The organism is Vibrio sp. nBUS_14 (genome assembly GCF_051201655.1).
Taxonomy (GTDB): Bacteria; Pseudomonadota; Gammaproteobacteria; order Enterobacterales; family Vibrionaceae; genus Vibrio.
Window position 1 is genome coordinate 1,787,077 of the sequence record NZ_CP179206.1, and the last position, 115,343, is coordinate 1,902,419.

The 115,343-nt window shown below is 42.8% G+C and carries 100 protein-coding genes, 1 tRNA gene and 10 pseudogenes (2 of these 111 only partly in view); 75 read left to right on the forward strand and 36 right to left on the reverse strand.

The features are described 5' to 3' along the window. Positions 1 to 48, reverse strand: the beginning of a protein-coding gene (gene metA, locus ACMAZD_RS08360) for a homoserine O-succinyltransferase MetA (protein ID WP_435249259.1). 894 nt of this gene lie to the left of the window's left edge; only the first 48 of its 942 coding nucleotides appear in the window; its start codon is at positions 46 to 48; its stop codon lies off the left edge, out of view. Between the two features lie 271 nt (positions 49 to 319). Here metA and ACMAZD_RS08365 point away from each other — a divergent pair, with 271 nt between their 5' ends. Further along, a complete protein-coding gene (locus ACMAZD_RS08365) occupies positions 320 to 688 on the forward strand; it encodes an AAA family ATPase (protein ID WP_435249260.1) in 369 nt (122 codons plus the stop codon). Positions 689 to 781: 93 nt separating this feature from the next. After that, on the forward strand, positions 782 to 1,204 hold the full coding sequence (locus tag ACMAZD_RS08370) for a DUF3859 domain-containing protein (RefSeq protein WP_435249261.1): 423 nt from the start codon (positions 782 to 784) through the stop codon (positions 1,202 to 1,204). Between the two features lie 138 nt (positions 1,205 to 1,342). On the opposite strand, the gene ACMAZD_RS08375 is transcribed toward ACMAZD_RS08370, so the two are convergent. After that, on the reverse strand, positions 1,343 to 2,449 hold the full coding sequence (locus ACMAZD_RS08375; RefSeq protein WP_435249262.1) for a M20/M25/M40 family metallo-hydrolase: 1,107 nt from the start codon (positions 2,447 to 2,449) through the stop codon (positions 1,343 to 1,345). Positions 2,450 to 2,904: 455 nt separating this feature from the next. On the opposite strand from ACMAZD_RS08375, the gene ACMAZD_RS08380 reads away from it, so the two are divergent. The 9 genes from ACMAZD_RS08380 to ACMAZD_RS08420 all read left to right on the forward strand — a co-directional run bounded on the left by ACMAZD_RS08380 (position 2,905) and on the right by ACMAZD_RS08420 (position 9,355). Further along, positions 2,905 to 3,573, forward strand: a complete 669-nt coding sequence (locus tag ACMAZD_RS08380; RefSeq protein WP_435249263.1) for a DUF2726 domain-containing protein — start codon at positions 2,905 to 2,907, stop codon at positions 3,571 to 3,573. A 264-nt stretch (positions 3,574 to 3,837) separates the two neighbouring features. Continuing rightward, positions 3,838 to 3,914, forward strand: a tRNA-Val gene (locus tag ACMAZD_RS08385). Positions 3,915 to 4,099: 185 nt separating this feature from the next. Further along, positions 4,100 to 5,341, forward strand: a complete 1,242-nt coding sequence (locus tag ACMAZD_RS08390; protein ID WP_435249264.1) for an integrase domain-containing protein — start codon at positions 4,100 to 4,102, stop codon at positions 5,339 to 5,341. 175 nt (positions 5,342 to 5,516) lie between these two features. Next, a complete protein-coding gene (locus ACMAZD_RS08395) occupies positions 5,517 to 5,708 on the forward strand; it encodes a helix-turn-helix transcriptional regulator (RefSeq protein WP_017095369.1) in 192 nt (63 codons plus the stop codon). Between the two features lie 332 nt (positions 5,709 to 6,040). Further along, a complete protein-coding gene (locus tag ACMAZD_RS08400; protein ID WP_017095370.1) occupies positions 6,041 to 6,331 on the forward strand; it encodes a helix-turn-helix domain-containing protein in 291 nt (96 codons plus the stop codon). Further along, complete coding sequence (locus ACMAZD_RS08405) at positions 6,321 to 7,631, forward strand: type II toxin-antitoxin system HipA family toxin (protein ID WP_435249265.1); 1,311 nt, start codon at positions 6,321 to 6,323, stop codon at positions 7,629 to 7,631. Before ACMAZD_RS08400 ends, ACMAZD_RS08405 begins: the two co-directional genes overlap by 11 nt. 57 nt (positions 7,632 to 7,688) lie before the next feature. Continuing rightward, complete coding sequence (locus ACMAZD_RS08410; protein ID WP_017095372.1) at positions 7,689 to 8,693, forward strand: SEC-C metal-binding domain-containing protein; 1,005 nt, start codon at positions 7,689 to 7,691, stop codon at positions 8,691 to 8,693. A gap of 20 nt (positions 8,694 to 8,713) precedes the next feature. Continuing rightward, positions 8,714 to 9,133, forward strand: coding sequence for a helix-turn-helix domain-containing protein (locus ACMAZD_RS08415; protein ID WP_017095373.1), 420 nt, complete (start codon positions 8,714 to 8,716; stop codon positions 9,131 to 9,133). Positions 9,134 to 9,214: 81 nt separating this feature from the next. Further along, positions 9,215 to 9,355, forward strand: a complete 141-nt coding sequence (locus tag ACMAZD_RS08420; RefSeq protein ID WP_017095374.1) for an AlpA family phage regulatory protein — start codon at positions 9,215 to 9,217, stop codon at positions 9,353 to 9,355. 112 nt (positions 9,356 to 9,467) lie between these two features. On the opposite strand, the gene ACMAZD_RS08425 is transcribed toward ACMAZD_RS08420, so the two are convergent. Further along, entirely contained in the window at positions 9,468 to 10,619 is a 1,152-nt protein-coding gene (locus tag ACMAZD_RS08425) for a hypothetical protein (RefSeq protein ID WP_435249266.1), read from the reverse strand. A 482-nt stretch (positions 10,620 to 11,101) separates the two neighbouring features. On the opposite strand from ACMAZD_RS08425, the gene ACMAZD_RS08430 reads away from it, so the two are divergent. After that, positions 11,102 to 11,758: an inovirus Gp2 family protein gene (locus ACMAZD_RS08430; RefSeq protein ID WP_017095376.1), complete on the forward strand. Its 657-nt coding sequence runs from the start codon at positions 11,102 to 11,104 to the stop codon at positions 11,756 to 11,758. 33 nt (positions 11,759 to 11,791) lie between these two features. Here the strand turns inward: ACMAZD_RS08430 and ACMAZD_RS08435 are convergent, their stop codons facing one another. From ACMAZD_RS08435 to radC, 5 genes are all read right to left on the reverse strand, one after another. After that, a complete protein-coding gene (locus tag ACMAZD_RS08435) occupies positions 11,792 to 12,493 on the reverse strand; it encodes a lecithin retinol acyltransferase family protein (RefSeq protein WP_017095377.1) in 702 nt (233 codons plus the stop codon). A gap of 18 nt (positions 12,494 to 12,511) precedes the next feature. Further along, the gene (locus ACMAZD_RS08440) at positions 12,512 to 13,072 is read right to left on the reverse strand and encodes a tyrosine-type recombinase/integrase (protein ID WP_435249267.1); all 561 of its coding nucleotides are present in this window, start codon (positions 13,070 to 13,072) and stop codon (positions 12,512 to 12,514) included. Positions 13,073 to 13,289: 217 nt separating this feature from the next. Beyond that, entirely contained in the window at positions 13,290 to 13,730 is a 441-nt protein-coding gene (locus ACMAZD_RS08445) for a DUF2787 domain-containing protein (protein ID WP_435249268.1), read from the reverse strand. 79 nt (positions 13,731 to 13,809) lie between these two features. Continuing rightward, a complete protein-coding gene (locus tag ACMAZD_RS08450) occupies positions 13,810 to 14,241 on the reverse strand; it encodes a DUF2787 family protein (RefSeq protein WP_435249269.1) in 432 nt (143 codons plus the stop codon). Then, positions 14,238 to 14,705, reverse strand: coding sequence for a RadC family protein (gene radC / locus ACMAZD_RS08455; protein WP_372099878.1), 468 nt, complete (start codon positions 14,703 to 14,705; stop codon positions 14,238 to 14,240). Before radC ends, ACMAZD_RS08450 begins: the two co-directional genes overlap by 4 nt. 185 nt (positions 14,706 to 14,890) lie before the next feature. On the opposite strand from radC, the gene ACMAZD_RS08460 reads away from it, so the two are divergent. Continuing rightward, complete coding sequence (locus ACMAZD_RS08460; protein WP_435249270.1) at positions 14,891 to 15,076, forward strand: AlpA family transcriptional regulator; 186 nt, start codon at positions 14,891 to 14,893, stop codon at positions 15,074 to 15,076. 424 nt (positions 15,077 to 15,500) lie between these two features. Next, on the forward strand, positions 15,501 to 17,276 hold the full coding sequence (locus ACMAZD_RS08465) for a hypothetical protein (RefSeq protein ID WP_435249271.1): 1,776 nt from the start codon (positions 15,501 to 15,503) through the stop codon (positions 17,274 to 17,276). A 254-nt stretch (positions 17,277 to 17,530) separates the two neighbouring features. Here the strand turns inward: ACMAZD_RS08465 and ACMAZD_RS08470 are convergent, their stop codons facing one another. Further along, entirely contained in the window at positions 17,531 to 18,292 is a 762-nt protein-coding gene (locus ACMAZD_RS08470) for an LPD25 domain-containing protein (RefSeq protein ID WP_435249272.1), read from the reverse strand. A 594-nt stretch (positions 18,293 to 18,886) separates the two neighbouring features. On the opposite strand from ACMAZD_RS08470, the gene ACMAZD_RS08475 reads away from it, so the two are divergent. The 6 genes and pseudogenes from ACMAZD_RS08475 to ACMAZD_RS08500 all read left to right on the forward strand — a co-directional run bounded on the left by ACMAZD_RS08475 (position 18,887) and on the right by ACMAZD_RS08500 (position 24,957). Next, positions 18,887 to 21,073: a hypothetical protein gene (locus tag ACMAZD_RS08475; RefSeq protein ID WP_435249273.1), complete on the forward strand. Its 2,187-nt coding sequence runs from the start codon at positions 18,887 to 18,889 to the stop codon at positions 21,071 to 21,073. Further along, entirely contained in the window at positions 21,070 to 22,116 is a 1,047-nt protein-coding gene (locus ACMAZD_RS08480) for a hypothetical protein (RefSeq protein ID WP_435249274.1), read from the forward strand. The genes ACMAZD_RS08475 and ACMAZD_RS08480 overlap by 4 nt, the downstream gene beginning before the upstream one ends. A gap of 131 nt (positions 22,117 to 22,247) precedes the next feature. Continuing rightward, a pseudogene (locus ACMAZD_RS08485) lies at positions 22,248 to 22,434 on the forward strand (IS4 family transposase); the annotation flags it as partial. Positions 22,435 to 22,651: 217 nt separating this feature from the next. After that, the gene (locus tag ACMAZD_RS08490; RefSeq protein ID WP_435249347.1) at positions 22,652 to 22,852 is read left to right on the forward strand and encodes a hypothetical protein; all 201 of its coding nucleotides are present in this window, start codon (positions 22,652 to 22,654) and stop codon (positions 22,850 to 22,852) included. 360 nt (positions 22,853 to 23,212) lie between these two features. Continuing rightward, a complete protein-coding gene (locus ACMAZD_RS08495; protein WP_435249275.1) occupies positions 23,213 to 23,830 on the forward strand; it encodes a class I SAM-dependent methyltransferase in 618 nt (205 codons plus the stop codon). Continuing rightward, entirely contained in the window at positions 23,830 to 24,957 is a 1,128-nt protein-coding gene (locus ACMAZD_RS08500) for an HNH endonuclease (protein ID WP_435249276.1), read from the forward strand. The genes ACMAZD_RS08495 and ACMAZD_RS08500 overlap by 1 nt, the downstream gene beginning before the upstream one ends. Before the next feature lie 26 nt (positions 24,958 to 24,983). Here the strand turns inward: ACMAZD_RS08500 and ACMAZD_RS08505 are convergent, their stop codons facing one another. After that, a complete protein-coding gene (locus ACMAZD_RS08505; RefSeq protein ID WP_435249277.1) occupies positions 24,984 to 25,844 on the reverse strand; it encodes a helix-turn-helix transcriptional regulator in 861 nt (286 codons plus the stop codon). A 137-nt stretch (positions 25,845 to 25,981) separates the two neighbouring features. On the opposite strand from ACMAZD_RS08505, the gene ACMAZD_RS08510 reads away from it, so the two are divergent. The 8 genes from ACMAZD_RS08510 to ACMAZD_RS08545 all read left to right on the forward strand — a co-directional run bounded on the left by ACMAZD_RS08510 (position 25,982) and on the right by ACMAZD_RS08545 (position 38,101). Further along, positions 25,982 to 28,003 carry a hypothetical protein gene (locus ACMAZD_RS08510; protein ID WP_435249278.1) on the forward strand — a complete coding sequence of 674 codons (2,022 nt, stop codon included), beginning with the start codon at positions 25,982 to 25,984 and terminating at the stop codon, positions 28,001 to 28,003. A gap of 451 nt (positions 28,004 to 28,454) precedes the next feature. Beyond that, on the forward strand, positions 28,455 to 31,364 hold the full coding sequence (gene hsdR / locus ACMAZD_RS08515) for a type I restriction-modification system endonuclease (protein ID WP_435249279.1): 2,910 nt from the start codon (positions 28,455 to 28,457) through the stop codon (positions 31,362 to 31,364). Between the two features lie 69 nt (positions 31,365 to 31,433). Further along, positions 31,434 to 31,916: a type I restriction-modification enzyme R subunit C-terminal domain-containing protein gene (locus ACMAZD_RS08520; RefSeq protein ID WP_435249280.1), complete on the forward strand. Its 483-nt coding sequence runs from the start codon at positions 31,434 to 31,436 to the stop codon at positions 31,914 to 31,916. Positions 31,917 to 31,946: 30 nt separating this feature from the next. Then, on the forward strand, positions 31,947 to 33,437 hold the full coding sequence (locus tag ACMAZD_RS08525; protein WP_435249281.1) for an N-6 DNA methylase: 1,491 nt from the start codon (positions 31,947 to 31,949) through the stop codon (positions 33,435 to 33,437). Then, positions 33,434 to 34,930 carry a restriction endonuclease subunit S gene (locus tag ACMAZD_RS08530; RefSeq protein WP_435249282.1) on the forward strand — a complete coding sequence of 499 codons (1,497 nt, stop codon included), beginning with the start codon at positions 33,434 to 33,436 and terminating at the stop codon, positions 34,928 to 34,930. Before ACMAZD_RS08525 ends, ACMAZD_RS08530 begins: the two co-directional genes overlap by 4 nt. An 8-nt stretch (positions 34,931 to 34,938) precedes the next feature. Beyond that, positions 34,939 to 36,090 (forward strand): AAA family ATPase, encoded by a 1,152-nt coding sequence (locus ACMAZD_RS08535; protein ID WP_435249283.1) that lies wholly within the window; start codon positions 34,939 to 34,941, stop codon positions 36,088 to 36,090. Positions 36,091 to 36,103: 13 nt separating this feature from the next. Next, a complete protein-coding gene (locus tag ACMAZD_RS08540) occupies positions 36,104 to 36,799 on the forward strand; it encodes a hypothetical protein (RefSeq protein ID WP_435249284.1) in 696 nt (231 codons plus the stop codon). Positions 36,800 to 36,832: 33 nt separating this feature from the next. After that, entirely contained in the window at positions 36,833 to 38,101 is a 1,269-nt protein-coding gene (locus ACMAZD_RS08545; RefSeq protein ID WP_435249285.1) for a hypothetical protein, read from the forward strand. On the opposite strand, the gene ACMAZD_RS08550 is transcribed toward ACMAZD_RS08545, so the two are convergent. Next, a complete protein-coding gene (locus ACMAZD_RS08550) occupies positions 38,061 to 38,981 on the reverse strand; it encodes an IS5 family transposase (protein WP_435246996.1) in 921 nt (306 codons plus the stop codon). The genes ACMAZD_RS08545 and ACMAZD_RS08550 overlap by 41 nt on opposite strands. 138 nt (positions 38,982 to 39,119) lie before the next feature. Between ACMAZD_RS08550 and ACMAZD_RS08555 the strand changes: the two genes are divergently transcribed. From ACMAZD_RS08555 to ACMAZD_RS08590, 8 genes are all read left to right on the forward strand, one after another. Next, positions 39,120 to 39,656 carry an AAA family ATPase gene (locus ACMAZD_RS08555; protein WP_435249286.1) on the forward strand — a complete coding sequence of 179 codons (537 nt, stop codon included), beginning with the start codon at positions 39,120 to 39,122 and terminating at the stop codon, positions 39,654 to 39,656. Next, positions 39,656 to 40,744: a hypothetical protein gene (locus tag ACMAZD_RS08560; RefSeq protein ID WP_435249287.1), complete on the forward strand. Its 1,089-nt coding sequence runs from the start codon at positions 39,656 to 39,658 to the stop codon at positions 40,742 to 40,744. The genes ACMAZD_RS08555 and ACMAZD_RS08560 overlap by 1 nt, the downstream gene beginning before the upstream one ends. 246 nt (positions 40,745 to 40,990) lie before the next feature. Beyond that, on the forward strand, positions 40,991 to 41,446 hold the full coding sequence (locus ACMAZD_RS08565; protein ID WP_435249405.1) for a hypothetical protein: 456 nt from the start codon (positions 40,991 to 40,993) through the stop codon (positions 41,444 to 41,446). After that, complete coding sequence (tnpA, locus tag ACMAZD_RS08570; RefSeq protein ID WP_140150538.1) at positions 41,395 to 41,823, forward strand: IS200/IS605 family transposase; 429 nt, start codon at positions 41,395 to 41,397, stop codon at positions 41,821 to 41,823. The genes ACMAZD_RS08565 and tnpA (ACMAZD_RS08570) overlap by 52 nt, the downstream gene beginning before the upstream one ends. A gap of 136 nt (positions 41,824 to 41,959) precedes the next feature. Continuing rightward, entirely contained in the window at positions 41,960 to 43,972 is a 2,013-nt protein-coding gene (locus ACMAZD_RS08575; protein ID WP_435249288.1) for an AAA family ATPase, read from the forward strand. 23 nt (positions 43,973 to 43,995) lie between these two features. Further along, positions 43,996 to 45,300 (forward strand): McrC family protein, encoded by a 1,305-nt coding sequence (locus ACMAZD_RS08580; protein ID WP_435249289.1) that lies wholly within the window; start codon positions 43,996 to 43,998, stop codon positions 45,298 to 45,300. A gap of 485 nt (positions 45,301 to 45,785) precedes the next feature. Then, a complete protein-coding gene (locus ACMAZD_RS08585; protein ID WP_435249290.1) occupies positions 45,786 to 46,007 on the forward strand; it encodes a hypothetical protein in 222 nt (73 codons plus the stop codon). 165 nt (positions 46,008 to 46,172) lie between these two features. Further along, the gene (locus ACMAZD_RS08590; RefSeq protein WP_435249291.1) at positions 46,173 to 47,855 is read left to right on the forward strand and encodes an SWIM zinc finger family protein; all 1,683 of its coding nucleotides are present in this window, start codon (positions 46,173 to 46,175) and stop codon (positions 47,853 to 47,855) included. A 136-nt stretch (positions 47,856 to 47,991) separates the two neighbouring features. Here the strand turns inward: ACMAZD_RS08590 and ACMAZD_RS08595 are convergent, their stop codons facing one another. Next, on the reverse strand, positions 47,992 to 49,251 hold the full coding sequence (locus ACMAZD_RS08595; protein WP_435249292.1) for an adenylosuccinate synthase: 1,260 nt from the start codon (positions 49,249 to 49,251) through the stop codon (positions 47,992 to 47,994). Positions 49,252 to 49,461: 210 nt separating this feature from the next. Here ACMAZD_RS08595 and ACMAZD_RS08600 point away from each other — a divergent pair, with 210 nt between their 5' ends. The 16 genes and pseudogenes from ACMAZD_RS08600 to ACMAZD_RS08675 all read left to right on the forward strand — a co-directional run bounded on the left by ACMAZD_RS08600 (position 49,462) and on the right by ACMAZD_RS08675 (position 72,799). Then, positions 49,462 to 50,373, forward strand: a complete 912-nt coding sequence (locus ACMAZD_RS08600) for a LysR family transcriptional regulator (RefSeq protein ID WP_435249293.1) — start codon at positions 49,462 to 49,464, stop codon at positions 50,371 to 50,373. A gap of 284 nt (positions 50,374 to 50,657) precedes the next feature. Continuing rightward, positions 50,658 to 51,608: a CDF family Co(II)/Ni(II) efflux transporter DmeF gene (dmeF, locus tag ACMAZD_RS08605; protein ID WP_435249294.1), complete on the forward strand. Its 951-nt coding sequence runs from the start codon at positions 50,658 to 50,660 to the stop codon at positions 51,606 to 51,608. Beyond that, positions 51,586 to 52,002 carry a MarR family winged helix-turn-helix transcriptional regulator gene (locus ACMAZD_RS08610; RefSeq protein ID WP_435249295.1) on the forward strand — a complete coding sequence of 139 codons (417 nt, stop codon included), beginning with the start codon at positions 51,586 to 51,588 and terminating at the stop codon, positions 52,000 to 52,002. The genes dmeF and ACMAZD_RS08610 overlap by 23 nt, the downstream gene beginning before the upstream one ends. 557 nt (positions 52,003 to 52,559) lie before the next feature. Next, positions 52,560 to 54,284: pseudogene (locus tag ACMAZD_RS08615) on the forward strand (methyl-accepting chemotaxis protein). A gap of 241 nt (positions 54,285 to 54,525) precedes the next feature. Further along, positions 54,526 to 55,533 (forward strand): DHH family phosphoesterase, encoded by a 1,008-nt coding sequence (locus ACMAZD_RS08620; protein ID WP_435249296.1) that lies wholly within the window; start codon positions 54,526 to 54,528, stop codon positions 55,531 to 55,533. Between the two features lie 479 nt (positions 55,534 to 56,012). Then, complete coding sequence (locus ACMAZD_RS08625; RefSeq protein ID WP_435249297.1) at positions 56,013 to 58,202, forward strand: immunoglobulin-like domain-containing protein; 2,190 nt, start codon at positions 56,013 to 56,015, stop codon at positions 58,200 to 58,202. A gap of 934 nt (positions 58,203 to 59,136) precedes the next feature. Further along, on the forward strand, positions 59,137 to 62,307 hold the full coding sequence (locus ACMAZD_RS08630) for an HD domain-containing phosphohydrolase (protein WP_435249298.1): 3,171 nt from the start codon (positions 59,137 to 59,139) through the stop codon (positions 62,305 to 62,307). 496 nt (positions 62,308 to 62,803) lie between these two features. Further along, positions 62,804 to 63,109 (forward strand): hypothetical protein, encoded by a 306-nt coding sequence (locus tag ACMAZD_RS08635; protein ID WP_435249299.1) that lies wholly within the window; start codon positions 62,804 to 62,806, stop codon positions 63,107 to 63,109. Between the two features lie 283 nt (positions 63,110 to 63,392). Beyond that, positions 63,393 to 64,112, forward strand: a complete 720-nt coding sequence (locus tag ACMAZD_RS08640) for a GntR family transcriptional regulator (RefSeq protein WP_435249348.1) — start codon at positions 63,393 to 63,395, stop codon at positions 64,110 to 64,112. A gap of 96 nt (positions 64,113 to 64,208) precedes the next feature. Next, positions 64,209 to 65,105 (forward strand): methylisocitrate lyase, encoded by an 897-nt coding sequence (gene prpB / locus ACMAZD_RS08645; protein WP_435249300.1) that lies wholly within the window; start codon positions 64,209 to 64,211, stop codon positions 65,103 to 65,105. A gap of 147 nt (positions 65,106 to 65,252) precedes the next feature. Beyond that, the gene (gene prpC / locus ACMAZD_RS08650; protein ID WP_435249301.1) at positions 65,253 to 66,467 is read left to right on the forward strand and encodes a bifunctional 2-methylcitrate synthase/citrate synthase; all 1,215 of its coding nucleotides are present in this window, start codon (positions 65,253 to 65,255) and stop codon (positions 66,465 to 66,467) included. 101 nt (positions 66,468 to 66,568) lie between these two features. Then, positions 66,569 to 69,205 (forward strand): Fe/S-dependent 2-methylisocitrate dehydratase AcnD, encoded by a 2,637-nt coding sequence (gene acnD, locus ACMAZD_RS08655; protein WP_435249302.1) that lies wholly within the window; start codon positions 66,569 to 66,571, stop codon positions 69,203 to 69,205. A 9-nt stretch (positions 69,206 to 69,214) separates the two neighbouring features. After that, complete coding sequence (prpF, locus tag ACMAZD_RS08660; protein WP_435249303.1) at positions 69,215 to 70,387, forward strand: 2-methylaconitate cis-trans isomerase PrpF; 1,173 nt, start codon at positions 69,215 to 69,217, stop codon at positions 70,385 to 70,387. A 26-nt stretch (positions 70,388 to 70,413) separates the two neighbouring features. After that, positions 70,414 to 70,623 (forward strand): annotated as a pseudogene (locus ACMAZD_RS08665) (AMP-binding enzyme); the annotation flags it as partial. Positions 70,624 to 70,822: 199 nt separating this feature from the next. Next, positions 70,823 to 71,302 carry a GNAT family N-acetyltransferase gene (locus ACMAZD_RS08670; RefSeq protein WP_017106725.1) on the forward strand — a complete coding sequence of 160 codons (480 nt, stop codon included), beginning with the start codon at positions 70,823 to 70,825 and terminating at the stop codon, positions 71,300 to 71,302. Positions 71,303 to 71,386: 84 nt separating this feature from the next. Further along, positions 71,387 to 72,799, forward strand: a complete 1,413-nt coding sequence (locus ACMAZD_RS08675; RefSeq protein WP_435249304.1) for a bifunctional NUDIX hydrolase/phosphatase PAP2 family protein — start codon at positions 71,387 to 71,389, stop codon at positions 72,797 to 72,799. Between the two features lie 104 nt (positions 72,800 to 72,903). Here ACMAZD_RS08675 and ACMAZD_RS08680 read toward each other — a convergent pair whose 3' ends face one another. Then, positions 72,904 to 73,713, reverse strand: a complete 810-nt coding sequence (locus tag ACMAZD_RS08680) for a Cof-type HAD-IIB family hydrolase (RefSeq protein WP_435249305.1) — start codon at positions 73,711 to 73,713, stop codon at positions 72,904 to 72,906. A 185-nt stretch (positions 73,714 to 73,898) separates the two neighbouring features. On the opposite strand from ACMAZD_RS08680, the gene queE reads away from it, so the two are divergent. Further along, complete coding sequence (gene queE, locus ACMAZD_RS08685; RefSeq protein WP_435246935.1) at positions 73,899 to 74,567, forward strand: 7-carboxy-7-deazaguanine synthase QueE; 669 nt, start codon at positions 73,899 to 73,901, stop codon at positions 74,565 to 74,567. 60 nt (positions 74,568 to 74,627) lie between these two features. Continuing rightward, positions 74,628 to 75,323: a 7-cyano-7-deazaguanine synthase QueC gene (gene queC / locus ACMAZD_RS08690; protein WP_435246936.1), complete on the forward strand. Its 696-nt coding sequence runs from the start codon at positions 74,628 to 74,630 to the stop codon at positions 75,321 to 75,323. Here the strand turns inward: queC and ACMAZD_RS08695 are convergent. The 4 genes and pseudogenes from ACMAZD_RS08695 to ACMAZD_RS08710 form a co-directional block, all read right to left on the reverse strand. After that, positions 75,283 to 75,597, reverse strand: a pseudogene (locus tag ACMAZD_RS08695) (diguanylate cyclase domain-containing protein); the annotation flags it as partial. The gene queC and the pseudogene ACMAZD_RS08695 sit on opposite strands and share 41 nt — an antisense overlap. Before the next feature lie 340 nt (positions 75,598 to 75,937). Next, positions 75,938 to 76,288, reverse strand: coding sequence for a DUF2750 domain-containing protein (locus ACMAZD_RS08700; RefSeq protein WP_435246937.1), 351 nt, complete (start codon positions 76,286 to 76,288; stop codon positions 75,938 to 75,940). Positions 76,289 to 76,424: 136 nt separating this feature from the next. After that, the gene (locus ACMAZD_RS08705) at positions 76,425 to 77,039 is read right to left on the reverse strand and encodes an OmpA family protein (protein ID WP_435246938.1); all 615 of its coding nucleotides are present in this window, start codon (positions 77,037 to 77,039) and stop codon (positions 76,425 to 76,427) included. Next, on the reverse strand, positions 77,039 to 78,304 hold the full coding sequence (locus ACMAZD_RS08710) for a TolC family outer membrane protein (protein ID WP_435249349.1): 1,266 nt from the start codon (positions 78,302 to 78,304) through the stop codon (positions 77,039 to 77,041). The genes ACMAZD_RS08705 and ACMAZD_RS08710 overlap by 1 nt, the downstream gene beginning before the upstream one ends. A gap of 445 nt (positions 78,305 to 78,749) precedes the next feature. Between ACMAZD_RS08710 and ACMAZD_RS08715 the strand changes: the two genes are divergently transcribed. Further along, positions 78,750 to 78,965, forward strand: coding sequence for a hypothetical protein (locus ACMAZD_RS08715; protein ID WP_435246939.1), 216 nt, complete (start codon positions 78,750 to 78,752; stop codon positions 78,963 to 78,965). A gap of 133 nt (positions 78,966 to 79,098) precedes the next feature. Here ACMAZD_RS08715 and ACMAZD_RS08720 read toward each other — a convergent pair whose 3' ends face one another. Next, complete coding sequence (locus ACMAZD_RS08720; RefSeq protein WP_435246940.1) at positions 79,099 to 79,860, reverse strand: IS5 family transposase; 762 nt, start codon at positions 79,858 to 79,860, stop codon at positions 79,099 to 79,101. 239 nt (positions 79,861 to 80,099) lie between these two features. Between ACMAZD_RS08720 and ltrA the strand changes: the two genes are divergently transcribed. The 7 genes and pseudogenes from ltrA (at position 80,100) to cobB (ending at position 87,341) form a co-directional block, all read left to right on the forward strand. Beyond that, on the forward strand, positions 80,100 to 81,392 hold the full coding sequence (ltrA, locus tag ACMAZD_RS08725; RefSeq protein WP_435249317.1) for a group II intron reverse transcriptase/maturase: 1,293 nt from the start codon (positions 80,100 to 80,102) through the stop codon (positions 81,390 to 81,392). Between the two features lie 410 nt (positions 81,393 to 81,802). Further along, positions 81,803 to 82,084 (forward strand): glycerophosphodiester phosphodiesterase family protein, encoded by a 282-nt coding sequence (locus ACMAZD_RS08730; RefSeq protein ID WP_435249350.1) that lies wholly within the window; start codon positions 81,803 to 81,805, stop codon positions 82,082 to 82,084. Continuing rightward, positions 81,996 to 84,188 (forward strand): annotated as a pseudogene (locus tag ACMAZD_RS08735) (formate dehydrogenase subunit alpha); the annotation flags it as partial. The gene ACMAZD_RS08730 and the pseudogene ACMAZD_RS08735, both read left to right, overlap by 89 nt. 11 nt (positions 84,189 to 84,199) lie before the next feature. Next, on the forward strand, positions 84,200 to 84,808 hold the full coding sequence (gene fdh3B, locus ACMAZD_RS08740) for a formate dehydrogenase FDH3 subunit beta (protein WP_435246941.1): 609 nt from the start codon (positions 84,200 to 84,202) through the stop codon (positions 84,806 to 84,808). A 13-nt stretch (positions 84,809 to 84,821) separates the two neighbouring features. Then, entirely contained in the window at positions 84,822 to 85,895 is a 1,074-nt protein-coding gene (locus ACMAZD_RS08745; protein ID WP_435246942.1) for a formate dehydrogenase subunit gamma, read from the forward strand. Further along, positions 85,879 to 86,295, forward strand: a complete 417-nt coding sequence (locus ACMAZD_RS08750; RefSeq protein WP_435246943.1) for a hypothetical protein — start codon at positions 85,879 to 85,881, stop codon at positions 86,293 to 86,295. Before ACMAZD_RS08745 ends, ACMAZD_RS08750 begins: the two co-directional genes overlap by 17 nt. 311 nt (positions 86,296 to 86,606) lie before the next feature. Continuing rightward, positions 86,607 to 87,341 (forward strand): Sir2 family NAD+-dependent deacetylase, encoded by a 735-nt coding sequence (gene cobB, locus ACMAZD_RS08755; RefSeq protein WP_435246944.1) that lies wholly within the window; start codon positions 86,607 to 86,609, stop codon positions 87,339 to 87,341. 63 nt (positions 87,342 to 87,404) lie between these two features. On the opposite strand, the pseudogene ACMAZD_RS08760 reads toward cobB, so the two are convergent. The 6 genes and pseudogenes from ACMAZD_RS08760 to potA form a co-directional block, all read right to left on the reverse strand. Further along, a pseudogene (locus tag ACMAZD_RS08760) lies at positions 87,405 to 87,626 on the reverse strand (GGDEF domain-containing protein); the annotation flags it as partial. A gap of 132 nt (positions 87,627 to 87,758) precedes the next feature. Then, on the reverse strand, positions 87,759 to 88,796 hold the full coding sequence (locus tag ACMAZD_RS08765) for an extracellular solute-binding protein (RefSeq protein WP_057622386.1): 1,038 nt from the start codon (positions 88,794 to 88,796) through the stop codon (positions 87,759 to 87,761). A gap of 226 nt (positions 88,797 to 89,022) precedes the next feature. Further along, positions 89,023 to 90,057, reverse strand: coding sequence for an extracellular solute-binding protein (locus ACMAZD_RS08770; RefSeq protein WP_435246945.1), 1,035 nt, complete (start codon positions 90,055 to 90,057; stop codon positions 89,023 to 89,025). Positions 90,058 to 90,205: 148 nt separating this feature from the next. Beyond that, the gene (potC, locus tag ACMAZD_RS08775; RefSeq protein WP_435246946.1) at positions 90,206 to 90,976 is read right to left on the reverse strand and encodes a spermidine/putrescine ABC transporter permease PotC; all 771 of its coding nucleotides are present in this window, start codon (positions 90,974 to 90,976) and stop codon (positions 90,206 to 90,208) included. Continuing rightward, positions 90,976 to 91,833 (reverse strand): spermidine/putrescine ABC transporter permease PotB, encoded by an 858-nt coding sequence (gene potB / locus ACMAZD_RS08780; RefSeq protein WP_435246947.1) that lies wholly within the window; start codon positions 91,831 to 91,833, stop codon positions 90,976 to 90,978. The genes potC and potB overlap by 1 nt, the downstream gene beginning before the upstream one ends. Beyond that, the gene (gene potA / locus ACMAZD_RS08785) at positions 91,817 to 92,932 is read right to left on the reverse strand and encodes a spermidine/putrescine ABC transporter ATP-binding protein PotA (protein WP_435246948.1); all 1,116 of its coding nucleotides are present in this window, start codon (positions 92,930 to 92,932) and stop codon (positions 91,817 to 91,819) included. Before potA ends, potB begins: the two co-directional genes overlap by 17 nt. Before the next feature lie 329 nt (positions 92,933 to 93,261). Here potA and ACMAZD_RS08790 point away from each other — a divergent pair, with 329 nt between their 5' ends. The 4 genes from ACMAZD_RS08790 to ttcA all read left to right on the forward strand — a co-directional run bounded on the left by ACMAZD_RS08790 (position 93,262) and on the right by ttcA (position 96,997). After that, positions 93,262 to 94,113, forward strand: a complete 852-nt coding sequence (locus tag ACMAZD_RS08790; protein WP_435246949.1) for a hypothetical protein — start codon at positions 93,262 to 93,264, stop codon at positions 94,111 to 94,113. After that, positions 94,106 to 94,954, forward strand: a complete 849-nt coding sequence (locus ACMAZD_RS08795; protein WP_435246950.1) for a glucosaminidase domain-containing protein — start codon at positions 94,106 to 94,108, stop codon at positions 94,952 to 94,954. Before ACMAZD_RS08790 ends, ACMAZD_RS08795 begins: the two co-directional genes overlap by 8 nt. Positions 94,955 to 95,077: 123 nt before the next feature. Beyond that, positions 95,078 to 95,728, forward strand: a complete 651-nt coding sequence (locus tag ACMAZD_RS08800) for a DUF2987 domain-containing protein (RefSeq protein ID WP_435246951.1) — start codon at positions 95,078 to 95,080, stop codon at positions 95,726 to 95,728. 375 nt (positions 95,729 to 96,103) lie between these two features. Continuing rightward, a complete protein-coding gene (gene ttcA / locus ACMAZD_RS08805; RefSeq protein ID WP_029223700.1) occupies positions 96,104 to 96,997 on the forward strand; it encodes a tRNA 2-thiocytidine(32) synthetase TtcA in 894 nt (297 codons plus the stop codon). 179 nt (positions 96,998 to 97,176) lie between these two features. Here the strand turns inward: ttcA and uspE are convergent, their stop codons facing one another. From uspE to ccoN, 10 genes are all read right to left on the reverse strand, one after another. Next, positions 97,177 to 98,127: a universal stress protein UspE gene (gene uspE / locus ACMAZD_RS08810; protein WP_435246952.1), complete on the reverse strand. Its 951-nt coding sequence runs from the start codon at positions 98,125 to 98,127 to the stop codon at positions 97,177 to 97,179. 132 nt (positions 98,128 to 98,259) lie between these two features. Next, positions 98,260 to 99,006 (reverse strand): FNR family transcription factor, encoded by a 747-nt coding sequence (locus ACMAZD_RS08815; RefSeq protein WP_004733691.1) that lies wholly within the window; start codon positions 99,004 to 99,006, stop codon positions 98,260 to 98,262. Between the two features lie 86 nt (positions 99,007 to 99,092). Continuing rightward, the gene (locus tag ACMAZD_RS08820) at positions 99,093 to 99,767 is read right to left on the reverse strand and encodes a sulfite exporter TauE/SafE family protein (protein WP_435249351.1); all 675 of its coding nucleotides are present in this window, start codon (positions 99,765 to 99,767) and stop codon (positions 99,093 to 99,095) included. After that, positions 99,757 to 100,005 (reverse strand): cbb3-type cytochrome oxidase assembly protein CcoS, encoded by a 249-nt coding sequence (gene ccoS, locus ACMAZD_RS08825; RefSeq protein WP_435246953.1) that lies wholly within the window; start codon positions 100,003 to 100,005, stop codon positions 99,757 to 99,759. The genes ACMAZD_RS08820 and ccoS overlap by 11 nt, the downstream gene beginning before the upstream one ends. Next, positions 100,005 to 102,377, reverse strand: a complete 2,373-nt coding sequence (locus ACMAZD_RS08830) for a heavy metal translocating P-type ATPase (protein ID WP_435246954.1) — start codon at positions 102,375 to 102,377, stop codon at positions 100,005 to 100,007. Before ACMAZD_RS08830 ends, ccoS begins: the two co-directional genes overlap by 1 nt. A gap of 5 nt (positions 102,378 to 102,382) precedes the next feature. Further along, positions 102,383 to 102,862 carry a FixH family protein gene (locus tag ACMAZD_RS08835; protein ID WP_435246955.1) on the reverse strand — a complete coding sequence of 160 codons (480 nt, stop codon included), beginning with the start codon at positions 102,860 to 102,862 and terminating at the stop codon, positions 102,383 to 102,385. A gap of 106 nt (positions 102,863 to 102,968) precedes the next feature. After that, complete coding sequence (gene ccoP / locus ACMAZD_RS08840) at positions 102,969 to 103,943, reverse strand: cytochrome-c oxidase, cbb3-type subunit III (protein WP_435246956.1); 975 nt, start codon at positions 103,941 to 103,943, stop codon at positions 102,969 to 102,971. Further along, the gene (locus ACMAZD_RS08845; protein ID WP_017108018.1) at positions 103,943 to 104,119 is read right to left on the reverse strand and encodes a CcoQ/FixQ family Cbb3-type cytochrome c oxidase assembly chaperone; all 177 of its coding nucleotides are present in this window, start codon (positions 104,117 to 104,119) and stop codon (positions 103,943 to 103,945) included. Before ACMAZD_RS08845 ends, ccoP begins: the two co-directional genes overlap by 1 nt. A gap of 9 nt (positions 104,120 to 104,128) precedes the next feature. Continuing rightward, on the reverse strand, positions 104,129 to 104,749 hold the full coding sequence (gene ccoO / locus ACMAZD_RS08850; protein ID WP_017108017.1) for a cytochrome-c oxidase, cbb3-type subunit II: 621 nt from the start codon (positions 104,747 to 104,749) through the stop codon (positions 104,129 to 104,131). Between the two features lie 11 nt (positions 104,750 to 104,760). After that, positions 104,761 to 106,194: a cytochrome-c oxidase, cbb3-type subunit I gene (gene ccoN, locus ACMAZD_RS08855; RefSeq protein WP_435246957.1), complete on the reverse strand. Its 1,434-nt coding sequence runs from the start codon at positions 106,192 to 106,194 to the stop codon at positions 104,761 to 104,763. Between the two features lie 252 nt (positions 106,195 to 106,446). Here ccoN and ACMAZD_RS08860 point away from each other — a divergent pair, with 252 nt between their 5' ends. From ACMAZD_RS08860 to ACMAZD_RS08890, 7 genes and pseudogenes are all read left to right on the forward strand, one after another. Then, positions 106,447 to 106,812, forward strand: a complete 366-nt coding sequence (locus tag ACMAZD_RS08860) for a hypothetical protein (RefSeq protein WP_435246958.1) — start codon at positions 106,447 to 106,449, stop codon at positions 106,810 to 106,812. A gap of 115 nt (positions 106,813 to 106,927) precedes the next feature. Then, positions 106,928 to 107,638, forward strand: a pseudogene (locus ACMAZD_RS08865) (FIST N-terminal domain-containing protein); the annotation flags it as partial. Between the two features lie 46 nt (positions 107,639 to 107,684). Then, complete coding sequence (gene tnpA, locus ACMAZD_RS08870) at positions 107,685 to 108,113, forward strand: IS200/IS605 family transposase (RefSeq protein ID WP_140150538.1); 429 nt, start codon at positions 107,685 to 107,687, stop codon at positions 108,111 to 108,113. A gap of 29 nt (positions 108,114 to 108,142) precedes the next feature. After that, positions 108,143 to 108,643 (forward strand): annotated as a pseudogene (locus ACMAZD_RS08875) (FIST C-terminal domain-containing protein); the annotation flags it as partial. Further along, positions 108,643 to 110,379 (forward strand): annotated as a pseudogene (locus tag ACMAZD_RS08880) (ATP-binding protein). The pseudogenes ACMAZD_RS08875 and ACMAZD_RS08880, both read left to right, overlap by 1 nt. Before the next feature lie 300 nt (positions 110,380 to 110,679). After that, positions 110,680 to 112,029, forward strand: a complete 1,350-nt coding sequence (locus ACMAZD_RS08885) for an ISNCY family transposase (protein ID WP_435249352.1) — start codon at positions 110,680 to 110,682, stop codon at positions 112,027 to 112,029. A 436-nt stretch (positions 112,030 to 112,465) separates the two neighbouring features. Then, complete coding sequence (locus ACMAZD_RS08890; protein WP_435246959.1) at positions 112,466 to 112,678, forward strand: hypothetical protein; 213 nt, start codon at positions 112,466 to 112,468, stop codon at positions 112,676 to 112,678. Here the strand turns inward: ACMAZD_RS08890 and ACMAZD_RS08895 are convergent. After that, positions 112,632 to 112,834, reverse strand: a pseudogene (locus tag ACMAZD_RS08895) (M15 family metallopeptidase); the annotation flags it as partial. The gene ACMAZD_RS08890 and the pseudogene ACMAZD_RS08895 overlap by 47 nt on opposite strands. 263 nt (positions 112,835 to 113,097) lie before the next feature. Here ACMAZD_RS08895 and ACMAZD_RS08900 point away from each other — a divergent pair. After that, positions 113,098 to 113,772 carry a hypothetical protein gene (locus tag ACMAZD_RS08900; RefSeq protein WP_435246960.1) on the forward strand — a complete coding sequence of 225 codons (675 nt, stop codon included), beginning with the start codon at positions 113,098 to 113,100 and terminating at the stop codon, positions 113,770 to 113,772. Between the two features lie 412 nt (positions 113,773 to 114,184). Then, on the forward strand, positions 114,185 to 114,787 hold the full coding sequence (locus ACMAZD_RS08905; RefSeq protein ID WP_435246961.1) for a DUF2971 domain-containing protein: 603 nt from the start codon (positions 114,185 to 114,187) through the stop codon (positions 114,785 to 114,787). Between the two features lie 99 nt (positions 114,788 to 114,886). On the opposite strand, the gene ACMAZD_RS08910 is transcribed toward ACMAZD_RS08905, so the two are convergent. Then, positions 114,887 to 115,343: the 3' portion of a hypothetical protein gene (locus tag ACMAZD_RS08910; protein ID WP_435246962.1), read on the reverse strand. The gene runs 764 nt beyond the window's last position; 457 of the gene's 1,221 nt are visible here — the last part of the coding sequence; its start codon lies off the right edge, out of view — the gene reads right to left on this strand; the stop codon is at positions 114,887 to 114,889.

Sequence of the window (115,343 nt, forward strand, 5' to 3'; positions counted from 1 at the left end):
ACGAAGAACATCAGATGCTGGCAATTGGTCTGGAATGCGAATAGGCACAGCTTTCTCCCTAAGCTAGATATTTAGACGTCTATACTTCTAAATCTATAGTAGTTTGATACGCTTGTCGATATACAAAATGGATAGATGTAAATTATTTGTGTTTTTTATCAGAAGCAATACTTAGCTTGCTAGGTACAGCTGTGTTTTTTCATACATTCGTGTAGGGGGAATTGATTGGCTCAAGTCTGTAGGATTAGAGGAGTTATCGGAGCAACTCGATAGTATTTGAGATAAACTTACGTTTTCGAATTAGCCTGTAAAGTAACAGATGAAGTTAATACTCATTAGAGGGTTGCCTGGCTCGGGCAAGTCAACAAAAGCAAAGACCTACGATGCATTACATGTCGAAGCGGATATGTATTACGTGAATGAGCAAGGTGAGTATCATTTTGATCCTAGGCAATTGCAGCAAGCGCATGAGTGGTGTCAGAACACGACGGAAGGTAGTTTGAAGCAGGGGCTTGATGTTGTGGTATCGAATACCTTCATCAAACAGTGGGAAATGAAGGCTTATCGCCAACTTGCACTCAAATACAAAGCAGATTTGGTTATCGAAGTCTGCCGAGAGCAATATGGCAGCATTCACGATATCGAACCATCGGTGATTAAGCGTATGGCCAAAGATTGGCAAGAATAGCCCTGCGCTTTTTTGCTAACGACTATCTGGCTAACGAATTGAACACAACGACCAATATTAAGCTCAAAGAATAACTCCAAGGTAAAGATTGAAATGGCAAAGCGCTCAGTTGTGGTCGACATGACCTCTTATGGTATCTACTCCACATGGGATTCAAAATCTAAAGACCTACCAAAAATCCAAGAGTTCACCACCATTGTCGACGCAGAAATTGACGTCGAGTTTGGCTACATTCTGAATATCAAAAAGGCCAAAGGTGAAAAAATCCGTTACTGCATCTATCACCCAGATATCACTACAGACAAAGGTGACGTGTTAGAACCGTTTGATGGGGAAGAATACGTCGGCAACAACGATTGGGACTTCTACTTAGGCGACACAATCTGGGCTCCTGTCTCGAACAAACTCGGTAAATGGCGTATGACGGTTGAGCTAAAAGGAAACATCATAGCCGACAAGACATTTGACTTAGTTGGCAAAAACGAAAGCCAGTTCTGGAAGCGTAGAGGATTTTAGACGAAATTTCTGGTAGACGTTAGCTTTGGGCTAAACGCAAGACAATAAAAAGCCGAGTCGCACCTCATGGGGGTCAGTTCACGACTCGGCTTTTTGATATGAGCTAAATGGCTTTTACCACCTAGCTTACAAGTAAGATTATTGTGTTACGTAAGCGACAACAAACTCAGTGATTGCGACCATGTCTTTCACTGCAATGTACTCTTCAGTGGTGTGAACTTTCGCCATACCAGTAGAAAGGTTAACCGTTGTTAGGCCTTTCGCATTGAAGTTGTTTGCATCGCTAGCGCCGCCAGTGCGTTTGGTATTTGCCGTTACGTCAAGTTTTTTGAATGCTGACTTGATAGAAAGAATATGCGGGTGATCGTCTGCAATCACGAATGCATCGTAAACACGAGTCGATTCGATTTCCACTTCAGCACCGAACTGCTTCGCGCTCTCTTGGAATGTCGAAATCATATGCTCAACTTGCGCTGTTAGCTTCTCATCGTTCAGTGAACGCGCTTCTGCTACGACTTTAAGCTCTGGCATTACAATGTTAGTCGCTTGACCACCTTCAACGATACCGACGTTTGCTGTCGTTTCTTCGTCGATGCGAAGCAGATTCATCTTGGTGATTGCGTCTGCAGCCACTTGAATTGCGCTGATGCCTTCTTCTGGTGCTAAACCAGCGTGAGCAGGGCGACCTTTGATCTTCGCAACAATTTTTTGCTGACCAGGTGCTGCATTGACGATAGTGCCAATCGGGCCGCCTGTATCTAGAACGACAGCGTGCTCAGATTGAATGTAAGACATATCGAAGTTCAGAGAACCGAATAGACCGCCTTCTTCGAATACGGTGAAGGCGACTTCGATGGTTTTGTGTGCTTGGCCTTCAGCTTGGACTACGCGAACCGCTTCCATAATAGCTGCGATGCCAGATTTATCGTCGCCGCCTAGAATCGTGTTACCTTTAGATCGGATGATGCCGTCTTCAATGATTGGCTCAATGCCGATACCTGGCGTAACTGTGTCCATGTGGCAGCTGAATACTGTGCTACCTGGAAGTGTGCCATCTAAACGAGCGTAGATGTTGAAACCGTTCGACACTTCTTCAGGTACAGCCAGTTTATGTACGTCAAAACCTAGTTCGCCTAGCTGCTCAGCCAGTGCTTCCGCGATGGCTTTCTCGTTGCGTGATTCACTATCGATTTTCACAAGATCGCAGAAATGGTCGACAAGACGTTGTTCATTAATTTGGGTCATTGTTAATTCTCATTATGTTTCCGCTCGTTCGTCAGAAGTCACGGCTATAGGAACAGGAAAATTACTATAACGCCAATGTGCCAGATGAATGCCTGAGTTAAATCAAGAAAGTTGCCTGACTATTCTATTTAATTAGAAAAATCTTATTTATATCGTCGAGCTGGCAACATTTTAATCTGTCTAGGGCTCGGGGTATTAACATTGGCCTAACGCTTTTCAATCTAAGTGATCATGAATGTACGCAAATTGATTTACATTAAGCTAGGGTATAAATATTCCTAGAATGATCGAATTGGCGAGCTATGTCGAACTCATCAAGTGGTACTTTCTCCTTATCAGGCTTGAAAGGGCGTGATGTTTGTTAGTAATTGATTTTCTTTTTCTTGCTACATGCAGGCTTTCTACTTAGGCTACAAACTCTTCTAATCTCCCTATTTACTTGATTGCATTAAAAAATGACTAATATTTTTATCGTTGTAGTAGTTCTTGTTGTGTTCTTTTACTTTATTCAAAAGTATGTGTTTAAACACGACGACACCAAAGACCACGCTTACCAAAAGAAAGGGGCGTTGCTCAACGTACAGCAAGCCACCTTTTATACGGCCTTGATCTCTGCAGTGGGCAATCACGGTGTGGTGTTTGCAAAAGTGAACATGGCAAACGTACTTGCGCCTGCAAAATCGAATACCAAGAAAAACTGGTTCATCGCGAACAATAAAATCGCTCGAAGCTATTTCGACTTTGTGGTGTGTGACCCGCGTACATTAGAGCCAAGAGTCATCATCGAGCTCGACAACGGCAAAGAGCTGAACAAGGGCAAGGTAGATCGCGAGAAGCTTCTAATACACGTGTGTAAATCGGCAGGCTTACCTTTGATTGGTACATCGGTAAAACACAGCTACCAAGTGAGTCGTTTGAAAAGGTTATTGGCAACTCATATTGACCTTATTGAACCATCGAAAGAAGTTCGATTTTGTAAGAAGTGCGGTAGCCCGATGATCATCAAGCTGGCAAGCCAAGGTGATTATAAAGGCCGACGCTTCTTCACATGTAGCCGTCAACCTAATTGTACTTACACCGAGAACTACAATGTTGTGTTCGATGTGGATGACGATTCTAACTAATATCTTGAGTCAAAACGTTTCATCTGAGGAATAAGACACGAAACAGGCAGATGTATGTAGCTATTGAAGTAGAGGCGAAATGTGATCTACTTCAAGCCATTGATCTGCTTTGTGTTTAAAATTTATTCTGATTGTTGTTTTTAAAAGCAAACGATCAGTTTTATGCAAATTTATCCTTGCACGCTACCCATTCACTCGCTATTATCCATCTCGTTCTGAAGCGTTAGCCACTTAGTAAAGCGGTTAGATAAGTTTCACAGCATTGCCCGCTTAGCTCAGTTGGTTAGAGTACTTGCATGACATGCAAGGTGTCACTGGTTCGAGTCCAGTAGCGGGCACCAAATTAAAAAGAAAGCCCACCTAGTGTGGGCTTTTTTGTGCCTGTAATTCCTTGCTTTATCAGACGCTTAGCTATTTTACAGTTCCATAAGATTCCATAGTATGTTGTAAAATCCACCGTTTAAAGTAATCTCTGAAGTAGTCTTTTAAGAATTAAGCAATTTCGAGGTTACTTCAGGGGATTACGATGGCGAAAAAAGTACAGCCTTTAACGGCAACTCAAGTTAAACAAGCAAAGCCTAAAGAGAAAGAATATAATTTAGGTGACGGTGATGGTTTATCATTGAAGATTAAGCCTATAGGAACAAAGCTATGGCGTTTTTCTTATTATCATCCCATTTCACGAAAGCGCTTGAACCTAGCCTTGGGTAAGTACCCTGACATCTCACTAGCTAAAGCAAGAACTAAAGCTATTGAAGCAAGAGAACTACTTGCTGATGATATTGACCCTAAAGAGCACCGTGACACTACACTTAAAGAAAAACAGTTAGAATTGTCGAATACGTTACAGTTGGTATTTGATGATTGGATTGAAGTGAAGAAAACAAGCGTCAAAGAGCAAACGGCTAAAAAGTTAAAGCAACGAATTGAGAAGTACCTCTTGCCCGATCTTGGTAAGTTCCCCCTTGGTGACATTACGGCACCACAAGCGATTAAAACCATTAAACCTATTGCGAACCAAGGTAAATTAGAAACAGTAGGGCGCTTGTGTCGCAACCTCAATGAGATAATGACCTTTGCAGTAAACACCGGTGTGATTGAGCACAACAAGCTCGCAGGTATTGGTAAAGCTTTTGAAACTGCCAAGGTAACTAACCAAGCGTCGTTAGCACCCGATGAACTTCCAGAGCTCCTCAAGACAATCAACTACGCATCCATTAAACTCATCACTCGCTGCTTGCTAGAATGGCAACTTCACACCATGACAAGGTCCTCTGAAACGGCTGGAGCACGTTGGGATGAAATTGACAGAGAAAAGAGGCTTTGGGTCATTCCTGCTGAACGAATGAAAAAGGGAAGAATGCACACCATTCCTTTAACAAAACAAACTTTAGACCTATTAGAGACGATTGATTTCATCACGGGGGATAGTGAATTTCTTTTCCCAGCAGACAAAAGTAACAACAATCACATCAACAAAGAGACAGCAAATAAAGCATTGGTACGAATGGGCATGAAGGGCAGGCAAACGTCTCATGGTTTGCGCGCATTGGCCAGTACCACTCTAAATGAACAGAACTTTGACCCAGACATTATCGAAGCTGCACTTTCTCATGTGGATAGAGATAAGGTAAGAAGCGCATACAATCGCACAGATTACCTTGAACGTCGTAAAGTTCTCATGGCGTGGTGGAGTGATCACATTGAAGAAGCTGCAAAGGGGAGCTTGTCGATGAGTGGTAAAAAGAGCCTTAAGGTTGTGGGTTAATAGGAAGTATGTAATTTGATCTCAGCAAATCCATGTTACGGCGTCACAAAGGGCCTTTACTGAATTTAAAGGCTGGGCATAGGCATAGGGTACGGCTTTTCTATGGTGCATATAACCTAAATAATTTCAGACATATGTCATTTAAGTGAAATCCACTCACTTGTAAGGTGTCAATATGTCAAACGTAACCACTCGCTTAATCCGTCTCAATGAAGTACTAGTAATGACTGGCTTATCAAGGTCGGGAATGTATCGCTCTATAGAAAAACAGCAGTTTCCATCACAGGTGCCTATTGGTGACAGAGCTGTCGCTTGGGTCGAAAGTGAGGTTCAAGACTGGATTCTTGATAGGATAGTTAGTCGTTGATTCGTGATGTGATGGAGAGTGAATAACTCTCCATTTTGGATCTGAATGTAGACTAAAATATTAAATCCATTAAAAATCAATTGGATGCATACGCGATAGCCTTCGCTTTCAATTATTAACCACCAATTCAACCACCAGTGGTTCACTTCCTAGATACGAGCCTATTAGGTTATGAATTACCTTAACTCAACCCCTTGCCTGATGCAAAGTATCAGCTTTGAGTTTCCTTCTCCAGTTACGTGATAGTCATTCCTATCTATATGGATGTTATGGTATCCATAAATTACAAAATAACGCTATAATAGACATTACTGTATCCAATAAGGCTGCGTATGAACTTTTCACTTTTAGATGATACCGATGTAAGCCAAGCTTTTGCTACTCATCTGCGTGGCTTACGCAAACAAGCGAAGCTATCGCGAGAGGCACTGGCCCAGCGTAGTTGTGTACCTGCTTCGACCATAAAAAAGTTTGAACTCACCGGACAAATATCATTTCGTCAGCTGCTGCTTTTGTGGCAGTCGCTGGATTCACTAGACAGACTTTATCAATTGACACAAACAACGTCTGACCGTACCGCTTTACCGACCAGTATAGAAGAGGTGCTTAAAGATGAGCTTTAAATCCATCCAAAAGTTGAATGTGGAGCGCACTCTTACAACGGGCGAAACGGTATCGGTGGGTGTATTAGCGCAAAACCGCCAAGGTGTTTTCTTTCAGTACGATGAAAACTATATAAGCAGGTTTGGCAATTTATCCCCTTTTACGCTTCAAGATGATGCGCGATTGCAGCAAGCACCGAAAGGACCGCACCAAGGCATTCACGGCGTTTTTGGTGATAGTCTTCCCGATGGTTGGGGTTTGCTGTTGCAAGATCGAGTATTCCGCCAACAAGGTATTTTGCCAGCACAAGTAACAGCAATGGATAGGCTGGCTTTTGTTGGCCAGCAAGGAATGGGGGCATTGTCTTTTACGCCTGTATCAGAGCTCTCATTAGAAAATCGTTCAGATATTGATTTGGAAACACTTGGCCTTGAAGCCCAAACCTTGTTTGACCAGTCCCTCTCTGATGAGTTAGACGGTATCACTCAGCAAGTGTTAGCAACCTTGGTAGCCGTCGGTAGCTCTGGCGGTGCTAGACCTAAAGCGCAAATTTATATGCCTGCTGGCGACGCGACCCAATGCCGCACCTATGTACAACCTGGCGATGAAGCATGGTTAGTTAAGTTTACTTCTAAGAACTTAGCCTTGGGCCACGAAGAAGGTTTGTGTGAAGCGGCCTATTTAGAAATGGCTGGGTTGGCAAAATGTCAGCCACCGACGTGGCAGTTAATCGAAGCACCTACAAGTAGTGGTGCTAAAGCATGGCTTGCGTTAAAGCGTTTCGATTATTTACCCGCGCAAGAGAAGGCTGGGCGTTTACATATGCACAGTGCCTGCGGCTTATTGGATGCTGATTTTCGAAGCCCGAGCTTAGACTACAGCGACCTTATTAAAGCCAGTCGTCAACTCTGTAAGTCACCAGCTGCTGGGCAACTTCAATTTCGTCGCGCAATGTTTAACTTATTTGCCGCGAACCAAGATGATCACAGTAAGAACTGGGGCTTTTTACAGGCAGATAATGGAAGCTGGCAACTCGCACCATTTTACGATGTAACGTTTAGCCCTCACCCTTTTAACGAGCATGCTACTGCCTTTGCTGGCTACGGAAAAGCGCCACCATTCAAAGTGATGCAAAAGCTGGCTGCTAGTGCAGGCTTTGCTAATTGGAAGGAAGCACAGCAATGCATTCAAGAGGTAGTTGATGCCATTAGTCAGTTTAGGCAGCTTGCTAAGCAACACGGGGTGAGTAAGACCACTGTGTCAGCGATAGAAAAAACACTTGCAGAGCGTAAGCAAGAAAATGCGGCATTGCTGGTTTGAGATGGCGTTTCTTAAGTTGGCGTAGCATTAAGATAAAATAAGACGAGTAGATAAAACATGAAACCAGGTCGAAATGAACCTTGCTCTTGTGGCAGCGGTAAAAAGTACAAACGTTGCTGCATGAACAGTATATCTAAGCAACATGCATCAATGCTGGATGATATTGAGCAAGTTGCTGCAATGAACCCTAACTTGTCTATAGAAGAACTTAATATTGTTGCAGAGCAAAAAATGAAGGCGGCTAATGATCGGCCTCATCCTGACTTTTGTGGCCTTTCGCCAACACAAATGAGTAATTGGTTTTATGCACCTTTCAAGGAACTGGAACAGGTCACGATAAAGACTCCAGACGATCTTAAGACCAGCCCGGTGATGCGTTACTTAAAATTGATATTGGATGAAGCAATGCAAAACGATGGCTCATTTAAAGCCACCAGCAAGGGCAACTTACCGACAATAATCGTCAAACAGGCCAGTGAATTATTGCCAGAGTTTGCAGTATCTCAATTTGAACGGCATATTAGTATCAGTGAATATGCAGGCAGTAACGAAGATAAATTTAATGCATTGCATTACAGCCGGGTACTGGCAGAGATAGCGGGTATCATCTATCGTCGAAGCGGGCGTTATCATGTTAAAAAAACGGCTCAAAAGCAGTACCTAGCACACGGCATTCAAGCGTTCTTCATCCCTATGTTCGAAGCGGCAACCTCTCAGTACAATTGGGGCTACCTAGATGGATGGGAGCACGATATTGATCTAAGAACCTTCTGGGTATTTATGCTGTGGCGCTTGCAAAGTCATGGCAATACGGAACAGTTGATTGAAGAGGTAATGACCGCATTCCCTGACTTACTGCTGAGATGCCCTGAAGATGAGTACTCGTCCCCAAGTCAGCTACTAGGCACAATGATTGAATCGCGTTTTATTAAACGGTTTCTGGAGTTTTGGGGCTTTGTGAAAGTTGTGCCAATGAGGCATGTCAATGAGTTTAGGATGCCAAATAAAGTAGAAGTGCAGCCATTGATGAAGCAAGCTTTTGAATTCAGGATTGAAGTCTAATAAAGAGGTAAGGGCAGAGCATGTTAAATATTTCAGAGATAGATAAGGCCGTCAGTAAAGCTCAAAGTGTTATGCCCTGGATTACTGGCATTACTTCACCAGAACAATATCAAGAACTGATTGCCACGATGGAAGTGCTTATCGAAGATTATGATGCTCATCAGCCAGTGATCGACTTGATGTTTCCGGTGATTGAAAGATATGAAGAAGCGGAGCCGTTTAATGAATTTAATCAAACTATTGATAAGCTTGAGCCAGGCATCGCCATGCTAAGAGTTATCATCGATCAGCACCAGTTGACGTTAAGTGATTTCAAAGAAGAGATAGGTGCCAAATCGACGGTATCGATGATCTTAAGCGGAAAGCGCTGTCTAACGCTCAACCACATTAAGGCACTATCAGCGCGTTTTCGTGTACCAGCCTCATTGTTTATCGGCTAGTGGTAGTTTTGGCAGCCTGTAAACAAAGAGGATACAGATATATTTCATCTTCCTGGATAAACCAATAACCAGGAGAACATGATGGACATTATTCAGAATCGTAGTGAGCGTTTCCTGCGCTTACGCGATGTTATGGAAACGACAACACTCTGCCGTAACAGTATTTATAACTTGATTAAAGCCGGTGACTTTCCTAACAACTACGCCATTATGGGTAAGTGAAAAGCGTGGCTTGAAAGTGAAGTGCAAGCATGGCTTCAAACCAAAATCATACCGTATAACTGAGAGCCTGTTAAAGATGAAGCGACTTTGGGCCGCCTCCACTTTAGGAATATTAGTTGTCTGTTAGTGATGAGTGTTGCTCTTGAATAAGTTCTTTTATTACCGTTCTTTCGCTCTTTTTTTTGCGTTTTGATAGCTCTTTTAATTGAGCCTTTGATTTACTGCTTAAGCCAATGCTTTTAGCCTCTTCAGCATTATCATTGCCATTTTTTCTCACCCATGCCTTTCTCAGTGTTTCGATTTTTTTAGCGGTATCTTCGGGGTGCTGTAGGAATGATAAATCTAAATAAGTGAGCAGTGCATCATGCAGGCTTTCAGTGTCAGTGATGATCCAAGGGAGCTCGAACTCGGCATCTTTCGCCTGAAGGTTGTGGTGAAGCCATGCTATTTGATCTGCATTGTCATGTTCAATCCAAGAATGACTTGCATGTAAGAATACCTGTTGCCAGTCAAACTTTAACCGTAAAATAATCTCGGAAAGATTGAAATGTCGATAATCATCATTATCACCACGGCACTTTACTTGAGCTGAACTTAAATCGTAGAAAGCCTTAAGAATGGCTTGGAAGCGACTACGATGTGAGCCATAGCTGCTTTTAGGAATGACAGTGTCGGCATCAAAATCAGTAGATAATGAATTGATAAAGCTTTCATCTTTAATGCGTATAAAGTCCTTCCTTTGAGGCTCCTCCATCCTTAAATTTTCGTTATGATCTTGTTGTGCTAGCTTGTCATTATCGTAGTCATTTATGTCGTACGTCTTTCTACCTGGAAGCTTTTCTAAATCATCGAAGTTGTATGGATCTCGTGCATTTCTTACGTTTTTTTTGGAAGTCGTCTCAGTTGTATATTGAGACAAACTTGATGAATGAATCATGCTCATCTGGTCTAAATACCGCTTCTGAAATTCAGGTCTATTCAAAAGCGTCATAATACAAAAGCCTGAAATTCTAGGTGAGTTAATCCAGTCCAAAACATCGTCACTAGGGTTGATTTTCTCTTGATAAATGAGCGATAAAAGCTTTGCATGCTGCCTCGCTTCAGTCTCATTAAAATGGGTTAGCAATGAGTTTTCCGCATCAATTAAACTACCATTCTGTATCGATGAGTGAGAGTCTCTATCTCGAACTAACCTGGCTACTTCAGCAACATAAAAATCGCTCTCATCCTTGCTTCTAGCTTTGAAAAGCGGTTCTTTCTTCATGACTATTCCATTCGTTTTTATTGACTTGCCCTAAGTTTATTATGTTATTTATGTGTCTTTTTTACTATAAATTACGTATTATTTAGTTTATTTTTGGGTCTTTTTTGTTGCCTTTTGTGACGCGAATACTTGTTTCTATTGAGGTAGTGGCTGTTTTTTTGGGGATATGTGCATTTATCATTGTCTTGGTGTTGCTTAATTGGCTTGTGAAACACAATTAACGGGACAAGGTGATTGGTTAGCCTTTGAAGTAACGTCGATGAATTCATCCAATAACGCCAGACCAAAATAAGCTACTTTTGAGGTGAGTTTTTGCTGTTGCTATAGAAGAGGGAATTACGAGGCGGGAACACCTAAACGATGTCGGTATAGTTATATACATACCTCTCTCTTAGTGAACATACCTTAGTATGGTCACCTGATAACCCAGTAAATAAATACAACAGATCTTACTTATGATAACCAACCATAGGTAAGTAAAAATGAACAACAACTACTTCAAAGGGCTGCCCATTCTTGGCAACTTAAATGACTACAATGAAAGATACTTAGATAAAATAATTGATACATTGAATCACGCATGTGATGAGTACAAACGCGTCTATGCAGTACGGATTGATCTTAAGATGCCACAAGCTCCTCAAGAGCTTGACTGTTTGAGTCGAGATGAGATCGTCAACCAATGTCGATCTAGAGATCGTGCAATCTCACTGTTTACTGAATCGCTTAAAGCAAAAATTAAAGCAATGGACCACAGGTACGACAAAGCTAAACAAAGGGTACGTCCTACAATAGTTCGGTTTATTTGGTGTAGAGAACGAGATACATCAGCAAACGATCATTACCACATGGTCTTGTTTTTTAACAAAGAGAAATTTCATAAGCTAGGTGACTGGGAGAGGAGAGGTACTTTGGCAGGAATGATTCGTGAAGCTTGGGCTAGTGCGCTAGGTATGGATTATCACAATACTGATGGGTTGGTGCATTTTACCAAAAATGGCGGGTACTATTTACATCAAAGTAAACCTGAGTTCACGTGCCAATATGAGAACTTGTTTTATCGGCTAAGCTATCTAGCAAAAAAAGAGACCAAACATTACGGTGAAGGGCGTCGTAATTTTAGTACCAGTTATCGGTAGTGATGAATGGAGGGTATTTAGCCCTCCAGTATATTAATCAAACCATGACTTAATCGCACTCAAGGTGATACCTACCACTTCAATGGGTGCAAAGACGACATCAACCGCAGTCGCTACTGTGCCCGTTATCAGCTCGCCAGTGGCACCGATGATTTCACCATCACTCAGTTTGTCGTAAGTATTGTTTAGAGTATCAACGGTACCCTTGTATGCAGCCTCAATAGGTTTAGCGACAAGATCCCCAGGAGCCCCGATAACGGTGTTTACACTATCAGGCAAGCCAATATATTCACCAGCATACTTGGCCCCTGTAGAGGCGATAGCGATGGTGCCTAGCGGGCCTTTGGCAAATTGTTTAACTGATTGACCGAGTAAACCTTGCCTAGCTGCCACATGAACGATGACATGACCGCTGCTACTCACTTGGTTAGACGTATGTCGCTGTTCAATGCAGCGATTGACGAAGTGCTCACAATTGTTCGTAGCTACATCATAACCAGGTTTGCCTACCTGCTGTTTTGCGTAATCAATGGCATCTTGTGGATAGGGTGCGCGACGCTTCACTCTGATTTCTTTATCGTCAGAAAACGTAGCTAAGCAACTGAGTATGACTTGCTTAGCTTGAGCGCAAAGATGAATTACTTCGTCATTTCCGATGTATAAGCCATGGTGCTCAGTAATCCCCAGTACATCAACGTTCACCACCAGATGATCGCCAGGTTGTAAATGTTCCATGATAGAAACCTCTCTTAGTTACAGTTCGAGTGATACGAAGTCTTTGTCGACTTCATCTTGAGTGATACCGATATAACGAAGCGTCACGCCCTCAGAAGTGTGGCGTAGCATCTTCATCACGCGACCGATATCTTTAGTGGATTGGTAGAGAAAATAACCTCGTGTTTTGCGCATGGAGTGAGTACCCAGCGCAAGCTTGAGTTCTTGCCCCACTTGTTGAAAGGCCATAGACACCGCACGCCGAGAGATCGGCTGCGGTGGTTTATGTTTTAGTTGCTGGCATCGATGTGATTGAAATAGGTAAACATGGTCAGGGTGCTTCTCTTGTACTTTGGCAATATGCTCCCGTGCTTTAGTGTTTAACTGGATGTTCGCCAGCTTGCCTGTTTTGCTTTCACGAATAATGAGTCGGTCATCATTAATGTCTTCAAAGCGGATGGAGAGTAATTCGGATATTCGTAGTGCCAGGTTTAGCCCAATGTGCCAAACGTCAGCCATTTGCGGATTACAACGAATAGCGAGTAAGTGGCCAATGAGCCGAATGGTGTCGTCGTCTTTGATCGCTTGGACCTCAGCCATAGTCAGCTTCCTTTTTTGTCTGTAGAAGGGTGTTTTGGGAAGCACAGAGAGGTCGATACCGCCAAACCCTTATGTAGCAAGGGTCTCAAGCTTCCCGTTTTAACAATATGGGAAGCAGCGGTATCAGTACTCATGTGTACTAATCAATGTTGTTTGTTGAACTCGGTTCTAGATTGGTTTGTTGAAATGATGGATTAATAAAGGGATTAAGGGAGTCTTAGTTGTTACTGACTTCGATTTCGTCGTAGGCGTCCATGCTGACATAGGCGACAAAGTTGCTTTGCCACAATTTATACAACTCGTTCACAGAAGATTGGCGAATGTTTTGCCATCCTCCGTAACGAGAAAATGCCATGCCATTCCCGATATCAAAATCTAGATCTCTTTCTAATTCTGGGTAGGGACCTCCGCAATAACTAAAGTCAGTGATGTACAGGATCGAGAAGTGATTCTCATCTGTTTTGTTCAGCGCAATTTCAACGGGATGAAAACCACCATTTTCAGCATTGTAGCTTTTGTCTCGAAAGTTGATCGTTATGTGATTACCTTGCTTATCCCGATGTTGATCAAGCACTTGGCTTAGGCTGCGATGGAAAGCCGTAGATAATGGCAAGCAGGTTGGGGTAACGTTTATTGAGGTTAATGTTTTAACAGGCATAGGGGCTCCTAGGCGCCTTCTTACAGCGCTTTGAAAGTAATGGATGATTGAAGGATTAATGTATTGATTGGGGGGAGTGTTAGATGGCGGTAGCAGTGAAGGAATCAAAACCACCATTTCGAAAAGCTTTTACCAACGAACTTTGCCATGATTGAAACAGATCAATGACTTCAGGTTGATTAAGATCGCACCGCTCAATATCTGGTTGATAAAACCACTGGTGATTGAAATTAAAGTAAAGCTCGACGTCTAACTCATTGCTGGTTTTACTTGGAAACGCAAAGCTAGTCATGGTTGCGACCTTCCATACCTCACTTGACGGCTCTCTGAATAAATGAACTTCAACAGGGTGAGGACCTGTTTTGTTAGGTCGATAGGCATTATGGCGAAAGTTGAGAGCGACACGTTCTACATGCTCTGGAATTGACGCCACACTCATTACAGTAGTGAGGTATCCCTGTAACTCAGGTAAAAGGGAAATACATTCGTAACGGGCAATAACACTTTTCATATCCAACTCCTTTCGGCAAAAGAGACGCAGTCTTCACCGACCACAATATGGTCAAGTACACGAACATCAATCAGTGACAAGGCATCGATCAACCTGGTCGTAATGCGCCTATCAGCCCGCGATGGCTCAGGATCTCCACTAGGATGGTTATGAGCAAAGATCACCGCTCCAGCATTGGCATAGAGGGCAGCCTTTACTACTTCTCTGGGGTAAACGCTCGCCGCATCGATAGTGCCAAAGAACAGCTCTTCAAATCGTATCAGCTGGTGTTGGTTATCGAGCAGCATGAGAGCAAATACTTCTCGGTCGTATGATCCTAGCTTGAGCTTTAAATACTCCTTTACATTATTCGGGTTAGAGAATGTCCCTTCGCGCTTGTACTTTTGTGCAAGGGCCTCAGCTGCCGTTTCAAGCAGCTCATTTAAGCTCGATGGCTGGTGAGTAGGGTAGTTGTGTCTTGGCATGGTATGCCTCCTTTAAGTGAGCGATGGTTCCTATTCACTTTGATGACATATATCTGAAAGGTTTTTGAATGAAGGGATTTGATCGGAAGTAAAACTGAGTGGCACATACTGAGCTTTGATTGGACGTTCTGGGTAAAAATTTAATGGCGGACTCCTGTTATGACGAATAACAAGGAGAACACCCAATGAGATTTTTAAAACTAAAAGAAGTAATGCAAAAGACCGCCCTTAGCCGTTCAGCGATTTACCGCAAAATGAATGATGATGAGTTTCCGAAGTCGATTAACTTGGGAGAGCGAGCGGTTGCTTGGGTAGAAAAGGAAGTGGATGAGTGGATGGAAATACGCTTGTCTCAAAGACCAAACCATTAAGACTGAATTAATACCACTTCACCAATTCAGACCTTTCCAAAATGGTAAGCCAAAACTAAGAAAAGGTGCAAGTCCATGAATGAGGAAAACTATGCAATCTATATCGGTATCGCAACATAAAATGAAGCGCATCAAACCTACAGGGTTGGTATCAGTGTTTATAACTACGATGGGCAGCTAGTTGACGAAAATAATTTATTTGTAGGTGTGAGGTTGCCGATAGTGCTGAGTTAGATCTTATCGCGTTGGTAGAAGCGATGGAAGATCATAAGGAAAGATGTGTTATTGAAGGGGGCGTATGGTTTGTTAGCTTTAAGGGGAGGCTAGAGAGGAAAGTTGTCCGAATGTAGAAGTTACGGAACTAAATGTTACTCACCCGTTTAAGCTCACAATCCAATAACTAATGTTTGGTTTAAGGTTGAAGATGCATATGAAAGACGACATTATCATGCCTAATTCAGAACTCCAACATAGTTTAAGGGTCAAGATTATGGGCTGGCTAGACAAAGCTAAAAATGTTGCTTCACAGGCAAAGAATAAAATTTCAGATGTAGATACCGACGCTTTGAAGCAGCGAGCTAAAGATGCTTCTAACAATGCAGTATCTAGCGTGTCAGATAAAGCTGTAGAGGCCGTTTCAACTACAAAAGAATTAGTTTCTAATGTGGACGCAAAACAAGTTTTGGCTGATGTTAAGGCTAATGCTGGAGAATTCACAGAGAAAGGCCAGGCGCTAGCGTCTGAGCAGATACAGAAATCAAGCAAGGCGATTTCAGGCGTATACTCTGAACAGGTAGATAACATAAAAGCTCAAGCTACGAATGCCACAGAGTATTTGAAAAGTGGTCCCGCTAAATTGAATGCAATGGCTCGGTCTACTCTAGAAATAGATAAAGATACAATGCGGATGGTTAGCGACCTTCAGGGGCGACTTCCGGTGCCTGCCGATACGATGGATGATATTTTTACACAATGTCACGATGTAGCCATTCAAAGAGCTATGGCATCGTTCTTTCTAACTGGAACTATGGAGGCAATTGACCAGAATTCTGAAGCTAAATACGAAAACCTATCTGAATCATACAAAGGCTATACAGCACGTACAAACATACGTGACCACGAAAATTATTCGGAAATGAAGAACATTCGGGCAGATGCTAGAGATACATTCAACTTTGTTGAAGACGGTTACAACAAAGGGAATCAAACCAGCCCATACGATGTAGACATTGAACACGTTATATCAGCGAAAGAGATATACGGTTCGACCATAGTTAAGGCTGGAACGAATGATGATCAGTTATTAGATGTGGTAAATGACAAAGATAACCTTATCTTCACTAATAGCTCGGTAAACAGATCAAAAGGACAAGTCCCTCTCGCTGAAGTTTTAGATCGTTCAGAGCCTCATCCAACAAAAGAGGGTGTTAGAGTTTTGACTATCAATGGTGAAACCCATGAGATCAGCGAAGCAGACTGCCAAGAGGCACTTGAGAGATCAGAAGAGTCATTAGATTCACATAAAGTAGAAGCTGCAAAAGAGATTGGTTTGACGGCGGCTAAAACTGGTGCTGCCATGGCAGTTCAGCAGGTAATTGGTATGATGGTCGTAGAAACGATCGACATTTTCATGGAGGAGCTACAGCGTTTCTGCAAGGATTTTAAACTCTTTGATGAAAAGGGGGTTATTGGCAATGTGCAAGAACTTCAGCAGCGTATTTCTCAGAAGTTGAATCAACGTTTTGAAGAACGTCAAATCTGGGCTAAAGCACGAACACTGGGAATTGAGTCAGGAGTGAGCGGAGCTCTGAGTGTTATTCCTCAAATCTTAATCTCAATGATCACCAAGATGCCGGCTTTTGCGCTCGGTATGATTCGAGAAGGTACTTTAAGTTGCGTCCGAAGTGCTCGTGTTTTGGCTGGTAACGATCCTAATAAACTTCAGTCTATCAGTATCATTATGGCAAGTACCGCATCAGCTGTTGTAGGCCTCTATGTTAGCCGTGTAATTAGCACAGGGCTTGCAGGTGTACCATTGTTGAATCGCTTTAATAGCCAAATCACCTCAATTCTTTCGGGTTTATTAGTAACGGCGGTTCCACTAGTAGCTATCTACACTTTTGACCAGAACAAAAAACGTCTTATGTTCGCAATAAACAAAGACAAATCAACACCGCTATTTGAATCAGCGCAGAGTTAACCTCAGACCGTTTTTGTCATCGTAATTAATCATAATTTTTGTTGCTATGTTCAACAATGGCTTTTCTTATCTTAGGTAATATGAGATTTTCGATACTCAAAGTTATTAATTAATTGCTACATTAGAAGAGTATGTAAAACGTTTATGTCCTCTTTCTTGCTAACGAGCTGTGTGATCTCCAAGCGATTCTGTCGTTGATAACAGAAAAAAATAAGACTACCCAGAGAGAGGCGATCCGCTCGCCTTTCTTTCTTTTATTCGCTTATCGCGACCTCACCTAAGGGCACATAACGTGCTTTGTTGTCCTCTCTGTAAAAGTTTCGCTTCTTGATTTGCCATCCGTAACGAATGTATTTTGTATCGGTTAGGTAATAGCCTTCTCCCATGGCAAAGCGCTCACGGTGTTCAACGCTTTTCTCTGGATCGTTAAGAAAAGCCGTTTCAGAGTGATTCAGACAAGCTTTGCGCAGCTCAGGGAATAGGTTTCGAGAGTGTTTCGACCATGCAAGAATGATGGTCTTCAACGTTTTGGTGTGAAACTCACCCGCATATGGCTCACTGATTTCAGCGTCATAGTCCGTGAGTGTGGCAATAATCACACCCTTGGCCCATTGTGGTACTTCTAGGGTCTCTTGAAACGCTTCTTCTTTCGCGGCTTCTTCGGCTTTAGCTTGCTCCTCGACCTGTTTAACCTGCAAACGTCCTACGTCTACAAATGAGTGGTCCAACTCATAAGTGTTTATGAGTTCGATTAACTGCTGGTGGTGTTTGTCGTAAAGCCAAGGCTTATCGACATCCCCTTTATGCTGACGGTAATAACGAGCCATGCTTAAGCAGTGCTCAGCAAAACCTTGGTCATTACCACCACAGCCTAAATCTAAGCGGCATTCGTGCTGATATTCATTGTCAAAGGTCACGGTTACTTTCGTCTTATAGTACACGCCTAATGAGTTGCATTTGGCAACTTTCAGAGCTTTCTTTTCGAATTCATTAAAGTCATAGAGTGTCTCTTCCATGAACTCACGAGATTCAGACCATTGGACAAGTACCGTGATCGGTTTAATTTTTTCCCCTCTGATGTGAGTAAAGAATCATGTTGGTCTATGGGTGAGCTGTATGGGCTATCTTGTTGTGTTGTTTGCATAGTGGGTTCCTTTCTACGAATAAAATAAAAAAAACACCTTGATAAGAAGATGGCCTATAGAGTGATGGGTGAACGTGTTTTTAGGTCGTGTAAGCAGGTGGGGTAACGGTGATTAATGGGTAATTAGATAGAATGCTTCTTTACTGCGTGATAGGGCGGTTCTGAGCCATTTATCCAGCACTTGCCTTGGTAGTCATTGATGAGCTGCTGAAATAGCCACATCTCAAAAGAAGACTTGGGTTTTATTGCGACATCAAAGCCATCGTCATCAAATCGTTGCCGTTCTTTCCAAGTTGCATCTAAATCACTTAGCTGCGTTTTTAATTTATCTAATAGGGTTTGTTTGGATTTTTCTAATTAATGATAACTACTCAAATTTTAAAGCCTGCATATTCAAGTTGATTCATTATGATTGAGCCTGTTAGTATTCGGCGATTATGCGTTTTGTATTATACGGAGATTTGCAATGACTATTTATAAATGGGCGGTCCTTTGTTCATTACTGTCTGTTTCTGGCTGTGGTGATGATTCTTCATCCAGTGCGTCGAATTCAACAACCTACAATGACTACTCCATTACAGCAATTGATGGTTATTTGGTTGATGCGACCGCTTGGTTAGATAAGGAGGGAGTAGGACCTACTCAAAGATCATCTCTCGCTGCCGTAACAAAATCAAAAGGAGTCGCAACGTTTAAGGTTCCTGATGATATTAATGCTGAGGACTACACCACTTTCGTCCATGCAAGTTCAGGGAAAACTTTCGACGAAGGTTTGAATCGCTATGTGACCAATGATTTTTTAATGGCAGCTCCTGCAGGAACAAATGTCGTCACACCGTTTTCTACTTTTGTATATTTTAAAGTTCAGTCAGGTTTGACAACGGAACAGGCTATAAATCAATTGGCGGCAGATCTTCAAATTAAGCCTGAGCACTTGTTGTCAGATTTTGTAAAGAACAACGACGAGCGAATGATTTCTATCGCAGAAGATTTAGTTCGATTAAATCTACTACCGGATACTGGCGTGAGTTTTGAACAAGTACTGGAAAATCCGACAAAGACATATGAAAGTTTAAGTCATTACGCTCAGATTCAATCAGATCCAAATGATTTCTTGCATGTCGTGAAAAACTTAAAGAATGAGCTGGAGGTCGATACCGACCAAGATGGTACCGCTGATAGCGATGACCTTGATATCGACGGTGATGGTATCTCAAACGACGAAGATTCCTATCCGTATGAATTCGATGATCACACAGCCAATCGTCCTACCACATTGAGGCTATCTGTCCCTTTAAATGAGACTATTAACTCAGGGAACTGGCATTACTTTAAGGTAGAAACTCCAGAAGACATTTTACTCAATATTAGTTTGGTAGGGTTGTCAGGAGACGCCGACCTTTATGTAAAACAAGGCTCATTCCCAACTAAGTTTGATTATGACTGTCGATCAAACAATAGTTACAAGCTTGATGAAAAATGTCTGCAAAGACTTAAAGCAGGTCAAGTTCATTTTATCGCCGTGTCTGCCGAAGAAGATACGAGTTACCAAATTTTGGCGAAGCTAGATGAAATCATTGTTAGAAAAGTCACTCTTTTATTGCATGGTCTAGCATCAAGTTCAGAAACATGGCAACCGTTGATCAATGACGATAGTTTTTATTCTGGAACTTGTCAGATACTCGATTTGGAAAACAAACTCGTCTCGCTTCCAGAGGTTAATAAGCGTAAAGAGTATTGTTTTAGTTTAGATTTCGGTGGATATGACAGAGATACAATACTCAGTTCTAAAGGACTCGACGGGAAAACTTGTGTCTCTGCTCTGGGATGCAATGGAGACTACTCTAGCTTTGAATTGTTAGGCAAAGAAGTAGAAACGACCATTGGTAAAATTGTAGATGAACTTGGAATCGATACAGAGATCGTGCTGATTGCTCATAGTCGAGGTGGCTTAGCTGCAAGAGCTTACCTACAAAATACAGCCTCACTCAATAGAGAACATGTAAAAGCATTGATGACCACAGGTACACCTCATCAAGGTTCACCGCTTGGACGTTTCTATAAATATATGGATGAGAATTGTACGCCAAAGAGTAGTTTTAGACAGGACAATAGTGTTTGTGAAGACAGCTGGGAAGTGATTGAATTATTAGCTGGTGAAAGAAAATATTGGAGTATACAACTTGGTGATTACGTTATGGATTTGATGGCTCCTAGTGTTGATTTCTTATCACCCGAGTCTGAATCAATAATCTCAATTAATAGAGATGTGCTTACATTAGAAAACACAGTCTTATCTCAGCTAAGTTACAGTGGTACTGAATTCGGAATTTTAGATACAGATGTCTCATTAGTTGGTATTTACGATCTGTACGACTATGGTGCATGGTTTAAAGGCGACCACCCACACCCTAGCACGCTTCGGTATATTGAAAACGGTGCAACGAGAGCAAGTTTGGTTGGCGATGGTATCGTACCTGTCAATAGCCAAAAGTTAAGCCAGGTTCTTGCTCTATATGGTAGAGATGTTGATTTCTCTTTGACGAATGATGATCATAATATCGTCCATATCGATCAGACTAAGCAAGTTACAGATTTATTTGAGATGTTCCAACAAGTATCAGAATCGATAGGTTGGGGAGACACAATGTGACGCGAAAACAAAAATTAGCCATTCTTGTTAGTACCTTTTCGCTAATCACTTATTTTGGTTATATCAAACTTGGTTTGCATGAGTCTGTTAGTTCTGAACTGGTAGGGGACGAGAACAGCAGTACTATTGCTCATGAGCAGACTAAGCGAAATGGTAAAGCATCAAATATTGAAGGTGCATTTACGAACCAAGATGGAGAGATGATCGTGCAGGCCCATCAAAAGACAGGCACTAGCAATTCGACTTTTGGTGTTTGGCAAGAGTTGGCGGGCTCCATAAAGATTTCAAGGGTCGATACAGTAAATGAAAAACAATTGATTCTCATGTTGAGGGTGGAGGCAGACACTTCAGTTTATGATGAAATTAGAGAGCTATTGCAGCTAGGACCTAATAGTGCGTCTGATAGGACGCAAGAGTACCTGTTGAGTCTTTTGGCGGCCATCAACACACCAGAATCTGTTGCGGTACTTCTAGATGCGTTAAAAACGCTTTCTAGTCCGAGCTCGAATACGGTATATGTAGTGAAGAAGTCCATACAAAAGATATCTAGAGATGCCACCCACATCAGTTTATTGAAGGATAGCTTTGTAGAGTTAGAAGAGGATAATCTTTATATCGGTGATGTTGCTCGAGGTATTGCAAGAAATGCATCGGAGCTTGATTTTGAGTTCTTAATTGGTATTGCCCAAACTGATGACAATAAATCTAAGGTGGCTTTATCTAGTCTGCAATATTTGAATAATGAGCGCTTGGTGCCGAGCTTGCAGTATGTGATCGATAGCAATGCAGCTGATAGTCAATTAATAGCGGCATCTTTGAGTTCCCTTGCAAATATGGGGCAATATGAAGCTGCTGTTGCCTTAATTAAATGGAGTGCTAATCAGGATGCTTCAAATTTGGCTTACGTTCGGCATCTTATCTCCCAAGCGGAATCTAGAAGCCCTTCTATGTCGAGAGCTATAGAAAAGACATTAGATAATCAAGTGTTTGTTAATCCAGAAGTAAAAGAAATGATAGAACTAATATATAGCGACTCCAAATAGAGATTAAAAAGGTTAATGCCGATCAGTTAAAGCCAAAGTGATCGTTTGAACGATCCTTCAGAGCTCTCAAAATCCAAGTGTTTTTAATGCACTTGGATTTTTTGATGGATGTTTCTCAAGCTCTAAACACAATTAAAGCTGTCTTTGAGCGAATGACAATTCATGATTAAAAAGTGCAAAGTTACCCCAGTGGAATGGATTAACGCTTCTTGGCGTTGCTGGCGTTGTTTGGCGAACTCCCGATAACCTGCAAAATGAAAAGGCATTTTCTCGACAAAAAGGGACACAATATCGCGAGTGAGAATGGTCTGCCAAATATAAAGATGCAGTCGAACTCATAAAGAACAAATACTTCGTAGATACCGATGAATTTGATGCATCGTTTGTACAGAAACTGTTTGAACAGATTTCTTGTAGCAGCTGTAAAACAGGAATATTGAAAGAGCGCGTTAGTCGTTACGGTAAGTTCTTGTCTTGTTCGTTCTATCCTCGTTGCAAACACAAAGAAACCTCATGTAGCCAGTGTGGTAGCCCGATGAGCAGTACGACTAAGCCAGGCTTTCAGGAATGCATTAACGAAGAGTGTGGCGACATTCGACCGCTCTGTAAGCGTTGTGGTAGTGAGATGAAGCTAAGAAATGGTAAGTACGGTAAGTTCTGGAGTTGCACGACTTATAGAAAGGGCGCAGATAGAAATTGTGGTTATACACTAAACTATACCGCTAACGAACTTTGATTGGGCTAGCACATGAAAGCTAGCAAACTTGTATCGCTAGCGCTTGTATATCAACTTTCGGTAATCCAGATGACTGTGAAAACGGGCGACATTTTTCTGCCTGGATTGAGCTTAAGAAAGCCTTTTGAAGTAAGAACATAATCAGAATTTGCAATGAGAATTAAAAGTGACACAGCGGTTAGACCACCTGACTGAGACTTTGAACAGATGAGCAGAGCAGGGGATATGGCTAGGGAAGCACTTTGAACGGGTTTTATTCTCCGAGATCTTAATCACAGTTATTAGCACTTATCTAAGACGTAATCGTCATATGCAATCGACCCATATATTATCGAGTCAGATTGGTCTATGGAGCGGTTTATGTCGGGGAATGTTTGTTACTACAACGAAAACGCGGTTCAGCTTGCAAAGCAGTACGATTCTTTGGAATTTGAAAATGTCCACCGTGTGTGGCGTATGTATTGGCCTTATGGTGATGCAAGTGTACTTGATATCGGTGCTGGCTCAGGCCGAGATGCGAGGTGGTTTGTTGAACAAGGCTGCTCAGTGGTCGCCGTTGAACCAGCAAGCGAACTTTGCCAGTTAGGGAGATTAAACTCCTCGACTCAAGTTCAGTGGTTAGACGATGCTCTGCCTGCTTTAAGCAAAGCTAGAGAGCTGTGCAGTCATTACGACTTGATTTTACTTTCAGCGGTATGGATGCATCTAAATTCGGCGGTTCGAAAAGAGACGATCGCTGTATTGTCTGAACTGCTTTCCGAGAATGGAAAACTAGTGATCACATTGCGTCATGGCGGCTTTAATGATGGCCGCAGTGCTTACCGTGTTTCCGTCGAACAATTAGAAAGGTTAGGTGAAGCTGTAGGGCTGACAGTCTGTCACGTTGCCGAAGACACTGATTCATTGAAGAGAAAAGAGATATCTTGGCAAACCGTAGTGTTAGAACATGCAAGATCTAACAAAAGCAAGGGTCGATAATGGCATTAGAGTACTACTTAGATCGTTTTCAAAACCTGAAAATGAACAATGCTGGTGGCAAAAAAAGTCCTCATAAAGTCTGTATGTTGCTGGCTGTTATGGATCTAATTCAAGCAGGGCATATTTCGACCAATAAGATCTGCCTTAACCAAGCCCTTAAAGAACGGTTTACTCATCACTTTGACAACTTGGCTCAAGGGGCTGATAAAAATACCCCGGAAAATCCTTTCTTCCATTTGAGAAGTGAAGGCTTTTGGCACCTTTTCTTCAATGACGGTTATGACAATACGTCAACCAGTCGTTATTCAGCAAAGGCGGTCTCTCACGCATATATTGACGATGAGCTGTTTAGCTACATGAAAAGCTATATCGTTTCTAACGAACTAAAGGATGCTTTAGTTTCTAATCTATCTGATCTAGCGACGTTATATCATCAGTGGTTGATTGATATTGGCAAATCTGAAAAAACCGCAAAGAATTACCTTGGAGCCATAAGAGGTTCGATATCTAATTGGTTGATGGATGTTGGCGAGCTAGAAGCCCCGCTGACTGATATCAATTCGTATCGTGAGTTTATTGGATATGAAGAAAAAGCGAGAAAGTTGGAGCAGTTTCAAATTCGTGACTCTAAGGAGCATGGGACGTACAGCGCCGCTTTGTCCCATTACCACCAGTTTTTAGCTGACTTATCTCAGGTGGATGTGAATGCAGACATCAAACAAGTGATGACTGACAATACTTTATCCGAAACTGAAAAAACCATTTTGGTCAATACAAGAGTAGGACAGGGGCACTTTAGATCAAAACTGATTCAGATGTGGGGTGGTTGCGCCGTTACAGGGTATCGTAATACACAGCTGTTATTGGCTTCACACATTAAGCCCTGGCGAGATTCTAGTAACGAAGAGCGATTAGATAGATTTAATGGTTTGCTGCTTCTTGCCAACCTAGATAAAGCGTTTGATCTCGGTTTTATCTCCTTTGATGATCACGGGAAGGTACTCATTTCAAGCTACTTGGAATCGCCGGATGTTATTGGTTTAAAGGAAGGTATGGCATTTAGCATCATGCCGGATCATCGCCCATACCTTCGTTATCATCGAGGCGAGTTATTTAAGGGGCGCTAATTGATTAGCTCTGGCTTATCATGGAGTTAAAAGATCAGATATGGCTTCAGATCCTCAAAGTTCCCTAAGATGATCTGCTGACCTTTAGGGTTCGAATTCAACACATTAATATCGATATTATAAGCATCCAGAACATAGCGAACCAGCGCTGCGTTCGTCGGTATTGCTAGGGTGCCTTTTTCCATACCGTAGTCGTGTGCAATCACTTTGGCCTGGGCTTCGGTTAATCTTGAGTCGGGGATTAACTTAATAGAGAGATGAGTGTTCCAAAGCTCATCTTGCTCTTTTCCCTTTATTTTTTTTGTATCAAGAGTTGGAACACCTCGAATTCTGCTCAGCACGAAATCTCGATAGTCTTCTGAGTGTTCGCAATAAGCTCGAACATGCCAGCGTAATGGTGTACAAACGAGTGTATGTGGAGAGATGATCCGTTCTACTTCTTCACCATTCTTCAATGATGTGTAGCTTAAATCGACACGTTTCTTCTCTCTGATTGCTTGGACTAATGGTCGTAAAATTTCGGGTGTAATGTTGCGTGTCACTGGGCGAACCATCGTCGTATTTTCAAAGCCCATATCAAGCTCATTGAAAGTCACAGTCATATCTTCACTTCGAGATAGGATGTGTAAGTATTCATCAGCATGACCGCTCGTTAGCTTTGGAATAAAGCTATCACTGGGCTTGTAGCCTTTTAACTGCTTATCGTAGACAAGGTTGCCTAGCGCCACATCGGTTAGGTAGGTGTTGATGTCTTTCGAAGCTTGCTGTCTGCCAATACCAAAGTTCTGAATCAAATGATTGGTAGTTAGTCGCCCTTCCCATAATGCAATGATTTCTATCATTCGGTAGCGGAACAGCAGATCCCATCTTATTGGCCATTTACGCATTATCAAATTCCTGTCTGGTTAAGCGACGTGTGTATGTAATCAGTATTTACCTGTCGTTATTGGCGTCATATTATTGTTGGGGTCGAGTTTCGTCAAGAAAGTAATCGGAACCAGCAACGCACAGACGGGTAACCTTTATGAATTACATTAACAGCGAAAACAAAAATGGCTTATGGGAGCTAGAGATTAAAGGGATCGAAGGCCCAATATTGGCAAGTGATTACTTAGGCCTTTATGGTTCTACACCTGACGAAGCTCGTACAGCATCTATTAAGAGGAAAATTGTAGTTCATAGCGCTGAAGGAGGAGATTTCATCCAATGTGGTTATTGTGGTCTTCCTGTCAGGTATCGTGCACGAAGCGCAACCGGGAGAGCTGCTTTTTATCACAAACATATCCCGGAATTGGAAGAGGTCGATTGTCCATTTCACAGCGATTACAAAGGTGAGTTTGTATTCTCTGAAGCTGAAATGCATGAAACTAAATGGCACTTTCGAACAAAACACTTTATTGCAGGCACGTTGAAGGGATCAGAAAAGATAAAATGCGAATCTATTCAAGTAGAAAAGTTTATCTTTGCAGAAAAAGGTTATCCCAATAGACGACGTAAACCTGATATTTATTTTGAAGACCTTAGTGGTAATCGATTTGCGATAGAGTTGATTCAAGGTTGGTTAGACCCAGAAATAATCCATGCTAGAGAACAGTTCTTCTTAGAGGAAGAAATCAATTTGATTTGGTTGTTCAGTGAAGAACGAAGCGATTCTATTTTCTATTACGTTATGTACAGTACTGCTCTAGATACCCATCCAGAAAGCTTCGCAGAGTTTGAGGGGAAAGTAAAAGAAACCCAATGTAATGCCTTTGTTTTCTCGCAAGAAGCATCAGAAAAGAGCCAAGAAAGTGGTGAGTTCTACTTTGAAGCGCATTTCCCAGAGTTTGATTTCAAGCCAAGTGAGCTTGTTCTTGAGATGAGCTATGGATGTCAAATGGTGACTTTGAGTGACTTGGAGTTATCACCTGAAAGGCATCCTCATGCAGTAAATACGAAAAGAGCCTTATTAGAAAAGGAACAAGAACTGTCTTTTGCTATTGAGAATAAGGCTCTACAGGAGTCTCAAGAGGCACTCGAAAGAATCAAAAAAACAATTAAACAAATTTGTGAAGATGGTGAACAAGGTACTCTTTCGGGACCGGTTCTTAGCAACCTTTCTGACGAGATTGCAGAATGTTTTGATTATGTGTTGTCGGATAATTCTGAACGAAACTCTTTGTTCGAATTAGCTAATCAAGCAATAGCTCGGGCAGGGCATCGAATTGAAGAAGAAAAAAAGAAGATTGCTCGTAGCGTACATGCTAGGGAACTTTGGGCGCTGAGGCACCAATTTTCCTACGCTCGAAGAGAATTAAATCAAAGTATTACAATTCAAGAATTAACAAAACTTAAGCATCACTTAGTTTACGTCGCGACTGATTATAAGAAAGTGATATCAAGTGAGCTGTCATCTCGTGTTTGGGATCGTTATTTGAATACGCTTCTAGTAAAGATTGGGCAACAAACCGATCAACTTGCGGAAGGCTTACCGAGGCCAAGAGCATTGTGGAGTATCACCAATGATCTCCTTAGCTATTCGCTTGAGAAGAGGATGCAATTATTTGAGACTCGCAGTACATTGGCCGTCGATATGTCACAACAACAATCAGCGTACTTGATCCACAAATCGGATACTGAAACTCGGGTTTTTGAAGAGAAATTAAACGAGATTAAGTATCGAACAAAAACGCAGTATATGAACACTCATTGGAAAGCGTTGATGGGAAACTGGTCCGCTGATTTTGTTTATGAGCCGGTGATCAACAGAGCGGGACAGTTACTTTGTATTGATGCCTTTTCAGAACTTGTCGGGCATGAACAAGATTGGGTTGAAGAGGCTTTAAATAAGTTCGTTGAGCGGCTGGTAGTATTGATTAATGAGTTCTATGACAAAGCCTTTATAAAAAATGGTGCTCGAATTGATAAAAATGTATTGGATAAACTATTAATTTTTTGGAACTGGTTAGATACAAGTCTTTATATATACAACCAACCTGAGGCTATAGATAGAGCCTATCAATTAAGAAAGTATCTGCAGAAAAATAACATTTCAATAATAGAGTAAAGATCAAGTTAGCCCTATTAAGAAGGCCGCGTTTAATCTTAAGACGCAGATTCGCCAGTCATACCGAAGACTTGGACAACTCGTTCTGGCTAAGGGCAATCGTCATCGTCGCCAATATGGTCATTACACAGAAGGGGGTTTTCGAATACTTACAAAGCTGTGGTGTCAAGGTTATATAGTCACCTGACATAATGGCGTTAGTTCGAAACCTTTCTTTTTTTACTAAGGTAAGCACTAGTTTTTAGGTTCAGCTGGGGTACATATCTTTAATTTACATGTTGAAAAATATTCACAAGAGCAATCGTAAAACAGTCCATATCTATTGTAATGACAAGCTTGATTCATGACTAATTAGCTAACTCTATGAATTAACTAACAGTCTCAAAAGTAGTAAGATGCTAACTTAGTTGCATTTAAGATTGACCAGCATTGGCGAGAAAGGAACTTTTGAGTGGAAAAAAGTAATTTTGAGTTTTTAAAGCATCATGATGAATTACTGTTTCGGTTGGCAAACCGTGCAGAGCAATGTTTTGTTCCTGATCCAAATACCACACTGGTTAAGATACGCCAACTGGGTGAAGCATTAGCGCAAAACGTAGCTGCGCGCGTAGGTGTCCAATACGGCAAAGATGAAAGTGGGCGGGATATCAGACAAGTCGATCTCTTACGTAATCTTGAGTATAAGTTGACCCTAGACCAGCGTATCAATGACTCTTTCCACACGATTAGAAAGCTTGGAAACACGGCCAATCATGACTTCACTTCGTCGAGTCACCGTGATGCACTAAAAGCATTAGTATTAGGACATGCCCTTAGCGCCTGGTATCACACCCTATTTGGTGGGGCTCATGCCAAAGGTTTTAAACCACAACCCTTTATGAAACCTGAAGACCCATCTGAGCATGTGCGCAAGCTAGAAGAAAAACTGCAAGCGTTAGAAGTTACCCAGCAGCGAACCTCAGAGCGTCTGAAAGTTGCTGAACAGCTCAAACAAGTTGAAGCAGAGAAATCCGCAGCCTTGAAGAGCCGAGCCGAGCAAATGCAGGCGGAAAGCCAGCTTTGGGAGGAAGTGGCGACTGAGCATGAGGATACGTTAACTCAGTATCGTAAGAAGATGGACGAGGCCAACCTCATTTATCTGGCTGAATTCAACCAACAAGACAAACAAGCTCAAGCCAAAGTTATTGAGCTTGTTGAAAAGTCGCGTCTTGAATTAAATGAACAAGAGACGCGGGTGCTTATCGATGAACAACTTAATGATGCACAATGGACAACAGATACGGTTAACTTAAGATATTCAAAAGGGGCAAGGCCTGTAGCTAACGAAAACCGTGCTATTGCTGAATGGCCAACTTCATCTGGGCCTGCGGACTATGTGTTGTTCTCAGGTCTAACGCCTGTTGCTGTGGTGGAAGCTAAAAAGAGCGCGAAGAATGTATATGGCGCAATTGATCAAGCTAAGCGTTATGCAAAAGGGCTAACAGATAAAGGTGGGATCACCATTGAAACGACTTACGGAGAGTTTCAAGTCCCGATTGTTTTTGCTACTAATGGCCGTCCCTATTTAGAACAGTTAGAACAAGAAAGTGGAATCTGGTTTTTAGATGTACGTGACAGCACCAACCGACGTCGTGCCCTAAAAGGTTGGTACACACCGCAAGAAATCAAAACGTACTTAAGACAAACACCGCAACAGGCCGAGCAAGAACTTGATCAAATGGGTTTTGATTATGATTTGAAGCTGCGTGACTATCAGGTAGAAGCGATTAAATCGGTTGAAGAAGCCATTAAACAAGGTCAAACCAATGCGCTGGTGGCAATGGCGACTGGAACAGGTAAAACCAAAACCTGTATTGCCTTGGTCTACCGTTTATTAAAAGCTGAACGTTTCCGCCGTATTCTATTTCTTGTCGACCGCTCAGCCCTTGGTGTACAAGCTACTACTGATTTTGGTGAAGTACGTTTAGAGAATCTCAATACCTTTGCTGATACCTTTGATGTGATTGGCATGGAAGCAGACAAGTCACCCATAGCCAAACCCGAAGATGATACCAAGGTGCATGTTGCGACCGTACAAGGCTTAGTTAAACGTATTTTGTACCCAAGCGATGGTGATACTAAGCCGGGTGTTGGCCAATACGACTGCATTGTGGTTGATGAATGCCACCGTGGTTACCTGCTTGACAGAATATTAAGCGATACCGAATTAGAATTTCGTGATCAAAAGGATTACCAATCTAAGTACCGCGCTGTTTTAGAATACTTTGACGCTTTCAAAATAGGCTTAACCGCGACACCAGCGCTGCACACAGTAGATATTTTTGGCGAGCCTATTTTCAGTTACAGTTATACCGAAGCTGTACTAGATGGCTATTTGAACGATCACCTTCCACCTGTTCGTATTCATACTAAGCTAGCAGAACAGGGCATTCATTACGAAGTGAATGACGAAGTTCAAGCTTACAACGTTGAAGACAATACCGTAGAGAAGTACAACACGCCGGATGAGCTCGATTTCGACGTGTCTCAGTTTAACCGTAAGGTCATTAGCCCAAGTTTTACCAAACAAGTGACTAAGTGGTTGATTGAAAGTGATGCCATTAGCCCTTATTCAGAAGCAAAAACCTTAATCTTTTGTGTTACCGATAAACACGCTGATCAGGTGGTTGAGGCATTAAAAGAAGCATGTGAACATTATCATGGTGAAGTGGAAGACGATGCCATTCAAAAGATCACTGGAGCCAGTGATAAACCGCTAGAAAAAATCCGCCTGTTTAAGAATGATCGCCTACCTAACATTGCCGTCACTGTTGATCTGTTAACTACAGGTGTCGATGTACCAAGAATTTGCAATCTAGTCTTTTTACGCCGTGTGAACAGTCGAATTCTATTTGAACAGATGCTTGGCCGTGCAACCCGTTTGTGTGACGAAATAGGTAAAGGGCCGTTTAAAATCTACGATGCCGTAGACATCTATACTCAGTTAGAAGACGTCAACAGCATGAAGCCTGTCGTTACGAACGTGAACGTGACCTTTACCGAACTAGAAAACGAGATGAAGCAAGTGGATGAAGACGAACTTCAAACACTCGCTAAGAACCAGTTCATCGCCAAGCTGCAAGTGAAACGCCGTCACCTAACGGATAGCCAGCGTGATAACTTTGAAACTATTGTTGGTCAATCACCAGAAGACTTTATTCACGATTTAAAGAACAGGCCGTTAAATGAAGTAGCCGAATGGTTTACCCATCACCCCGGTTTAGGTGAATTGCTTGATGCCAAAGTCACAGGCGGAGGAAACCGTCCACCAGTCATTATTTCAGAGCATGATGATGAAGTGACGGGCGTTACTACTGGTTAAGGTGATGGCCAAAAACCTGCCGATTATCTGCAAGCGTTTAGCGACTTTGTTAAAGCCAACAGCAACCGATTGATTGCTATTCAAACAGTCGTGCAAAAACCTTGGGAATTAACCAGAAAAAGCCTGAAAGAATTAGCGTTAGAGCTTGAAAAGAACCGCTTTAGAGAACAAGATCTTCAAGTTGCATGGAACGAAGTGAAAAATGAAGAAATTGCCGCCAGAATCATTGGTTTTATTCGTCAAGCCGCATTGGGTGAAGCTCTTATTCCATTTGACCAGCGTGTCGATAAAGCATTAGCGATCATGTTAGCTAGCCAGCAATGGAAGACACCGCAAAAGCAGTGGTTAGAACTGATTGCCAAGCAAATGAAGGCCACCACCATCGTTGATTTGCCTGCGCTAGACCAAGGCATTTTTAAGCAACAACAAGGTGGCATTAAACGCGCCAACAAACTTTTTGAACAGCCTATAGAGGATGTTCTACTTCAATTTAACAAAGCACTGTGGTTAGCCCCTCAATCGGAATCGCCGCAGCAAGCAAAAACAGCGTAACGCTGTGAAACCCAGAAAGGTATTGTATTAATGAGCACTCAAGATCTCGTCGCCAAACTTTGGAATTTATGTAACTTACTGCGTGACGACGGCGTGACCTATCACGAATACCTTAATGAGTTAACCTATCTGGTTTTTTTAAAAATGGTCGATGAAACAGGCCAAGATGAACTGCTACCAGAAGGTTATCGTTGGGAAAATTTAGAAAAGTATAATTCAGCCACTCGTTTAGAAGAGTACCAACAACTGCTTCTTCATTTGGGCTCAAATGGTTCACTGATCACCAAAGCAATTTTTAAAAGTGCCAATACCGTTATTCGCAAACCAGCCACGCTAAATAAGCTGGTGGTTGAAATTGATAAGCTCGATTGGTACAGCGCCAAAACCGAAGGGTTAGGCGACATGTACGAAGGCTTGCTAGAAATTAACGCAGGCGAGAAAAAATCAGGCGCAGGACAGTACTTCACCCCACGTGTACTCATCGACGTGATGGTTGAGCTAATGAAGCCAAACCTAGAGGATGTAATTGTTGACCCAACTGCCGGTACAGGCGGCTTCTTAATCAGTGCACACAACTACCTAAAAGAGAACAATGATATTGACGGGTTAGATACTCTTCCATACGACAAATATCAGCATGATACTTTCTTTGGTATGGAATTGGTGCCAGACACGCGCCGCCTAGCCATGATGAATCTGATGTTGCATGACCTAGCTGTCGATGATGAAAACTCAGGTATTCTATTTGGTGATACTTTATCTAATGAAGGTAAAGCCCTACCACCAGCGAGTTTAATTTTAGCTAACCCACCATTTGGTACTAAACAAGGTGGTGGCGTACCAACCCGCGATGATTTGGTTCATTACACCAGTAACAAGCAGCTCGCGTTCTTACACTTGATGTACCACAAAATGCTTAAACCGGGTGGCCGTGCAGCGGTGGTGCTTCCTGATAACGTACTGTTTGAAGGTTCGACTGGCCAGACGATTCGTAAAGATTTGATGGAGAAGTGTAACCTGCACACCATTCTGCGTTTGCCTACTGGTATCTTCTACGCCGGAGGGGTAAAAACTAATGTGTTGTTCTTCTCTAAATCTGAAGATGTAAAACAAGATAAAGCTCAAACCAAGAATGTATGGGTGTATGACCTACGCTCTAACATGCCTAAATTTGGTAAGCGTACTGTACTGACTAAAAAGCACTTTGAAGAGTTTTACCAAGCGGTCGGCAGTGACTTGACTCAAGTGGATGAGAAAGCTCGCAAAGCGTTTATCAGTAGCCATAAAGACGACGTGGATGGTTGTCGCCTGCGTTGCTTTAGCCGTGATGATATTAAAGCCAAAGATGAATCATTGGACTTGAGCTGGATTCGTGATGAAAACAATGAAGACGCTTCAAAGCTACCTGCGCCAGATGTGCTGATCAATGAAGCATTGCTCGAGATGGCGGGGGCGATGGAAGAACTGAAAGCGATTTTGGTTGATTTGGACTCAGCAGAAAGTGATGAGGTGGCTCTGTGAGTGAGTTACCTAGAAGCTGGTTAGATGTCGAAATCGGTTCAATTGCAGATGTTGTTGCGGGAGGAACACCCAAAGCAAAAGAGGAATCTTATTTCTCCATTGCTGGTGAGGGAATTGCTTGGTTAACACCAGCTGACCTAAGTGGCTACAAATACAAAGAAATATCTCATGGAAAGAGAGATATTTCGCAATTAGGCTTGGATAATAGTTCAGCAAAGCTGATGCCAGCAGGTTCTCTCTTGTTTAGTAGTCGAGCACCAATTGGTTACGTTGCAATTGCCGCAAATGAAATTGCTACCAACCAAGGATTTAAAAGCTTTGTATTTACGCAACATATTGACTCCAGTTATGCGTATTATTACTTGAAAAGTATCCGAGGCCTTGCAGAAAGTAGAGGTACTGGAACTACTTTTAAAGAACTCTCAGGTGCTATGGCAAAGAAATTGCCCTTTCGATTAGCTCCACTAAACGAACAAACCCGCATTGCCAACAAGCTAGATTCTATTCTAGCCAAGGTCGACAAAGCTCAAGCTCGTTTAGACAAAATTCCTGCGATCCTAAAACGTTTCCGTCAATCGGTATTGGCTGCCGCAACGTCTGGGGAGTTGACTAAATACACTACGTACCACTCAGGTGAGTACTATAGAGAACTTAAATTAGAAATCGAATCAAATACCAAGTCAAAGAAGCTTAAACCTCTAAGTGAGGGGGAGGTTACATTAGCACATCAGTTATTTGATGGTGTTAGATGGCCACAATGGAATTGTTATCCATTAGAAATGTTGGTAAATGTTGACAGAGGAATCCCTTACGGAATCGTTCAAACCGGTGAGCACCAGGAAGTTGGCGTGCCAACGATCCGCTGTGGTGATGTTAAGCACCTTCATATAAAAACTGACGCTTTAAAGATAGTAAGCCCGGAAATTGAAGATAAGTATGCCAGGACAAGGCTAAAAGGTCGTGAAGTATTGTTGGCAATTCGCGGCACCGTTGGAAACGCAGCTGTTGTCACTGATGAATTAATTGATATGCAAGCAAATATTAGTCGTGAAGTTGCTATGATTCCCGTTAGAGAGAATATAAATCCTCATTACATAGCTCTATTACTTCAATCACCAGGAGGTTATAGAGCTTTGGCCGAGAAAGTAAGAGGAGTTGCACAAAAAGGAATTAACTTAGCCGACGTTAAACGTTTTGTTACTCCATTACCTTGTCTAGTCGAGCAAGGTGATATCGTACAAAAAGTGGAAGAGCTTTTTCTAAAAGCCAATATTGTCGAAAAACAATACCTAGACGCTAAATCTCGCTTGGATCGCTTAACTCAATCGATTCTAGCTAAAGCGTTCCGTGGCGAGCTGGTGCCGCAAGATCCAACAGATGAACCTGCAGAACAACTGCTAGAGCGTATTCTGAAAGAACGTGAGCAAGCGAAGCCAAAGAAGAAGGCGACTAAAAAGCGCGTAGCTAAAGTTAAAACGGTAGAGAAAGGATAATACAAGCGATGAATCAATCACTCTCATTAGTCAATATCAAAGCCAATAATTTTAAGTCATTGGTGGGCTTTTCGCTGCCGTTTAGCAAATTTAACTGTTTAGTAGGCTTAAACGGCTCGGGTAAATCAACCGTATTGCAGTTTATTGATTTCCTATCACAGCAAGTGAGCGGTGACATTGATGAGTGGTTGGATAGCCGTCAATGGAGTGCTAAAGATCTTAATTCAACGCTTACTAAGCAATCTAATATTACTTTTACAGTAGAACTTTCTTACTCGGGTAAACCCGTTATTTGGGAAGGCAGTTTTAACCGCAAAGAGTTGTATTGTACGACTGAGAAAATTACTTGGGGTGGTAAAACACTGCTTAATGTTGCTGATGGTAAGTTCTCATTACCAACAGAGGATCTTCAAGCACCTATAACCTTTGATTATCAAGGTTCTATCCTATCTCAGCTAAGGGATAAAACTCTGCCGAAAGAACTTATTGAATTCAAAACATTTTTTAATCAACTAAATGCACTAGATATGCTTTCTCCGGATAAGTTAAGAGATCATCATGTCAGTGGAAGTTTACTAGGCTATGGTGGAAAAATGTTACCCGCTTTTATTTTAGATATGGGTACAAGTGAAAGGTCTAGTTTGCTTAAGAAGCTTCAGAATTTATATCCAAACTTAAGCAAGATCGACACTTTAGTAAATAGAACAAATAGCGCAGTGAAGCTAGAGATTGAAGAAATATTTGGCGAAAAGAAAATAAAGACCGAAGCTCGCCATATCAATGATGGCTTGTTACGTTTCTTAGCTATATTCGCTCAGCTAACCAAAAAGCAAAGTGCGTTGCTGCTTGATGAGATTGAAAACGGAGTGAACCCAGAGCTTATAGAAAAGCTGGTGGACAGCCTAGTAGCAGCAAATACTCAAGTCATTGTTACCACTCATAGCCCAATGATTCTTAACTATATGGAAGATGATGTCGCTAAAACAGGCGTTGTTTATCTGTATAAGAATAAAACAGGTGCAACCCAAGCTATCCGTTTGTTTGACATACCCTCTATGCAACGCAAGTTGAAGTTCATGGGCCCTGGTGAAGCTTACGAAGACACCATGCTTGAGAACCTCGCGCCTGAAATTACAATGTTGAACGTACTGAACAACTAAAGAGGGCAGCAGCATGTATTTAGTTGTCAGTGGTGAAGGTGAAACCGACATCGGTAAAAGCAATGAGGCGATAGGGCCACTGAGCAAGTTGATCGATAAGTATGTCGAAACCCATATAGGCTATTCCCTATTGGATATCGAGATGCTTGATGTGGTTCATGAGACTGAAATTACCCGCATATCTAAAGACAAAACCATTATTAAATCTCTTTCGAGAAGTGGTAAAAAACAAGGTAAAGAAACTAGAGAGTTTTATCGCGCGGCAAGGGCATTAGCTCATGTCGCATCTAACCCTGAAAGGCAACCAAGCTTAGCGGTGTTATTCCACGATTCAGACAGCAATAAGTGGCCTGATTATCAATCTAAGCGCCAATCTATGATCACTGGCTTTGAAGCTCAAGAATATGAAAATGGAGTGCCGTTTGTCGCTCAGCCAAAGTCAGAGGCTTGGCTACTCTGTGCATTGAAAAACGGCTATCAGAACTGCGCTGCATTTGAAGGGCGTTCTGGTAACGACGATTCACCTAGATCTTTAAAAGGTGAATTGGAAGCACATCTAGGTGAGCCTGCTACCCGAGTCAAACTCAATGAACTTGTCGATGATGGCTTAATCGATCTCGCTCAAATCATCGATATGAAATCGATGACCGATTTCCAAGAGTCGATGAAAGAAGTACTAGGGCGCATGTTGGGTAAGCCAATCGAATAAAGTACATTTTCATAATTAAAAATAAGAACAAAGATGAGACTAAATAGGCTTAAATTAATCGGTCAATACAAATCGATTGTTGGGACAGAAGAGCATCCTTTCATTTACACCTTCAAGTCAAATAGCGAGGGTTATTCGCCTATATGCTTAGTTGGCTTAAATGGTTCCGGTAAATCAAACTTCATTGAGCTAATCGCTGATATCTTTGGCTACGCTGATAGGTACTTTAATCCACAGTATGAGTGTGCTGAAGACCTTACGTATGATTTTGAAATAGAGTACCAAATTACAGGCGGTTCAGTATTAAGGACGGTATTGCTCAGGTGTACTGGTTCGAACTTAAAGATGCTTTATCTTGAGGGTGAAAGACCACTTAGTTATGGCGCTGATGGCCTTGAGGATAATCAGGTCGATGAGATGCTCGAACTATTGCAGGTTTTCAATGAAGTCACTAGCGGCTTTCATGAAATGCTTCCCACCAATGTTATTGCTTACTCTTCGGGAAATAATCAAGGCTTGAGTTCAGTCTTCGCGAAAGCCCAGCTCAGCTTTTATAATGTGGTTAGAAAACAGGGCTTATTTCAACGAGAATATGCTAAACGTTTTGATAATCTAATTACTCGAGAAGATGGGTTTGATGAGAATCAAGTGACTGAGCTGCGTGACTACATTGAAACTAGTTATGAGCGCAATAAATCACTGTTTGAGCCGCCATTAGTGTTTGATGATGAAGTCGATATTGATGTGCCTCTACCATCAATCAAAGCAGAACGTCCTATCGGTACTTTTACAGATCATACTGCCAATCAGTTGTTCTTCATTTCGTTAATGGTCAATGAAAGTGAAGAGTTTAAGCGATTTTTAAACGATTACACGAGTATCGCAGCATTGGAGTCATTTGAGATTGATTTGCGACTGTCGGAGTACCGAGATTTAGATTTCATTAAAGCTGAAGTTATACGATTACAGCAACTTAGCTTTGATAGTTCAAAGTTTAATGAGGATACGTTAAACGGTGTTCTGAGGTTTGAAGTCAATCAAGATTTTTTCGAGAGAATAGAAAGCTTGTATCTTGAGCGTTCTATGTTTCTAGATAACTTGATGTTTATCAACCAAATGGTGGCTAAGCGGTGGAGCAGAGACGAAAAACGAACATTGAAAACGAGTTGCTACGAGCGGAATGTACCTAATATTACTGGTGGTTTAGGGCTTTGTTGCTTAATTCAGAGAGAAGGCATGCCTGCCCCATTGTGCTTAATTCTTAATCGATATACTGTGTTTCAGGCATACCAAGCCCTGTAAGCTTATTCAGGGCTTTAATCATAGCGTAAGTCTCGCCAACTTGAGCGTTGTAGTTCCTCAGGCTTAATTTCCCACCTAGCAGCTGTTTTACTCGGTACATCGCGGTCTCTGATAGAGAGCGCTTATGATAGCCATACCGCTCTTTCCAATACTTATTTGAGCCATATAACTTCTGGCAACCCACGGCGAGATTTCGGGGGTGACCACGCTCCCAGAAGGCAGCCCCTTCTCTTGGTGGGATGAGCGGAACAGCTCGCTTGATCCGTATGGCATCATGGCAATTCCTTGTGTCATAAGCGCCATCACCTGATATCTCAATGATTTTCCGACGTGTCTGATTGAGTAAGTTGGGGAGCACTTCGGCATCGGTTACGTTAGATAAGCTCAGCTCTGCTGCGACTATTTCGTGGGTGCTTGTATCTACTGCGATGTGCAGCTTACGCCAGACTCTTCGCTTCCCATCAGTTCCATGCTTCTTGACCTTCCATTCACCTTCGCCATAAACCTTGAGACCAGTGGCATCAATGGCTAGGTGTTGTATCGCACCTCTGGTTTTAGTTTTAAATGAAACCTCAACATCCTTAGATCGACGACTTATACAGGTGTAGTGTGGGCAAACCAGAGGGATGTTAGCCAGCTTAAAGACGGAGTCTAGAAAACCTTGCAGCGCTCTCAATGGCATAGAGAAAACGCGTTTCACCATCAGAGCGGTAGTAATGGCTAAGTCGCTGAATCGGCGAGGTCTACCACGCTTGCCTTGTTTGTTTTGCTTCCACTCGGCTAACGTCTCCTCATCAATCCAAAAGGTCAGAGAGCCACGGTTGATTAAGGCTTTATTATACTGCTTCCAGTTAGTTGTTTTGTAACGAGGTTTAGGCATGAGACTACGACGATTGATGGGTGTATCCGATCAGATCGTAGCTTCCTGATTTAGTTCCATCGATTTAAGCAACAAGGCCGTGGTTTAGCGCCAATTCGTTTCGTTAATACAAAGGTTAGGTTAATTGATCCAAATACTGTGACGCTCTATGACCGGCTCAGTGATGGCGAGCATCAGCTCATTCAAATTATCGGTTCCTTAATACTATTCGGTGACCAACAATCCTTGTTTATCCTTGATGAGCCAGAAAGTCATTTCAATCCTGAGTGGCGTATCGAGTTTGTCGATATCATTAACAAGTACGTTGGCTTATCAAAGTTAGAGCTAATCATCTCAACACATTCTCCGTTTGTCCTTTCCGCATGTAAATCTGAGCGCGTGCTGCACTTTCAGAAAAATCCTGAGGGATGTGTGGCTATTCAATCTCTGGGGAATGTCGAAACTTACGGGGCTTCCTTTGATTCTTTGCTAGCGTCTGTATTTGATTTGGATGTGTTGATTTCTAAGAAACCGCTGTCTGAACTTAGGGCTGGTTTGCGGGCCTATGATGAAGGGTTAATGGACGAACCGGAAACGCTAAAGTGGCTCGAGTCATATGGTGACTCATTTGAAGTGAACTTTAGACGTAATCAGATTAAACACAAGATCGCTAGCAATGATCGAGGTGAAGACTAATGCTTTGGCCTGTATTACTCCCGCCACAATTTTCACTTTATTGTTTAGATGATGTTCATAAGGGCTTCTATCGTCTGATGTTTGCGGCAAATACTTTTAATGATTGTTTCCCTGTAAATTTCCTCAATGTCTTTAATGGTAGTGGCGAAACAAAAAAACGATTCCAAGCTGTATTTACCGCTTACCAAGGATTAGATAATGACCCTAAGCAAGAGTTTGAAGACGTGTTTGATAACCAAGTGTGCTGCATACAATTTCTTGGTAATACAGCTCCGCAAGTCCTTTTTCCTACTGAAAATTTAGCTGATATTTGGAAGCTAGCTAAAAAGCTTGGAGGGTATTTATACTCTACAACTTTGGATCTTACCTGCTTTAAGAATATAACGATAAACCCTGCTGATGACATGCATTCACACTTTGAACGATTTAAGCAAGATAACGGCGACATTTGTTGTTTTTGTGGTACTGAAGAAATGATGGAAGAACGCAATATAGAGCCAGAAGAGGGTGCTATAAGCGACGATGAAAAGCAGTGGCGAGCATCGTATGACCATTATTTACCTAAAAAACACTATCCATTTTTAGCTGTAGATTTTAATAACTTAGTACCTTGTTGTCAGAAGTGTAATGAGAAGGCCAAGGGTGAACTTGACGTTTTACATTGTGATGGGGTCAGGTCGTTAGCGTTCAATCCATACTCAGATCATCTTCCTGTTTCTTTGGAGGCAACTTACGAAATTATTAATGGAACGTTTGCCATGATTGTTGATATCGAAGGCACAGCCGACCAGCTTGCAGAGAAAGCTGATACGTGGAACCGAACATTTTCAGTATTACCTCGGATTAACCACAGACTTAAAAAGTTTAACAGATCTTGGCTAGGTCCTCTGTTAAATGGAGTTAATGGCGTTGCAAATGCACGTACTGTTTTAAATGATGAAGTGAGGCGTTGTAACTTCGATAAAAAAACTGAAAGAGATGCCTACTTCAAGGCACTTTGTTTTGAGGCTATATCGAATAAACCGGATGGTGATATTTCTTCGTTCATCGAAACGATTAATCAATCGTATGCTAGGAGACGTATTTAAATGGCAATATTTTGCGGTGATAACAATTCTTGTTGTTTACTCGAAAATGCGACTGAATTTAAAGAGGTTTGTCTTATTCGAGGCCAATCACTTTTTACAGATCACGCAGTCTGGAATTCAGCAACCTGCCATGAACTCATTCAATTTTTTGTTTAAAACCTTGAGGAAGGTGAGGGCGACTTTTTAGCTAAGCTAGAAACTCAGCTGGGTAAAGCCACTCCTGAAGCAAAAGTACTGGCGGCAGAAATGCTGTGGTTGATGTTTTTATGTCCTAGTAGTACAGGACCGGCTTCTAAACGCGCCACTATTGAACGTGTTTTTTCCTGGAGTGGTTTTGAGTTTAAGGATGGGGTAAGAGACAAATACTTATCTGACGAGGCATTGACAGGAATAGACAAAACTGGAGCTGCATATCAAACAGGCCGATGGCGAGAGCTAGTTTACTTTATTCGCTTGCTAGAAAAGCTATTTAAGTTGAGTAAAGATGAAAGAGCAATTTTGCTAGCGAGTCGTACAGAATTTTCAAGCTGGTTACATGACATTCCTGGAAATGACAAACGACAATTTCGCCACATGATTTTATTCTGTGGATACAGAAAACCACGGGTTTACCCGTGGATGAATGCCTTTGGAGACGGTACGATGGATAAATGCAATATTACACCTCATCCCATAGTGTCTACTACACGAAGTATCACGTAGTTTGGGTAACTAAGTACCGTCGGAAAATCCTGAATCCTGGTATGTGCAGCTACCTACGGAAGGTTATGCCAAAGTTACTGCGAAGTTTACCTGGCGTTGAGATTGAGACGATAGGCTTTGATGAAGATCATCTGCATATGATGATGCTTATCCCACCGAAATACAGTATTTCAGACGTCATGGGTAAACTAAAAAGCCAATCGTCGCACCACATGCGAAAAACGTTCAGTTGGCTAAGTAAGGTTTACTGGAAAGAGAACATTGTGTGGTCGCCAGGTTACTTTGTCAGTAGCGTAGGCGTGAATGAACAAGTTATAGCGAATTACGTTAGACACCAGGGCGAAAAGGATTCTGGTCAACTCCGCATGGAGTTGTAACAGTAAGTACCCCGTGCATGCACGGGGGTATCTACATCTATTTTACCCTGAAGAGCAGGTGCGAATTTTCGGTGGCGGACATAGACAGTCATTGCTTGAGACGTTTTTGAATATTACGCCATCTCAGTATAGAAGAATGTCACCTCTTGATATCGATAACCGTTTGTTAGAAATACGAACTCAGTTTGAGAAAGAGTACGGGACAAAAGATCTGGATTATTACGTAGAGCCATTAAGCTTAAGGTGGGGGCAAGAAAGCTCTGAAGAGCCTAATGAGATAAAAGAACCTGGACAGGGGTATGAAGTGAAGATTAACGACGTAAACCAAACGCTAAATACAATTCTGTACGGGCCTCCAGGTACTGGCAAAACCTATAACACGATCAATAAAGCTTTAGAGATTGTTGACCCTGAGTTTTACCATCAAAATAACGATGATCGAGCTGCCATCAAGAAGCGATTCGATGAGCTATTAAACAGTAACCGAATTGGTTTTGTTACCTTTCATCAGAGCTTTAGTTATGAAGATTTTGTTGAAGGTTTAAAGGCGACAACAGAGAATAATCAGGTTAACTACGAAATTGAAGATGGCATCTTCAAACGCTTGTGTGAGTCAGCCCGAGCAAAGCCAACAATAAAAGCAGCTCAAGATCATGTGGATGTTTCTGGAAGGAAAATTTGGAAAATGTCACTTGGTGATACATCGGGTGATGATGCTTTTATTTATCAGCAATGTGTTGATAATAGCTGTGTTCTGTTGGGTTATGGCTATGATATCGACTTCTCCCATGCCAATGACCGTAAACAAGTCGCTCAAACCTATCGCAGTAATGGGGTAGAAATTGAGAACGAGAGCTATGACTATCAAGTCACATCGGTCAATAAGTTTAAGAATGAGATGAGCATTGGTGATTTGATTGTCGTCTCGGACGGGAATCGTAAGTTTCGTGCTATTGCAGAAATTACCAGTGATTACTACTTTGATAACTCTTCGGTTGATGATGTTAGTTATTCTCAAGCAAGGAAAGTAACATGGCATAGAGTATACGAACCGTCATTACCAGTTGATGAATTATTCACGAAAAACCTGTCTCAAATGACTTTGTATCGATTGTATGACACGACCATTGATACAGAAAAACTTCGAGCTATATTACAAGGTAGTGGTGATTCAGTTAACGTTGCACCGGGCCGAACGGTAGGTAAGTATCAAATTGAATCAATTTCTGATGAGCTGATTACTATACGAAAGCCGAATGGTTCTGAGCTTCCAATGCCTAAATCGATTGTTGACGAGCTGTGTGATTTGGTTCGTTCTGGTGATGTTTCTGTTGACGATATTAAGCATAAAAGGGTGTTTGATAAAGTCGACACCTTGATGGAGAAGTTCCTAGTAAATAGCTACCCTAATGTTCTCGGGCCGTTAGTGGAAGGAATTGTTAGCAAGGGAATATCCGTATCAAATCAAGCCTCTTCAGACAAGAGGGTGCTGATCATTGATGAAATCAACCGAGGTAACATTTCCAACATATTCGGTGAGTTAATCACTTTGATTGAGCCAAGCAAGAGGACGGGTGGTAAAGAGGCGCTATCGGTCAAGTTGCCATATTCTAAAGAGGTCTTCTCAGTTCCTGATAACCTGCACATCATTGGCACGATGAACACGGCTGATAAGTCGTTGGCTCAACTAGACATTGCGCTGCGTCGCCGTTTTCAATTTGAAGAGATGATGACTAACTATGAACTGCTTGCAGAGATTCCACTAATAGATGGTATTGATATTGAGCAGATGGTTCGAGTCATTAATAAGCGAATAGAGCTACTGTACGACCGTGAGCACACGATAGGTCACAGCTTCTTTTTATCACTAAACGATACTCCGTCGATTGAACATCTGGCTGAAATTTTTGAATTACAGATCCTTCCATTGCTGGAAGAGTATTTCTTTGAAGACTGGGAACGAGTAGCAATGGTTATGGGTGATCACCTTAAAGCCGATGAGAGTTTGCGCTTTGTTGTTGAGCAATTTGATGCGAACGAAGTCGCTCAGTTAATGGGCGATGATTGGGATCAAACGGGCATAAAGCCTTATGTTAGAAACGATCACGCCTTTAACGCTGCCGCTGCATATATTGGTATCTATTCTTAATGTTTAGTAGGAATCATGGCTCTGTGATTGCTGTCCGTGAGTTCGGCTTGTTACTCAATGGTGGTGATAAGTCGAGTATTGATTGCCAGTCAATACCAAGTAAAGCGTTTGAGTGGTTGTTGGTCAATGGACAGAGTAAAAATCAAGAGTCAGTCGATCTCATCAAGGTCAAAAAGCAAGGTCGTTCAATTGCTCTGCAAGTTATCAATTATGTTGGGGTATTAGAAACGCCTTGCGGCACCCGGATTGAAATTCTTCCTAAAATATCAGAGAAGGAAGATAACCAAACAGCCACGAAAGTGCTCCTCAAGATGCTTTCAACGGTCCATAAACTTAACATGCATAGGTTTGAAAACTCTTCGCTACAAACGTTAAAAAGACCATTGTTTGAAATATTGATTGGTTATTTTTTGAAAGATGTCTCGGATGTCATTAAGAAAGGGATTCGAAGCCAGTACACAAGAGTTCAAGATCGTAAACCTTACTTAAAAGGTCAGTTACAAACATCAAAGCAAATAAACCAAAGGCCAGGCTGCTTGAATAGTTTTCACATTGCTTACGATGAATTTTCGCCAGACAGAGCAGAAAATAGATTGATACGCTCTGCACTGAGTCAGGTGATGAAGTGGTCAAAAAATAGTGACAACTTACGCTTAGGAAGTGAATTACAATTCGCTCTTGATGATATTCCGCACTCAGAAAACCATGCATTAGATTTTCGCCAATGGTCCAATGAACGATCTTTAATTCATTATCGAACTGTGAAGCTTTGGTGCGAGTTGATTTTAAGTTACCAATCACCAGTATCCCTTTCTGGGCAACATAATGGAATTTCGATGCTTTTCCCTATGGAGAGTCTCTTTGAGCGTTATGTAGCGATTAAACTAGGGAAGTCACTGTCGCATTCTCTCAAATTGAAAACTCAAGCGAGTAGTTGCTCGTTAGTCACTCATACGCCCCGTTCAGGAAAACCTCAAGAGTGGTTTAAGCTCAAGCCTGATATTGTTGTTAGCGAGAAAAATTCGCATGAGCCGTTCTATGTGGCAGATACTAAGTGGAAGCGAATTAACGAGAAACTAGCAACGGCTAAGCATAAGTATGGGATTAGCCAGTCTGACATGTATCAAATGTTCGCCTATGGTCAAAATTATTTAGGTGGTTCAGGCGTGATCTATCTTATCTACCCGGCTTATGAGCACTTTAATGAATCTTTACCGCCATTTAGATTTGATGAGAACCTGTCGGTAAGGATAATCCCTTATGATCTTACCAATGATGAATGTGAATTACTGGATATTGAAATGTTGCTACCTGAGCTTTCGAGCTAAATCACGTATATCGTTATTTACTCGATTAGACTGGAGTACTAGATTAAGTGCATCGAGCTCTCTGCCGTTTTCTAGTGACCATCAGGATATAGCAGGATGAAAAATCTGCTTCTTTCTGCTAGAACAGTTCCTTTGAAATCAGTTTGTGCTGAAGTAACACCAGAAGTAACATCTTAAAACTCTATTTTGATAATGTTTATTTTAATCAATCGGATAGGGTGTATAGTAGAGTCCAGTAGCGGCCCGAATATCTATAATGATAAATTCGATCCAAATGGTCTGGTTTACTTATCTGAAGAGGCTGCGAATAAAGTACAGAATGTGGCACTTTTAAGCGGTGATATTTTATGTGATATTACAGGGGATTCAGTTGCTCGTGTCAACTTAGTTCCCGATAAGTATTTACCTGCAAGGGTAAATCAGCACGTTGCAATTATTAGTCCTAACCAAACTGATTTGATGCTAGGTATTTACGCGATGTGCTCATGTCCGTTCACCATCAATCGCATCTACTCACTCTTGCTAGTGCAGGCGCAACTTATAATGCATTAACAAAGGGGATGATAGAGTCTTATTTAGTTGCGAAATATGCAATCGAGAGCAACCAGTTGTCGAAGCTTCGGGATACGCTACTTCCTAAATTGCCTTCCGGCGACATCGATTTAGTGAATCTACAAGTTGAACAAGTTAAAATATTGGCGGAATAACCTTTCGTCATCCAGAAAGTGAGAGACGAACTTATCAGGAATCTCGTTTTTGGACGAGAGATGAAAAGCGAGAACTCAGATACCTCGTTCCTCGCTTCTGATATGACGAGGGGGTAAATGAATCCGAAATAGAACAAGCCAAAGCGTAGGTGGAGCTATAACATAATGAATGCAACTAATACTCGTGAAATCGACATTACAGAACTAACGATACTGTGTGAAACAAGCACTTTGCAAAAAGGCATCCTGCTTTCACGCAGTGGTGCAGTGCGCAAGCTTAACGTTATTGGTAACACCGCAACAGCACAGGTAAATGGCAGCCATAATTATCAAGTGAGCCTCGATTTCACGGGCGATCTCACAGGCACTTGCACTTGCCCTGCGGCGCAATATCAAATCTTGTGCAAGCATGGCGTAGCGGTTGCCCTTTGTCTGCAAGACCAAGACCAATCGTTAAACCAAAACACTGAACGAGAAACCATAAAAAACCACCTGAAAAGCCTTGGTGAAGAGGCCATGTTAGAGATGTTACTCGAATACCTAGAAGAGGATGAGTGCACATGGAATACATTGCTGACAAAAATTGAAATAAGCGAAAAGCCAGCTGTATATGGTGAGCTGAAAAAGTTGGTTACCCAAGCCTTACCGCGAGAACAGCTCTGGGATTGGCGAGAAAGCCATGGTTATTTCAACTCAGCAGAAATTCAATTGAACATGATCATTGAATCAATGCAAAGCCTTAACGCCGATCATCAATGGAAATTAATCAACTACCTTGTTGAACGGTTGAATAAAGTATTAGAGCAAATTGATGACTCCAATGGCGATCGTTATGGCATTGAAAGCATGATTAACGAACACATGCCAAAGACGCTGGCAAAACTTAATTGGAGTGAGCAAGAGAAAGCGCAGTGGATGTTTGATCGTTTGACCCATTACGAATTTGACGTATTTCCTTCGATTGAAGAGAGTTTTGGAGCGGTTTGGCAATCTAACACCCACTTTTTAACCTTATGCCGCCAAGCGATAGGTCAAGCTTCTCAAGACGAGGGTGGTTGGAATTTACGTGCATGGGCTCTTCCGTTAATGAAACACAGCTCCGACTGGCGTGAAGTGGTAGAAATTAAACAAAAAATAGCACGAACGTGTCGAGATTATCTTGAAGTTGTTGATATGTTCATCGATGAGCAAGAGCCGTTAGAAGCTGAGTTTTGGTTAGCTAAGGCGAAAAAAATGGCGAGTGATTATGAACTTCGTGCGTGTGAACAAGCTCAGTTCCGTCTTTATGTTGAATTAGGGGAAATCCACTCTGCATGGGTATTAGCCAACCGTCTGTTAGAACAATCACCAAGCTTTCAATATTATCAACAATTAGCGAAGTTTAAAGCCAATTACCAAATTGATGATGTTGAGTTTCTCTCCCGTACTGAACAACTACTTGTCAACGCTTATCAACAATCAGACCGCTATAATCAAGCTTCTGATCGTACAGATGCTTTGGTTCTGTTCTATATCGATAATCAGCAATTAGACAAAGCGTGCGAATGGGTTGTCGAACATAAAATATCGATACAAGGACTTATTTCGCTTGCCGATCATATTGTGGATGATAAACCTGAAAATACACTGGATTATTATCTGCGAGCGGCCTCATCTTATATCGAACAGACCAATAATACGGCTTACGATCAAGCTTTAGAGTTACTTCGACGTTTAGAGAATATGCTGAAATCGCATCCTACTCAATTGACAGCATTTTATAGTCAGGTGGCGCAACTTGCTACCACGTACAAGCGTAAGCGTAATATGTTAGCTTTAATTCAGAAATATTATGCCAAACATCTCTGATTCTGCGGGGTTGACAAGATCTGTATTTTCGATGAAGCGCATCGTTCACAGGTCAACCTCGATCGTGTGTAGAAGCCGGGACTAATGCGTATTTCAGCCAAAACATTCGTTTTAGCTGAAATACTCGAGTATAAGTCTAAGCTCGAATGATCATTTGTTCGCGCTCTGGACCTACTGATACCATCACAATTGGCACGCCCATCAATTCTTCGATACGAGTTACGTAATCTTGTGCCGCTTGAGGAAGACTCTCAAACGTGCGGCAGCCAGTGATGTCTTCGTCCCAGCCCGCCATATCTTCATATACTGGCTTTAGTTCTGCCGTTTGTGGCCAAATCGGGTTCTCAGTGTGCTCACCTGAGTAAGCTGTACAGATCTTAAGTTCTGATAAACCAGACAGGCAATCGATCTTAGTCAGTGCGATTTCCGTTGCCGCTTGTAGGTCAACACCATTGCGAGTTGCTACTGCATCAAAGTAACCCATATCACGTGGGCGACCCGTAGTTGCACCATATTCGTTAGAGCTTTCGCGGAAGCTGTCTTGCTCTTCCATTGCTGTAACTAGCGTGCCAGTACCGACAGACGAGCTGAACGATTTAGCAACGGCAATTATACGCTCAGGGCGAAGGGCAGGTAAGCCACTACCGATCCCCGCGTAAGCTGCGGTTACATTAGAAGACGTCGTCCAAGGGTATTCACCGTAGACAAGGTCACGGCCTGCGCCTAGCTGGGCTTCAAACAGTAGGTTCGCGTCTTGTGATTGAAGTGCTTTAAGTGGCTCAGTTACGTTGCAAATGAACGGGCGCCAAGCTTTAGTCACTTCAAGTAGCCACTCTGTCATTTCAGAAGCAGTCTGAGTGAAGTCACATTGAGGGTATAGCGCTTTAAGTTGAGGCATTTTCCAATCTAACAAGAATTGAATGCGCTGCTCTAAAATCTCAGGTTGATTTAGCCAACCGACAAGAATGCCTTTCTTCATCACGCGGTCGCCGTATGCTGGTGCGATACCTTGACGTGTTGATCCGTAAGCGCCATCGCCTAAACGTTCTTCTTCAAGCGTGTCTTCAAGGGCGTGTAAAGGCAGGCACAGTGTCGCACGATCGGAGATCGCCATTTTCACTTTGATGCCAGCCGCTTGAACTTCTGCAATCTCTTGAGTTAGCGCAGCAGGGCTGATCACCATGCCAGGGCCAAGAACTGCTGTACAATCAGGATTAAAAATACCACTCGGTAGTTGGTGCAGTTTGAATGTACCGAAGTCATTTACCACAGTATGACCTGCATTGTTTCCGCCTTGAAAACGAATGCTAGCAGAAGCTTGGTCTGCTAAAAAATCGACGATGCGTCCTTTGCCTTCATCACCCCAGTTTGCGCCCACAACAACGATAGATGGCATAATTTTTCTCCTAAATGATCGAGAAATCATGTTAGGCCTATAAGTTGGATAAGAGAAATTAATTATCTTTATTATCTTGATAAGGATTCCATATAATCTTAAGATCTTAACCTATAAGCGAGATTCCCTAGCACGTTCATTCCTCACTGTAGGGAATGACGATGGGGCATTCTTTACTTTAGAGAATGATGCAAGGAAAACCGGAGAGGTATGATGCTCGATATTAATTTGTTGAAGACGTTTGTGACGCTAGCGGAATATAAGCATTTTGGCAAAGCGGCCAACGCACTTCATATGACGCAGCCCAATGTGAGTTTGCACTTAAAACAGTTAGAGCAAACTACGCGGATCAAACTGATCGAGCGAAGCCCATTTCAACTGACTCAAGCGGGTGAAAGGCTATTGGAAACGAGCCAAAGAACGTTACTCGAACTGCAAATTTGTCAGGCGGATCTCAATGCCATTAACGACCTTAAAATAGGGACGCTAACCATCGCTGTGAGTGACATTATTTCTCGATTCTTGTTGATTCGTCCCTTCCAGAAATTCAAAGCGGAATATCCGGGTATCGACCTAACTTTGTTGAATACCACATCATCCCAGGCATCGAGTTTAGTTAAGAATGCTCAGGCGGATCTTGGTTTCGTTATTGCGAAAGAACAACACAATGAGTCACTCTATTTTACCAAGCTTCAAGAGCTTTCATGGTGTGCACTTGGTGATGGCTTAGATTTCCAAGACTCTGATCGTTCGACAGAAAGTGAACTAAAAGATGAAGGTGTAGAAGCGGAACTTACCTTAATTCTACTGGGTCATGATACAAGAACTCGTGACTTCATCGATGAAGGTTTGCCAAGCTTGAACCTACCTAATCACAGAGTGATGGAAGTAGGGAGTGTAGATGCTCAAATCGATTGGGCAGAAGCCGGATTTGGGGTCGCTATTATTCCTGAATTTGCGATATCAACCAAACAGCATCTGAAGTCGAAAGTGACACTATTGACGAATTTCTCTAGCACGAGCCTTGGCTATATCGTGAGGCAGAATCAAGTCTTATCTAAAGCGACCAAGCAGCTATTAGGCTGGGTGAATGATGAGATTACTCTGTTGCAAAAACAGTAACTCCATCTGATCTATCTAAGCCCACCTCGCGTGGGCTTTTTTGTGTCTGAAAAGCGCAGCTGTTTTTCCACGTAATAGGCTATTGAGCCAATTAGAGTTTCCGATCAATGATTACTCCTCCCTAAATCAGAGCCTTTAAATTCATCGTTGACAATGTTTGATAATCAAACTAAATTCCTCATATTGATTTGATGATCAAACTACTTGTTAGTCAAGGCACTTTTTTGAGCAAGATCGATCAGTAACGACTCCTAACATTGAACACACGAACTAAGGACACCATTTTGAGTTTTCCAACACGTCATCAACACAACTTCTCTTCACACAATCAACAAGGTGAAAAACGCACTTTCTACGTTCTCCTGTTAACTATTATCACTATGGTTGTCGAGATCGTTGCTGGTACGATTTACGGTTCTATGGCGTTACTTGCTGATGGTTGGCACATGGGAACGCATGCTGCAGCGTTTGGTATCACCTTGTTCGCCTACCGTTATGCGAAGAAGCATGCTGGCAGTGAACGTTTCTCTTTCGGTACTGGCAAAGTCAGTGTATTAGGGGGCTACACCAGCGCGATAGCCTTAGGTATTGTGGCGTTGTTGATGCTGGTGGAGTCAGTACATCGCTTGTTTAACCCACAAGCGATTCAGTTTAACGAAGCGATTATCGTTGCGTTTATTGGTTTGACGGTGAATGTTGTGAGTATGTTTTTGCTAGGGGATCATCATCACCACGGACATGCTCATGAACACTCTCATTCTGAGCATCAAGAACACGTAGACCACAAAAGACATCATCACGATCACAACTTACGAGCGGCTTACATGCACGTCTTAGCCGATACATTGACGTCTCTGCTGGCGATCGTGGCTCTGCTATTTGGTAAGTTTTACGGTTGGAATTGGTTGGATGCCGCAATGGGGATGGTTGGCTCTGTAGTTATTGCGAAATGGACCATGAACCTAATGAAGCAGACAAGTCCAATCTTGCTCGATCAGAATATCGACGATGAGTACCGTAACGTTATAACTGAAGCTTTAGCTCCTTATGCGGCCGTAACTGACTTACACATGTGGAAGGTGAGCGGGCATCACTACTCAGCGGCGATTACTCTTGAATCAAACAGTGATAAAAACGTCTCTGAATATAAACAAATGCTCGCCAAGTTTGATAAGATTAACCATCTTACTCTTGAAGTGCACTCAAACGGCCATGCGAAATATAGAACAGCTTAATCAAATACTGACTGAGTTCTACGATAAAATGTCTTCGTGGGAGCAATCTGTTGTCAAAGAAACGGGTTACTCCTTAGCGCAAGTACATACCATCGAAGTGCTTGGTATGCATGGTGCGTTAAGAATGAAAGAACTGGCAGAGAAGCTTGGCATTACTACTGGCACGCTCACCGTTCAAATTGAAAAGTTGGTTAAGGCAGAGTTGATCGAGCGCCATGAACACCCAACGGATCGTCGTGCGATTGTGGTGGCCTTGACCGATGAAGGTCAGAAGATTCACGTTCACCACAACCAACTTCACTTGAATCTCGTCAATGAGCTCACTCAAGACATCGAAGAAGATGAGAAAGACGTATTGTTGAAATGCCTGACTAAGATAGTTAAAGCGTTTTAGTTTTAGTAGAAAGCCGAATCACTAATCGCTAATCACCGGCCACGAAGGCAGACAAATGGATCGTACTCGAATAGGGCGGTCCATTTTTTATAAACCTAGATATTGAACCTCATTCCTGCTCCTCTGATGAGCCAAAATAATGTCATTGCCAATATAAAGGCTAATGAAATGCTAAAGTCTTTCAATTCAAAGCCTTGTGTAGCCTACTGTGCGAGGTATGCTTGCCCCGTCAAATACCAGTATCTCAAATTTATAACGCAACGGATGTACATGTAATAAATTTGTGTTATTGATAAATTTAATTTTAGTTAAGAGCCTCATTCACGATTTAAAAGCAATTGAGAATAGTACGGATGGTTGGCTTCATTACCGTTTTTTTTTGTGGCCATTATTGGTACAAAAATGATAAAGATAACGGGATAACACAAATTAGTATGTGCTAATTAGTACGAGTGCATATCGCACTTAGATACCCATATTTAGTTGATTAAAGACGAGCCATGTATATGAATATAAAGAAAAAGCTCTATTCGTTGGGGATGTTCTCCATCTTCGGTATGATTTCACTGCTGTTTACCACATCACAATTCACAGACACCACTGCTCAAATGAGCGAAGCCAAACAAATAACCAAAGAACTCGAAGTGCGATTACTCAACCTTCGCCGAAACGAGAAAGATTTCTTGCTGCGTAGCGATATGAAATACCTCGACAAGTTTGACGTAAACTACAACAAATTCCTAGCTTCTGAATCGCAACTTAACGCCGTGCTGAACGACTTGGGTTTAGTGAACAGTACACACTTGCGTGAAGATATTGAAACGTACCATACAAGCTTCGTTAACCTAGTAAAGGCCAGCGAAGAGTATGGATTAGCTCGAGACAAAGGCTTGCTTGGTCAATTTCATGAAGAGCTAGACAGCATGAATGCAGCCGCAAACGCTGAGCAAAAAGTCGAGCTTTACCTGTTTAACGATCTAATTGAAAAGGGGGAGTTCGATCCAAGTGTGCTTTCTATTACTTCGAGTGTGGGCAGTTAAAGTACGCTTTTAGATACTGCAAAGCAAGTTGTCGCGCAAAAGCGTGTAATTGGTTTGAAGTATAATGAAGGTCTGTTAGGGCAAACACGTTCAGGTTCTCACATAATTGAAACTCAATTCAAAGAGTTCTCAGCGGTGTTAGAGCAAGAAACCCAACAAGAGATGGACAAACTATCGCTGATCAACAACACCCTTTGCGTCACGCTACTCGTGTCGATCATTCTGTTCAGCGGGTTAATCGTCCGTTCTATCATTGGAAAAATTGAGTCACTGCTTTCGGTAATCCGCAACATTGTCGATTCTAACGACGTGTCTGTTCGTTCGCACCTTGATGGCAAAGACGAACTCAGCACGTTAGGTCAATACTTCAATCAATTACTTGACCAACTTGAAGGTCTTATTTCGGCATCGCAATCTAAGTCACTCCAACTGACACAAAGCACATCGAACATGCATGATGAGCTTGAATCGGTCATCAAACAGTTTGAAGTGCAAGCTAATCACACCTCGACCATGACGACATCGGTACAAGAGATGGTGTTAACGATTGGCGAGATATCAGAAAGCACATCGGTTGCCGCTGAAGGTGTGCACCAAGCGAAAGTGAATGCCGATAAAGGCCGTGAAGTGGTGGTAGATACCATCAGCAACATTACTCAGTTGTCTGAGCGCCTTTCAAGCAGCCAAGACTCGATTAGCTCGTTGAACCATCATGTTGATCAAATCGGCGATGCAGTAAACATCATCCAAGGAATTGCAGAACAAACCAACTTATTGGCATTGAACGCGGCAATTGAAGCTGCGCGTGCGGGCGAACAAGGCCGAGGCTTTGCTGTTGTTGCGGATGAAGTTCGTGCTCTTGCAAGCAGAACGCATCAATCGACCACTGAAATCACCAGCGTTGTGACAGCAATACAAAGTCAAATGAACGCTTCAATGACCGAGATAGGTGAATGTAATCAGCAAGGCCAACTGACTCTGAAAGATTCTGAAGAGCTAGATGCCAGCCTGCAGCTTATCTTGAGCGACATGGAAAGCATTCAAGGCAATTCGGAACGTATTGCATCAGCGATTGAAGAGCAGGGTGCTGTGATGGCCCAAGTGAGTAATTCAATCACAGAGTTAAACACCATCTCAAGCGACAATAACGCATCAGCTCAACACTGTTTAGTTGAAGTTGATAAGGTCGCAGGGCAAGCTCATGATATGGATAAAGCTGTGGCGCAGTTCAAGACTTCATAAACTCTTTGAGCGCTAACTGAGTAGTCAACCCGAAAAGGCATAGATCATCTGTGCCTTTTTTGTGTGTGGGGTATAGGCAAGTATCCGAATAGATAAGAATAAGGAATTCCAAAATAGACTTAAGTATCTGTGAAATAAAGCTAAAATTTTAAGAGTCTATAAAGCATAGTAACGTATTAACGATCGAGTCTACTTTAACTTACTTGCATGGGCGACGGAATCTCACAGTATAAGGAACAACATGCACTACGACGTATTCAATGGAGATGCAGATGGCATCATCGCTTTACTGCAACTGCGCTTAAACGAGCCGAAAGAAAGTGTACTGATCACTGGTGTAAAGCGTGATATCAAGTTGGTCTCTCAAGTGGTTTCTAAACTCGCTGAGCAGGGTGAACAAGGAGAGGTTTCGTCTATTACGGTCCTAGATGTGTCGATGGAGAAGAATCTACCAGCAATACACTCGCTACTCGATGCTAATATTGATGTGTTCTATTGCGATCACCATCGTACGGGAGACATACCACAGTCCAAGTTTCTTAAGACCTTGGTTAATACGGCGCCTGAATGTTGCACCAGTTTGTTGATCAATCAAAAGTTAAAAGGTGAATATGTTGCGTGGGCAATCGCTGCGGCATTTGGCGACAACTTAAAAACGGTAGCCACACAGCTAGCAGTCGAAAGTGGCTTTGACCGATCTCAAACTGAGTTTTTGGAAGAGTTGGGGACTTTAGTCAATTACAACAGCTACGGTTTGGCACTGAATGATTTACACTTCACGCCAATCAAGCTTTACCAAGCTCTCTATCAATATCCGAATCCGTTTTCTCTCCTAGATGACAAAGACTCAGTTTTTTATCGTCTTCGTACTGCTTATCAAAATGACAACCAACACTTATCAAACCTAATACCCATATATGAGAGTGAAGTCGCGCGTGTGTTTGAATTACCAAGTGAGACTTGGGCAAGGCGCATTAGTGGTGTCTTTAGCAATGAAATCGTTAATCAAGACCCGGACCGTGCGCAAGCGGTGTTAACTAGAAATCAAGATGACGAATCTTATACTGTGAGTTTGAGAGCACCATTATCAAATAGAACGGGTGCAGACGAAATTTGTTCTCGTTTTGAAACGGGTGGTGGAAGAAAAGCAGCAGCTGGCATCAATCAACTCAATGAAGACAAAAAGATGAATTTTATTGCGTTAATTGAGGGTTATTATTCACCTTTAGGCAAGAGTATCGATAGTTAACTCTCGATCTGAGAACTAAAAATACAATCATTGTCACCTACATCTTTGGTTGTTCGTGTGCACATCTAGCATACGTACAGCTAATAGACCCAATCAATTTTCGTGATGTCACTCGCAATGCTAAACCTCCCTTGTGCCATTAAATATAAGGGTTTCTAGACCTTTTGCTCTTATTTTTAGCCGAGCGCGTCTACTTAACTATTTTTACACATTCATCTTAATTACCTATGTGAATTAAGGTTCTAGACCTATTTGCCCTGTCAATAACTTAGCTGGATAAATCAATATTTTAGCATTTCAATTTGAATGAAAAGTCAAAATCATATTGATTCTTATATTCAATCCGTGACTTAAAATCACAAGTTAAATCAAAGGTCATCTTTTCTTATAAATTCCATTACTTGTCTATAAATATTCATGGCTAAAATGAATTGATTCGGTTGTGATGGGCACAGCTGTTGAGTAAGGAAATGGAATTGATGTTGAAACGTAAAGCTCTGCAATTAGCGGTATCTGTCGGAATGGCCGCAATATCTGGTGCTGTTTATGCGAATGGTTCAGAAATGACAAATCCAGATTCTGGTGTCGTAGTCGGTTATTGGCACAACTGGTGTGATGGTGGTGGTTACCAAGGTGGTAATGCGCCTTGCGTGACATTGGATGAAGTGAACCCAATGTACAACATCGTGAATGTGTCATTTATGAAAGTGTACGATTTGGCGGATGGTCGAATCCCAACTTTTAAGCTGGACCCAACCATTGGGCTGTCAGAACAACAATTTATTGACCAAATCTCAGAACTTAACAAGCAAGGTCGTTCTGTCCTGTTAGCGCTAGGTGGTGCAGATGCACACGTAGAATTAGAAACAGGTGATGAAAGAGCCTTTGCTGATGAGATTATTCGTCTGACTGAACGTTACGGTTTTGATGGTCTGGATATCGATCTGGAGCAAGCGGCAGTAACAGCAGCCAACAACCAAACTGTTATTCCTGATGCGTTAAAACTGGTGAAAGACCATTACCGTACTGAAGGGAAAAACTTCTTAATCACGATGGCGCCTGAGTTTCCTTACCTGACTTCCGGTGGTAAATATGTACCCTACATCGATAACTTAGAAGGTTACTACGACTGGATTAACCCTCAGTTCTACAACCAAGGTGGCGATGGTATCTGGGTTGATGGTGTCGGTTGGATTGCGCAAAACAATGATGAATTGAAAGAAGAGTTCATCTACTACATCTCTGATTCTCTAATCAACGGTACGCGTGGTTTCCACAAGATTCCACACGACAAGCTCGTGTTTGGTATTCCTTCAAGTATTGATGCCGCTGCGACGGGCTTTGTTCAAAACCCTCAAGATCTATACGACGCTTTCGAGACCTTAACGACTCAAGGCCAACCTCTGCGAGGTGTGATGACATGGTCTGTCAACTGGGACATGGGTACTAATAAGAACGGCCAGCAATACAACGAACAGTTTATTAAAGACTACGGCCCATTTGTTCATGGTCAAGTGACACCACCACCGGTTGAAGGCGAGCCAGTACTGAAAGGTGTTGAAAATACGCGAGTGCTTCACGGGACTTCATTTGACCCGATGGAAGGGGTAACAGCGACAGACAAAGAAGACGGTGATTTAACGTCTTCAATCGATGTTGATGGATATGTTGAAACAGCGGTTATTGGTACTTATGTTCTGACTTACCGAGTGAAAGACAGTGACGATAACGAAACCACCAAAGCAAGAACGGTAGAGGTTTACAGCCAAAAACCAGTATTTGAAGGCGTATCTGATACAACAGTAATACTTGGTACTACATTCGACCCAATGGCTTGTGTGACGGCGAATGATGCAGAAGATGGTGACCTAACGAGCGCTATTACACACACTGGCAGTGTCGATGTGAATGAAATGGGCAACTACACGCTTGTGTATAGTGTGACAGACAGCGCGCATCAAACCGTCACTGCTGAACGTAAAGTGTCTGTGACTGATGGTTCTAATTGTGCAGCAGCATGGGATGCCGACACCGTTTATGTTGAAGGTGACCAAGTTTCACACGACGGCTCAACATGGGAAGCTGGCTGGTACACTCGTGGCGAAGAGCCGGGAACCACAGGTGAATGGGGTGTTTGGAGAAAGGTTTCAGACTCTTCCTGTGGTGGTAACCCTGATCCAGGTGTAGATCCTGAACTTCAAGTTTCAGGACTTCAGTCTGAATACGCACTTGACAACGGTAATGTCCGCTTGGATCTGACGCTGACGTCAAACGAAGCAATGGATGTGACCGCAGTGGTGCTTAATAGTGCGGGAACTGTGGTTGAACAGACTAAAGTAAACCTTGTCGATAGCCAAACAATCACCATCGTTTTGAATGACGCTACCGAAGGGCAATATGCACTTGAAGTGGTCGGTACAGCGTCGGATGGCGAAATGGTGATGGTTGATAATACGTTCGCAATTAAAGAAGGCGGCGGCACAACACCACCTCCAGGTGATTACCCTCCGTATGAAGCCGGAACGAATTACGAAGCGGGCGATATTGTAGTCGGCAGCGATGATGGCTTATACGAGTGTAAGCCTTGGCCATACACGGCTTGGTGTGCAAGCGCATCTTACGCTCCTGCAGAAAGCCAATACTGGCAAGATGCTTGGACAAAGCTGTAATCCAACTGGATTTAGCGATAGACACTAGAGACACAAAATAAACGATATAAGAGAGGCTACGTGCCTCTCTTTTTTGTTTGTCCAGCGAAGCTGGCAAACCCGTCAAGCTGAAAGAAGCTTGAATCACCCCGACTGAGGGGAAGATAATCCGAATCGCAAGGGCGTTGCTGGCCAACGGCAGGGTTTGAAGGAAGCGATAGGAAGTTAACAGTACACAACGAAAGTGAACCTGATTCGGCAATCCAGGTGGATAAGCGTGCAAAATAGCGTGAAGTCCGATACTCAGTCAGACCTGGCTTGTGCTTGAGGGTGGCATTGTTAACAGGGAGCCAGTGCAGTAACTGGGGAAGCCTGACACCACATCCGAGCAAACATCGGAAGCATAAACTCAAGGCGAGAGCCAAGAGCTATGTTGGTGCGAGGTGGCAGATGAATCCGTAGTAGTGAGTAAAGCTCAGCCTGTGAAGCCCAGTAATGGCGTGGAGGATAAAACTGAGCCGACTATCAGCAACACGTCTGATGGGACACCATTTTGCCAAAAGTAATCTGGTGTTGCGAAGGGATGAAGTACACTAACAAAGCATATTCGAACTTAGTGGAAATGCATGAATTCAAAAGGGCTAACCATCATTCAGAGGACCCCGCTATCGCTATTTGCGAATGAAGAGTAAATAACATAATAAACATGACAACAAAGGCGTGATGTTTGCATTATATGAAAATAGATACCATTAATTAAAATAAGGTTAATGGTTTTAATTAATATTGTTAAATGTCACTTAAACTGGAGGATAGTGCGACATAGTGAACAGTATAAAGACAGCTTTGCTTATACGTAGATTTATGGGTTGATAGGGGACAGATGACGCATCAATAATAGGGATAATGCTAGCTTATTACATTTCTGAGCTAATTATTGTTCAAGGATAGAATAATGACGAACACAAAAATCTCGTTACGGTTTACTGTTGGTGGAATGTTTTTACTTGCAACGGTGCTGACGGCGATCGTTGCGGTTTCACTTCAATATTACTTCAGCAAAAAAATGGCGACGGAACATACCTTGTCTAAACTCACCATGGTAGCTCAGGATTTAAGCGAATACATAGGTAGCGTTGATTTAGATGCGATAAACACAGCACATTTACTTTCTTCAGTGAATCGCTCAATGAGCGACCAGCTCTCAAGGGAAGAGTCGCGTGATATTCTCTCTGAAGCCATAAAAGGCAACCCGCTGTTCTACAGTATTTATATTGGTTCATCCAACGACAACTTTTTCCAGATCATTAATTTGGAATCCTTTCCTCAGGTTAGAGCAAAAATAGGCGCACAAGATAGCGATAGTTGGGTGGTCATTGACATTAGCAATGGCGAAAAAGGTCGTATTCGTCAAACTAGATACTATGATCTTGATTTTAATCTCAGGGACTCCAAAGCTGAGAAAAGTAATTACTTTCCAACCACAAGACCTTGGTATGTCTCTGCCAATACCGAGACTGTCGAGAAAACCCAGCCATATCTCTTTCAACACCTCCAAATTACAGGCCAAACATATTCACTAGCGTTTGAATCCAAAGCAACGAGCGACACTCAACATGTGATAGGGATTGATATTGTTTTGTCTTCGTTAGCGAGTAAGCTATCTGTGAGTGCGTTGGGTTTAGATAAAGCTAGTCAAGCTGAATCCTTTCTATATTCTAAAGTGGGCAATATTATTGCGTCTAATCGCAATTATCAGTCAAGCAACACACTCCCTCAAGCCAATCAAATTAACTGGTCTTCACAGCAACAAAGCAGAATAGACAATACATCGCCTTTACTGTTTTCAAATCAAAGTGACCGGGGACCGATGGATTTTTCAGTATCAGGAAAACCACACGGTTATGCGATTGATCTATTGAAAATGATCAGTGAGGTGAGTGGAGTGCAGTTCGAATTTGTAAATGGCCTCTCGTGGGCGGAGTTAACAGGAAAATTCCAAAAGGGAAGTATTGATGGCTTACACTCGGTTCAAAATTACGAAAGTAATGGCATTATCGGTTTATACACTGACCCGATCTATGAACTACCGTTTGCTGTAGTAACGAAACGTGATGCTCCAGCAGTAATTAACTACCGAGAGCTTGATGGAGAGAGCGTAGCTATTGTATCTGGATGGTCAATGACACCGAAGTTAAAAACTGATTTCCCAAATATTAAGCTTTTGGAGTTTAAGAATATTGAGGCAGGGCTAGACGCTGTCGACAACGAAGAGGTTTTTGCGGTAATTGATGTTAAGCCTGTACTGTCATTTTCATTGGATAAGTTCTTCCATCAGAACTTGAACGTAAGTGAAGCGCTGCTTGATCTAAAAACGGACTATCCTAATCAATTCCATATTGTTTTGCAGAATAAACACCAACAGCTGTTACCTATCATCAACCAAGCCATCAAGTCGCTTACTGATGAGCAGAAAACGGCGTTAGCTCAAAAGTGGTTTGATCATCAGGCTATGGATGCGGGTACGACGACTCCTTATACGGAACTCTATGAAAAAACCGCAACAGCGACCGTCGAGGGGGAGATGGTTGAGCTAAACGTCAATGGTGAACTTAAACACCTATATTTGAAGAAGATCGATACGGGTGAGCACTACTCAGAATACTTTGCTGTGGTTATCCCTGAGGCTGAAGTATACAGCGCAGTTAACAAGCGAGTAGCGACCTCTGTTGGTGTGACAGGTTTATTAATGAGCCTCACCTTGCCTGTAGCGTGGGTCTTTGGCGCGCCGATAGTGCGGCCAATACGTAAGCTCAAAGTTGAAACTAACAAAGTAAAGCAGCGTGACTATGACAATGTGTCCGTGCTTGATACTCCTATCAAGGAAGTATGGGAACTATCTGTTGCGGTTAAAGACATGGCCGCCGAAATAAAACAGCACGAACAAACGCATGAAGCCTTTGTAGAGTCTTTTATTAAGCTGATTGCACAAGCCATCGATGACAAGTCTGCCTATACCGCAGGGCATTGTAACCGTGTACCTGAGTTGGGATTAATGTTGGCAGAAGCGGCTGAAAGATCACAATCTGAGCACTTTAAAGACTTTCAGTTTGAGAGTGACGACGAACGTCGCGAATTTAGAATAGCTGCTTGGTTGCATGATTGCGGAAAGATCACCACGCCAGAACATATCGTCGATAAAGGCTCTAAGCTAGAAGCGAACTATAACCGTATTCACGAGGTGAGAACACGATTTGAGGTGCTTTGGCGTGATGCAGAAATTACGGCTTTGCGTAAGCAGCTTGAAGGTGAATTACCAACGGATCAGATAGCCGAAGAGTTAGCTATAACGAAGAAAAAGCTACAAGACGATTTTGCGTTTATCGCGACATCTAATGTGGGTGGTGAATTTATGAGTGATGATAAGGTTGCCCGTATTCATTCTATCGCTGAGACGACTTGGACGCGTAATTTTGATGACCAATTGGGTTTATCGCCAATAGAGGCGATGAATAGGGTACCTAACTCTAGCTTACCCGCTAAAGAGCAACTTTTAAGTGATAGACCAGAGCACATAGTGAAACGAGACCGACCATTAGAGTTTGATCCTAAGCATCAAATAAAAATGGATGTTCCTGAGCACTTATACAATCTGGGAGAAATTTATAACTTAAGTATCTCACGTGGCACTTTAACTGTGGAAGATCGATTCAAAATCAATGAGCATATGATAGGTACCATCAAAATGCTTGAAAGCCTGCCATTCCCGAAAGAACTTAGCCGAGTGCCGCGCTATGCGTCGACTCACCATGAAACGCTTAAAGGTACTGGTTACCCTAGAAAGCTAACTGCAGAGGACCTTTCAATCCCCGAGCGAATTCTTGTGATATCGGATATTTTTGAGGCGCTGACCGCTTCAGATAGACCTTATAAGAAAGCGAAACCAATCAGTGCTGCTATCGATATCATGCACAAAATGGCTTTAGATGAACATATCGATATAGAACTGTTTAGGCTGTTCTTAACCAGCGAGACCCACATTCGATACGCTGAAATATATTTGAACCCAGAGCAAATAGACAGTGTCGACGTATCGAAATATCTCCAGAAAAGTGCAGCGGCTTAATACTCCTAGGTTAAAAGATGCTTCGCTATTCGATGCACGTTAGGTGAATAAGCCGTTCATCGTTAATGTGGCAGGACTCAAAAGCGCACTAATTTGGTGCGCTTTTTCTATGCAATATCGGCATACATCAATAAGTCCGCAGAAAAACGAGATAAAAAAAACCATTCTTTGAAGTAACGATTTATCGCTTGGTAACCCATATTAATAAGGACTTTGCTTGGTAATTTTATCAATAAAACTTAAAAAAACTTCTAAATTTCAGTTAACTCTCAAAATGAAACCATTAAAAATATCCTTGAAAAATTTTAATAGATATCATTTCAGCTTTCTTTTAAGCCTGATTTTTATACTATTTTCTGTAGTTAGACATTATACACACCAGAATCGTCACAATTTAAGCTTTATCTACAATTATAAACAGTATGTCGAAAGAAAGAATGAGCTCAAACTCAAGACGCTGAGATCAACCAATTTTACCAATGAGCATTTCTCTATTATGTCCTATTCGTTTTCGAACAACGGGGATGGGATATTATTTACTTCTGAAGCAGAAGTAGTCGACAGGCACAAAAATGTTTTCGAATATTGCCTATACGATTCTGAGGTTGAAGACTTCACTGAACATAAAACCGACCCTCATTTTGAAGACCTATTCTTCACGGCCTCTGAGCTCGTAATGAAAACACGGACGCATGATGTGAGTCGGAGTGCCGTGAACTACTTTAGTGAACACATTGTACTCATTAAGGGGGGAATATTTGAGTTCCCAACATTGGTGACGCGTTCTCGCAGTTCACAATAAGTCCCAATAACCTGATTAAAGCGAGTAAAACGGTAAGTGTCTATACGTACTGTTTAGCCCCATATACTCTCACTTGATTCGGGGCGCTGGTAATACACCATCAGGTTCTGCTAACGATAATTCACCAATCTAAGCTCATCTTGCACTGCCTTTTTTTAATCATACCTTAGTCTAAATTGTCGACAATTTACTTGATTGTCGACAATTTTATCGTGTATTTTATGTTCATGCCATTAAGTTGTTGACAATTGAGGCTCAACAATCAGAAGTGAGTAGCGTGAATATGAATACTGCGATAAAAGATCTCACCTTAAGTGCAAATACGAAAACTCGTGTTGGCGACAAAGAAAACACCAAGTCGGAAAGCCTGACTGAATACCTAGTCGAGGCGATTGTTAGCGGTGAATTAGCTCCGGGCAGTAAGATCTCGGAACCTGAACTGGCTAAACGCTTTGAAGTAAGCCGAGGTCCATTACGTGAAGCGATAATGCGTGTTGAAGGGCTAGGGCTTATTGAGCGAATTCCTCATGTCGGCGCTCGAGTTATTACTTTTTCGGCAGACAAACTGCTAGAGCTTTACGCCGTGCGAGAGGCATTAGAAGGCATGGCTGCTCGATTAGCGGCGAGACACATCACACAAGAAGAGTTGATCGGGCTTGAAGGCTTATTGTCGACACATTCTAAACATATCGATGAAGTCGAAGGCTCTTCTTATTTTCATCAACATGGGGATTTTGATTTCCATTACCGCATTATCAAAGCGAGTCGTAACAGCAAACTCATTTCGCTGTTGTGTGATGAGCTTTATCACCTATTACGCATGTACCGCTACCAATCGCCTAGAGCACAGTCTCGACCAAAAGAGGCGCTTGATGAACATAAATACATTTTACAAGCTATTCGCAACCGTGATGAAGAGCTAGCAGAAATGCTAATGCGAAGACACATCTCGGGTAGCCGATCGCTTATAGAGCAACAAATTCAATCCAAAGATCTTGATTAACTGGCGACTGGTATTTGCTAGCGGTTCTTCGCTGGCGAGAGCTAAACATCATTAGTCATAAAGATTAGAAATAAACAATTAACAGGGAGCGTCATTATGAAGTTATCAGCAGGAGCAAAGTTCCGACAAGCTGTGAAAGACAACGATCCATTGCAGATCGTCGGCACTGTGAATCCGTATTGCGCGATGATGGCAAAGAACTTGGGTCATCAGGCGATTTATTTGTCTGGTGGAGGCATCGCCAATGCGTCTTATGGCTTGCCTGATTTAGGTATTACGACATTGAACGATGTATTGGTCGATGTTGAACGTATTACCAATGCGTGTGATTTGCCCTTGCTGGTGGATATCGACACGGGCTTCGGTGGCGCGTTCAATATTGCGCGTACGATTCGCGCGATGGAGAAGGCGGGCGTGGCTGCTATTCATATGGAAGACCAAGTCGCTCAGAAACGCTGTGGTCATCGACCAAATAAAGCAATTGTTAGTCAGCAAGAGATGGTCGATAGAGTCAAAGCGGCAACCGATGCTAGAACCGATGACAGCTTTGTGATTATGGCGCGTACCGATGCATTGGCGATTGAAGGAATTGACAGTGCGATTGAACGAGCTATTGCGTGTGTTGAAGCGGGTGCTGACATGATTTTCCCTGAGGCGATGAATCAACTCGATCAATACGTGAAGTTCTCGGCGGCGTTGAAATCAGCAACGGGTAAACACGTGCCTATCTTGGCCAACATCACTGAGTTCGGCCAAACACCACTCTACAACTGTCACGAGTTAGCCCAATCCAGTGTCGGCATGGTGCTTTACCCATTGAGTGCGTTCCGTGCGATGAATAAAGCGGCGGAGAATGTTTACAAACACTTGTTAGTTGAAGGCAATCAAGAAGCCCTATTGGATTCAATGCAAACCCGTAAAGAGCTTTACGAGCACCTTAATTACCACGACTACGAGAACAAGCTTGACCAGTTGTTTTCAAGCGAAGGGTAAAACCAGTTTCAAATATTCAAAAATCAACTTAATCCAATAACGTGAAATGGTTAGTCGCCATATCCAATACCGAAGATAAAGATCATCGGACACATAAATAGGCAGCACCAAAGAGTGCAGGCGGCTAACACAGAAAAGGAGTTCACCATGTCTGTATCTTTGAGTGATAAAGCAGCTGTCGAAAAGGCTTCAACAGAAAACCAAACACAAAGCGCAAAAACAGCAAGTGCACCAGTAAGCACACCTGCAATCGGTGGTGCCGGTCTACGTGGCCAGAGTGCGGGAACCACGGCGCTATGTACGGTAGGAAAATCAGGAACCGGCTTAACCTACCGTGGTTATGATATTACTGACCTTGCTAATCATGCTCAGTTCGAAGAAGTGGCGCATCTGCTACTAAGAGGCCATTTACCCAGTGAAAAAGAGCTAGATGATTACAAAACACTGTTGGTTGGTTTGCGCGGCTTACCTCAACCTTTGAAAGCAGCACTAGAGCTTATCCCTGCAGACGCTCATCCAATGGATGTGATGAGAACGGGTTGTTCAATGTTGGGTAATTTAGAGCAAGAGTCTGACTTCTCTGAGCAACTGTCCGCGACCGAACGAATGCTTGCGCTTTTCCCTGCGATTATTTGTTATTGGTACCGCTTTAGCCACGATGGCGTCCGCATTGATACTGAAGATCAAAGTGAAGCATGTCTGGGTGGCTACTTCCTGAAGATGCTAACGGATAAAGCACCGAGTGAACTTCACAAGAAGGTAATGCACTGCTCGCTGACCCTTTACGCGGAACATGAGTTTAATGCTTCAACCTTTGCGGCTCGTGTGTGTGCATCAACGTTGTCGGATATTCATTCGTGTGTCACAGCAGCGATTGGCACGTTGCGAGGCCCGTTACATGGCGGTGCAAACGAAGCTGCGATGGAAATGATCCAAGATTGGAAAACCGCTGATGAAGCAGAAGCGAACATCATGACGATGCTTGCTAATAAGGACAAAATCATGGGCTTCGGTCATGCCATTTATCGTGAGAGCGACCCACGAAATGCTTTAATTAAATGTTGGTCGAAAGAGCTTTGCAAAGAAGTTGGTGACGAACAGCTTTATGCTGTGTCTGAGCGTGTTGAAGCTGTTATGAAGCGAGAGAAAGGCCTGTTCTGTAATGCTGACTTCTTCCATGCATCTGCTTATCACTTCATGGACATCCCAACCAAACTGTTTACGCCAATCTTTGTGATGAGCCGCCTCACAGGTTGGACGGCACACGTGTTCGAACAAAGAGAAAACAATCGCATCATTCGTCCAAGTGCAGACTACACCGGGCCAGAGCACCAAGACTGGCTGCCTATCCATTTACGTTAGTCCTCTATATCGAGCCGACTTAAATCTCGAGGTGACTGTTATCTTCATGTGATAAGGCCTCGGGAACCAACGAATAGAATTTAACAGATAATGGTGGATGTATGTCTGATGTAAAACTTGAAAGAAACCAAGAGCTTGATGAAAACAAGTATCGAAAGGTTTTACCGGGAACGGGTTTAGAATATTTCGATGCTTGCGAAGCGGTAGAAGCACTATCTCCAGGTAGCTATAAAACCTTGCCTTATACGTCGAGAGTATTGGCAGAGCAATTAGTAAGACGCTGTGATCCTGAAACCCTTGAAGACAGCTTAAAACAGATCATTGAACGCAAGAGCGACTTAGATTTTCCTTGGTATCCTGCGCGAGTGGTGTGTCATGACATTCTTGGTCAAACAGCTTTGGTTGATTTGGCTGGATTAAGAGACGCGATTGCCGACCAAGGCGGAGACCCTGCCAAGGTGAACCCCGTTGTCGAAACTCAATTGATTGTTGATCACTCTTTGGCAGTGGAACATGCCGGGTTTGATAACGAAGCGTTTGATAAAAACCGTGCGATTGAAGAACGCAGAAACGAAGGCCGTTTTCATTTTATTGAATGGTGTAAAACCGCGTTTAAAAACGTGAGTGTGATTCCTGCGAGTAATGGAATTATGCACCAGATTAACTTAGAGAAAATGTCTCCGGTTATTCAATCTAAAGAAGGCATCGCGTTCCCAGATACCTGTGTTGGTACCGATAGTCATACTCCCCACGTTGATGCGCTGGGTGTTATTGCCATTGGTGTCGGTGGCTTGGAAGCCGAGACGGTGATGCTAGGTCGTCCTTCTATGATGCGCTTGCCTGATATTGTCGGCGTTAAGCTAACGGGTCAAAGACAGGAAGGGATAACCGCAACGGATATTGTGCTTGCGATTACAGAGTTTCTTCGCAATCAGAGAGTGGTTTCCAGTTATCTCGAGTTCTTCGGTGAAGGGGCTCGTGCACTGACCATTGGTGACCGCGCAACAATATCTAACATGACACCAGAATATGGTGCGACAGCGGGCATGTTCTATATCGATGAACAAACCATTCAATACCTCAAGCTTACAGGGCGAGAGCCTGAACAGGTTAAATTGGTAGAGCGTTACGCTAAACAAACAGGGCTTTGGGCTGACGATTTAGATTCCGCCCAATACGAACGTGTGCTTGAGTTTGATGTGTCTAAAGTTGAACGCAACCTTGCGGGGCCTTCGAATCCTCATCGCCGTTTGCCGACTAGCGAACTTGCCAAGCAAGGTATCAGTCAAGCATCTTGGAAAGATCAACACGCTCAACAATATTCCGATGACCAGATGCCAGATGGTGCCGTGATCATTGCAGCGATTACCTCTTGTACCAATACCAGTAACCCAAGAAACGTGGTCGCCGCTGCTTTGGTCGCTAAGAAAGCCAATCAGCTTGGATTAGTTCGAAAGCCGTGGGTGAAAACGTCATTTGCGCCAGGTTCTAAAGTTGCCAAGCTCTATCTTGAGTCGGCAGGTTTGCTTCCTGAACTTGAACAATTAGGCTTCGGTATCGTCGGCTATGCGTGTACGACATGTAACGGGATGAGTGGGGCGTTAGATCCTAAAATCCAACAAGAGATCATCGACCGCGACTTGTATTCAACCGCCGTGTTATCGGGGAATCGAAACTTCGATGGTCGAATCCATCCATACGCAAAGCAAGCCTTTTTAGCGTCACCGCCATTGGTGGTTGCTTATGCCTTAGCGGGTACGATTCGCTTTGATATCGAGAAAGATAGCTTAGGTACGGACAACAATGGAAAGCCAATCTACTTAAGTGATTTATGGCCGAGTGATGCCGAGATTGATGCCGTTGTCGGTGAGCATGTTAAGCCTCAGCAATTCCAACAAATCTACGTAAAAATGTTCCAGCCAGACGAGGAGCAGGTGACTACTAAGCCGCTCTATGATTGGCGACCTCAGAGCACTTATATACGCAGACCTCCATATTGGGAAGGGGCACTGGCTGGTGAGCGAAGCCTATCTGATATGAGACCTTTGGCGATTCTGGGTGACAACATCACTACGGATCATCTATCGCCTTCAAACGCGATTCTTGCTTCGAGTGCGGCAGGTGAGTACTTGGCGAAAATGGAAGTGCCGGAAGAGGACTTTAACTCTTATGCGACTCATCGAGGAGATCACTTAACCGCACAACGAGCAACCTTTGCTAACCCGAAGCTGTTTAATGAAATGGTGAAGGACGCCGGAGAAATCGTGCAAGGTTCATTGGCACGAGTTGAGCCTGAAGGTCAAGTTACGCGAATGTGGGAAGCGATAGAGACCTATATGAATCGCAAGCAACCCTTGATTGTGGTTGCGGGTGCCGATTATGGACAAGGTTCATCACGTGACTGGGCAGCCAAAGGGGTGCGCTTAGCGGGTGTTGAAGTGATTGTTGCCGAAGGCTTTGAACGAATCCACAGAACCAACTTAGTTGGTATGGGCGTGTTGCCTTTACAGTTTAAAGTGGGGACGAATCGGAATAGCTTACAACTCGACGGCACCGAACTTTACGACGTGTACGGCGACATTGAAGCAGGTTCTGATTTGGTTCTAGTGATCACTCGTAAAAACGGTGAAAAGCTTGATGTGCCAGTAATCTGCCGACTAGATACCGCAGACGAAGTGAACGTGTATAGCGCTGGTGGCGTGTTGCAACGTTTCGCCAAAGACTTTCTCGCCCAGTAGGAGCTTGTGATGAAAACTAAACAGATTAAAGTGCCTGCGACCTATATGAGGGGAGGAACGAGTAAAGGTGTCTTCTTTAGCTTGAATGACTTACCTGATTCAGCGCAAGTTGCTGGAGAAGCGAGAGATGCATTACTTCTGCGAGTCATTGGCAGTCCAGACCCGTATGGCAAACAAACCGATGGAATGGGTGGCGCAACATCCAGTACCAGCAAAACCGTGATTGTTTCGAAGAGCAGTGAAGCTGATCACGATGTTGATTATCTCTTCGGGCAAGTGGCGATAGACAAGCCGTTTGTCGATTGGAGTGGTAACTGCGGAAATCTCTCTGCAGCGGTTGGTCCATTTGCTATTTATAGTGGTCTAGTCGACTCGAATCGCATTCCAGAAAACGGTGTGGTCGAGGTGCGAGTATGGCAAGTGAACATAGAGAAAACCATCATTGTTCACGTGCCTATCGTTAATGGTGAAGTTCAAGAATTTGGTGGTTTTGAACTCGATGGCGTCACTTTCCCTGCTGCTGAAATCCAAGTTGATTTCCTAGACCCAGCAGACGCGAGTGGTTCTATGTTTCCAACAGGGAATGTTGTCGATTTCCTAGACGTTCCTGAATTGGGTAGTATCAAAGCGACGTACATTAACGCTGGAATACCGACCATCTTTGTGGATGCGGAATCGGTGGGCTATCAAGGTACTGAGCTTCAATCGGATATCAACAGTGATTCAAAAGCCTTGGCATTGTTTGAGTCCATCCGAGCACATGGCGCAGTTGCAATGGGGTTAATTGACTCCTTAGAAGAAGCGGAATCACGCCAACACACACCGAAAGTTGCGTTTGTTGCTAAGCCTCAAGCGTATCAAGCTTCAAGTGGTAAATCGGTTTCAGCTGACGATACCGACCTTCTGGTACGAGCCTTGTCTATGGGGCAACTGCATCACGCCATGATGGGCACAGCTGCGGTCGCCATTGCTTCAGCGGCGAGTATTCCGGGTACGTTAGTTAACTTAGCAGCCGGTGAGGGTTCCCGTGGTTTTGTGACCTTTGGGCATCCATCAGGAACCTTGAAGGTGGGGGCTAAAGCTCTGCAAACGGAAAACGGTTGGAAAATAGAAAGGGCGATAATGAGTCGTAGTGCCCGAGTGATCATGGAAGGTGCCATCCGTGTGCCTTTTCATAAGTAAAATTCTGGCGTGTGTGCGAAGAGTACAAAGTCGATGACACTGAGCTGCAAGCTGAGCTAGTGGGTAAGGTTCGTAACGAGATTGGAGCGGTTGCATGCTTTAAGTAAGCCTTGGTGGTTGGGAGACTGCCTAAGACGCGCTCGGGTAAGATCTTGCGCAGAACCATCCGACAAATCGCAGAAGGCGAGCAATATGTGGTGCCTTCAACGATTGATGATCCAACAAGCTTAACGTAAATTGCCAAAAAGCTCGGAAAGTAAAGGCTAGGTTGAATCTGAGTTTTAGCTTGGTGCTTTAGATTGAGCTTGGCCTAGATTTTTGCATCTTAAACCCGCAGTTCAAACAACGAATTAATTCAATAACTTGTATAGATACTCACTGCAAGTAAACTAGACTCAGTTTAATTATCAATTGGGTTTGAGAAGCGTACTTGTAATGAATGTCACCTTAAGGGCTGCAAAGCACACCGATCTAGAACAACTGAATGAGTTGATGTTTGATCTTCACCATCATCATCATATTGCGTGTCCTGAACATTTTAAAACGGCGGAAGAGATAGAACAGGAAAAGAGTATTGCACGATACTTAGATGATCCTGAATGCTTGGTGTATGTAGCATTAAAAGGTGAGCTGATTGTTGGCTTCATCTCGGGGCATTTTTGTGAGCTTATCTCTACCGTGAGTAAACCGGTTCAGATGGGCAGTGTCGATGAGCTTTTTGTGTTGCCAGAATACCGGAAAGCGGATGTGGCTCAAATGTTGTTTAATCGCGTTGAATCTACTTTTGAAGACTATGGTGTCACACAGGTTTTTGTAGAGGTTTGGGACTTTAATTCACCTGCCAAGGACTTCTATCAAAAAATGGGGTTCACACCTCACATTCAATGGATGAGAAAGGCTTTGAACAAAACATAGACAGCGATTTTGTGTGGGTTTGATTACAATAGGGTCGATGCACTAGCAGTCTTCTCTTTCTTCTCTTATTTTTAGGTAAATTCGTTGGTTATTCGATATCTATTAGCTTTTATTTTGTCTCTTTTGAGTGCTATTTCCGCTTGGGCTAACAACACCTTGCCTGATCATATCGCGGGCGCTTTGTGTGTAGTACGTGCTGATAACCAAATCGTGTTGGTTGATGAATTGATCACAGGTTATTTATCTTTGCCGGGTGGTACCGTTGTTTCTGGTGAACCGCCAGCGGTTGCAGCACAACGTGAAACTTGGGAAGAGGCCGGTTTATCCGTTACGGTCGGTGATGTATTGGGTTATACCGACAGTGCCGTTGTGTATGATTGTATTTCTGATTCTGAAGTGATCAGCTACCAAGCTCAAAATGAGTTGGGTGGCTTTGAGCTACCAATTTGGTTCGCTCCTCATTATGGAGTGGAAGTGAGCCGCGCGATGCTATTGTCGCCAACTGAATTGGAAGAAAACCAATATCGCTACCCTGAACAATGGTCTGAGATTAACGCATTCTTTCTATCCGCGACAAATCAGCCGGTGACTTACGTGACTGAGCTGGTGGGCGCAGCGCCTAAAGTACATCAAGTTGAATCGAATGGGATTGTTTCACTTCAAAACACGTTCGATAACTTGCCAAATGTTTTTGCTAATACGGTACTTTTGACTGACTTATTCGCGAAGCCGTGGATCTTTATCGTGATCTTGCCGCTAGTCGCTTGGCATTTTGGCCGTAATTTCGCATTGAAATTTGGTTTCACGCTGATATCAGTGACTCTGCTGACTTTAATTGCTCATCAAGGCTTTGGGTTTCCGCGCCCACATGCCTACCTTCCAACATTGAAATTGGTGATGAGCAGTGGGTATAGCTTTCCAAGTCTATTAGCCGCTTTATGGGTTAGTTTAACCCTGTTAGTACTTTGGAAGTTAAAGCGTTTGTTTGATCAAAAATCGCTCGCGATGGTGGTCGTTGGTTTGCTTTGGATCATGCTGTTTAAGTCATACTCTGGCAGTGCTTTCTTTAGTGATGTATTGATGGGCGGCGTTATGGGGGCATTAGCGACGTGGCATATCGTGAGATTAGACGCGAAACCTAATGTTGATATTAGTGTATTGCTAAGCTCTAAAGCTGTTTGGTGGGGCTTATGCTTGATATCGGTTGTGTTGACGGTTATCTGGCCATTACCGACATTCACTTTTTGGTTGGCAATTTTGATGACGATTGCATGTTTAGTGACGTTAACAGATTCAAAACCGCTAACGGGTCAGTTCTCGTTTAATATTGTGATTGGCGTGATTGTGATGTTGCTAGCGGGGAACCTGCTGATTAGCTGGGCAGGAAGTTTCGTCTCATTCAGTGGCATTGCTTCATTTATCGTTGATACCTTACGTTTCCCAATATTGATTCTGTTTGGTGTGATGGCATTTCGTCTGCCTTGGGCTAGACAATAATAAGTGGAACGACTCATGTAAAAAGAAGGCTGTGCAATGCACAGCCTTCTTTATATCAATGTATTTCAGGATGAGACAGATAAAGTAAAGACTCTATCTGGTGCTTACGAGTTGAAGATGAACTTTTCAATCGCGACAGCTACACCGTGCTCGTCATTGCTCGCCGTAATGTAATCAGCGAGCTTCTTGGTTTCTTCCATTGCGTTTTCCATAGCAATACCCATGCCCGCGTATTCGAGCATATGGTGATCGTTTTCAGCATCGCCCATGCAGATCACTTCTTCTGCAGTAATCCCCAAATGTTTAGCTATCGCCTCAATACCCACACCCTTGTTTGAATTTGGGTTTAAGAACTCTAAGAAGAATGGTGCACTTTGCACAATAGTAAATTGAGTTTTAAGCTCTTGTGGCAACTTGCTGATGATTTCGGTGAGCTTGCTTGGCTCAGCGACAATCATAGTTTTGATGATTTCGTGGTCGTCTTCGAGTTGAGAAAAATCGAACTCGGTAATCTCTAAGCCATTAATACGCGCTTCAATAGCGGTATAATCATTGTTTTCAGGGGTGATTAAGCCATGAATCTTGCTGAATGCATGAACATTACCACCAAGTTGTTCAGCTAGTGCTGCGATCTCTTTCGCGGCTTTACCATTGCTGATTTCACTATGAATGAGTTCTTTGGTAAAGACATTTTGAACCATAGAGCCGTTGTAGAAGAGCACAAAGTCATCTTCGCCGTTGATTGAAAGCTCGTCTATCTTACTTTGCATACCTTCTAAAGGGCGACCAGAAGCCAGAACCACTTTCACACCTGCAGCTCGCGCTTTAGCAATCGCGTCTTTATTCTCTTGAGAAATCACTTTGTGACTGTTGAGCAGCGTGCCATCCATATCAAGAGCAATCAGTTTGTACATGTTGTTCCTTACTAAAAAATTAAAAGCTAACGAAGTCTTATAGGCGAAAGGATAAGGGAACTTGAAAGTTCAGGCTAGGGCTTTGATCAACTCATTTATCAGTACTCATTTGTTTGACCAAAAGGAGCAAGTGCTTTAAGGTCTGCGGTTGATTAATTTCATCAAATGATTGAGCTGAGGGTAAGTTGTACAAGATTAATGAAATGTTTGAAACCATCCAAGGCGAGGGCGTGTTTACGGGCGTTCCTGCTGTGTTTGTTCGTCTACAGATTTGCCCAGTAGGCTGTTCTTGGTGTGACACCAAACAGACATGGGAAGCATTACCTGAAGATGAAACTAGCCTTGGCGATATTATGGTTAAGACAGAGGATTCACCGACTTGGTCTACAATTGATGCTCAAGGCATCGTGAATGAATACATCAAGCAAGGTTACACAGCTAAGCACATTGTGATTACCGGTGGTGAGCCGTGCATTTATGATCTTGTCCCTCTTACTGAAGCATTTGAGCAACACGGTTGTCGCTGTCAGATTGAGACCAGCGGAACATCAGAAGTCAAAGCAACAATTGATACTTGGGTTACAGTGTCACCAAAAGTGGCGATGAAAGCCAAGTTGGATATCCTTGATAGCGCACTCGTTCGTGCGAATGAAATCAAACACCCTGTTGGTACAGGTAAAGATATCGAGCAACTAGATGCTCTTATTGCTAGAGCCGATGTTCCTGAAAATACAGTCATTGCACTTCAGCCTATTAGCCAAAAAGATCGCGCGACGCAGCTTTGTATTGATACCTGCATTGAGCGCAATTGGCGTTTATCAATCCAAACTCACAAGTATTTGAGCATCGCGTAGGTTGCATTTGTTTACTGGCCTAGATAAGTCGCTAGTAGAAGATTTTCGTAAGGATTTAAGATGAAAAAAGCAGTTGTAGTATTTAGTGGTGGTCAAGACTCAACAACGTGTCTTGTTCAAGCATTAAAAGAGTATGATGAAGTTCATGCGATCACGTTTGATTATGGCCAGCGCCACAAATTAGAGATTGAAGTGGCTGAGTCATTGTCAAAAGAGCTTGGTGTGAAAGCGCATAAAGTGATGGATGTGACGCTGTTGAATGAACTGGCGATCAGCTCTCTAACTCGTGATGACATCCCTGTATCATATGAGCTACAAGAGAATGGATTGCCCAACTCGTTCGTTCCTGGTCGTAATATTCTTTTCTTAACACTGGCCGGTATTTACGCGTACCAAATCGGTGCTGAAACGGTGGTTACTGGTGTGTGTGAAACCGATTTCTCTGGCTATCCTGATTGTCGCAATGATTTTGTAAAAGCGATGAATTCTGCGCTTGTACAGGGCATGGACAAGAAGCTTGATATCAAAACTCCATTGATGTGGCTGAACAAAGCTGAAACATGGGCGATGGCCGACCAATATTCAGCACTTGAGCTTGTTCGCAATAAAACCTTGACTTGCTACAACGGCATCATTGGCAGCGGTTGTGGTGATTGTCCTGCATGTGAATTAAGAAAAGTTGGCCTTAACGATTACCTAGGTGATCGCGAAGGCATTATGGCTGAGTTGGTTCGCAAACAGGCTGAGAATACATAATATCAGTTAAGTCTATTGGGTCGTTATAAGCATCGATGATGCAGTTTCGGCCATTACTCTTCGCTTGATAAAGTGCTTGGTCAAGAACTGAGTACAAGTCATCAAAGTCACTTAATGCGTTTGAGGTTGCTAGGCAAGCAAAACTCGCGGTTACATTAAGTGGCTTTTTGCTTTTGTATAAGATGATAGTGCTTGATATTGCGTCGTGCAATTCTTCTACACGCTCTCGTACTTCAGAAGGTTTAGTGTCGGTCAGCATGTTTAATGCGCGCTCAGGGGAGTGATTTAAAGTGGAGAGGTAAAGCGCGCTCCAATCGGTATTTGGAGTCGCATTGACGTCTAAATTGGAGGCATAGGTTGATGAATTGTGGTTACGATCTAACGTCGATATTTGGCTGTAAGAATTAAAACTAATGAAAAGCAGAAAGGTAATAAAAACGGAGTGAATCTCAAGAGACTATCAATCAGATTAAGAACGATATTCCATGATTAATTTGATCTTGGTTCAAATTTTGGTCGGTATAAGTAGGAGGTTGTGCGAGAGAGATCTCTAATTTATTGCTATTTATCAAAGGCATATCGGCCATACGCATTCGTACGACCGATATTAGAAATTAGATGTATAATTTCGCTAGGTCAGAAGGCTCAAGTTCTTTGCCTTCTAATGTTGCATTCCAGTTAGTACCAACCAGAACGCCGTCTTCAGCAAGAGTCAGTAACCAATCTTCTACAAAAATATCTAGTGGAATTTCTAATACTTCAAAGTCAGCCCACTCTTCAACGTTGTGAGTCTGAGCATCTTCTTTTGAAGACCAAAAAGGCATCACTTCGCTGCTTTCGAATTCACTTGAGTCACATGCTAGCCAACCTTCTTCATTACGAAGGCCCCATACCAGTTTAGTTTCTTGTGTTTCAGAAACGAAAAGTTCTAGATTTACTTGAGTATCAGCTGTTAGTTTGCTCATGGATTAATTCTCTATGTTGATAACGAGGCAAGATTAACATTATAGACGGCTTAGGTACATGCTATTCGAGGAATTATCACCATACTGAAACGTTAACTTAAGATAGTGATTCAGTATGGTGAAAGTAGTGTAGAAGCTACTTTTTGATTTTGGCGAAGATGTGCCATTCTTCTTTAATGTTACCTTTAAATCCTGCAACAGAAGCGACAACTTTCCTTTGTAATGCGTGCTTGATTTGGGTGTCATCACTACTAAAATCAGAATCACCGTGACCGACGATGTTCACTCTAGACGGTTGTATGCCATTGCTGATGAGCGCGAGTTTTACGTGTGATGCACGATCTTTTGACAGCTTCAAATTGTGTTCGGCATTACCTACTTTACTAGCATAGCCTTGCAATTCAATCGTTGTGCCCTCGTAACGCTTCAAAAATGCCGCCATCTGGCGTATCTGACTATGAAAGGCAGGATTAATTTCCGTAGAGTTATTGGCGAAGAGTATGTGAAGTTCTTTTTTCTCTGATGACTCGAAATATGAACCACAACCGTCGTTATCTATTTCTGCACCAACCTGAGTATCGGCACACAGATCTCGAGCGTTGATTACTCCGTCATTATCATCTAGAAGATCGTAACTTTGGGTTACAGACGGGAGAACGCGGTATTCGAATTCGTCTTCGTTGTTTTCAGCTAAAGTATTGGTAGATGCAACCATGAAGCAAAGAGATAATATTGTGTTTGTAAGCTTCATTAATATTCCACCTTGTCATTCCATTCTTGAGGGATATCGACTCGTAAACCGACGAGTAAATTACCCGTTGCGTTCATCACGCGATATTTTGCGTATTGCTCATCATACTTTGCGTCTAAATACCCTTTGCGAGCTTCAAACAGTTCATTCTCGGTGTTAAGTAAATCGAGTAGAGTACGTTTGCCTATGCGGTATTGTTTCTCATACGAGATTACCGTGTCTGATGCCGAGTCTACGTGGTCAGATAAGAACTCTTTTTGCTGAACGGTTAAATCCAATGCGCTCCATGAAAGACGCAAGCTCTCTTCTACATTGCGGAAGGTGCTTTCGCGGAGGTCTTTGGCTTTGTTAAGTTGGTAAGCAGCACTTTCAGCACGGTCTTGGTCAGCACCGCCGTTGTATAGGTTGTACCTTAAACGAACCATAGCGGAAAACTCATCGCTGCTGCCTTCTGTACCGCCGGCATCATCACGCCAGGTTTGAGCGGCTTCAAAAGTAACAGTCGGGTAGTTGGTACTCTTAGATTGCTTGTACTGAAATTTCGCCGAATCTACATCGGCTTGTGCAATCTTAATCACAGGGTGTTGGTTAAAAGCTTTAGCTAATGCTCCGTCTACTGTGTGCGGAATAGCGCCAACATCGGCACGAGGAAAGGTCAATCCTAGCGGAGACTGACCGGCAATCCGCTTAAATTGTGTATGCGTATCAAAAAGGTTGTTTTGAGCAGCAAGTAAATTACCGTGCGCTTTTGCTATACGAGCTTCTACCTGTGACATGTCCGCCGTCGAACCAATACCTGACTCAACACGTTTACGAATGTCGCTGTATATCTCTTTATGCGTGGCTAGGTTGTTTTCTGAAAGTGATAGCAATTCATAGGCTTTTACGGCGTCAAGATACACCTTGGTCACCTCTAATGCGATATCTTGAGCATTTGTTAGCAATTGATAGCGAACTGATTCAGCGTCTGCGGCAGTGCGGTCAATATCATTCGTTGTGTTGGCACCATCCCAGATAAGCTGAGTAAGCGTAATAGTGGCTTCTTTTCGTGTCAGGTCAGTTGTGCTTGAGTTAGTTGCTAGGTCGGTATGCTCATATCCGATCCCGCCATCTAAGTCTATACTTGGACGATAAGCACCACCAGAAGCGTCATTAAGATATCGCTTACTGACATATTCGTTATAAGCACTTTTGATTTCAGGGTTACTTTCTAAAGTAAACGCAACGGCTTGCTCTAAGGTTTGGGCTTTAGCCGGTAAACTCAGTGCTATAGTTAACCCTAATGTTGTCTTTTGAAGCCTATTCAATGTGCATCTCCCTAAAGTTAGCTCGCATCTAAATCTTGAATTCGTGACGTTATATACGAAATTTAGATGAACCGCCAAAAAAACCACGATCGCTAAGCTGGCGTTCGCAAATAGTTGTCAAAATTTTAAACGATCATCGTGCTCTTTATGGTGTTTTTAGACACGTCAACCTTACGTTTTAAAATCTATTATTTTCCGTAAACACAATAACTTATATTGATAGAGTGAGCACTAAGATTGTTATGTGATGTGATCACCGTCATTAACTTGTCACTCAAGTTGTTAAATAATAGATTTATAACTAGGATCTATATGAAGATAGGTGTTATATATGAAATAATATTATAAATATAATGTCATTACTTTGACGTTAATGACAAGAAATGCTTTTTTAGGGGTTTATATGGACATGACAACATTGAATTTGGGTGGTGCGTTAGCACTTGGCCAGCGCATTGTTTTCTCGGTAGATGGTACGATTAAAGTCTTAGAAGAAGGCCAACCACTACAAGCAGGGGATGTCGTTCTTGAATCTCAGAATGAACCCAGTGAACCTCAGATATCAGCGAAACGCTTTCGCCTGAAGATGGCGGTGGTATCGAACTTGACCAAGGCATAGCGGATATATTCGCTGCATTAGAAGAAGGTCAAGATCCAACAGAGTTAGGTGAAGAGTACGCTACCGCTGCAGGCCAGAATGTGAAAATTCAGATAATACTAGGGCGTGTTGATCTTTGCTGTACATTCCGTGTTCAACAATACATCGGTAGCCACATTAACATGAATGCCAGTGATAACATGCTGGCATAATTCCTTTCTAGCTTGTCATATCTACTTGAAATAGCTCGATAATGCTTAATTCTCCCAAAGGCATTTTCGACCAAGTGACGATACTTGTATAGACACCAATCCATACTGTCTTTGTCTATATCTTGTCCGTAATTGCGTTTAGCAATTACTGTTTCTCCGCCACGTTCCTTAACAAAAGTACGGAAAGGTTCGCTGTCATATCCTTTATCACAAACGATGGTATTAACTTCATCGAGTTGCTCAACTAAGCTTTCGGCATGCACTATATCGTGGCGTTGTCCCTCTGATAAATCAAAGCAAATCGGCAGGCCACCACTATCTACAGCTAAGTGAATTTTGGTTGAGTTGCCCCCGCGACTTTTTCCTATTTGCTCTGAACTTTCAGTAGCTGCACCTGTACTATGCTGATGCGCTCTAACTATAGAGCCATCAAGAAATACCCATTCAAAGTCAGCCATGCTAGATAAGCTTATGAAAAGATTATCTAAAATCCCTTTCTTTGACCAAAGATTAAATCGTCTGTAAACGGTACTCCACTCTCCGAACTCAGAGGGTAGATCTCGCCAAGGAATACCTGTTCTCATTCGATAAAGTATTCCTTCAAATGTCATTCGATGTTCAGTTTTATCGTAAATACGACCTGTACTTTTCATAACTTGGAGTAGCAGTTCCCAGCGAATATCAGTTAGCATTGTTCTTGGCATGGTATTGGTTATGGTTTTACTTTTGGCGAAGCAAATTATAACTCTTTACCATGCTGTTCAAAAAACACTCACGAAAGATCAACACGCCCTAGACACTCAATCATGTGGAGTCATAGCAAGATGAAACTCATCTCTACGTCCCAAAGGGCAATACCGCAAGTAAAGCTCATGGATACGAAGAATGACAAGCATGGTCGGCGTAGACAGGAGGGCGAGTCTTGGTGACCTCAACTTCGTTGATGGAGCAAATTTGCTCTTCAACCAATTTGAATCAAGCTCTTAGACGCGTGAAGAAGAACAAAGGGTGTGCAGGAGTCGACAAGCTCGACATCAACGCCACTATCTCAAGACTTCGACAGGCATCAAACGGGCAAGAGCTTCGCCAGATTCTTCTGGATGGAAGCTATCAACCTCAATCTGTTCTTGGTGTAGAAATCCCCAAAGCTAGTGGTGGCGTAAGGCAATTAGGTATCCCAACAGTCCTTGATAGGGTAGTCCAACAGGCAATCACATCAGTGCTGTCATGTATCTATGAGCCGAAGTTCTCCGACAATAGTTACGGGTTTAGACCCAACCGCAGTGCGCACCATGCATTGGCGGCCGCCAGTCGCTACATCCGAGAGGGTCGAGGTTATGTAGTAGATATAGACCTAGCAAAATACTTCGATACAGTGAATCACGATAGGCTAATGCACAGGCTGTCACAAGATATTGCTGATAAACGCGTGTTAAAGCTAATTAGGTCATACCTACAGGTAGGCATAATGCGACATGGACTAGTTGAGCAGAGACAACGAGGCACACCCCAGGGTGGGCCATTATCTCCGCTACTATCAAATATTGTATTAGATGAACTGGATAAAGAGTTAGAGCGTAGAGGGCATAAGTTCTGTCGATATGCAGATGACTGTCAAATCTACGTGCGTAGTGAGGAAGCCGCTCATCGAGTCAAAGAGTCGATAACGGAGTTCTTGGAGCAGAAACTAAAGCTGACGGTAAACCGTAAGAAAAGTGCAGCAACGAGAGTGACAAAGCGAACTTACCTAAGCCATCGCTTCCAGATAGACGGAACAATCGGGATATCGAAGACGGCACAAGCTCAAATGAAGAAGCGAGTACGTCAGATAACGAAGCGAAATCGAGGACGAGAGTTACAGGTGATAATCACGGAGTTAACTCAATATCTAAGAGGATGGCAACACTACTTCAAGCTTACTGTTCGTAAAAGTGCAATGCAGCGCTTAGATGAATGGATACGGCGTAGACTAAGGTGCTACCGACTAAAGCAGCGCAAACGCAGACACAGCATAGCGACATGGTTACAGCGACAAGGTGTAACGGAGCGTAATGCGTGGAAGCTAGCGATGTCAGATAAGGGTTGGTGGCATCTAGCTTTAACGCCACAGGTTAATCACGCCATGCCAATAAAATGGTTCGAGGGGTTGGGGCTGTACTCATTAAGAGATGGGTACGAGTCACTGAAAGTATATTCGGAACCGCCGTATGCGACCCACGCTTGTACGGTGGTGTGAGAGGACGGAGGCTGCGAGGCCTCCTCCTACTCGATTGTGATTTTAGGCATACCGTAAAAATACGACCAATTGAATAATAGAGTCGATTCATTTCACGGCTGTTATCTTTTAAAAATTATAACGCAGTTATCAAGCGTTTTAACCAGTTAGGGTGACCAGTTAGTTACCACGATTGGTATAAGTCGATGGTTTAAATTTAAAGGGGTGATAACTAACAATCTGCAATAGTTTGCCTATATTTATATAAGCTGCGGATTTATTGAGGAAAATCATTGAACATTCAAACCAATGTACTGGCAAAGTATGGATTGGCTATTGTGATTTTAATAGTGCTATCAACACCAATCATTATTCATATCGCCTTCCTTATAAAGGCGAGCAGCTATCAGGCGCTAAATACATGCCAACAAGTGTGGGCACATAGAGGTTTAACGACCGTAGAAAGGGAGAATAGCATTTCTGCGTTCTCTTCAGCCTTTAAACACGGAGCGGCTGGAGTAGAGCTTGATGTTTACTTTCATAACGAGTCTTTTCAATTTATTGTCAGCCATGAACCAATTATTGATGTCGTCAACTCGGAAGTATTGACCCTAAGAGACGTAATCGATGCTATTCATTGGCTCGAACCCTGCAGAAGCTCACCCGGTTGCGATGCAACACATCCTGATCGCGAAAGAGAAGAACAACTGTAAGATCGTAGTTGCGGATCCTCGTCGTACGCGTACTGCTGCGAAATCTGATCACTATGTTTCTCTTCGCCCAGGTTCAGATGTTGCCTTCATTTGGGGGATCTTATGGCATGTATTTGGAAACCAATGGGAAGACAAAGAGTTCATTCGCCAACGTGTATTCAGCATGGAAGAAATCCGTGAAGAAGTGGCGAAATGGAACCCTGCAGAAGTTGAACGTGTGACTGGCGTAAGCGAAGAAGACGTTTACCAAACTGCGAAACTACTTTCTGACAACCGCCCAGGTTGTATTGTTTGGTGTATGGGTGGTACTCAACATACTACGGGTAATAACAACACACGTGCTTACTGTGTACTTGAGCTTGCGCTCGGTAACATCGGTAAATCAGGCGGCGGTGCAAACATTTTCCGTGGACACGATAACGTACAAGGCGCAACTGACCTTGGCGTACTGTCTGACACACTTCCAGGCTACTACGGTTTGTCTGAAGGTTCTTGGCGGCACTGGTCTAAAGTCTGGGAAGTTGACTTTGACTGGATCAAAGGACGCTTTGACGACAACGCATACGGCGGTCAAAAACCAATGAACAGTGCAGGTATTCCTGTGTCTCGTTGGGTTGATGGTGTACTTGAAAACAAAGACAACATCCGTCAGCGTGAAAACATCCGTGCCATGTTCTACTGGGGTCACGCGGTGAACTCTCAGACTCGTGGTCCTGAGATGAAGAAAGCGATGCAGAAGCTGGATATGATGGTTATCGTTGACCCATACCCAACAGTAGCAGCAATAATGAACGATCGTACTGACGGCGTTTACCTGCTTCCTGCGACAACTCAATTTGAAACCTACGGCAGTGTAACGGCATCAAACCGTTCTCTACAGTGGCGTGACAAAGTGGTTGAGCCTCTGTTCGAATCTAAACCTGACCATGAAATCATGTACCTTCTTTCTAAGAAGCTTGGTTTCTCTGAACAGCTGTTCAAAAACATCCGTGTTGAAAACAATGAACCGCTTATCGAAGACATTACTCGTGAATTCAATAAGGGTATGTGGACGATCGGTTACACCGGTCAAAGCCCTGAACGTTTGAAAGAACACCAACAGAACTGGCACACATTCCACAAAACAACGCTTGCTGCAGAAGGCGGCCCAGCGAATGGTGAGACTTACGGTCTTCCGTGGCCATGTTGGGGCAACCCAGAAATGAAACACCCCGGTACGCACATCCTTTACGATACGTCTAAACCGGTAGCAGAAGGTGGCGGTAACTTCCGTACTCGTTTCGGTGTGGAGTTCGAAGGTCAAAGCATATTGGCGGAAGACAGCTACTCGAAAGGCAGCGAAATCAAAGACGGCTATCCAGAATTCAGTGACAAACTTCTGAAGCAACTGGGATGGTGGGACGATCTAACCGCAGAAGAGAAACCTTTAGCGGAAGGTAAGAATTGGAAGACTGACGTTTCTGGTGGTATCCAACGTGTGGCTATCAAGCATGGTTGTATCCCATTTGGTAATGCCAAAGCACGTGCGATTGTTTGGACATTCCCAGACCGCGTACCTCTACACCGTGAGCCACTTTACACGCCACGTCGTGATCTTGTAGCTGATTACCCAACTTGGGATGACAAAGAAGCGATTTTCCGCGTTCCTACGTTGTACAAATCAATTCAAGACCAAGACAAGTCTGCTGAATACCCAATCATTTTGACTTCTGGTCGTCTGGTTGAGTACGAAGGTGGTGGTGAAGAAACACGTTCAAACCCATGGCTAGCTGAACTTCAACAAGAGATGTTTGTTGAAGTGAACCCGAAAGACGCAAACGACATTGGTTTCAAAGATGGTGATGATGTTTGGGTTGAAGGTGCTGAGAAAGGCCGAATTAAGGTTAAAGCGATGGTGACTCGTCGTGTTAAACCGGGGTTAGCGTTCTTGCCGTTCCACTTCGGTGGTAAGTTTGAAGGCGAAGATTTGCGTTCTAAGTACCCAGAAGGCACTGATCCTTACGTTATTGGCGAAGCAGCCAATACCGCAACCACATATGGTTACGACCCTGTCACATTGATGCAGGAAACGAAAGTAACCCTTTGTAATATTCGTAAAGCGTAAGGAGTCTTAAAATGGCTAGAATGAAATTTCTTTGTGACACCAAACGTTGTATCGAATGTAACGGTTGTGTCACTGCATGTAAGAACGAAAATGATGATGCTCTGGAATGGGGTATTCAACGTCGCCGCGTTGTGACACTGAACGATGGTGAGCCGGGTGAAAACTCTATCTCAGTCGCATGTATGCACTGTACTGATGCCCCTTGTATGGCAGTTTGCCCAGCAGACTGTTTTGAACATACAGAAGACGGCATCGTACTTCACAATAAAGATCTCTGTATCGGTTGTGGTTACTGCTTATTTGCTTGTCCGTTTGGCGCACCTCAATTCCCTAAACAGGAAGCCTTTGGTGAGCGCGGTAAAATGGACAAATGTACCTTCTGTGCTGGCGGCCCTGAAACAGAATCAGGTTCTGTGGAAGAGCGTCAGAAGTACGGTGCGAACCGTATTGCTGAAGGCAAGCTACCAATGTGTGCTTCGCTTTGTTCGACAAAAGCGCTGCTTGCAGGTGATGCTGAACAAGTGTCTGACATCTTCCGTCAGCGTGTTGTAGAACGTGGTGCGAAAGGTGCTGGTTGGACAGACGGCAACGACCTTTCTTACGATGCGATGAAGAGCTAGTTGGGAGAGACATATGCTTACAATGTTTAAGCGTCTCATCCTTGTTGTGCTGCCGATGCTGGCAGCACTAACAATGCTGTCTCCTTTGAGTCATGCATCTGAGACGAACTCATCACAAACTCAATCGAGCTCTGCTGAAAGAGAAATCACACAACTTGCTGGCGCTGATTTTTGGCGACAAGTAAGAAACGGTGAGGAAGGTTACACCACCTCTCAATCGGCTGAGCATGGTGTGTTAATCAGTACTCCAGGTCAAACGTGGTACATATTGAAAGAGAAGTGGATGTCGCCAGCTGGCGCTGTTGCGATCTTTGGCAGTATTGCTTTCGTTACCTTGATGTACGTTGTGATTGGCCCGCTAATGTTAAGCGCACCAAGAACGGGACGTAAGATCAAACGTTGGTCTCGACTGGATCGTGCGTTGCACTGGAGCATGGCGTTTACCTTTTTGTCGCTCGCATTCAGTGGTTTGATGTTGGTTTACGGTAAACACTTCTTGAAACCATACATTCCAACTGACCTTTGGGGCTTCATTGTCCTACTGGCTAAGCAATACCACAACTACATTGGCCCAATTTTCTACGTGCTATTGATGGCAGTGCTTATAAAGTGGTGGCGTAAGTCGATCTTCAAGATGGTTGATCTCCAGTGGTTCATGAAACTGGGTGGTATGGTTGGCAAGCATAAAGGTTCTCACCCATCGGCAGAATTCTCGAACGCCGGTGAAAAAGCGCTGTTTTGGCTTCTGATTGTTGTGGGTACTGTGGTTGCGTTTAGTGGCTTAGTGTTGGACTTCCCAATCTTTGGTCAAACTCGAAGTGATATGGAGCTTTCAAACCTTGTTCACATGTTGGCGGCTCTGATCCTTATCTGTGGTTTCGTGTTCCACATCTACATCGGCTTGTTCGGTATGGAAGGTGCATTAGAAAGTATGGTAACAGGTGAAGTTGATGAGACTTGGGCGAAAGAGCACCATGACCTTTGGTACAACGAAGTAATGGAACAAGAGAAAAACGGTGTTGAACAAAACGCTAATGTCGCAACAGAGAAGAGTGAAGGGGTGAATAAGAATGAACAAACCTCATAAAGGTATTTGGGTTGCTTACCTCCTAAGCTGTTTCACACCATTTACTTGTCTTCTCTCTGGTGTGGTTGCCATCATCTACGCGGGCTATCGTTTAGATAAAGGCGAAGACGGCGAAGTCGTTGATACGCATTACTATGGTTTAATCCGATCGTTCTTCTTGAACCTAACCTTCTTTGTGATTCTTATCGTAACGGTAGCAACCTCAAACGGCGTGTTAATCGGTGTGAACGATTATTGGTATCAGAACCAATTTATCGATGATATCGCTTACTACATTCCATATGTAGGCATGCTGTTCGGTGGTGTTGCGATTGTGGTTTGGTTTATCCGTATGTATCAAGGTATGCAGCGCTTAAGTAAAAATCTACCGCAAAACCCGTCTACAGGACCAAACCTGTAACGCCAGTGCGTTATAGCTAAAGCTCGAAAGCAAAGCCCAGTGATTGTTTCACTGGGCTTTTTGTTTTAAGTCTCTTGTGTAGAAATATAACTGTTAACAGATCTCTATCCTAAGCGTCTGCGGCCGCTTTTTGCGTTTACAGGAATCAATGTGAGCGTTTTACAAACAAAAGAAGGCAAACGACAAGCGAGTTATGTCACAAATAGCTAATGAATTCAGTTGGCTAAGACTATGGTCTAATCCCCCAAACTATTGTTGGAATTTGAACAGTGCTAAGCTGTTACAAAGTGACATATTGAAAAGGACGTTATATGCATTTCCCATATCGAAATATCGTAATTCTTACCGGTGCCGGCATTTCTGCGGAGTCGGGGATACAAACATTCCGAGCACAAGACGGGCTATGGGAAAACCATAAAATCGAAGATGTCGCGACGCCTGAAGGGTTCGCAAAAGATCCAGATCTTGTACAAGCCTTCTATAACAAGCGTCGTCACGGCTTACAAAGCGAAAGCATCCTGCCAAATTCAGCCCATAAGGCGTTAGGAGAGCTTGAAGATAAGCTAGACGGCAACGTAACCATCATCACTCAAAACATCGACAACCTGCATGAGCGCGGCGGTAGCAGCAATATCATCCACATGCATGGCGAACTATTAAAAGCACGATGCAGTGAATCCAATCAGGTTATCGAACATAAAGACAATATCGAAACCGGAGAGCTTTGTCATTGTTGCCAAATCCCTGCGCAAATGCGTCCACACATTGTTTGGTTTGGTGAAATGCCTCTAAGAATGGGTGATATCTATTCTACTCTTGAAGAAGCAGATCTGTTTATTTCGATTGGCACATCTGGTGTTGTGTATCCAGCTGCGGGTTTTGTGCATGACGCTAAAATGCATGGCGCGCACACGATAGAAATCAACCTTGAACCAAGTGCGGTAGAAAGCGAATTTGAAGAAAAGCGCTACGGCAAAGCCAGTATCGAAGTACCAAAGCTGGTGAGTGAGCTATTGTCGGTCGAGAAAGGCTCGCTAACCGCCTAATCTCAAATGTCACCGTGAGTGGTCAAAGACGAAAGCAAACACATATCTGACTGAAAATAAGAGCTCAGAAAGGTGTTTGAGCTCTGTGATGACATCATAGAATAAGTTGAAAATAAGCAGCAATGCGCCGCAGCGAAGGATTTTATGAGGGCGAATAGCGTGACGAGCAACGTAGTAGATATACATGGTGATCACGAGCGTGTTCGTTTCGAAAAACAGGTCGTAATTAGAGTCTATGTGGATGAATGAACTCAGGCCAAGCATCAATAATGACGCAAGCAGCATCAGAGTCACAACCAATAGTATAGGGTTCGCTGACACGTTATAGCACACTGTATATTGTTTAATACCATCGTATATAACGTATAGATAAAAATAAAGCGGCTTACGCCGCTTTATTAACCTGTCAGTAACAATCTAGTTGTTTACTTTAAGTTTTTGGAAGTACTCGTCATAAATAACGCTCGCTTCGCCAACTTCATCTTGCCAAACGCCGTTATCCATCACTGATTGTGGTGGGAAAACGTTCTTATCTTCAGCAAACTCTTTTGGAAGAAGAGGGTAAGCCGTTTTCACAGGAGTCGGGTAACCGATCTCTAGAGCAATCTTAGCTGCGTTCTCTGGGCGAAGAAGGAAGTCGATCATCTTATGTGCCGCTTCGATGTTCTTAGCACCTGAAGGAATCGCTAGGCTGTCCATCCAGAAGATAGCGCCTTTTTCTGGCCAGATAATGTCAATCGTTGCACCTTCTTGGCGTGCCATGTAAGCAGAGCCATTCCAAAGCATACCAAGAGACACTTCACCCGCTAGGTAAGGGTTCGCTGGGAAATCTGAGTTAAATACCAATACGTTTGGCATTAACTTACGAAGTTCTTCGTACGCTTCTTTGATTTCTTCTGGGTTGGTTGTGTTTGGAGAGTAACCCAGTTTAGACAGTGCAATGTGGAAAACCTCACGAGAGTCATCCATCATCATCAATTGACCTTCCCACTGTGTATCCCACAGATCGCCCCAGTTTTTAACTGAAGACTTGTCTAGCATATCTGAGTTGATACCAATACCCGTTGCACCCCAGATGTAAGGGATCGAGTAGTTATTGCTTGGGTCAAATGGCTTATCTAAGTAATTTGGATCCAAATCAGCAAAGTGGCTTAGCTTAGTTTTATCAAGCTCTTGAAGCATGCCTTCTTTACGCATCTTAGAAACGAAGTAAGTAGAAGGAACCACTAAGTCGTAACCTGTACCTTGAGTTTTTAACTTAGCGTACATGCTTTCGTTAGACTCATAAGTTGAGTAGTAGACTTTAATGCCAGTCTCTTCTGTGAAGTCTTCTAGTACTTCATTTGGAATATATTCAGACCAGTTGTAAAAATACAGTTCTTGGTCAGCTGCGAAAGAGGGGGTAGAAAGTAAAGTAGCAGCACACAATGCGCCGGTATACAGTGTTTTTTTCATTACTGTTCCGTTCATTTGTTTGATTTGGAGCTGGGTAGTGAACCCAAAGTAAAAGGATTTCTAAAAATCGCGCTAGATTATAGCAGCGATATAACAAAATAGGCAGCCTAAGCTGCCTATTCATTGATATTCTTATTTTTAACGTGTTTATTATCTAACTGGGTTGTTAGGTAAACCAATCATTTATTAGCGTCTGTTGACCTGAGCAATTAGATAACGAACCCGCTTAGTGACCGGCTTTAAGCTTCATGAAGTAATCTTCGTACTTCACTGTCTTGTCGCCAACCGCAGCTTGCCATTCAACACGGTCAAGATCTTCTTGAGATGGGAACAGAGCTGGGCTGTCTTTGAACTTCTCGTTAGACGCTTTAACTGCCGTTAGGTAGCCTGTGTCGCGAGAGATTTGTTCAGCGATTTCAGGACGAAGTAGGAAGTCGATCATCTTATGAGCCGCTTCTACGTTTACCGCGCCAGAGCTGATTGCAAAATTATCAACCCAACCGATGCCGCCTTCTTTAGGGAAAACCAGTTTAATTGGCAGACCTTCGTTTTGCGCTGCAGCAGCAGAACCGTTCCAAAGCATACCAAGGCCAACTTCACCGGACATGTAAGGCGTGCCTGGGTTGTCTGAGTTGAACACAAGAACGTTCGGCATTAGCTTTTGCAGTTCAGCGTAAGCTTCGTCGATCTCTTTCTCATTGGTTGTGTTACCTGAGTAACCTAACTTACGCAGCGCAATGTGGAATACTTCACGCGTGTCGTCCATCATCATCAGTTGACCTTCAAGTTCAGGCTTCCATAGGTCAGCCCAGCTTTGGAAATCTTCTGGATCATACATGTCTGTGTTAACAGCCAAACCAGTAATAGCAACTACGTGTGGAATAGAGTAGTCGTTACTTGGGTCGTACGGCTTATCTAGGTAGTTTGTATCTAGATTCTTGAAGTTGTTCAGCTTAGTTTTGTCGATCTTCTGAAGCATACCTTCGTCACGCATCTTAGATACAAAGTAAGTCGACGGCACAACTAGGTCATAGCCTTTGTTGTGTGTTTTTAGCTTTGCGTACAAGGTTTCGTTCGACTCGTAAGTCGAGTAGATAACCTTAATACCAGTTTCATCCGTGAACTTTTCTAAGATCTCACTATTGATGTAAGGTCCCCAGTTCATGAATACCAGTTCTTTGTTATCTTTTGCAAACGATGGTGCAGATAACATTGAAAGCGCACATGCACTACCAGCTAATAGAGTAGCCCATTTTTTCATTGACGTTAGCTCCAAACTAAACGTTGCCCGAAGGCACTAGATAGAAAAACAGAATGGCAATTTACCATTCTGTTTATGAATAACACTTTTGCTAAACTTGAAGTACCTTAACTTCTTATCAAGTCAGCCTCAGTAAAGAGTAGGAGACTTACTTGATTTTCTCTCTCGCTAACAACTGAGAAATAATCACTAGTATTAACGACACTACTAACATCACTGTTGCTAGGGCGTTGACCTCTGGAGATATACCGACTTTAACCATCGAGTAAATCTTCAGTGGCAAGATTTCATAGGTTGGGCCCGTTACGAAAGAGCTGATGATCACATCGTCCAAAGACAAAGTGAAGCTCAATAACCAACCCGCAGCAACCGCTGGCTTAGCAAGAGGCAGGATGACCTGTTTTAGAATCGTCCACTCACTGGCACCTAAATCTTTTGCGGCTTCTAGCATCTTTACATCAAAGCCATTCAAGCGACTGTAGACCGTGACAACAACGAACGGCAGACAGAAAGTAATGTGCGCTGCAAGTAGGGTAAAGAACCCAAGTTGCACACCCATTACCAAGAATAGCGCAAGAAGCGAAATCGCCATTACGATATCTGGTGACATCATCACGATGAACAACATGCCATTGACGATGCCTTTACCTTTAAATTGGTAACGGAATAGGGCAACGGCAGTCAGGCTTCCGACAATCGTTGCGGCAGTTGCAGAGAACACCGCTACGTTGATCGAGTGCCACGCAGCCTGCATTAGGCTATCGTTGTTAACCAGCGCGTCATACCACTTAGTGGTAAAGCCACCCCATTTCATACCGAATTTATTGACATTAAATGAGTTAGCAATCAATACGATAATAGGTAGGTATAGAAAAGCGTATACCAGCGCCATAAAGCTGAACTTAACTGTGCTACCCATTAGTCTAGCTCCACTTTCTTATTCAATAACTTTCCTGCACGGTAGTAGGCATAAAGCATCACGGCCATAGCAGTGGTCAGTGCAATGCTGGTTGCAGCGCCAAACGGCCAATCACGAGCATTCAGCACTTGGCTCTTAATAACGTTACCGATCAACAGGTTCTTAGCCCCGCCCAACAAGTCTGAAATGTAGAACATTCCAAGCGCAGGGAGCAGTACAAGTAAGCAGCCGCCGATAATGCCAGGCATTGTTAGGGGTAAAACAACCATCAATAAGGTTTGAAGTTTGTTCGCACCTAAGTCTTTAGCCGCTTCTAAATAAGTATCGTCTAGCTTTTCAATTGCTGAGTACAACGGCAAAATCATGAACGGGAGTAGGATATACACTAAACCAATCATTACTGCCGTTTCTGAATACATGATACGAAGTGGCTTATCGATAATGTCTAACGCCAACAAGCCTTTGTTCAACACACCTTGAGTACCCAGAACCACTTTTAATCCGTAAGTACGAATCAAAGAGTTTGTCCAGAATGGTACAATCACTAGAAATAACATGATCGGACGCCACTTCGCAGGCATTTTTGCCACGATGTAGGCGAACGGGTAACCAATAATTAAACAAAGTAGGGTTGCGACAATCGCCATATAGAAAGAGTGCATCAGTACTTTAAAATACAGCGGATCAGCCAAACGCAAGTAGTTCTCGAGAGTGAAGGTCATCTCGATCAAGTTCGCTTCATCACGAGTTAGAAAGCTAGTACCGATGATCATGATGTTTGGAATCATCACGAACAGCACTAACCAACCTGTGATTAAAGCAACAATCGCGTTTTGTAAATTAAACTTCTTGCTCATCTTCTAACACCACTTCCCAGCTCTCAACCCAAGTTACTGCAACTTTTTGGCCCAGTGAGTGATCAACATCAGGGTCATCTTCGTTGAAGAATTCGCTAACCATGACACGCATACCAGATTCCAGTTCTACGACTGAATCTAATGTCATGCCTTTGTAGGTTCGCTCGACAATGTGACCAACAATACCGCTTTGCTCCGACTCTTTAATTTCTTCGATACGAAGATCTTCAGGGCGAAGTAGTACTTGCAGTTTTTGACCCGGTTCTACGTCTTTATCGTGATAGATAATTGACTCTTCACCTTCAATTGTCGCAACAATGCGCTTTTCATCTTGGCGAGATTTCGCTGTCGCTTCGAATACGTTAATTTCACCAATGAAACGAGCAACAAATAAGTTCTTAGGCTCTTCGTAGATTTCTCTTGGTGTTCCGTCTTGTTCAATCACGCCATCACGCATAACAATAATACGATCAGACATGGACAATGCTTCTTCTTGGTCATGCGTTACAAAGATAAACGTGATACCAAGTTGGCGTTGCAGTTGTTTAAGCTCGATTTGCATCTGTTTACGTAGTTTGTAATCAAGAGCAGATAGAGACTCATCCAACAAAAGAACCTTAGGTTTATTAACGACAGCGCGAGCGATTGCGATACGTTGTTGTTGGCCACCGGATAGCTGGTGTGGCTTTCGTTGTGCCAATTGTTGTAGGCGCACCATTTTTAAAGCATCCATAACACGAGGTTGAATCTCAGTGTTTGGTACGTTCAGCATGCGTAAACCAAATGCCACATTATCGAAAACGGTCATATGTGGGAATAGGGCATAGCTTTGAAATACAGTGTTAACATGCCTTTGTTCAGCAGGAACTTGGGTTACATTCTGTTGGGCTAATAGTATTTCACCACTATCCGCCGTTTCAAACCCTGCAATCATTCTTAGTACCGTGGTTTTACCGCAACCGGACGGGCCTAATATCGTGAGAAACTCACCATGATTTACGTTTAGATCAAGATTGCCGATGACTTCCTTACCATCGAAACTTTTACTAATGCCAGTTAGCTGTACGACTGGCTTTCCTACTGATTTTTTAGCGTTCAACGTCTGTTTTTCTCCACCTTGGTTCTATTTGAGACCTGTTGCTATACACTTTAAGGCGCGCATGATAATCACCAAAAACGTGAATTCAAAGCATTTTTTACCATTCGAAGACAAAAAATTTCGCAGGTAAAAGTAAACATCCTTTACCATACTATTATTTATTGGGTTTATACCTTAATTAGTGGCTAATTATTAATCATTAAGACGCAAAAGCAAGCCTTGTTACAGATTCATATTTTAGTTTGTCTCCTACATATGAGTATAATGAAGGTAATTTTTTATCAATAAGTTAGGTGGCTTCAAGCAATTGAGCACACCTAGGTATCAATATGAATAACGACATCGAAAAAGATTTTAATTTGGGCGGTAGTATCGACCGTGCACTTTCCGGCGATTATGAGCTCAAAGCAACGGCTGTATTCCAAGAAGCATGGAAACATACGGTAAGCCACTTTCTTTCGTTTTCTCCTGCGATCGTTGCATTGATGTTCGTGCAACTGGCTATTTTTTATATCGCATTGAAATTACAGCTTGGTGATCCAGCAGTTATCTTAGATGCCGTTATCGACCCTGAGGCATTTACGCCACAGATCGTTGAATCTATTTTCATTGCTAACTTTAGCTATGAAGTGGTGAGTGCACCTATCTATGCGGGCATTAGCCTAATGGCAATGAGCCACGCCGCCGGTTTGCACACCAAGACTTGTCATATTAGTAAAGGCCTACAATTTACCGTACCGGTTATCTTGGTGACTTTGTTCAGCTTAATGCTGCAAGGTATTGCGGGAATGCTGTTACCGTTTCTGTCTATCTACTTTTCACTGGCTTTCAGTCATTCAATCCTATTGATTTGTGATAAGAAAGTTCCACCAATGCAATCACTGTTGCTTTCACTACGAGCGGTAAACAAGAAAATCTTCACCGTTGCGTCTATTTATCTAGCGGTAATGCTGATGTTTATCGTTGCGGCGATGATGTACGGCATTGGCTTGATCTTCGTTCTACCATTCTTCTTCCACGTGAAAGGCATTCTTTACCGCGAAATGTTTGGCATTAAGTTAAAGGTTATTGCGTCAGATCGACCAAATAGTGATGACGATAATAACGACAGCAGCAATGGCGGCGATAATAACAGTAACGATGGTAACAAAAACAAAAATCCTCAGGTGTTCGATGCGTAATAACGTCAAAGGCAGCGCAAGTAAATCTCTTGCGCTAAAGGTAACAGCACTGGCGATCGTGGGTTCTATTTCACTGGTTGGCCCGTACATTTATCAAGAAGAAGAGCTCCGACGCTCGACAGACCAAAGTTTAAATACATCAAGTGAGTTTGGTGATTTGACCGTGGCTTCAGATCGACCAAATTTTGCTGCTATTGAAGATGTGAACGAGAAAAAAGAGACCTTCTTCTCTTACCTCAGTCCCAGCATCAACATCGAAAATAAGCGAGTTACCAAAGAGCGTGCGTTTTTAACCAAGATATCTGAATCAGGTATTACGAACGTTGATTCGGAAGATGTGTCGTATGCAAAAAGGCTAGGGAAGCTGTACAGCTTGCCAGTACCACCTTCAGGGTTAGATCAAGCTTGGCTTACGGAAATGCTTAGTCGCGTTAACGTCCTGCCAAAGGCGCTTGTATTGACTCAAGCGGCTAACGAGTCAGCTTGGGGTACATCGCGCTTCGCAACCAAAGCCAACAACTATTTTGGACACTGGTGTTACACCAAAGGTTGTGGTCTGGTTCCACGACAACGTAACGAAGGCAGCTCGCATGAAGTAGCTACATTCTCTTCAAGCCAAGAATCCGTTCATCGTTACTTCATGAACCTAAACCGTAATCGTGCTTATGCCGATTTAAGAGCGATTCGAGCAAAACTGGATGCACAGGGCGACAATTTGCTAACAACAGCATCTGCGACAGAGCTCACCAACGGCTTGCTAAAATATTCTGAGCGAGGTTCAGACTATGTGACTGATTTACAAGCCATGATTCGTCACAACGAGGTATACTGGCAAAAGTAACTCGATTTGGTCTCAGTTTGGTTAACCTCGAAAGTAAGTTATTATCCAAACGACATCACACAAAGAGCAGCTAATGGCTGCTTTTTTTAATTATGAACGCTCTACTTCGAAAAGATTATAATAATGAAAAAGACAGTACTCGCTCTATTAGCCTCACTCAGTCTTGGGGTCTCTCTTCCAGCTTCGGCTCAAGAATACATGTTCACGTATTCCAAGCTCTACACACAGCTTAAAAACAACACCAAAGAAGGGCATGCTGATGTCAAAGTTGCGGTCTTCTTTGTGGATCAACAAGCTCAAACAATCTGTCACATCAGCAAAGCGTGGATGGAAAAAGAAGAGCACTACGAAGAGCTAAAAGTCTCTCCAGCTAATGAATTGCTTCTACCTGTCGATCAAAACCTGCGTTCAGCTAATCCTCTTATCTTTGTACAAACACAAGAACAAGAGTGTGCGTATTCGCTGGTTGTAATGACTCAGGAACCTTTGGCTGGAACGGTTGATGTTGCACAGCTAGAAAGCCTGTTACCACAGATGCAAGCGATGCTAGAAGACGTAAGCGGCATGTTCTCTAGTTGGTTCACACCCGATATCCAAGGCTTAACGTTAGAGTTTGATAATAAGCTTGAAGGCAACATTACGCTGTCCAACGGTAAGCAAATCCCAATTGAAGAAGGGCGTGCGAAATTCACGCTGGCCGAGCTCAATGGAAGTGACAGCATCACATTACCAGAAGCCACTGTTCGTGTTTTGCCTTACATCCCAGCACAATAACGGAATAACGGAATAACGGAATAACGGAATAACGGTCAATCTGAAGCTCTTTATTTCGCTATAGCTTAAGATCTTACTAAACCGCCGGTTCTTCTCTGAACAGGCGGTTTTTATTTATAGTCTTCAATCTAAAACCTATGTTCTTGCCAAATCACATATCCAAATAGCCTTTCATCATTGATTTTTACCTATTATTATGATGTGTTTTCTCACCATTAGAGGACAGATCGCATGATATGACAGAATCTTTCTCCTGCTCAGCTTGTTTATCCTACCGTTACGGTTTCAACCTGAAATAAAAATCCGTATAATCCACGCCCTAAAACAGTCCCACTAGCAATCTACAGTCGATAACACGACGGTGTGAGAGTCGCAATGAACCAAAACGAAAATAAAAAAGATACACTTGAATTCAACAAGCTTCAGAAACTTCTAAGAAGAAATGTTGGGAATGCCATCGTAGACTACAACATGATCGAAGAAAATGACGTAGTAATGGCGTGCATTAGTGGCGGTAAAGATTCATTTGCGATGCTAGATATTTTGCTACGTTTACGTGAAGCAGCACCCATCAAATTTGATGTTGTTGCCGTAAACCTAGACCAAAAACAACCGGGCTTCCCTGAGCATATCCTTCCTGAGTACTTTGAAACTCTGAACATTCCTTACTACATCGTAGATAAAGATACGTACTCAGTGGTAAAAGAGAAAGTGCCAGAAGGTAAGACGACGTGTGGCCTTTGTTCACGTCTACGTCGCGGTACTTTGTACTCATTTGCTGAAAAGATTGGCGCAACGAAGATTGCTCTTGGTCACCACCTAGACGACATTGTTGAGACTATGTTCCTGAACATGTTCCACGGTGCTCGCCTTAAGGCTATGCCACCTAAGCTTCGCTCTGACGATGGTCGTAACGTAGTAATCCGTCCTCTGACTTACTGTCGCGAAACAGATCTAATCAAATACGCAGAGCATAAAGAGTTTCCGATCATTCCGTGTAACCTGTGTGGTTCTCAAGAAAATCTACAGCGTCAAAACATCAAAGCAATGTTAATTGATTGGGACAAACAGACTCCAGGACGTGTTGAGAAGGTTTTCAAGTCAATTCAGAATGTGAGCCCAAGCCAATTGGCAGATCGTGAGTTGTTTGATTTCATTAACTTACCGTTAGACCGTACTGAAGAACGCAAAGCCTACGAATTCGAAGAAGCTGAAATTTCGTCATCAAACATCGATGAGTCTTTGTACATCGACGTAACCAACGTTTAAGCCTTATTCGTCATAGAATTGCTATAACGTACAGATAAATGAAAACGCCTCAAGCAATGTTTGAGGCGTTTTTTTGTGAGTTAACTATGCCAATTGAAGTACATTTTCGGATTACCTTTTCCGGCACTTAGCCTTTCTATCCGTTTAACCTTTTAACTCACCTAAATTTTCTAGCAGGCTTAACCTTTAGCAATATTAGGGTCGAGAGGGCTCACATAACCAGACGGCTTAAGAGCCAGAACGTCACAATTAATCTTATCGATAACGTGCTCTGCAGTATTACCAATAAATACAGCTGACAAACCAGTACGGCCTGTGGTTCCTAAGATCACCATAGCGGCGCTGTTTTCAGACGCTACTCGTGGAATCACATCTTCTGGTAAACCTTGCTCAACGACCGTTTGATCTTCACACATACCATGCTTTTGACGCAGAGCTTTCATTGCCGTTAAATGATGACCTCGAACGGCGTCAGTGTAAGACGTAGGGTCGAACTCTGGCAGCTCAATGGTGATATTCGCTGGAGTTACAGGATAAGCGTTCACCAAGAAAGGTTCAGCATCCAAACGACCCGTAATCTCAAGCAGTCTATCAACCATTGTATCATTCAGCTCGATGTGAGCATCTGTTTCAGAGCCAACGTGTACCGAAGCAAAAATCTTCGCATTATCAGGCCAGAAATGATTTTTAACTAAGAGCACGGGACTAGGGCACTTTCTCAACAGATGCCAGTCTGTAGGAGTGAAAATCACAGACTCTAAGGTATCGTGCTTACGCGTACCTTTAATTAGGATCTCATGCCCACCGCTGTATACTTCAGCGATGATCGCTTCGTAAGGACGGTTATGCCAAACCACTTGAACGTTAAATTCAATAGAATCATCAAGGTAAGGTTCTGCGACTTTATTCATCCAAATTTCGCGTTGATGAATCACGCCTTTGCGCATTGCGTCTCTTTCATCAATAGAGAGCATTGATGTCATCTCATACGAGAAATCGTAAATCGACAAAAAGAAAGTGATGTGGCTTGTTGAGGTGCTTTTCTTTGCAAGTTGGATAGCACGAACTAGAGCAGGTTGCTCATCGTGATTAATGTCTGCGACAACTAAAATTTTGTTATAAATACTCATAACTAAGCCTACTTTTCAGACCGAACATATAAATAATGTAGCGTAGTTATGGAGAAATTAAGAGAAATATAAGAGGTTTTAAGGGAGAAACATGATGTAGCTCATTATTGAACTACATCATTGATATCTAAATTATTCTTTTGAAACGCCAGCAAGTTCCATCAGAGCATCGTGATCTTCGATAGTGATGTATTTGCCTTTAACGCTCAATATGTCAGCTTTCTGGAAACGACCTAATAAACGGCTGATTGTTTCAACAGTCAAACCAAGGTAGTTACCAATATCGCCACGAGTCATCGTTAAGCGGAACTCTCTTGGACTAAAGCCACGTTGAGAGAAGCGAGTAGAAAGGTTGTAAAGGAATGCAGCAAGACGTTCTTCCGCGTTCTTTTTGGAAAGAAGCAGAATCATTTCTTGGTCACCTTTAATCTCGTTACTCATCAGACGCATAATTTGCTGACGCAATTTAGGCATTTTTCCTGATAAGTCATCAAGGATCTCGTATGGAATTTCACACACCATAGAAGTTTCAAGTGCTTGTGCGAAACTAGGGTGTTCGTCACCCGTGATCGCATCAAAGCCAACAAGATCACCCGCTAAGTGGAATGCAGTAATCTGCTCATCACCTTGCTCAGTAATCGTGTAACTCTTGATCGTTCCAGAGCGAATAGCATACAGAGATTTAAGCTCATCACCGGCTTTAAATAACTCTTGACCTTTTTGAATAGGCTTTTTTCTCTCAATGATCTGATCAAGTTGATCGAGTTCAGATTCATTCAAAGTAAATGGGATACAGAGCTGGCTAATACTACAATCCTGGCAGTGGATTGCACAGCCACCAGACTGAACACGTTTCGTCACAGGCTTTTCAGAAATCATAACAATCTTTCACTATTTGATATACGTCAATATTTTAGCATTCCTTTATCCCGTTGGGTAGTAAAAAAACCGGATTTAAAGAATGGTTATACGGTATAAATAATGAGCTGCAGTGCCATATAGCCAGTATAAAAACCGTAAATAAGGATTAGAATTGCACCTAGTTGGCGAAATAAGTCGGCTTGTTGCAGTTTTTTGAGGGAATTTGCGCTCATACCAACAGTAAGCATCGCAGGTAGCGTCCCTAAACCGAAAGCAAGCATGATACCCGCTCCGTTATACCAACTTCCCGATACCGCAGCCCACGTAAGCATAGAGTACACAAGGCCACATGGAAGCCAGCCCCAGATGAAACCAAATGGTAAAGCATGGCTAGGATGCTTTAATGGTAGAAATGATTTACCTATAGGAGATATGTAGCGCCATAGCTTCTGTCCGACTTTTTCGAAGAACAACAAGCCGAACCACCATTTACCGATGTACAAACCTAAGATGATCATAAAGACGGCAGCAAATAAGCGAAGCCAACCAAGTAAGGCATTAAAATCGCTCAACTGGCCAATCGAAGAGATCGCGCCGCCAATCACGCCACCAATTACGGCATAGCTTAGCAGTCGTCCGAGGTTATAAAGGAGGGGAATAACAGGGGAAGGTTTACTGTTGCCAATAGACAGAAGCGACGCAATACCACCGCACATTCCCATGCAATGGCCTGCGCCGATCAATCCAACAACAAAAGCGCCAATCCAATCAGGCGTCATCATTCTGCTTTTCTACATTAGATTGTGTTTTAGTCGAGCTTTGTTTCTTGTCGCTCTCTTTCGAGGCTGAAGTAGGCTTGGTATCAACGTTAATATGGTTATCTTCATCAAACAAAATGTTGTGGCCTTGACGCTCAAGGTCTTCAAACTGCTCACTCTTAACGGCCCATAGAAAGATACCGACAGCGATACACACAAGTACGATCGCAATTGGAATGAGTATGTATAAACTTTCCATTATTTACCTTGCTCTTTTAAAAGCCTTAACGAGTTAGACACAACAATAATAGAGCTAGCAGACATGCCGACAACAGCAATGTACGGAGCAACCAAACCTGCGACAGCCAATGGAAGAATAAGTAGGTTATACCCCAACGACCATGCTAAGTTCTCACGGATTATCTTACGCGTTTTAAGCGCCAATGTACGTGATTTAAGTAACCTATCGAGTTTATCGCCCAATAGCACCATATCAGCAGAGGCTTTCGCTACATCCGTACCGCCCCCCATAGCAACCGAAAGGTGTGCACCCGCAAGAATAGGCGCATCGTTGATGCCATCGCCAACCATCATGGTGATGTCACTTGCGTCTCTAGAGTTGAGGTAAGCAAGCTTATCTTCTGGTTTCGCGTTAGCAACAATGTCAGTAATACCAATCTCTGCCGCAACAGGTTTCGCGTTGATCAAAGAATCGCCAGTCAGCAGCGTTGTTTTGATTCCCGCTTCTTTGAATTGCTTAATGAACTCGATACTTTCTTTACGAATCGGGTCTTCATAAGTGAACGTTGCGATATGACGACCTGCTATCGAAAAGTAAATACCGTTGCTTTCTGATGGCTGAGCTTCACCTAGAATGAACTCGCTACTACCAATCGCCACTTCTTGACCATTCCATTCGCCAGTAATACCCGAACCAATCACGTTGTTCACCGACTCGACTTCGATACCATCTGAAGTATGATTTTTGAACGCTTTAGCGATAGGGTGGTTAGCGTGTTGTTCTAAGCTCGCCGCGACTTGCAGGCATGTTTCTTTATCAAGCTCAGCAAACGTCTCGACTTTGCTGATACGAATATCACCTTCAGTGAGCGTGCCCGTCTTATCGATGATTAAGTGGTTCACTTTACATAAGGTTTCAAATACGTGGCCTTTGCGAAGCAAAATACCAAAGTTACCCATGCGAGATGTTGAACACGTAATCGCAGTCGGTGTCGCGAGAGACAGAGCGCAAGGGCAGGTCGCCACTAATACTGAAAGCATGATCCAGAAAGCGTCTTCTGGTCGTGTTTGGTGCCAGTAGAACCAAGTCCCGAATGAAATGATTAAGATAACCGCGACAAAGTATCGCGCTACTACATCGGCGATTTCAGCAATTCTAGGCTTAGAAAGCTGAGCTTCATCTTGAAGACGAACGATATTAGAAATCACTGAATCCGCTTTAGAGGTCATTACTTCCAATTCAAACGATTCATCACCATTGAGTGTGCCAGCAAAAACCGTATCACCTTCGTTCTTAACGACATGGATCGATTCGCCAGTCAGCATGGATTCATCAATGTGGATTCTGCCAGACAGTACTTTGCCGTCAGCAGGAATATGTTCACCTGGAAGAACGCGTATCTGATCGCCAACCTTCAAGGTTTTTACCGGAACTTGCTCGCCGTCTAACGTTGTTGCCATTGCAGGAACTAACTTAAGCAGGTTACCACTCGCAGCTGCTGCCTTACGACGGGCTCTCATCTCTAAGAAACGCCCTAGAAGCAAGAAGAAGGTAAACATCGAGATAGATTCAAAGAACACTTCGCCTTGTTCTGTCACTGTTGCCACTAAACTCGCAACATAGGCAAACAACAGAGCGATCGACACAGGAACATCCATGCCCAAAGTTCGACCTTTGATATTACGCCATGCGTTAATATAGAACGGTAACGCAGAGTAGAGCAGTACAGGCGTTGCGAATATCAAACTTACCCAACGAAAGTAACTTTTGAACTCAGGCTCAAGACTACCAAAAACTTCGAGATAAAGCGCCACAGCTAACATCATAACTTGCATGGTCGCTAAACCAGCCACACCAAGACGATAGAGATAATTCTTCATCGAACGATGATAGGCGGCTTCTTGTTGGTCAGGCTCGAATGGTGCAGCTTTGTAACCTAACCTATGAATCGCGGATAGCAACTCACTCAGTTTGGCCTGAGTGTTATCCCAGCTAAGCAGGGCACGGTTAGTCGTGGTATTAACACGAATACTAACAACGCCAAGCTTTGATGATACTTGCTTCTCAATGAGCCACGCACAGGCAGCACAAGAGACGCCCTCTAGTGACAATGTCACTTCAGAGGTATTTTCAGAGTTACGAATGAACTCCAATTGTACATCTTCATTGTCATAATGACTCAGTGCGAGAAGCTGCTCTGGCACAAGATCTGCTTTTTCAGCAGGAGCAGTACGGTATTGGTAATAAGAGACCAAACCACTATCTATGATTGTCTGGGCTACGGTTTCGCAACCCGGACAACACATTGGTCGAACCGCCCCTAAGATTTCTACTTTAAAATCCGTTTCCGCTGGTACATCTTCACCGCAGTGATAACAGGATTCACACATAAGCTTTAATTCGTTAGTTGAGTAGGAGTATCAATAGGGAAGTTCATGCGACCTTGCACTAACCATTCAGAATCATGCGGAGAAAGCTCGATAAACCATGGGCCTTGCATTTCATGGTCCAGAGTCAACGTGTAGTTACCGCTCGCATCAGCCGTCAGTAGCTGAGTAAAATCACGGTCAGGCAACGTTCGGTGTGCGAACATTGCGTTAATAGCAGGGAAGTGGTCAAGCTTGCCTTTGTTTAGAGTAATGATAACCGAATTACCTTTCTCCTTAACTGAAGCTGATAGGCCAAGCTTTTTAGCAATGTTGACTTTTGAAATGTCGACATTAATGCCTTTTCCTTTTTTATAGTAATCTTCACTTACAAGGTGAACTGAATGGTTGGTCAGTATCGCAACTCGAACCAACGTTAGCATAGAAATACCAACGGTTAGAAAGAGCAAAAACCACGGCCAAAACTGCTTATACCAAGGCTGAACCATATTATTATTCTCAATATATACAATGAAATAAAACTTTTTTACAAACACTTAGGGTTTTAACTGTAAAAGAAAGACAGCCCCTTCAGAAGGGGCTGTTATTATTATGTTACTCTTTATCTGAGTTACTGAGGCTCCACACGTAGGATGCAACTAGCTGTACTTTGTCTTCGCCTAGAATGTCTTTCCAAGCAGGCATTACGCCAGAACGTCCGTACATAACTGTTTCAGTTACATCTGCGCGAGAATCGCCAAACAACCAATCGCGGTCAGTCAGGTCAGGGGCGCCAACAGCAGGGTTACCCTTACCATCAGTACCGTGACACGCTGCACACACTACAAAGCGAGCTTTACCAGCTTCTGCTTCACGTGCATTCACGCTACGACCAGAAAGGCTAAGAGTGTAGCTAACTACTTCTTTAACGCCTTGCTCGCCTAGTGCGTCTTTCCACGCTGGCATTTGACCGACACGACCATGCATGATGGTAGTAACGATAGCTTGTGGTTCACCGCCATATAGCCATGCATCGTCAGTCAAGTTGGGGAAGCCCTTTTGACCACGAGCATCAGAACCATGACACTGAGAACAGTTTTGTAGGAACAAACGTTGACCCACTTTGATTGCTTCAGCGTCAGAAGCGATGTCAGGAACAGAACGTAGACCGTTCTCATCATGAGCTAGCTTCTTGAATGCTTCGCCAAAATAAGTGTTCGCGTCATCAAGTTCTTTTGCGTACTCATCTAACTGTTTGTTAGCTTGAGCTGCAGCGATTGCAGAGCGAGACTCTTCTACGCTACGAACCGTTTGGTTTGAACTCGTCCAACCTAATAGACCTTTAAAGTTGCCAAGGCCTGGGTATAGAGCAAGATAAACAGCTGCAAACATAATTGTGCTTACGAAAAGGTATGTCCACCATTTAGGTAGTGGGTTATTAAGCTCTCGAATACCATCGTATTCGTGGCCCATATCATGACCTGGTTCTACGCCTGTTTTATCTTTAAAACACCAACGAAGTAAGGCCGCACAACCAATTAGGGTACCAATCGTAATCGCACTAACCCAGATACTCCAGAATGTACTCATTACTTTGTCACTCCTTGATTTTTAGAACTTGTTGCCGGCTCGTCGTCTGCAAACACTAGGTTCGCATCTTCGTCGAAACGTGTTTTACGATTCTTGCCGTATGCCCACCAAACGATGCCGATGAAACAAGCAAAAACAGTAACAGTCCAAACACTTTGAAATGTAATAATGTCCATAATTATTCCTTATTTCATTGCGTGGCCAAGCGATTGAAGGTAAGCGATGATTGCATCCATCTCTGTTTTTCCTTCAACATCTTGTTTAGCGTTAGCAATCTGTTCGTCTGTGTAAGGAACACCAAATTGATTGCGGAAGAGTTCAAGCTTCTGCTTAGTCAATTTGCCATCAAGTACATTCTCAGCAAGCCATGGGAAACCAGGCATGTTTGATTCAGGAACAAGTTCGCGTGGGTCTAGAAGGTGAACACGATGCCACTCATCAGAGTAACGATCACCAACACGCGCTAGATCTGGACCAGTACGCTTAGAACCCCATAGGAACGGATGTTCCCAAACGCTTTCGCCCGCTACAGAGTAGTGGCCGTAACGTTCAGTTTCAGAGCGGAAAGGACGAATCATTTGGCTGTGACATACGTTACAACCTTCACGAATGTAAATATCACGACCTTCCATTTCCAGAGCAGAGTAAACGCGCAGGTTTTCTACAGGCTCAGTCGTCTGCTTTTGGAAAATAAGCGGAGTGATTTCTACTAAAGCACCAAAGCTGATTGCGATAACGATTAATATCGCTAGTAGACCAACGTTTTTCTCGATCAACTCATGGCGATTATTTGAACTTGAGCTCATTCTAAATCTCCTTAAGCCGGTTGAGGGATAGCTTTAAGGCTATCTTTAGGTGCAGAAACAGTTTTGTACGTGTTGTATGCCAGTAAGAACATACCAGATAGGAAGATAAGACCACCTAAGAAACGTACAAAGTAGAACGGGTAAGAAGCTTCTACAGCTTCTACAAAGCTATAAGTCAATGTACCGTCAGAGTTAACTGCACGCCACATCAGACCTTGCATCACACCAGAGATCCACATTGCAACAATGTAGAAAACGGTGCCAATCGTTGCTAACCAGAAGTGAACATTGATTAGAGATACAGAGTACATACGCTCTTGACCAAATAGTTTAGGAACTAAGTGGTAAACCGAACCAATTGAAACCATTGCAACCCAACCTAACGCACCAGAGTGAACGTGACCGATAGTCCAGTCCGTGTAGTGAGATAGAGCATTAACCGTTTTGATTGCCATCATCGGACCTTCAAAAGTCGACATGCCGTAGAATGATAGAGAAACGATTAGGAAACGTAGGATTGGGTCGTAGCGAAGCTTATGCCACGCACCAGATAGGGTCATAATACCGTTGATCATGCCACCCCAAGAAGGAGCAAACAGAACCAAAGACATAACCATACCTAGAGACTGAGTCCAGTCTGGAAGTGCAGTGTAGTGTAGGTGGTGAGGACCAGCCCAGATATACAGAGACACAAGAGCCCAGAAGTGAACAATCGACAAACGGTAAGAGTAAACAGGGCGACCAGCTTGTTTAGGAACGAAGTAATACATCATACCTAGGAAACCAGCAGTCAATAGGAAGCCTACCGCATTATGTCCGTACCACCATTGCACCATTGCATCGATAGCACCGGAGTAAATCGAGTACGATTTAAACGCAGATACTGGAACAGATAGACTATTCACTATGTGCAACACGGCAACCGTGATGATGAAGGCTCCGAAGAACCAGTTAGCTACATAAATGTGAGATGTCTTACGCTTAATCATGGTTCCGAAGAACACGACAGCATAAGCTACCCACACAAGAGTAATAGCAATATCGATTGGCCATTCAAGTTCTGCGTATTCTTTACCAGAGGTTAGACCTAAGGGTAAAGTAATTGCAGCGGACAGGATAATCGCCTGCCAACCCCAAAAGGTAAAGGCTACGAGAGGGCCACCAAAGAGACGCGTCTGACAGGTACGTTGCACAACATAATATGATGTTGCAAACAGCGCACTTGTACCGAACGCAAAAATAACCGCATTAGTATGCAGGGGACGTAAACGACTGTACGTCAACCACGGCGTATCAAAGTTTAGCTGTGGCCAAACTAATTGAGCGGCAATCAAAACACCAACGCCCATACCGACAATACCCCACAAAATGGTAACAAGGGTAAATTGACGGACGACCGTATAGTTGTAGTTTTGTTCAAGCTGCTTTTCTTGGCTCATTTGCATGCTTCCAATTTCTTATTTACTACACTTTACTTCCAACACGACTCACGTCGTAATGCCACCCAAATTAGAAAAGGAAATTCAACCTATTCAGGGCTTTATTTCCACTTGCTGATTTTGAAAAAAAGTGGCATTTTCAACGCGACACTATACTTGAATTAACAAATCAATGACAGAGTAGTAACCTTACGCTTGGTCTGGAATTGTATTTTTATTTAAAAACTTTGAACTTTGTAACAAGGAGTAAAGATTATAATGGCGGCACAAAAGCTAACAAAAGGCAGGCTTGTTCAAATTATCGTCATGTTGGTTGTTTTAATAGCGGCATTTACTTGGAGAACAGTGACATACGACCATTCTGAGACGATAAACTGTATAATTTCAAAACCTTGTCAAATGACTATTGATAAACATAATGTTTTAATTTCGGATAATAACCTAGGCTATTTAATCGAAACATCTAAAACTGGAAAATTTATCGTTAGCTATGATGGAAAGGGTATTCTTGAGAGAAATGAAGCATCAAATTGGGTGCTGAAAACGACTGATAAAGCCTCATCAATAACCATCACCTTTCCACAACAAAGTGAGACATATTTGGTCAACATTTCCAAAGAATAACAGAACGTGTAAATCACTCAGACCGCAGTTTATTGATAGAAAGATGCACTAAATCAGTAAAACTTAATGCATAAAGGTGTTATAAATAGATCATTAATAAAGTATTCAGAAATCTATGAAATTTCGATCAAAAGTCTCTTGTTCCTTAGATGATAAAATTGCAGTAGATGAGTTACTCTTTGGAGTTGAAACCCCAGAGCAGATCGCTTGTCTCATTTGCTACTGTACAGAAGAGTATTCAACACTTGCTGTGCAGCGATATTTGGTAGATGCTCTTCCGAATACTCCTATCCACGGATGTACCACTTGCCACGGCATCATGACAGAAACGGGGTTTCATTCAGGACCGGTCATTGGCGTTCTTATCATCTATGACTCTGGGATCAATGCCTATGGAACCGGCATTGAGCACTTTTCGGATTCTATAGAAGCCAGCACCTTTCGAGCTATCGACAAAGCACTTATAAATGCAAATAGAGTAGGTGAAATACCTGACTTGATCTTACTTCATTCCACTCCTGGTAATGAAGAAAAGGTGATGGCGGCTATCGATACGAAATTTGGTACAGAAGTGCCTATTATCGGTGGTAGTGCTGCTGACAATCAGGTGTCAGGAAATTGGAGCATATTCAACGAAGAATCGCTCTCTATTAATGGCGTCTCCTTGACCGTCGTATTTGCATCGCAGTCAATATATTCATCACTGAGCTCAGGGCATACGCCAACTAAATTCTCAGGCACCGTCACTAAGGTAAGAAATCGAATACTATTAGAGATCGACAATAGACCCGCGACCACCGTTTATTCTGTGGATACAGAAAACCACGGGTTTACCCGTGGATGAATGCCTTTGGAGACGGTACGATGGATAAATGCAATATTACACCTCATCCCATAGTGTCTACTACACGAAGTATCACGTAGTTTGGGTAACTAAGTACCGTCGGAAAATCCTGAATCCTGGTATGTGCAGCTACCTACGGAAGGTTATGCCAAAGTTACTGCGAAGTTTACCTGGCGTTGAGATTGAGACGATAGGCTTTGATGAAGATCATCTGCATATGATGATGCTTATCCCACCGAAATACAGTATTTCAGACGTCATGGGTAAACTAAAAAGCCAATCGTCGCACCACATGCGAAAAACGTTCAGTTGGCTAAGTAAGGTTTACTGGAAAGAGAACATTGTGTGGTCGCCAGGTTACTTTGTCAGTAGCGTAGGCGTGAATGAACAAGTTATAGCGAATTACGTTAGACACCAGGGCGAAAAGGATTCTGGTCAACTCCGCATGGAGTTGTAACAGTAAGTACCCCGTGCATGCACGGGGGTATCTACAATGAATGGACTAATTTTCATTTAGGTGGCAGTGATGATGGGTATATTTTTGAGAAATCTACCGTTTATCCATTAGGCCGAAAAGTCGGCTCTTCTTACGACTACCCATATTTCAAGTTATCGCATTCGATCAGAGAAACTGAGTGTAATGGTATCGAGTTGTTCACTGATATAAATGAAGGCGACACCATCTATTTGATGCAAGGCTCTAAACAACAACTTATCAGTCGTACCGCCAACATCATTCATTCTTCTTATTATAACGACATGGATCTTGAAGAAAAATTAGGAGCGATCAACATTTTTTGCGCAGGGCCAATGCTGCATCTAAAACAAGATATGGATGAAGTTTGCGACCAGATAAATCAGGCACTTAACGGCCTGCCATACATCTGTCCATTTACTTTTGGCGAGCAAGGAAGGCTCTTTGGTGGGGAAAACGCGCACGGAAATTTGATGGTATCCTCAGCAACGTTTTATAGGTTAAAAAAGTAATGATCTCCGAAGGTCAAGAAGCGCTGCAAGAAGCTCGTATTGAACTACAAAAACTAAAACTCCGTGAACGAAAACTCGCTGAAGAGAATAGGGTGATCTTATCAACTATCTCTGCGATCAGTAAAGCGGGTAACATTTCCGAGATATTCTCTAGCTTGGAGTTTGTCCTCAAGAAATACATTAAATTCGACGACTTTATTGTGGTATCAAGGATAGGGGATAACGGTGCTTTTAAAACCCTGTTAACCAATAACAAAGTCTTTGAACAGATCAAATGGAACGATTGCGGTAAGCTTTCGCGAGTCATCAATGGAGAATGCGCTATCCTTTTTGAACCCAAATCGTTGGGTGAATTCAACTCTTTGCATCCCATTGTTCTCGACCAAATTAACTCTGTTCTGATCACCGGTATTGATAGCGGCCTGACTCAATCCGTCATTATCTTTATCCACTCCAACACCAAACACTTCAGCATTGAAACCAAAGCTACGTTAAACCGTTTCCGTCCTCTAATTGAACGAGCGGTCTTCGATATCGAGAACAAAGAAAAACTTGAAGCTACGGTAAGAGAACGAACCGCAGAGCTCGTTAACGCAAGAAAGGAAGCAGAAGAAGCCAATAAAGCGAAATCTGAATTCCTAGCGATGATGAGTCACGAACTCAGGACACCATTGAACGCCATTATTGGACTCATTGACACACTAAAATCCACCGCGCTAACTCAAGACCAGCAGTCTATACTGCTTAATATGAGCACATCGTCTGAGCTTTTGTTGGCCATTATCAGTGACGTGTTGGATTTCTCTAAAATTGAATCTGGGTGTTTCTCGCTAGCACCTCAGTGGAACAATGTAAGAGACACTGTAACTTTTGTTTTATCCGAACAAAGAAAGGCCGGCAGACAGCAAAGGTTTAGCCTTGACGGTGACAGCCGATATCCCTGAAGATGAGCTTCATTATATCGACCAAAGTCGCTTGGCGCAGATCCTCTTTAATTTGATTGGCAATGCCATTAAGTTTACTGAGCGCGGACACGTACATGTGTCGATTAAGTATCAACAAAGCTCGTTCTATATCACGGTAGAAGACTCAGGTATTGGAATCAGCGCGCAGCAGCTTTCATCATTATTCAGTCCGTTTGTTCAGGCCGATAGCACGATTACTAGAAGGTTCGGTGGCACAGGCTTAGGATTGGCGATCACCAAACGTCTAGTTGAGTTGATGCGAGGTCGAATCTTTGTAAACAGCGAGCTAGGACAAGGCTCCAAGTTCGAAGTGCAATTGCCAGTTTCGACGAGAGTCGTCTGTGACAAAACAAGCACACAGAACGCTCTGCAGGTTCAAGAAGAACCAAGAAGTCGATACTCGGTATTGGTTGTAGAAGACAATCCAACCAATCAAATGGTCATAAAGTTAATCTTAACGCGACAAGGCCACGAGGTTTTCATCGCAAGCAACGGTGAAGAAGCCATTGGCTTTATTGAAAGAGACTGCAATTCAATAGACATTATCTTAATGGATGTGTCGATGCCGGTAATGGATGGGTTGACCACAACCAAATACATGAGAGAAGCAAACATTCAAACACCAATTGTCGCGCTAACGGCACACACATCAGTAGAAGACCGATTTTCTTGCTTAGATGTCGGGATGTCGGCATGAATGATTTCGTGACCAAGCCAGTAAGAACCAAAGAAATTACAGAAGCAATTGATAGGCTAATGCTTGAAGTCTAATAAACATATTCTAAATCGAAGATTAGGATATATGTTCATTAGGTATTTTATGGTAAATAGACTTACTGTTAAATAGGACACCGATGTAGCACCTTAATGAGAGGCAGGGCATCAAATAAAGACACTTGTATTATAAATACCATTTGCAATTTAACATAATATACATAATGCGCAGTTGGCTTGTAGGCGCAAAGTTGTAATGTCACTTTTTAGCAAAGTTAAAATGTCTCTTTTTTAGGTTCAACCGCTAACTTCATTCTTATGTGAACTTATCTAAGGAACATTGGGATGTTGGTAACTATGAGTGACAAAGACCTTTCACGATACAAAGTGATCAATGACGTTTGTGAGCGTCGCTTACGACGTTCGGATGCTGCCCAGCTCTTAAACTTGAGTGAACGCCAAGTGCAGCGTTTAATGAACCGCTTACGAGAATCCGGTGCGGCCAGTTTGGTACATGGAGCTCGCGGCAAGCCCAGTAATAATCGGATATCGAGTGATTATCGTCAGACTATCTTAACGCTTGTTCGTAAACACTATTCGGATTTTGCTCCAACGTTAGCAAGAGAAAAACTTATTGAGATCCATAACTTACCCATTTCTAATGAGACCTTACGTCAATGGATGATTGCTGATGGTCTCTGGGTGCCACATGCTCAGCGTCAACCTCGAGTGTACCAACCTCGTCATCGCAGAGACTGCCTAGGAGAACTGGTTCAGATTGATGGTTCTCACCATGATTGGTTCGAAGGCCGAAGTCCAAAATGCTGTCTGCTGGTTTTCATCGACGATGCAACTGGACGATTAATGAACCTGCGGTTTAGTGAAACGGAATCAGCCATTGACTATATGGTAACAACTCGAGAGTACTTAGAGACACACGGCAAGCCGCTTGCATTCTACAGTGACCGGCACGCAGTGTTTCATAACAGTAACAAGAATGCGGTTGAAGCTAAAAATCCTACGCAATATGGACGCATACTAAAAGAGCTTGGCATCGAATTAATCTGTGCGAACAGCTCACAAGCGAAAGGAGTAGAACGAGCGAACCTAACACTTCAAGACCGCCTCATTAAAGAGATGCGACTACAAGGCATTAACACCATCAAAGAGGCCAATGCCTGGCTTCCCTACTTCATTACGGACTTCAATCAACGCTTTGCTAAACCCGCCAATTACCCAAAAGACATGCACCGTCCTATTAGAGAAACATCCGCAGATTTGGACGATATTTTTGCATGGCAGGTCGTTCGAAAACTATCAAAGTCGTTAACCTTTCAGTACGACCAGATTGTTTATTTGGTTGAAAATATTGAAGAAAACTCCCGCTTGGTTCATGAAAACGTATTGATTTTAGAGTACCCAAACGGCGACATTAGTGTGAGATACGGACATCGAGCATTGAGATATAAAGTGTTTGATAAACTGACCAAACTTGACCAAGGTCGAGTGGTTGAAAACAAAAGACTGGGACAAGTGTTACGTTTTGCTCAGGCTAAACAGGATGAGTTTGAGGTTTCACAAAAACGTAAACGGAACAATAAAACGGCAAGCAGAACGGCTCAAAGACAGGCAATGAATGAGCAGCTACGCGCATTAAATCCAGTTTTAGAGAAGCCCGAACAATTCAAAGCAAGTAATACCAAGTAACCCACTACCCTTGATTCTTTTCTCCCAAAGGTGACATTTCTATTTGGGAGAAAAGAGGACATTTTAAAATGGGATTGACAAATATTGTAAGAACAATTTAGTAATGTCCGGTTTGAGCCATTTTAAAATGTCCTCCTAAGTTTACCTATATTGGTCTACTTGGGAGTTATCCGGATGCTTATTACTATGGGTGAAAAAGATATTTATCGATTCACGTTCTTACTGACGTACGTAAAAAACGACTACGCCAAGTTGACGCTACTATCATTTGAATCTGTCTGCGCGCGTTTTCTCTCTTGGAACTCAAAGTCTTACACACGCAGCGCGTGGGCGCCCAAGTAATCGACGCGACTCAGAACATTTCAGAATTGAAATACTGAAAATTATTCGTGAACATTACTCTGACTTCTCACCAACGTTCGCTCTGAAAAACTGAATGAACAACACAATCTATCAGCCTCGTTACCGTCGTGATTGCTTGGGTGAACTTATCCAAATTGACAGCTCCCATCATGACTGGTTTGAAGGCCGCAGTGACATTTTTTTGATTGTGCTGCTTATACGTCGCTACGCCACCGGTCAAAAATTCAGTAACGTGCTAATCATAGGTACACCAAACGATTCAATTCAACGTGTGGACCATCGCTAAGGTTTTTCCAGTCACCACACCAAATAATGGAGACTTCAAGCTCCCTAGCCGCTTGTTTAAGGCTTTGCTGATGGCTTCGTAATACTTTAAGTCCCACGTCTCCTTACTGTTTTCATCGTAAGCCATGAAATCAATCGCATGGCCGGATTGATGGCGGCACGTAGCCCTTCAGGGACAGAGAACGACTTCGGCTGCCTGAAAAGAACAATTTTTGAAATGGGCGTTACATAGCCCATCAATCACAAAGCAAACTTGAGAAAGTCACATACAGAGTGATATCAAAACCACAGCCTCTCGACTTAAGAAACTAATCAATATTACCAATTAAGCAGTCAAAATAACCATTTTAAATCAAGGATATAAAAATAGTTGCAAGTTTAATTTATACTCCGCCGCTGTATTAAATTGGAGCCCATACTTTGCAAACAAACAATGACCAAAAGCAAGCACTTATCTTATGCGCACTACTAACCATTGGATCTACTTTCTTTAATGTCGACGTAATGGTGACGAGCGTTGGTGAGCAAGTCATCTCATTCGTTTCTACGTTTATCACATACGTTGTCATTATTTGTTTGTTGTTAAGATTCACTAATGTAGACGTTATCAGTTCTCATTATCGAATCTTGATTGGTGTTAGTTTTATTGGCATGACGATCTTAGAGAATGTTTACCTGGTCATCCTGTACAGTGACCAAATATATATTACGGAGTACTACGTTATCTTTTGTATCGAACTCGTTCTAAGTCTCTACGTTACGAACGTCATAATTAATGTACCCAATATACTTGGTTATTTGGGAAGGCTCTCTCTACTCGATTCATTGCAGACGAGGAGAAAAGGAAGACGAGATTCAAAAGCTGAAGCAACTCGGGTATATAAAAAGCTCTATCCAATATTGGAGCTCCTTCTTGACCAAGGCTATAGTTTTGATTCACTGGAAGTTAAAGGTATTGTTAAAGTGTTAGGCGACTTGCCAGCATTAGGAAAGAAGCGAGAGAACTTCGCTAAATCTTATCTCAGAGATGAATTTACATTGCGTAAGTTACCGCGTGATCCTTCACCCTTTGAAGGGCGAACGCTGTGGCATTAATATCTTCAGAAATGACATAGATATCCATACCATTTATCGGCAAGCGCGCGCCAAATATCGCATCAATAATTGTGTTAACCCAAGCTGTTTATCTTACCGCTTCTAATTACTCTGAAGTACATCCTTATACCTCTTTGAGTTCGCTTGCAACCTAAGGCTTTCCTCTTCAATTCTGAATTGTTCAAAACTAAAACGTTACGTTGTCTCTTATCCTTAATAACACTTCTCCAACCAAATTAGGTCCACACAAAATAAACCACTTAAACAGGCTACTATTTCGTGTTTAAATTTTGATCTATCAAGCAATTATCTTAACCAATAAGGTGACTAAGCAATCAAATGCAATGCACTCATACTGTATTTGTATAGTAAAATGTTAGTATCTGGCAATGTTGTAAAATAGGTGTTTGATATGTTGCCTAAACTTTATAAGTTCAGAACGCTTCATGATAGAAACATACAGTCTATCTCTGAGTGTTCATTGTGGTTTGATTACGCTAAAACCTTTAACAACCCTTTTGAATCGAACCACATATTTGACCCAACCCTTCAGAACGAGTTCAAGGTGATGTGCTTCTCCCAATCGAGTGACCACCCTATACTTTGGTCTCAGTACGGCGATAGCTTCAAAGGTATGTGTATTGAATACGACCTCAATCATTATGATGGAGAAGCAAACCTCAACTGTTTTAAAGTGCAATATGAAGATGACCCGACTCGATTTAGTTTGCGGTCTACACTGAATTTACAAGGATCGGATTTGAGCACCGCACTATTCAAAATTAAGCATTCGAATTGGCGGTATGAAAAAGAATATCGATGGGTTCTACATGATGAGGAGCTCATTGGGAATAAGCTTTACGTCAATAAAGAGTGCTTAAGCGCTGTCATCCTTTCAGAGCATGCTCCTCCAGATCGAAAGCTAAAAGTCCTTATGATATGTCAGAGCCTTGGAATACCGGTCAAACACGCAATTGCGAGGCAGAATTCCTGCACTTTTGAAGTTGTAAATTAAATCAGATAGATAGCTAATGTACGTTCTACAAACCGGAATCTCACCGTAAGTTACATCGTAACTAAAAAGAGGAGCTACATTAGATTGTGGCTCCTCTTTTTACATGTTTGTGGTCAGCTTACCTGGTATTCTGGCCTGTATTTGCTCCATGGTCGCTATTGACATCTGAACCGTTGAAAACCAATAAGGTCGATGTTTAATATTAAACAGTTCGCTATTCTCTAGGGCTTCAAAAATAGAGAACTTTCTGCCCTGAGAAAGGGCTGCACCGTACACGCTTCGTTCAAGGACTGGGATATCGTGAACTTCTTCAAGGAGCGCACGTTTAATAAACTGGTTATTTGGGCTCCAATCTATGTAATCGACTATTTTTTTCAGTAACTTAGTGTCTAAGATTTCTATCATAGATTCGAGAAACTGTGTGTTCGGGATAACCTCTGTACACGCATAGTATTCGTCGTGCTTGTCACTTGCATCCCGATAACCAAGCATGGTTTTAACGAGTGCATCTTCAAACGTCGCTGAAAAATGATTACAAATGACGAATAACGGCAGC

Bases quoted from the DNA above. Each gene is read 5' to 3' on its own strand.
- ACMAZD_RS08365 (WP_435249260.1), top strand. From the start codon at position 320: ATGAAGTTAATACTCATTAGAGGGTTGCCTGGCTCGGGCAAGTCAACA.
- ACMAZD_RS08370 (WP_435249261.1), top strand. From the start codon at position 782: ATGGCAAAGCGCTCAGTTGTGGTCGACATGACCTCTTATGGTATCTAC.
- ACMAZD_RS08375 (WP_435249262.1), bottom strand. From the start codon at position 2,449: ATGACCCAAATTAATGAACAACGTCTTGTCGACCATTTCTGCGATCTT.
- ACMAZD_RS08380 (WP_435249263.1), top strand. From the start codon at position 2,905: ATGACTAATATTTTTATCGTTGTAGTAGTTCTTGTTGTGTTCTTTTAC.
- ACMAZD_RS08390 (WP_435249264.1), top strand. From the start codon at position 4,100: ATGGCGAAAAAAGTACAGCCTTTAACGGCAACTCAAGTTAAACAAGCA.
- ACMAZD_RS08395 (WP_017095369.1), top strand. From the start codon at position 5,517: ATGTCAAACGTAACCACTCGCTTAATCCGTCTCAATGAAGTACTAGTA.
- ACMAZD_RS08400 (WP_017095370.1), top strand. From the start codon at position 6,041: ATGAACTTTTCACTTTTAGATGATACCGATGTAAGCCAAGCTTTTGCT.
- ACMAZD_RS08405 (WP_435249265.1), top strand. From the start codon at position 6,321: ATGAGCTTTAAATCCATCCAAAAGTTGAATGTGGAGCGCACTCTTACA.
- ACMAZD_RS08410 (WP_017095372.1), top strand. From the start codon at position 7,689: ATGAAACCAGGTCGAAATGAACCTTGCTCTTGTGGCAGCGGTAAAAAG.
- ACMAZD_RS08415 (WP_017095373.1), top strand. From the start codon at position 8,714: ATGTTAAATATTTCAGAGATAGATAAGGCCGTCAGTAAAGCTCAAAGT.
- ACMAZD_RS08420 (WP_017095374.1), top strand. From the start codon at position 9,215: ATGGACATTATTCAGAATCGTAGTGAGCGTTTCCTGCGCTTACGCGAT.
- ACMAZD_RS08425 (WP_435249266.1), bottom strand. From the start codon at position 10,619: ATGAAGAAAGAACCGCTTTTCAAAGCTAGAAGCAAGGATGAGAGCGAT.
- ACMAZD_RS08430 (WP_017095376.1), top strand. From the start codon at position 11,102: ATGAACAACAACTACTTCAAAGGGCTGCCCATTCTTGGCAACTTAAAT.
- ACMAZD_RS08435 (WP_017095377.1), bottom strand. From the start codon at position 12,493: ATGGAACATTTACAACCTGGCGATCATCTGGTGGTGAACGTTGATGTA.
- ACMAZD_RS08440 (WP_435249267.1), bottom strand. From the start codon at position 13,072: ATGGCTGAGGTCCAAGCGATCAAAGACGACGACACCATTCGGCTCATT.
- ACMAZD_RS08445 (WP_435249268.1), bottom strand. From the start codon at position 13,730: ATGCCTGTTAAAACATTAACCTCAATAAACGTTACCCCAACCTGCTTG.
- ACMAZD_RS08450 (WP_435249269.1), bottom strand. From the start codon at position 14,241: ATGAAAAGTGTTATTGCCCGTTACGAATGTATTTCCCTTTTACCTGAG.
- radC (WP_372099878.1), bottom strand. From the start codon at position 14,705: ATGCCAAGACACAACTACCCTACTCACCAGCCATCGAGCTTAAATGAG.
- ACMAZD_RS08460 (WP_435249270.1), top strand. From the start codon at position 14,891: ATGAGATTTTTAAAACTAAAAGAAGTAATGCAAAAGACCGCCCTTAGC.
- ACMAZD_RS08465 (WP_435249271.1), top strand. From the start codon at position 15,501: ATGCATATGAAAGACGACATTATCATGCCTAATTCAGAACTCCAACAT.
- ACMAZD_RS08470 (WP_435249272.1), bottom strand. From the start codon at position 18,292: ATGGAAGAGACACTCTATGACTTTAATGAATTCGAAAAGAAAGCTCTG.
- ACMAZD_RS08475 (WP_435249273.1), top strand. From the start codon at position 18,887: ATGACTATTTATAAATGGGCGGTCCTTTGTTCATTACTGTCTGTTTCT.
- ACMAZD_RS08490 (WP_435249347.1), top strand. From the start codon at position 22,652: ATGAGCAGTACGACTAAGCCAGGCTTTCAGGAATGCATTAACGAAGAG.
- ACMAZD_RS08495 (WP_435249275.1), top strand. From the start codon at position 23,213: ATGTCGGGGAATGTTTGTTACTACAACGAAAACGCGGTTCAGCTTGCA.
- ACMAZD_RS08500 (WP_435249276.1), top strand. From the start codon at position 23,830: ATGGCATTAGAGTACTACTTAGATCGTTTTCAAAACCTGAAAATGAAC.
- ACMAZD_RS08505 (WP_435249277.1), bottom strand. From the start codon at position 25,844: ATGCGTAAATGGCCAATAAGATGGGATCTGCTGTTCCGCTACCGAATG.
- ACMAZD_RS08510 (WP_435249278.1), top strand. From the start codon at position 25,982: ATGAATTACATTAACAGCGAAAACAAAAATGGCTTATGGGAGCTAGAG.
- ACMAZD_RS08525 (WP_435249281.1), top strand. From the start codon at position 31,947: ATGAGCACTCAAGATCTCGTCGCCAAACTTTGGAATTTATGTAACTTA.
- ACMAZD_RS08535 (WP_435249283.1), top strand. From the start codon at position 34,939: ATGAATCAATCACTCTCATTAGTCAATATCAAAGCCAATAATTTTAAG.
- ACMAZD_RS08540 (WP_435249284.1), top strand. From the start codon at position 36,104: ATGTATTTAGTTGTCAGTGGTGAAGGTGAAACCGACATCGGTAAAAGC.
- ACMAZD_RS08545 (WP_435249285.1), top strand. From the start codon at position 36,833: ATGAGACTAAATAGGCTTAAATTAATCGGTCAATACAAATCGATTGTT.
- ACMAZD_RS08550 (WP_435246996.1), bottom strand. From the start codon at position 38,981: ATGCCTAAACCTCGTTACAAAACAACTAACTGGAAGCAGTATAATAAA.
- ACMAZD_RS08560 (WP_435249287.1), top strand. From the start codon at position 39,656: ATGCTTTGGCCTGTATTACTCCCGCCACAATTTTCACTTTATTGTTTA.
- ACMAZD_RS08565 (WP_435249405.1), top strand. From the start codon at position 40,991: ATGCTGTGGTTGATGTTTTTATGTCCTAGTAGTACAGGACCGGCTTCT.
- tnpA (WP_140150538.1), top strand. From the start codon at position 41,395: ATGCAATATTACACCTCATCCCATAGTGTCTACTACACGAAGTATCAC.
- ACMAZD_RS08575 (WP_435249288.1), top strand. From the start codon at position 41,960: ATGTCACCTCTTGATATCGATAACCGTTTGTTAGAAATACGAACTCAG.
- ACMAZD_RS08585 (WP_435249290.1), top strand. From the start codon at position 45,786: ATGTCCGTTCACCATCAATCGCATCTACTCACTCTTGCTAGTGCAGGC.
- ACMAZD_RS08590 (WP_435249291.1), top strand. From the start codon at position 46,173: ATGAATGCAACTAATACTCGTGAAATCGACATTACAGAACTAACGATA.
- ACMAZD_RS08595 (WP_435249292.1), bottom strand. From the start codon at position 49,251: ATGCCATCTATCGTTGTTGTGGGCGCAAACTGGGGTGATGAAGGCAAA.
- ACMAZD_RS08600 (WP_435249293.1), top strand. From the start codon at position 49,462: ATGATGCTCGATATTAATTTGTTGAAGACGTTTGTGACGCTAGCGGAA.
- ACMAZD_RS08610 (WP_435249295.1), top strand. From the start codon at position 51,586: ATGCGAAATATAGAACAGCTTAATCAAATACTGACTGAGTTCTACGAT.
- ACMAZD_RS08620 (WP_435249296.1), top strand. From the start codon at position 54,526: ATGCACTACGACGTATTCAATGGAGATGCAGATGGCATCATCGCTTTA.
- ACMAZD_RS08625 (WP_435249297.1), top strand. From the start codon at position 56,013: ATGTTGAAACGTAAAGCTCTGCAATTAGCGGTATCTGTCGGAATGGCC.
- ACMAZD_RS08630 (WP_435249298.1), top strand. From the start codon at position 59,137: ATGACGAACACAAAAATCTCGTTACGGTTTACTGTTGGTGGAATGTTT.
- ACMAZD_RS08635 (WP_435249299.1), top strand. From the start codon at position 62,804: ATGTCCTATTCGTTTTCGAACAACGGGGATGGGATATTATTTACTTCT.
- ACMAZD_RS08640 (WP_435249348.1), top strand. From the start codon at position 63,393: ATGAATACTGCGATAAAAGATCTCACCTTAAGTGCAAATACGAAAACT.
- prpB (WP_435249300.1), top strand. From the start codon at position 64,209: ATGAAGTTATCAGCAGGAGCAAAGTTCCGACAAGCTGTGAAAGACAAC.
- prpC (WP_435249301.1), top strand. From the start codon at position 65,253: ATGTCTGTATCTTTGAGTGATAAAGCAGCTGTCGAAAAGGCTTCAACA.
- acnD (WP_435249302.1), top strand. From the start codon at position 66,569: ATGTCTGATGTAAAACTTGAAAGAAACCAAGAGCTTGATGAAAACAAG.
- prpF (WP_435249303.1), top strand. From the start codon at position 69,215: ATGAAAACTAAACAGATTAAAGTGCCTGCGACCTATATGAGGGGAGGA.
- ACMAZD_RS08670 (WP_017106725.1), top strand. From the start codon at position 70,823: ATGAATGTCACCTTAAGGGCTGCAAAGCACACCGATCTAGAACAACTG.
- ACMAZD_RS08680 (WP_435249305.1), bottom strand. From the start codon at position 73,713: ATGTACAAACTGATTGCTCTTGATATGGATGGCACGCTGCTCAACAGT.
- queC (WP_435246936.1), top strand. From the start codon at position 74,628: ATGAAAAAAGCAGTTGTAGTATTTAGTGGTGGTCAAGACTCAACAACG.
- ACMAZD_RS08700 (WP_435246937.1), bottom strand. From the start codon at position 76,288: ATGAGCAAACTAACAGCTGATACTCAAGTAAATCTAGAACTTTTCGTT.
- ACMAZD_RS08705 (WP_435246938.1), bottom strand. From the start codon at position 77,039: ATGAAGCTTACAAACACAATATTATCTCTTTGCTTCATGGTTGCATCT.
- ACMAZD_RS08715 (WP_435246939.1), top strand. From the start codon at position 78,750: ATGGACATGACAACATTGAATTTGGGTGGTGCGTTAGCACTTGGCCAG.
- ACMAZD_RS08720 (WP_435246940.1), bottom strand. From the start codon at position 79,860: ATGCCAAGAACAATGCTAACTGATATTCGCTGGGAACTGCTACTCCAA.
- ltrA (WP_435249317.1), top strand. From the start codon at position 80,100: ATGGAGCAAATTTGCTCTTCAACCAATTTGAATCAAGCTCTTAGACGC.
- fdh3B (WP_435246941.1), top strand. From the start codon at position 84,200: ATGGCTAGAATGAAATTTCTTTGTGACACCAAACGTTGTATCGAATGT.
- ACMAZD_RS08745 (WP_435246942.1), top strand. From the start codon at position 84,822: ATGCTTACAATGTTTAAGCGTCTCATCCTTGTTGTGCTGCCGATGCTG.
- ACMAZD_RS08750 (WP_435246943.1), top strand. From the start codon at position 85,879: ATGAACAAACCTCATAAAGGTATTTGGGTTGCTTACCTCCTAAGCTGT.
- cobB (WP_435246944.1), top strand. From the start codon at position 86,607: ATGCATTTCCCATATCGAAATATCGTAATTCTTACCGGTGCCGGCATT.
- ACMAZD_RS08765 (WP_057622386.1), bottom strand. From the start codon at position 88,796: ATGAAAAAAACACTGTATACCGGCGCATTGTGTGCTGCTACTTTACTT.
- ACMAZD_RS08770 (WP_435246945.1), bottom strand. From the start codon at position 90,057: ATGAAAAAATGGGCTACTCTATTAGCTGGTAGTGCATGTGCGCTTTCA.
- potC (WP_435246946.1), bottom strand. From the start codon at position 90,976: ATGGGTAGCACAGTTAAGTTCAGCTTTATGGCGCTGGTATACGCTTTT.
- potB (WP_435246947.1), bottom strand. From the start codon at position 91,833: ATGAGCAAGAAGTTTAATTTACAAAACGCGATTGTTGCTTTAATCACA.
- ACMAZD_RS08790 (WP_435246949.1), top strand. From the start codon at position 93,262: ATGAATAACGACATCGAAAAAGATTTTAATTTGGGCGGTAGTATCGAC.
- ACMAZD_RS08795 (WP_435246950.1), top strand. From the start codon at position 94,106: ATGCGTAATAACGTCAAAGGCAGCGCAAGTAAATCTCTTGCGCTAAAG.
- ACMAZD_RS08800 (WP_435246951.1), top strand. From the start codon at position 95,078: ATGAAAAAGACAGTACTCGCTCTATTAGCCTCACTCAGTCTTGGGGTC.
- ttcA (WP_029223700.1), top strand. From the start codon at position 96,104: ATGAACCAAAACGAAAATAAAAAAGATACACTTGAATTCAACAAGCTT.
- uspE (WP_435246952.1), bottom strand. From the start codon at position 98,127: ATGAGTATTTATAACAAAATTTTAGTTGTCGCAGACATTAATCACGAT.
- ACMAZD_RS08815 (WP_004733691.1), bottom strand. From the start codon at position 99,006: ATGATTTCTGAAAAGCCTGTGACGAAACGTGTTCAGTCTGGTGGCTGT.
- ACMAZD_RS08820 (WP_435249351.1), bottom strand. From the start codon at position 99,767: ATGACGCCTGATTGGATTGGCGCTTTTGTTGTTGGATTGATCGGCGCA.
- ccoS (WP_435246953.1), bottom strand. From the start codon at position 100,005: ATGGAAAGTTTATACATACTCATTCCAATTGCGATCGTACTTGTGTGT.
- ACMAZD_RS08830 (WP_435246954.1), bottom strand. From the start codon at position 102,377: ATGTGTGAATCCTGTTATCACTGCGGTGAAGATGTACCAGCGGAAACG.
- ACMAZD_RS08835 (WP_435246955.1), bottom strand. From the start codon at position 102,862: ATGGTTCAGCCTTGGTATAAGCAGTTTTGGCCGTGGTTTTTGCTCTTT.
- ccoP (WP_435246956.1), bottom strand. From the start codon at position 103,943: ATGAGTACATTCTGGAGTATCTGGGTTAGTGCGATTACGATTGGTACC.
- ACMAZD_RS08845 (WP_017108018.1), bottom strand. From the start codon at position 104,119: ATGGACATTATTACATTTCAAAGTGTTTGGACTGTTACTGTTTTTGCT.
- ccoO (WP_017108017.1), bottom strand. From the start codon at position 104,749: ATGAGCTCAAGTTCAAATAATCGCCATGAGTTGATCGAGAAAAACGTT.
- ccoN (WP_435246957.1), bottom strand. From the start codon at position 106,194: ATGCAAATGAGCCAAGAAAAGCAGCTTGAACAAAACTACAACTATACG.
- ACMAZD_RS08860 (WP_435246958.1), top strand. From the start codon at position 106,447: ATGGCGGCACAAAAGCTAACAAAAGGCAGGCTTGTTCAAATTATCGTC.
- tnpA (WP_140150538.1), top strand. From the start codon at position 107,685: ATGCAATATTACACCTCATCCCATAGTGTCTACTACACGAAGTATCAC.
- ACMAZD_RS08885 (WP_435249352.1), top strand. From the start codon at position 110,680: ATGAGTGACAAAGACCTTTCACGATACAAAGTGATCAATGACGTTTGT.
- ACMAZD_RS08890 (WP_435246959.1), top strand. From the start codon at position 112,466: ATGAACAACACAATCTATCAGCCTCGTTACCGTCGTGATTGCTTGGGT.
- ACMAZD_RS08905 (WP_435246961.1), top strand. From the start codon at position 114,185: ATGTTGCCTAAACTTTATAAGTTCAGAACGCTTCATGATAGAAACATA.